Source organism: Actinoallomurus purpureus (assembly GCF_024055795.1).
GTDB classification, from domain to species: Bacteria; Actinomycetota; Actinomycetes; order Streptosporangiales; family Streptosporangiaceae; genus Actinoallomurus; species Actinoallomurus purpureus.
In genome coordinates this window covers 1-112512 of the sequence record NZ_JAMXMY010000005.1, presented here as the reverse complement: position 1 = coordinate 112512, position 112512 = coordinate 1, and the positions used below count along the sequence as shown (strand labels likewise).

110 protein-coding genes (1 of these 110 only partly in view) are annotated in these 112512 nt (G+C 70.7%); 54 read left to right on the top strand and 56 right to left on the bottom strand.

All coding sequences use genetic code 11. From position 1 onward, the window contains the following. From qcrB to ctaE, 4 genes are all read right to left on the bottom strand, one after another. Positions 1-1219, bottom strand: partial view of a cytochrome bc1 complex cytochrome b subunit gene (gene qcrB, locus NE236_RS11910; protein ID WP_252841968.1) — the 5' portion only. 452 nt of this gene lie to the left of the window's left edge; the window shows 1219 of its 1671 coding nt (coding positions 1-1219); its start codon is at positions 1217-1219; the stop codon falls past the left edge of the window. A gap of 85 nt (positions 1220-1304) precedes the next feature. Continuing rightward, positions 1305-2366: a cytochrome bc1 complex Rieske iron-sulfur subunit gene (gene qcrA, locus NE236_RS11905; protein WP_252841967.1), complete on the bottom strand. Its 1062-nt coding sequence runs from the start codon at positions 2364-2366 to the stop codon at positions 1305-1307. Continuing rightward, positions 2359-3174 carry a cytochrome bc1 complex diheme cytochrome c subunit gene (gene qcrC, locus NE236_RS11900; protein WP_252841966.1) on the bottom strand — a complete coding sequence of 272 codons (816 nt, stop codon included), beginning with the start codon at positions 3172-3174 and terminating at the stop codon, positions 2359-2361. Before qcrC ends, qcrA begins: the two co-directional genes overlap by 8 nt. Before the next feature lie 20 nt (positions 3175-3194). After that, a complete protein-coding gene (gene ctaE, locus NE236_RS11895) occupies positions 3195-3854 on the bottom strand; it encodes an aa3-type cytochrome oxidase subunit III (RefSeq protein WP_289850266.1) in 660 nt (219 codons plus the stop codon). A 164-nt stretch (positions 3855-4018) separates the two neighbouring features. Here ctaE and NE236_RS11890 point away from each other — a divergent pair, with 164 nt between their 5' ends. Both NE236_RS11890 and trpD read left to right on the top strand, forming a co-directional pair. Further along, positions 4019-4456, top strand: a complete 438-nt coding sequence (locus tag NE236_RS11890) for a hypothetical protein (protein WP_252841964.1) — start codon at positions 4019-4021, stop codon at positions 4454-4456. Between the two features lie 45 nt (positions 4457-4501). Then, entirely contained in the window at positions 4502-5551 is a 1050-nt protein-coding gene (gene trpD, locus NE236_RS11885) for an anthranilate phosphoribosyltransferase (protein WP_252841963.1), read from the top strand. Between the two features lie 155 nt (positions 5552-5706). Here the strand turns inward: trpD and NE236_RS11880 are convergent, their stop codons facing one another. From NE236_RS11880 to ctaC, 3 genes are read right to left on the bottom strand one after another with little or no spacing between them, the layout of a single operon-like run. Continuing rightward, on the bottom strand, positions 5707-6102 hold the full coding sequence (locus NE236_RS11880) for a cytochrome c oxidase subunit 4 (RefSeq protein ID WP_252841962.1): 396 nt from the start codon (positions 6100-6102) through the stop codon (positions 5707-5709). Position 6103: 1 nt separating this feature from the next. After that, positions 6104-7780, bottom strand: coding sequence for an aa3-type cytochrome oxidase subunit I (gene ctaD / locus NE236_RS11875; protein ID WP_372494317.1), 1677 nt, complete (start codon positions 7778-7780; stop codon positions 6104-6106). Continuing rightward, positions 7777-8580 (bottom strand): aa3-type cytochrome oxidase subunit II, encoded by an 804-nt coding sequence (gene ctaC, locus NE236_RS11870; protein ID WP_252841961.1) that lies wholly within the window; start codon positions 8578-8580, stop codon positions 7777-7779. Before ctaC ends, ctaD begins: the two co-directional genes overlap by 4 nt. Before the next feature lie 153 nt (positions 8581-8733). On the opposite strand from ctaC, the gene NE236_RS11865 reads away from it, so the two are divergent. Both NE236_RS11865 and NE236_RS11860 read left to right on the top strand, forming a co-directional pair. Then, on the top strand, positions 8734-9870 hold the full coding sequence (locus NE236_RS11865) for a cysteine desulfurase family protein (protein WP_252841960.1): 1137 nt from the start codon (positions 8734-8736) through the stop codon (positions 9868-9870). 16 nt (positions 9871-9886) lie between these two features. Further along, entirely contained in the window at positions 9887-10186 is a 300-nt protein-coding gene (locus NE236_RS11860; RefSeq protein ID WP_372494316.1) for a sulfurtransferase TusA family protein, read from the top strand. A gap of 155 nt (positions 10187-10341) precedes the next feature. On the opposite strand, the gene NE236_RS11855 is transcribed toward NE236_RS11860, so the two are convergent. Together NE236_RS11855 and NE236_RS11850 are read right to left on the bottom strand one after the other, a co-directional pair. After that, complete coding sequence (locus NE236_RS11855; RefSeq protein WP_252841959.1) at positions 10342-11307, bottom strand: carbohydrate kinase family protein; 966 nt, start codon at positions 11305-11307, stop codon at positions 10342-10344. Positions 11308-11490: 183 nt separating this feature from the next. Next, on the bottom strand, positions 11491-11844 hold the full coding sequence (locus NE236_RS11850) for a HesB/IscA family protein (RefSeq protein WP_252841958.1): 354 nt from the start codon (positions 11842-11844) through the stop codon (positions 11491-11493). Positions 11845-12040: 196 nt separating this feature from the next. Between NE236_RS11850 and nadA the strand changes: the two genes are divergently transcribed. Next, a complete protein-coding gene (gene nadA, locus NE236_RS11845; RefSeq protein ID WP_252841957.1) occupies positions 12041-13192 on the top strand; it encodes a quinolinate synthase NadA in 1152 nt (383 codons plus the stop codon). A 65-nt stretch (positions 13193-13257) separates the two neighbouring features. On the opposite strand, the gene NE236_RS11840 is transcribed toward nadA, so the two are convergent. The 8 genes from NE236_RS11840 to NE236_RS11805 form a co-directional block, all read right to left on the bottom strand. Further along, positions 13258-13833 (bottom strand): Fic/DOC family protein, encoded by a 576-nt coding sequence (locus NE236_RS11840; protein ID WP_252841956.1) that lies wholly within the window; start codon positions 13831-13833, stop codon positions 13258-13260. After that, on the bottom strand, positions 13830-14168 hold the full coding sequence (locus NE236_RS11835) for an antitoxin VbhA family protein (protein WP_252841955.1): 339 nt from the start codon (positions 14166-14168) through the stop codon (positions 13830-13832). Before NE236_RS11835 ends, NE236_RS11840 begins: the two co-directional genes overlap by 4 nt. Before the next feature lie 43 nt (positions 14169-14211). After that, positions 14212-14979, bottom strand: a complete 768-nt coding sequence (locus tag NE236_RS11830; protein WP_252841954.1) for an ABC transporter permease — start codon at positions 14977-14979, stop codon at positions 14212-14214. Beyond that, positions 14976-15668 (bottom strand): ABC transporter ATP-binding protein, encoded by a 693-nt coding sequence (locus NE236_RS11825; protein ID WP_252841953.1) that lies wholly within the window; start codon positions 15666-15668, stop codon positions 14976-14978. The genes NE236_RS11830 and NE236_RS11825 overlap by 4 nt, the downstream gene beginning before the upstream one ends. Continuing rightward, positions 15647-16216 carry a PspA-associated protein PspAB gene (pspAB, locus tag NE236_RS11820; RefSeq protein ID WP_252841952.1) on the bottom strand — a complete coding sequence of 190 codons (570 nt, stop codon included), beginning with the start codon at positions 16214-16216 and terminating at the stop codon, positions 15647-15649. Before pspAB ends, NE236_RS11825 begins: the two co-directional genes overlap by 22 nt. Before the next feature lie 36 nt (positions 16217-16252). Continuing rightward, positions 16253-17179, bottom strand: a complete 927-nt coding sequence (gene htpX, locus NE236_RS11815) for a zinc metalloprotease HtpX (protein WP_252842192.1) — start codon at positions 17177-17179, stop codon at positions 16253-16255. 125 nt (positions 17180-17304) lie between these two features. After that, a complete protein-coding gene (gene pspAA, locus NE236_RS11810; protein ID WP_252841951.1) occupies positions 17305-17583 on the bottom strand; it encodes a PspA-associated protein PspAA in 279 nt (92 codons plus the stop codon). Next, positions 17580-18392 carry a PspA/IM30 family protein gene (locus NE236_RS11805; protein WP_252841950.1) on the bottom strand — a complete coding sequence of 271 codons (813 nt, stop codon included), beginning with the start codon at positions 18390-18392 and terminating at the stop codon, positions 17580-17582. The genes pspAA and NE236_RS11805 overlap by 4 nt, the downstream gene beginning before the upstream one ends. 121 nt (positions 18393-18513) lie before the next feature. On the opposite strand from NE236_RS11805, the gene NE236_RS11800 reads away from it, so the two are divergent. Together NE236_RS11800 and NE236_RS11795 are read left to right on the top strand one after the other, a co-directional pair. Continuing rightward, the gene (locus NE236_RS11800) at positions 18514-19101 is read left to right on the top strand and encodes a DUF3043 domain-containing protein (RefSeq protein WP_252841949.1); all 588 of its coding nucleotides are present in this window, start codon (positions 18514-18516) and stop codon (positions 19099-19101) included. Between the two features lie 23 nt (positions 19102-19124). Then, positions 19125-20123 (top strand): aldo/keto reductase family protein, encoded by a 999-nt coding sequence (locus NE236_RS11795; protein ID WP_252841948.1) that lies wholly within the window; start codon positions 19125-19127, stop codon positions 20121-20123. 93 nt (positions 20124-20216) lie between these two features. Here NE236_RS11795 and NE236_RS11790 read toward each other — a convergent pair whose 3' ends face one another. The 3 genes from NE236_RS11790 to NE236_RS11780 form a co-directional block, all read right to left on the bottom strand. Continuing rightward, complete coding sequence (locus NE236_RS11790) at positions 20217-21308, bottom strand: MASE1 domain-containing protein (RefSeq protein WP_252841947.1); 1092 nt, start codon at positions 21306-21308, stop codon at positions 20217-20219. Between the two features lie 170 nt (positions 21309-21478). Further along, positions 21479-21691 carry a hypothetical protein gene (locus NE236_RS11785; RefSeq protein ID WP_252841946.1) on the bottom strand — a complete coding sequence of 71 codons (213 nt, stop codon included), beginning with the start codon at positions 21689-21691 and terminating at the stop codon, positions 21479-21481. Between the two features lie 37 nt (positions 21692-21728). Next, positions 21729-22655: a DsbA family protein gene (locus NE236_RS11780; RefSeq protein WP_252841945.1), complete on the bottom strand. Its 927-nt coding sequence runs from the start codon at positions 22653-22655 to the stop codon at positions 21729-21731. A 281-nt stretch (positions 22656-22936) separates the two neighbouring features. Here NE236_RS11780 and NE236_RS11775 point away from each other — a divergent pair, with 281 nt between their 5' ends. From NE236_RS11775 to lipB, 12 genes are all read left to right on the top strand, one after another. Then, positions 22937-23569 carry an SCO2322 family protein gene (locus NE236_RS11775; RefSeq protein WP_252841944.1) on the top strand — a complete coding sequence of 211 codons (633 nt, stop codon included), beginning with the start codon at positions 22937-22939 and terminating at the stop codon, positions 23567-23569. Then, positions 23566-24618 carry an energy-coupling factor transporter transmembrane component T family protein gene (locus tag NE236_RS11770; RefSeq protein ID WP_252841943.1) on the top strand — a complete coding sequence of 351 codons (1053 nt, stop codon included), beginning with the start codon at positions 23566-23568 and terminating at the stop codon, positions 24616-24618. Before NE236_RS11775 ends, NE236_RS11770 begins: the two co-directional genes overlap by 4 nt. After that, positions 24615-26411: an ABC transporter ATP-binding protein gene (locus tag NE236_RS44440; RefSeq protein WP_252841942.1), complete on the top strand. Its 1797-nt coding sequence runs from the start codon at positions 24615-24617 to the stop codon at positions 26409-26411. Before NE236_RS11770 ends, NE236_RS44440 begins: the two co-directional genes overlap by 4 nt. Then, positions 26402-27202, top strand: coding sequence for an ECF transporter S component (locus NE236_RS11760; RefSeq protein ID WP_252841941.1), 801 nt, complete (start codon positions 26402-26404; stop codon positions 27200-27202). Before NE236_RS44440 ends, NE236_RS11760 begins: the two co-directional genes overlap by 10 nt. Then, entirely contained in the window at positions 27202-28161 is a 960-nt protein-coding gene (locus NE236_RS11755) for a bifunctional adenosylcobinamide kinase/adenosylcobinamide-phosphate guanylyltransferase (RefSeq protein WP_252841940.1), read from the top strand. The genes NE236_RS11760 and NE236_RS11755 overlap by 1 nt, the downstream gene beginning before the upstream one ends. Positions 28162-28374: 213 nt before the next feature. Then, positions 28375-29175, top strand: coding sequence for an adenosylcobinamide-GDP ribazoletransferase (cobS, locus tag NE236_RS11750; protein WP_252841939.1), 801 nt, complete (start codon positions 28375-28377; stop codon positions 29173-29175). Positions 29176-29511: 336 nt separating this feature from the next. After that, positions 29512-31002, top strand: coding sequence for a leucyl aminopeptidase (locus NE236_RS11745; protein WP_252841938.1), 1491 nt, complete (start codon positions 29512-29514; stop codon positions 31000-31002). Between the two features lie 90 nt (positions 31003-31092). Further along, on the top strand, positions 31093-32466 hold the full coding sequence (gene lpdA, locus NE236_RS11740) for a dihydrolipoyl dehydrogenase (RefSeq protein WP_252841937.1): 1374 nt from the start codon (positions 31093-31095) through the stop codon (positions 32464-32466). A 46-nt stretch (positions 32467-32512) separates the two neighbouring features. Continuing rightward, positions 32513-33979: a 2-oxoglutarate dehydrogenase, E2 component, dihydrolipoamide succinyltransferase gene (gene sucB, locus NE236_RS11735; RefSeq protein ID WP_252841936.1), complete on the top strand. Its 1467-nt coding sequence runs from the start codon at positions 32513-32515 to the stop codon at positions 33977-33979. A 26-nt stretch (positions 33980-34005) separates the two neighbouring features. Further along, positions 34006-34893, top strand: a complete 888-nt coding sequence (locus NE236_RS11730; RefSeq protein ID WP_252841935.1) for a TIGR01777 family oxidoreductase — start codon at positions 34006-34008, stop codon at positions 34891-34893. A gap of 120 nt (positions 34894-35013) precedes the next feature. After that, positions 35014-35766 carry a Type 1 glutamine amidotransferase-like domain-containing protein gene (locus NE236_RS11725; protein WP_252841934.1) on the top strand — a complete coding sequence of 251 codons (753 nt, stop codon included), beginning with the start codon at positions 35014-35016 and terminating at the stop codon, positions 35764-35766. Between the two features lie 59 nt (positions 35767-35825). After that, a complete protein-coding gene (lipB, locus tag NE236_RS11720) occupies positions 35826-36524 on the top strand; it encodes a lipoyl(octanoyl) transferase LipB (protein ID WP_252842191.1) in 699 nt (232 codons plus the stop codon). Between the two features lie 15 nt (positions 36525-36539). On the opposite strand, the gene NE236_RS11715 is transcribed toward lipB, so the two are convergent. Then, a complete protein-coding gene (locus NE236_RS11715) occupies positions 36540-37043 on the bottom strand; it encodes a DUF1877 family protein (protein WP_252841933.1) in 504 nt (167 codons plus the stop codon). Between the two features lie 240 nt (positions 37044-37283). On the opposite strand from NE236_RS11715, the gene lipA reads away from it, so the two are divergent. After that, positions 37284-38216, top strand: a complete 933-nt coding sequence (gene lipA / locus NE236_RS11710) for a lipoyl synthase (protein ID WP_252841932.1) — start codon at positions 37284-37286, stop codon at positions 38214-38216. 6 nt (positions 38217-38222) lie between these two features. Here the strand turns inward: lipA and NE236_RS11705 are convergent, their stop codons facing one another. Beyond that, the gene (locus NE236_RS11705; RefSeq protein WP_252841931.1) at positions 38223-38744 is read right to left on the bottom strand and encodes a GNAT family N-acetyltransferase; all 522 of its coding nucleotides are present in this window, start codon (positions 38742-38744) and stop codon (positions 38223-38225) included. A gap of 45 nt (positions 38745-38789) precedes the next feature. Here NE236_RS11705 and NE236_RS11700 point away from each other — a divergent pair, with 45 nt between their 5' ends. Next, positions 38790-39380 (top strand): helix-turn-helix domain-containing protein, encoded by a 591-nt coding sequence (locus NE236_RS11700; protein ID WP_252841930.1) that lies wholly within the window; start codon positions 38790-38792, stop codon positions 39378-39380. 207 nt (positions 39381-39587) lie between these two features. Here NE236_RS11700 and NE236_RS11695 read toward each other — a convergent pair whose 3' ends face one another. After that, complete coding sequence (locus NE236_RS11695; RefSeq protein WP_252841929.1) at positions 39588-40898, bottom strand: C39 family peptidase; 1311 nt, start codon at positions 40896-40898, stop codon at positions 39588-39590. A gap of 157 nt (positions 40899-41055) precedes the next feature. On the opposite strand from NE236_RS11695, the gene NE236_RS11690 reads away from it, so the two are divergent. After that, on the top strand, positions 41056-41754 hold the full coding sequence (locus NE236_RS11690; RefSeq protein WP_252841928.1) for a DUF4191 domain-containing protein: 699 nt from the start codon (positions 41056-41058) through the stop codon (positions 41752-41754). Positions 41755-41822: 68 nt separating this feature from the next. Here the strand turns inward: NE236_RS11690 and NE236_RS11685 are convergent, their stop codons facing one another. Then, the gene (locus tag NE236_RS11685) at positions 41823-42230 is read right to left on the bottom strand and encodes an RDD family protein (protein ID WP_252841927.1); all 408 of its coding nucleotides are present in this window, start codon (positions 42228-42230) and stop codon (positions 41823-41825) included. Between the two features lie 192 nt (positions 42231-42422). Between NE236_RS11685 and glnA the strand changes: the two genes are divergently transcribed. Then, complete coding sequence (glnA, locus tag NE236_RS11680) at positions 42423-43847, top strand: type I glutamate--ammonia ligase (protein ID WP_252841926.1); 1425 nt, start codon at positions 42423-42425, stop codon at positions 43845-43847. A 184-nt stretch (positions 43848-44031) separates the two neighbouring features. Here glnA and NE236_RS11675 read toward each other — a convergent pair whose 3' ends face one another. After that, on the bottom strand, positions 44032-44295 hold the full coding sequence (locus tag NE236_RS11675) for a GntR family transcriptional regulator (RefSeq protein WP_252841925.1): 264 nt from the start codon (positions 44293-44295) through the stop codon (positions 44032-44034). A gap of 82 nt (positions 44296-44377) precedes the next feature. Here NE236_RS11675 and NE236_RS11670 point away from each other — a divergent pair, with 82 nt between their 5' ends. From NE236_RS11670 to NE236_RS11650, 5 genes are all read left to right on the top strand, one after another. Next, complete coding sequence (locus NE236_RS11670; protein ID WP_252841924.1) at positions 44378-44641, top strand: hypothetical protein; 264 nt, start codon at positions 44378-44380, stop codon at positions 44639-44641. 299 nt (positions 44642-44940) lie between these two features. Next, positions 44941-45441 carry an HAD domain-containing protein gene (locus tag NE236_RS11665; RefSeq protein ID WP_252841923.1) on the top strand — a complete coding sequence of 167 codons (501 nt, stop codon included), beginning with the start codon at positions 44941-44943 and terminating at the stop codon, positions 45439-45441. Positions 45442-45465: 24 nt separating this feature from the next. Beyond that, a complete protein-coding gene (locus NE236_RS11660; protein WP_252841922.1) occupies positions 45466-45873 on the top strand; it encodes an OsmC family protein in 408 nt (135 codons plus the stop codon). A 128-nt stretch (positions 45874-46001) separates the two neighbouring features. Then, positions 46002-46835, top strand: coding sequence for a phosphatase PAP2 family protein (locus NE236_RS11655; protein ID WP_252841921.1), 834 nt, complete (start codon positions 46002-46004; stop codon positions 46833-46835). Between the two features lie 13 nt (positions 46836-46848). After that, positions 46849-47676 (top strand): phosphatase PAP2 family protein, encoded by an 828-nt coding sequence (locus NE236_RS11650; RefSeq protein ID WP_252841920.1) that lies wholly within the window; start codon positions 46849-46851, stop codon positions 47674-47676. On the opposite strand, the gene NE236_RS11645 is transcribed toward NE236_RS11650, so the two are convergent. Then, on the bottom strand, positions 47673-49202 hold the full coding sequence (locus NE236_RS11645; RefSeq protein WP_252841919.1) for a N,N-dimethylformamidase beta subunit family domain-containing protein: 1530 nt from the start codon (positions 49200-49202) through the stop codon (positions 47673-47675). The two genes, NE236_RS11650 and NE236_RS11645, sit on opposite strands and share 4 nt — an antisense overlap. A 64-nt stretch (positions 49203-49266) precedes the next feature. Then, complete coding sequence (locus NE236_RS11640; protein ID WP_252841918.1) at positions 49267-52263, bottom strand: bifunctional [glutamine synthetase] adenylyltransferase/[glutamine synthetase]-adenylyl-L-tyrosine phosphorylase; 2997 nt, start codon at positions 52261-52263, stop codon at positions 49267-49269. Positions 52264-52352: 89 nt separating this feature from the next. Here NE236_RS11640 and NE236_RS11635 point away from each other — a divergent pair, with 89 nt between their 5' ends. Then, the gene (locus NE236_RS11635) at positions 52353-53705 is read left to right on the top strand and encodes an FG-GAP-like repeat-containing protein (RefSeq protein ID WP_252841917.1); all 1353 of its coding nucleotides are present in this window, start codon (positions 52353-52355) and stop codon (positions 53703-53705) included. A gap of 58 nt (positions 53706-53763) precedes the next feature. On the opposite strand, the gene NE236_RS11630 is transcribed toward NE236_RS11635, so the two are convergent. Continuing rightward, the gene (locus NE236_RS11630) at positions 53764-55350 is read right to left on the bottom strand and encodes an MDR family MFS transporter (protein WP_252841916.1); all 1587 of its coding nucleotides are present in this window, start codon (positions 55348-55350) and stop codon (positions 53764-53766) included. Between the two features lie 118 nt (positions 55351-55468). On the opposite strand from NE236_RS11630, the gene NE236_RS11625 reads away from it, so the two are divergent. Then, positions 55469-56038: a TetR/AcrR family transcriptional regulator gene (locus NE236_RS11625; RefSeq protein WP_252841915.1), complete on the top strand. Its 570-nt coding sequence runs from the start codon at positions 55469-55471 to the stop codon at positions 56036-56038. A 416-nt stretch (positions 56039-56454) separates the two neighbouring features. Further along, positions 56455-56874, top strand: a complete 420-nt coding sequence (locus NE236_RS11620; RefSeq protein WP_252841914.1) for a hypothetical protein — start codon at positions 56455-56457, stop codon at positions 56872-56874. A gap of 143 nt (positions 56875-57017) precedes the next feature. Here the strand turns inward: NE236_RS11620 and NE236_RS11615 are convergent, their stop codons facing one another. From NE236_RS11615 to NE236_RS11580, 8 genes are all read right to left on the bottom strand, one after another. Then, positions 57018-57395: a VOC family protein gene (locus tag NE236_RS11615; RefSeq protein WP_252841913.1), complete on the bottom strand. Its 378-nt coding sequence runs from the start codon at positions 57393-57395 to the stop codon at positions 57018-57020. Between the two features lie 151 nt (positions 57396-57546). Beyond that, positions 57547-58908: a gamma-glutamylpolyamine synthetase GlnA2 gene (gene glnA2, locus NE236_RS11610; protein WP_252841912.1), complete on the bottom strand. Its 1362-nt coding sequence runs from the start codon at positions 58906-58908 to the stop codon at positions 57547-57549. A 378-nt stretch (positions 58909-59286) separates the two neighbouring features. Then, complete coding sequence (locus NE236_RS11605; RefSeq protein WP_308209081.1) at positions 59287-60060, bottom strand: amino acid ABC transporter ATP-binding protein; 774 nt, start codon at positions 60058-60060, stop codon at positions 59287-59289. Then, positions 60057-60878: an amino acid ABC transporter permease gene (locus NE236_RS11600; RefSeq protein WP_252841911.1), complete on the bottom strand. Its 822-nt coding sequence runs from the start codon at positions 60876-60878 to the stop codon at positions 60057-60059. The genes NE236_RS11605 and NE236_RS11600 overlap by 4 nt, the downstream gene beginning before the upstream one ends. A 31-nt stretch (positions 60879-60909) precedes the next feature. Further along, positions 60910-61719, bottom strand: coding sequence for an ABC transporter substrate-binding protein (locus tag NE236_RS11595; RefSeq protein ID WP_252841910.1), 810 nt, complete (start codon positions 61717-61719; stop codon positions 60910-60912). 74 nt (positions 61720-61793) lie between these two features. Next, complete coding sequence (locus NE236_RS11590; RefSeq protein ID WP_252841909.1) at positions 61794-62549, bottom strand: penicillin-binding transpeptidase domain-containing protein; 756 nt, start codon at positions 62547-62549, stop codon at positions 61794-61796. A 41-nt stretch (positions 62550-62590) separates the two neighbouring features. Then, positions 62591-63406, bottom strand: a complete 816-nt coding sequence (locus NE236_RS11585; protein WP_252841908.1) for an ABC transporter substrate-binding protein — start codon at positions 63404-63406, stop codon at positions 62591-62593. Between the two features lie 56 nt (positions 63407-63462). Beyond that, positions 63463-64473, bottom strand: coding sequence for an ArsR/SmtB family transcription factor (locus tag NE236_RS11580; protein ID WP_252841907.1), 1011 nt, complete (start codon positions 64471-64473; stop codon positions 63463-63465). Positions 64474-64528: 55 nt separating this feature from the next. Here NE236_RS11580 and NE236_RS11575 point away from each other — a divergent pair, with 55 nt between their 5' ends. The 3 genes from NE236_RS11575 (at position 64529) to NE236_RS11565 (ending at position 69068) form a co-directional block, all read left to right on the top strand. Further along, on the top strand, positions 64529-65761 hold the full coding sequence (locus tag NE236_RS11575; protein WP_252841906.1) for an MDR family MFS transporter: 1233 nt from the start codon (positions 64529-64531) through the stop codon (positions 65759-65761). A 181-nt stretch (positions 65762-65942) separates the two neighbouring features. Continuing rightward, positions 65943-67190, top strand: a complete 1248-nt coding sequence (locus tag NE236_RS11570; protein WP_252841905.1) for an MFS transporter — start codon at positions 65943-65945, stop codon at positions 67188-67190. A gap of 66 nt (positions 67191-67256) precedes the next feature. Next, a complete protein-coding gene (locus NE236_RS11565; RefSeq protein ID WP_252841904.1) occupies positions 67257-69068 on the top strand; it encodes an NAD+ synthase in 1812 nt (603 codons plus the stop codon). Positions 69069-69150: 82 nt separating this feature from the next. Here the strand turns inward: NE236_RS11565 and NE236_RS11560 are convergent, their stop codons facing one another. From NE236_RS11560 to NE236_RS11550, 3 genes are all read right to left on the bottom strand, one after another. Beyond that, a complete protein-coding gene (locus NE236_RS11560; RefSeq protein ID WP_252841903.1) occupies positions 69151-71217 on the bottom strand; it encodes a SpoIIE family protein phosphatase in 2067 nt (688 codons plus the stop codon). Between the two features lie 92 nt (positions 71218-71309). Beyond that, complete coding sequence (locus NE236_RS11555) at positions 71310-71918, bottom strand: TetR/AcrR family transcriptional regulator (protein ID WP_252841902.1); 609 nt, start codon at positions 71916-71918, stop codon at positions 71310-71312. A gap of 14 nt (positions 71919-71932) precedes the next feature. Continuing rightward, positions 71933-73492, bottom strand: coding sequence for an MFS transporter (locus tag NE236_RS11550; RefSeq protein ID WP_252841901.1), 1560 nt, complete (start codon positions 73490-73492; stop codon positions 71933-71935). Positions 73493-73692: 200 nt separating this feature from the next. Between NE236_RS11550 and panB the strand changes: the two genes are divergently transcribed. The 3 genes from panB (at position 73693) to NE236_RS11535 (ending at position 76203) form a co-directional block, all read left to right on the top strand. Next, a complete protein-coding gene (gene panB / locus NE236_RS11545; RefSeq protein ID WP_252841900.1) occupies positions 73693-74535 on the top strand; it encodes a 3-methyl-2-oxobutanoate hydroxymethyltransferase in 843 nt (280 codons plus the stop codon). 121 nt (positions 74536-74656) lie between these two features. Further along, the gene (locus NE236_RS11540; RefSeq protein ID WP_252841899.1) at positions 74657-75523 is read left to right on the top strand and encodes an asparaginase domain-containing protein; all 867 of its coding nucleotides are present in this window, start codon (positions 74657-74659) and stop codon (positions 75521-75523) included. 152 nt (positions 75524-75675) lie between these two features. Beyond that, the gene (locus NE236_RS11535) at positions 75676-76203 is read left to right on the top strand and encodes a hypothetical protein (protein ID WP_252841898.1); all 528 of its coding nucleotides are present in this window, start codon (positions 75676-75678) and stop codon (positions 76201-76203) included. On the opposite strand, the gene NE236_RS11530 is transcribed toward NE236_RS11535, so the two are convergent. From NE236_RS11530 to ppgK, 4 genes are read right to left on the bottom strand one after another with little or no spacing between them, the layout of a single operon-like run. Then, positions 76154-76939, bottom strand: a complete 786-nt coding sequence (locus NE236_RS11530) for a helical backbone metal receptor (RefSeq protein ID WP_252841897.1) — start codon at positions 76937-76939, stop codon at positions 76154-76156. The two genes, NE236_RS11535 and NE236_RS11530, sit on opposite strands and share 50 nt — an antisense overlap. Before the next feature lie 32 nt (positions 76940-76971). Continuing rightward, entirely contained in the window at positions 76972-77934 is a 963-nt protein-coding gene (locus NE236_RS11525) for a ketopantoate reductase family protein (RefSeq protein ID WP_252841896.1), read from the bottom strand. Continuing rightward, positions 77931-78611 (bottom strand): NADPH-dependent F420 reductase, encoded by a 681-nt coding sequence (npdG, locus tag NE236_RS11520; protein ID WP_252841895.1) that lies wholly within the window; start codon positions 78609-78611, stop codon positions 77931-77933. Before npdG ends, NE236_RS11525 begins: the two co-directional genes overlap by 4 nt. Before the next feature lie 24 nt (positions 78612-78635). Beyond that, positions 78636-79385 (bottom strand): polyphosphate--glucose phosphotransferase, encoded by a 750-nt coding sequence (ppgK, locus tag NE236_RS11515; protein WP_252841894.1) that lies wholly within the window; start codon positions 79383-79385, stop codon positions 78636-78638. Between the two features lie 78 nt (positions 79386-79463). Here ppgK and NE236_RS11510 point away from each other — a divergent pair, with 78 nt between their 5' ends. After that, positions 79464-80051, top strand: coding sequence for a hypothetical protein (locus NE236_RS11510; RefSeq protein ID WP_252841893.1), 588 nt, complete (start codon positions 79464-79466; stop codon positions 80049-80051). A 64-nt stretch (positions 80052-80115) separates the two neighbouring features. Here the strand turns inward: NE236_RS11510 and NE236_RS11505 are convergent, their stop codons facing one another. Then, positions 80116-80289: a hypothetical protein gene (locus NE236_RS11505; protein WP_252841892.1), complete on the bottom strand. Its 174-nt coding sequence runs from the start codon at positions 80287-80289 to the stop codon at positions 80116-80118. Between the two features lie 57 nt (positions 80290-80346). Between NE236_RS11505 and map the strand changes: the two genes are divergently transcribed. The 6 genes from map (at position 80347) to NE236_RS11475 (ending at position 87103) form a co-directional block, all read left to right on the top strand. Further along, positions 80347-81195, top strand: coding sequence for a type I methionyl aminopeptidase (gene map / locus NE236_RS11500; protein ID WP_252841891.1), 849 nt, complete (start codon positions 80347-80349; stop codon positions 81193-81195). A gap of 39 nt (positions 81196-81234) precedes the next feature. Continuing rightward, a complete protein-coding gene (locus NE236_RS11495) occupies positions 81235-81864 on the top strand; it encodes a hypothetical protein (protein WP_252841890.1) in 630 nt (209 codons plus the stop codon). Positions 81865-81990: 126 nt separating this feature from the next. After that, on the top strand, positions 81991-83244 hold the full coding sequence (locus NE236_RS44435) for a cytochrome P450 family protein (protein WP_252841889.1): 1254 nt from the start codon (positions 81991-81993) through the stop codon (positions 83242-83244). 571 nt (positions 83245-83815) lie between these two features. Then, entirely contained in the window at positions 83816-85069 is a 1254-nt protein-coding gene (locus NE236_RS44430; RefSeq protein ID WP_252841888.1) for a cytochrome P450 family protein, read from the top strand. 172 nt (positions 85070-85241) lie between these two features. Beyond that, positions 85242-85979, top strand: coding sequence for a metal-dependent hydrolase (locus NE236_RS11480; protein WP_252841887.1), 738 nt, complete (start codon positions 85242-85244; stop codon positions 85977-85979). Positions 85980-86050: 71 nt separating this feature from the next. Continuing rightward, on the top strand, positions 86051-87103 hold the full coding sequence (locus NE236_RS11475; protein WP_252841886.1) for a S1C family serine protease: 1053 nt from the start codon (positions 86051-86053) through the stop codon (positions 87101-87103). A gap of 21 nt (positions 87104-87124) precedes the next feature. Here the strand turns inward: NE236_RS11475 and NE236_RS44425 are convergent, their stop codons facing one another. The 3 genes from NE236_RS44425 to NE236_RS11460 form a co-directional block, all read right to left on the bottom strand. After that, entirely contained in the window at positions 87125-87703 is a 579-nt protein-coding gene (locus NE236_RS44425) for a retropepsin-like aspartic protease (protein WP_252841885.1), read from the bottom strand. Positions 87704-87832: 129 nt separating this feature from the next. Beyond that, positions 87833-89914 (bottom strand): bifunctional copper resistance protein CopD/cytochrome c oxidase assembly protein, encoded by a 2082-nt coding sequence (locus NE236_RS11465; protein WP_372494314.1) that lies wholly within the window; start codon positions 89912-89914, stop codon positions 87833-87835. 230 nt (positions 89915-90144) lie between these two features. Then, a complete protein-coding gene (locus NE236_RS11460; RefSeq protein ID WP_252841883.1) occupies positions 90145-91443 on the bottom strand; it encodes a helix-turn-helix domain-containing protein in 1299 nt (432 codons plus the stop codon). 570 nt (positions 91444-92013) lie between these two features. On the opposite strand from NE236_RS11460, the gene NE236_RS11455 reads away from it, so the two are divergent. The 4 genes from NE236_RS11455 to NE236_RS11440 all read left to right on the top strand — a co-directional run bounded on the left by NE236_RS11455 (position 92014) and on the right by NE236_RS11440 (position 96995). After that, entirely contained in the window at positions 92014-93420 is a 1407-nt protein-coding gene (locus NE236_RS11455; protein WP_252841882.1) for an NCS2 family permease, read from the top strand. Between the two features lie 186 nt (positions 93421-93606). Continuing rightward, positions 93607-95082: a potassium/proton antiporter gene (locus NE236_RS11450; RefSeq protein ID WP_252841881.1), complete on the top strand. Its 1476-nt coding sequence runs from the start codon at positions 93607-93609 to the stop codon at positions 95080-95082. A 99-nt stretch (positions 95083-95181) separates the two neighbouring features. After that, positions 95182-96297, top strand: coding sequence for an alanine dehydrogenase (gene ald, locus NE236_RS11445; RefSeq protein ID WP_252841880.1), 1116 nt, complete (start codon positions 95182-95184; stop codon positions 96295-96297). Positions 96298-96422: 125 nt separating this feature from the next. Further along, positions 96423-96995 (top strand): histidine phosphatase family protein, encoded by a 573-nt coding sequence (locus tag NE236_RS11440; RefSeq protein ID WP_252841879.1) that lies wholly within the window; start codon positions 96423-96425, stop codon positions 96993-96995. Positions 96996-97195: 200 nt separating this feature from the next. Here NE236_RS11440 and NE236_RS11435 read toward each other — a convergent pair whose 3' ends face one another. The 3 genes from NE236_RS11435 to ggt form a co-directional block, all read right to left on the bottom strand. Further along, the gene (locus NE236_RS11435; RefSeq protein ID WP_252841878.1) at positions 97196-98035 is read right to left on the bottom strand and encodes an oxygenase MpaB family protein; all 840 of its coding nucleotides are present in this window, start codon (positions 98033-98035) and stop codon (positions 97196-97198) included. Positions 98036-98199: 164 nt separating this feature from the next. Continuing rightward, positions 98200-98523 carry a divalent-cation tolerance protein CutA gene (gene cutA, locus NE236_RS11430; protein ID WP_252841877.1) on the bottom strand — a complete coding sequence of 108 codons (324 nt, stop codon included), beginning with the start codon at positions 98521-98523 and terminating at the stop codon, positions 98200-98202. A gap of 129 nt (positions 98524-98652) precedes the next feature. Then, the gene (gene ggt, locus NE236_RS11425) at positions 98653-100476 is read right to left on the bottom strand and encodes a gamma-glutamyltransferase (RefSeq protein ID WP_252841876.1); all 1824 of its coding nucleotides are present in this window, start codon (positions 100474-100476) and stop codon (positions 98653-98655) included. Positions 100477-100700: 224 nt separating this feature from the next. On the opposite strand from ggt, the gene NE236_RS11420 reads away from it, so the two are divergent. Together NE236_RS11420 and NE236_RS44420 are read left to right on the top strand one after the other, a co-directional pair. After that, positions 100701-102266, top strand: coding sequence for an amino acid permease (locus tag NE236_RS11420; RefSeq protein WP_252841875.1), 1566 nt, complete (start codon positions 100701-100703; stop codon positions 102264-102266). 92 nt (positions 102267-102358) lie between these two features. Continuing rightward, positions 102359-103516, top strand: coding sequence for an MFS transporter (locus NE236_RS44420; RefSeq protein WP_252841874.1), 1158 nt, complete (start codon positions 102359-102361; stop codon positions 103514-103516). Between the two features lie 52 nt (positions 103517-103568). Here NE236_RS44420 and NE236_RS11410 read toward each other — a convergent pair whose 3' ends face one another. Continuing rightward, on the bottom strand, positions 103569-105059 hold the full coding sequence (locus tag NE236_RS11410) for a PH domain-containing protein (RefSeq protein WP_252841873.1): 1491 nt from the start codon (positions 105057-105059) through the stop codon (positions 103569-103571). Then, complete coding sequence (locus NE236_RS11405) at positions 105056-105553, bottom strand: PH domain-containing protein (protein WP_252841872.1); 498 nt, start codon at positions 105551-105553, stop codon at positions 105056-105058. Before NE236_RS11405 ends, NE236_RS11410 begins: the two co-directional genes overlap by 4 nt. A gap of 197 nt (positions 105554-105750) precedes the next feature. Here NE236_RS11405 and NE236_RS11400 point away from each other — a divergent pair, with 197 nt between their 5' ends. After that, complete coding sequence (locus NE236_RS11400; protein ID WP_252841871.1) at positions 105751-106599, top strand: siderophore-interacting protein; 849 nt, start codon at positions 105751-105753, stop codon at positions 106597-106599. Between the two features lie 171 nt (positions 106600-106770). Then, positions 106771-107640: a Sco1979 family transcriptional regulator gene (locus NE236_RS11395; RefSeq protein WP_252841870.1), complete on the top strand. Its 870-nt coding sequence runs from the start codon at positions 106771-106773 to the stop codon at positions 107638-107640. A 58-nt stretch (positions 107641-107698) separates the two neighbouring features. On the opposite strand, the gene NE236_RS11390 is transcribed toward NE236_RS11395, so the two are convergent. Continuing rightward, positions 107699-108604, bottom strand: a complete 906-nt coding sequence (locus tag NE236_RS11390; protein WP_252841869.1) for a Sco1979 family transcriptional regulator — start codon at positions 108602-108604, stop codon at positions 107699-107701. Positions 108605-109142: 538 nt separating this feature from the next. On the opposite strand from NE236_RS11390, the gene NE236_RS11385 reads away from it, so the two are divergent. Further along, complete coding sequence (locus NE236_RS11385; RefSeq protein WP_252841868.1) at positions 109143-109793, top strand: choice-of-anchor C family protein; 651 nt, start codon at positions 109143-109145, stop codon at positions 109791-109793. 432 nt (positions 109794-110225) lie between these two features. On the opposite strand, the gene NE236_RS11380 is transcribed toward NE236_RS11385, so the two are convergent. After that, positions 110226-110465, bottom strand: a complete 240-nt coding sequence (locus tag NE236_RS11380; protein WP_252841867.1) for a site-specific integrase — start codon at positions 110463-110465, stop codon at positions 110226-110228. Between the two features lie 180 nt (positions 110466-110645). Here NE236_RS11380 and NE236_RS11375 point away from each other — a divergent pair, with 180 nt between their 5' ends. After that, positions 110646-110939 (top strand): hypothetical protein, encoded by a 294-nt coding sequence (locus NE236_RS11375; RefSeq protein ID WP_252841866.1) that lies wholly within the window; start codon positions 110646-110648, stop codon positions 110937-110939. A gap of 185 nt (positions 110940-111124) precedes the next feature. On the opposite strand, the gene NE236_RS11370 is transcribed toward NE236_RS11375, so the two are convergent. After that, complete coding sequence (locus NE236_RS11370; protein WP_252841865.1) at positions 111125-111655, bottom strand: RICIN domain-containing protein; 531 nt, start codon at positions 111653-111655, stop codon at positions 111125-111127. 155 nt (positions 111656-111810) lie between these two features. Then, positions 111811-112320 (bottom strand): hypothetical protein, encoded by a 510-nt coding sequence (locus NE236_RS11365; RefSeq protein WP_252841864.1) that lies wholly within the window; start codon positions 112318-112320, stop codon positions 111811-111813. Positions 112321-112512 lie beyond the last annotated feature (192 nt).

Below are 112512 nucleotides of genomic sequence, written 5' to 3'. Positions count from 1 at the left end.
ACAGGGACACGTGGAACTTGTCGGCGATGATGTCGTTGCCGCCGGCCAGCCACAGCAGGCCGTAGAAGGCGACGGTGGTCATGCCGACGGCCGTCCGGAACGGCGCGTTGCGCGGGCGGTCGGCGAAATTGTGGATCTTCCGGTCGCCCGTTGCCCACTGTTCGATGAACGGCCACACGGCGGCGCCGGTCATGATCAGACCCAGGGGTACGAGCGCCGGGATCATGACGTTCCAGCTGACCGTGTGGCCCCACAGGTTGGTCTCCCAGTTGGGCATGATCCGCAGTGCGCCCTCGAGGAAGCCCATGTAGAAGTCCGGCTGTGAACCGGCCGTGATGGAGTCCGGAGTGTACGGGCCGAAGAGCCAGATCGGGTTGATCTGCGCGAACGTCGCCAGCCCCGCGATGACCGCGAAGGTGAACAGCATGAACGCGTTGGTCTTGATCAGGAACACCGGAAAGAACGCCTTGCCCGTGACCGTGTTGTTCGACCTGCCCTTGCCCGGGAACTGCGTGTGGCTCTGGAACCACATGATCATCAGGTGCGCCACGACCAGGGCCAGCAACAGGCCTGGTATGAGGAGCACGTGGATCGTGTAGAGCCGTGGGATGAAGTCATGGCCCGGGAACGCATCGCCGAAGGCGAAGTAGAACAAATACGTGCCCACGAGCGGGATCGACTGCAGCACACCCTGGGTGATGCGCAGGCCCGTACCCGACAGCAGGTCGTCCGGCAGCGAGTAGCCGAACAGGCCCTCCAGGATCGCGATGGTGAACATCACGATGCCGATGAGCCAGTTGATCTCACGCGGCTTGCGGTATGCGCCGGTGAAGAAGATCCGGAGCAGGTGCACCATGGTCGAGGCCAGGAACAGCACGGCCGCCCAGTGGTGGATCTGCCGCATGAGCAGACCGCCGCGGACGTCGAAGCTGATGCGCAGCGTCGAGTCGTACGCCTCGCTGACGCTCACGCCGTTGAGCTTGGTGTAGCTGCCGTGGTAGACGACCTCGGACATGCTGGGCTTGAACCAGAGCGTCAGGAACACCCCGCTCAGCAGCAGGATGACGAAGGAGTAGAGCGCGATCTCGCCCAACATGAACGACCAGTGGTCGCCGAAGACCTTCTTGCTCTTGGCGCGCAGGAAACCCGCGATGGCGAAGCGCTCGTCGGCGTAGCCGATCGCGCCGTCGATGGCCTTGGGAGGTGTCGTGGTGCTCATTGGTCGCTCACCGCTCCTCGCTCGCCGTGCGACTCACCGATCGGCGAAGGCCGCGAGCTCATGTCGTACGTGCGGTTCGTGCAGATCATGCTTTGGGCCTCCCGCGCTCCCAGAAGCTCGGGCCCACCGGCTCCTTGAAGTCGCTCGTGGCGATGAGGTAGCCCTCGGAGTCAACACCGATCGGCAGCTGAGGCAGGGGCCGGGCGGCCGGACCGAAGATCACCTTCGCGCTGTCCAGCGCGTCGAAGGTGGACTGGTGACACGGGCACAGGATGTGGTGGGTGGTCTGCTCGTACAGCGCGGCCGGGCAGCCGACGTGCGTGCAGATCTTGGAGTACGCGACGATGCCGCCGACGTTCCAGTTCTCCCGGCCCTTCTTGATCTTCAGTTGATCGACCGGGAGGTTGAGCAGGAGGACGGCGCTTGTGGCGATCTCGTCCAGGTTGTTCTCGGCGCCCTCGGGGACGACGGTGATGATGCCGCCCGGCGAGTTGAAGTCGGTCGCCTTGAGCGGCTGTCCAGTGCCGTCGACCACGAGGCGTGTGCCGCTCTTCCACTTCGTGTGGCGCAGCTTCTTCTCCGGCAGCGGACCGAGGTCGCGCAGCAGGACGAGCGGCAGCAGGCCCAGGGGTGCGGAGGCCAGCAGCAGCGTACGGCGGAGCAGCTTGCGCTGGATGAGGCCGCTCTCCTGGGCGCCTTTCTGGAAGAACTCGTTGAAGGCCTCGCGATCCTCGGCCGTGGAGGAGATCGCGTGCCTCTCCTGGACGATCTCCTTGGTCGTCACCAGGTGGCGGACCCAGATCGTCATGCCCACCGCGAGACCGAGGAAGATCAGCGTCAGCGCGATGCCCAGCGTGTAGTTCGACCGCGTCGCCCGCTGGATGTTGCCGACGTGGCCGGGCCAGACGGCGTAGAAGAAGATGAAGGCGATGCTCGCGAGGAACGTGAGCGTGAAGAAGAAGGCCGCCACACGCTCGGCGCTGCGTGCCTTCTTCTCGTCCAGCACGTAACCGCTGCCACCCTCCCCCGGCTCTTCGCGGGGCAGGAGCTCCTGGGTGCCGACCGACGGCGGAGTGCCGATAACACGCTTCGGCACGCGGCCTTCTTCTTCCGGGGTCACGTCGCTGTTCTCGTTGTTGTCAGTCATTCTGCTGCTTCTTCTTGGGCTTCTTGGCAGTGAGCCACACTGCTGCGACGACCATGAGTCCGATCCCGACGAGCCAGCCGACGAGACCCTCGGCCACCGGGCCGACGCGGCCGAGGCCGCTGCCGCCGGGGTTGGGCTCGGCGCGGGTCTGCGTGACGTACGCGATGATCGCGCGCTTCTGCTCCGGCGTGACCGTCGTGTCGTTGAAGACCGGCATCGCCTGCGGTCCAGTGATCATGGCCTCGTAGATCTGCCGGGGCGTCGCCTTGTCCAGCGGCGGAGCGTACTTGCCCCCGGTCAGGGCGCCACCCGAACCGGCGAAGTTGTGACACTGCGCGCAGTTCGCACGGAACAGCTTGCCGCCCATGGCCGCGTCGCCGGTGTCCGGGTTGACCTGGTCCTTCGACGGCACACCGGGTCCGCCACCGAGGGAGGCGATGTATGCGGCGAGCTGCCGCGTCTGCTCCTCGTTGAAGATCGGCTTCTTGCGCGGAACCTGCGCGCCGAGGTTCATGGCGGGCATCCGACCGGTGCTGACCTGGAAGTCGACCGAGGCCGCGCCCACGCCGAGAAGGCTGGGGGCGTTCTTCGTGCCCTCGGCGTTGGCACCGTGGCAGCTCGAGCAGGCCTGATTGAACAGCGCCTTGCCCTTGGCCACGTCCTGTTGCGACGCCGCCGCGTCGGACGCCTGGGCTTGGTCGGTGCGCGGCGAAACACCGGCGTAGGCGACGCCGATGATCGCGAGCGCGGCCAGCACAACGGCGTAGCCCGCCCACGGGCGCCGTCGCCATGCGGTGATCCATTTCACGGAAGATCCCTCGTTCTGGGTCAGGTGAAGATCTTGTCGATCCCGTAGATGGTGAAGAACAGCCCCACCCAGACCGCATCGACAAAGTGCCAGTAGTAGGACACGACGATGGCGCTCGTCGCCTGCTCATGAGTCCAGCGCTTCGCGGCGTACGTGCGTCCAAGCATGAAGATGAACGCGATCAGTCCACCGGTCACATGCAGGCCGTGAAAGCCCGTGGTCAGGTAGAAGACCGAGCCGTACGCGCTGCTGGAGATCGTCGTGCCTTCTTCGATGAGGGTGCGGTACTCATTCAACTGACCGGCGACGAAGACCGCGCCCATCAGGAAGGACAGGACGTACCACTCGCGCAGGCCCCACCGCTTGAGGTTGAAGAGCGTCCCCAGGCGCCTGACCTGCCCGCGCTCCGCGGCGAACACGCCCATCTGGCAGGTCACACTGGACATCAGCAGGATGAAGGTGTTGGCCGAGGCGTACGGGATGTCCAAGTGGGCGGCCGGCCACGGGCCGCCGTCCCCCTTGGTCACCGACCGGATCGTGAAGTACATCGCGAACAGCGCCGCGAAGAACATGAGCTCAGACGACAGCCACACGATCGTGCCCACGCTTACGAGGTTGGGCCGGTTGGCGTGGGACCGGGGTGCCGTTTCTGTCGCGGTTGCTGTTGCCACGGGCAGCATTATTGCGGCACCTGTCTCCGCTTCGTGCAGGACCCCCCTGTGGAGGCGATTCGCCACCCCATGAGCACGTCCCGGCACGTCCGAGGCGGGCGGCCCGACCCGCGGCGTCATCTCCCGGTAGCATCGGCTCGTATCCCGCGACCACGTCACCCATGGATGAGCCGATGAGCACCGAAGAGACCATGAAGGTCCTCGTATACAGCGACGACGCGAACACCCGCAACGAGGTGAAGCTCGCGATCGGCCGCCGTCCCGCGCCCGGCCTGCCAAGGGTCGAGTTCGTCGAGGTCGCAACGGAGCCCGCGGTGTTCGTTCACCTGGACCGCGGCGACATCGACGTCGTCATCCTCGACGGCGAGGCGCAGCCCGCCGGCGGCATGGGCATCGCCCGGCAGGCCAAGGACGAGATCTACCACTGCCCGCCGATCATGGTCATCATCGCCCGCCGCGACGACGGCTGGCTCGCGACCTGGTCTCGCGCCGACGCCGTCGCCAGCCAGCCGATCGACCCGGTCGCGCTGGCCCAGGGCGTCGCCGACCTGATGCGCCGCCGCCTCGAGGGCCACGTCGGCGACTCCGACCCCCGCCTGTCCCTCCAGTAACCGTCCGCTCCCGCGGACGCCGGCCGCATCACCGAAGAGGCACCCATGGACCCGCGCACGACGTGGCCCGCGCTCCTCAACGCGCTGCTCGACGGCGAATCGCTGTCGGCCGACGAGACCGCCTGGGCGATGAACGAGATCATGTCGGGCCAGGCGACCGACGTGCAGATCGCCGGTTTCGCCGTCGCGCTACGGGCGAAGGGCGAGACCGTCGCCGAGGTCGCCGGGCTCGCCGAGGGCATGCTCGCCCACGCCAGGCCCATCACCGTGCCGGGACCGGCAGTCGACCTCGTCGGCACGGGCGGTGACCGCGCGCACACCGTCAACGTGTCCACGATGGGCGCGATCGTCGCCGCGGCAGCGGGCGCGCGCATGGTCAAGCACGGCAACCGCGCCGCGTCGTCGTCCTGCGGCGCCGCCGACCTGCTCGAGGAGCTCGGCGTCGTCATCGACCTGCCCCCCGAGGCCACGGCGCGGGTCGCCGACGAGGTCGGCATCACGTTCTGCTTCGCGCCGCTCTACCACTCCGCGCTGAAGTACGCCGCGAAGACCCGCAGCGAGCTGCGGGTGCCGACGGTCTTCAACTTCCTCGGCCCGCTCACCAACCCCGCCCGGCCCTCCGCGCAGGCGGTCGGGGTCTTCCATCCCCGCATGGCCGGGATCATCGCCGGAGTGTTCGCCGAGCGCGGCTGCTCGTCGCTGGTGTTCCGCGGCGACGACGGGCTCGACGAGCTGACGACCACCTCCACCTCGATCATCTGGGTGGTCCGCGACGGCACCGCCACCGAGACCGTCTTCGACCCCGCGGACCTGGGCATCCCCCGGGCCACCCCGGACGACCTGCGCGGCGCCGACGCCGCCCACAACGCCCGGGTGGCCCGCGCGGTGCTGGCCGGCGAGCACGGGCCGGTGCGCGACATCGTCGCTCTCAACGCCGCTGCCGCGCTCGTCGCGGCGGAGGGCACCCCACCGGCGGACGCGCTGACCGAGGCGCTCGCGGAGGCCTACGCCCGCGCGTTGCGGGCCATCGACTCCGGTGAGGCCACCGCCCTGCTGGGCCGCTGGATCGCCGCCACGCGCCGCCACGCGGCCTGAGGCGGCCTCCCCCGAACGAGCCCGAAGGCCGCCTCCCCGTACACCCCGAAGGCCGCGCCGCCGCGTACGAGCCCTAAGGCCGCCTTCCCCGAACGAGCCGAAGGCCGGCACCGCTGAGGCGGTGCCGGCCTTTCTGCCGTGCGTGGCGGGTCTTCTCAGTGGGAGAAGTGGCCCCGGTAGTACTCGAAGACGAACCCGATCGCGGCGAGGACCACCGCGAAGATCCCGATCAGCAGCAGCCACCAGCCGAACACGGCGCCGAGGGCGGCCGTGGCGGCGGCGAGCGCCGTGAACAGCGGCCACCAGCTGTGCGGGCTGAAGAAGCCGAGCTCGCCCGCGCCCTCGGCGATGTCGGCCTCCTTGTCGTCCTCCGGCCGCGGGTCGATCCGCCGCCCGGTGAACAACAGGTAGAAGCCGGTCAGGCCCGCCAGGCCGATGGTCAGCGCCAGGGCCGTCGTACCGGTCGGGTCGTGCGACCACAGCCAGTAGATGACGTCCATGACCGCGAAGAACAGGGCGCAGAAGACGAACAGGTAACCCTCGATCTTCATGTCAGTCCTCCGTCCCTGCGCCGGCCGTCACGGCGGGCTTGTCGGTGTGCGGGTAGTGCAGGTCGAACGCCGGGCGCTCCGACCGGATCCGCGGAATCGAGGTGAAGTTGTGCCGCGGCGGCGGGCAGGACGTCGCCCACTCGAGGGAGTTGCCGAAGCCCCACGGGTCGTCGACGTCGACCCGCTTACCGCTCTTGGTCGTGATGAAGACGTTCCACAGGAACGGGATCATCGAGACGGCGAGGATGAACGCGCCGATCGTCGAGACGACGTTCAGCGAGGTGAACTGCTTGGCGTAGTCCGGGACACGCCGCTGCATGCCCTCCGCGCCCAGCCAGTGCTGGACCAGGAAGGTGGTGTGGAAGCCGATGAACAGCAGCCAGAAGTGGATCTTGCCCAGGGTCTCGTTGAGCATCTTCCCCGTCATCTTGGGCCACCAGAAGTAGAAGCCCGCGAACATCGCGAACACCACGGTGCCGAACAGCACGTAGTGGAAGTGCGCGACGACGAAGTAGGAGTCGTTGAGCTGGAAGTCCAGCGGCGGCGAGGCCAGGATGATGCCGGTCAGGCCACCGAACAGGAACGTCACCAGGAAGCCGAGGGACCAGAGCATCGGCGTCTCGAACGTCAGGTGCCCGCGCCAGATCGTGCCGACCCAGTTGAAGAACTTCACGCCGGTCGGGACCGCGATCAGGAAGGTCATGAACGAGAAGAACGGCAGCAGCACCTGCCCGGTGGGGAACATGTGGTGCGCCCACACCGTCACCGACAGGCCGGCGATCGCGATGGTCGCGCCGACCAGGCCGACGTATCCGAAGACGGGCTTACGGCTGAAGACCGGCAGGATCTCGGTGATGATGCCGAAGAACGGCAGCGCGACGATGTAGACCTCTGGATGGCCGAAGAACCAGAACAGGTGCTGCCAGAGCAGCGCACCGCCGGTGGCCGGGTCGAAGACGTGCGCGCCGAGCTTACGGTCGGCCTCCAGGGCCAGCAGCGCCGCGGCCAGCACCGGGAAGGCCATCAGCACGAGGACCGAGGTCAGCAGGATGTTCCACGTGAAGATCGGCATCCGGAACATCGTCATGCCCGGCGCCCGCATGCAGAAGATCGTCGTGATGAAGTTGACACCACCGAGGATCGTGCCGAGGCCGGACAGCGTCAGACCCATGATCCACATGTCGCCGCCGATCTCGGGCGACCGGATGATGTCCGAGAGCGGCGTGTAGGCGTACCAGCCGAAGCTGGCCGCGCCACCCGGGGTGAGGAACCCGCTGAGCACGATGAGGCTGCCGAACAGGAACAGGTAGAAGCTGAACATGTTCATGCGCGGGAACGCCACGTCCGGCGACCCGATCTGCAGCGGCATGATCACGTTGCCGAAGCCGACGAACAGCGGTGTCGCGAACATGAGCAGCATGATCGTGCCGTGCATGGTGAACAGCTGGTTGAACTGCTCGTTGCTCACGAACTGCAGCCCCGGCTTGGCCAGCTCGGTGCGCATGAGAAGCGCCATGATGCCGCCGACGCCGAAGAACACGAACGAAGTGATCAGGTACATGTACCCGATCACCTTGTGGTCCGTGGACGACAGCCACGACACGAGGACGCGGCCCTTGCTCGGCCGCGGCTGGAAGGCCGGGGCGGAGGGGGTGGAATGAGTGATGGTGGTGGTCACTGAGCGCTCCCGCTCGCCTGGTGGCTGGAGATGAACTGCTGGAACTCCTGCGGCGAGACGATCTTCACCTGGAAGAGCATCCGGCTGTGGTCGACGCCACAGAACTCCGCGCAGCGCCCCTCGAACGTTCCCGTCTTGGTCGGCGTGACCTCGAAGTCCTCACCGGACTTGGCCCCGGGGAGGATGTCCCGCTTGAAGATGAACGAGGGTACCCAGAAGGAGTGGACGACATCGGTCGAGACAAGGTGGAAACGAACCCGCTGGCCGACCGGGATGACAAGAACGGGCTTGTCGTTGGCGTCGGGGGCCGTGGGCTGACCGACGATCGGCTTGGTGTGGTACTGCGGGTAGTCGAACTGCCAGCTCCACTGGAAGGCGGTCACCTTCACGAGGGTGACCTGCCCGGTCTGGGTGCTGCTGCTGACCTTGTTGAGATACGTCTCGTCGCGCGCGGTGAAGTAGAACAGCACCGCGATGATGATGAACGGCACGACGGTGTAGAGCATCTCGATCGGCAGGTTGTACCTCACCTGCGGCGGCAGCTGGTCAGACCGCTTGCGGTGGAAGAGCACCGCCCAGATGATCAGCCCCCACACGAGCGCACCCACGGCGAACGCCGCTATCCAGGACCCCTGCCACAGGGTCACGACGCGCTTGGCCTGCTCGGTGACCGGCGTCGGCAGGCCGAGACGCTTGCCTTCGCCGGAGCACGCCGTCGTGGCCAGCGCCAGCATCGAGAGCGCCGCGGCGCTCTGCAGCATGCGTCGGCGCGGGCTCGGCGCTCCAATGCGCGCGGGCATGTGCCGCTTCCTACGGCGGGTCGGACTCACGGATTGCCTTCCCACGATGAAGCCCGTTTCTGCGGGCGATCAGTTCGATGTTCACGCTTGTCGACCAAACATTAGCGTGAGGGTCGCGGACACCCATGTGGGGCCCCCATTAGTGTCTTGTCCGTGGCCTACTTCGATGCGGCGTCCACCGAACCTCTGCATCCGGCGGCCCGGGATGCCCTGGTAGCCGCCCTGGACGGCGGCTGGGCCGACCCGCAGCGGCTCTACGGCACCGCCCGGCGCGCCCGGCTGCTGCTCGATCAGGCCAGGGCCAGAACGGCCGTCGCGTTCGGCGTACGCCCCGACGAAACGTTCTTCACCTCCTCCGGCACCCAGGCGGTGCATCTGGCGATGCTGGGCGCGCTGTCGGCCCGCCGCCGGACCGGTCGCCACCTCGTCGTCAGTGCCGTCGAGCACTCCAGCGTCCTGCACACCGCGGCCCTGCACGAGCGGGACGGCGGGAAGGTCACGACGGTCGGCGTGGACCGTACGGGGCGGGTCGACCCGGAGGAGTTCGCGGCCGCGCTGCGCCCCGACACGGCGCTGGCCTGCCTGCAGTCCGCCAACCACGAGGTCGGCACGCTCCAGCCCGTCACGGAGGTGGCCGAGGCGTGCCGGGCGGCGCGCGTCCCGCTGTTCGTGGACGCCGCGCAGTCCGCCGGCCGGGTCGAACTGCCGGGCGGCTGGTCACTGCTGGCCGCCAGCGCCCACAAGTGGGGCGGCCCCCCGGGCGTCGGCGTGCTCATCGTCCGCAAGAACACCCGGTGGAGATCACCGCTGCCCGAGGACGAACGCGAGGGCCGCCGGGTCCCCGGATTCGAGAACGTCCCGGGAGCCATGGCCGCTGCCGCGGCCCTGGAGGCGTACACCGCCGAGATGCACCGCGACGGGCCACGGCTGTCCGCGCTCGTCGACCAGATCCGCGAACGCGTCCCGCACCTGGTCGAGGACGTCGAGGTCATCGGCGACCCGGTACGCCGCCTGCCGCACCTGGTGACCTTCTCCTGTCTGTACGTCGAGGGCGAGGCGCTCCTCACCGAACTCGACCGGCTCGGTTTCGCCGTTTCTTCCGGGAGCTCCTGTACGGCCGATACGCTGCGTCCCAGCCACGTTCTGGAGGCAATGGGAGTGATTACCCATGGAAACGTGCGGGTATCGCTCCCTCGCGGAACCAGCGCGACCGACGTCGATCGCTTCCTCGCGGTTCTTCCCGGAGCCGTGGCCCGTCTCCGCCGTACGGCGGGGATGACAAGTCAGTGAGCAAGGAGATCATGCGATGGGGCTGAGGCGCCGCCGGGCCGAGCGGGAGACGCCCCGGGAGGCGACCCCCCCGGCGTATCACGGACCCGTCCCGATCCTGACCATCGACGCGCTGGGCCGCAAGTGCCCGATTCCCATCATCATGCTGGCCGAGCGCATCGGCGAGGTGCCCGTCGGCCAGATCATCGCGGTGCAGGCCGACGACGTCGCCGCACGCACCGACGTGCCCGCGTGGTGCCGGATGAAGTCACAGGACTTCGTCGCGGAGGAGACCCTCCCCCGCGGCTGGGCCTTCCACGTGCGCCGCACCTATTGAATGGCGCTCGCTTTGAATAGAGCTCGCTGACGCGAGCGCGGGAGCCCAACGTACTCAGACTCCCTGCGCTCCTCAGCTCAGACGGCGTGCGCCTGCGAACGCCGGGTGCGCTCGCTCCGATGGGGTCGTGAGTGGAGCGAGCGCGGAGACGCGGGTCAGAGGTGCTGAGCGATCTCGTCGGCGGCCTCCCTGCCGTACGCGTCGACGAACCGTTCGACGAAGCGCTCGCCGTGGAGGGTGTACTCCTGGGGGCCGGCGACCTCCAGAGCGTGCGCGGCGAGGAGATTCCCGCTCTGCGCGGCGCGTTCGAGGGACAGGCCCCAGGACAGCGCCGTGAGGAACCCGGCGCGGAACGCGTCACCGACACCCGTCGGCTCGGCCTTGTTGACCTCGGGGGCCGCGTCGACGTGCAGGCTGGGCTCACCGGCACGGTCGATGCGGACGCCCTTCGGGCCCAGCGTGGTCACGCGGACGCCGACGCGGGACAGGATCTCCTCGCTCGACCAGCCGGTCTTCTGCTCGCACAGCGACTTCTCGTACTCGTTGGTGAACAGGTACGCGGCGCCGTCGATGAGCTCGCGGACGTCGTCCATCCGGGCGAGCTGCTGGGAGGGGTCGGCCGCGAAGGGAATGCCACGGGACCGGCACTCCTCCGTGTGACGGAGCATCGCCTCGGGGTCGTCGGCGCCGATCAGGACGAGATCTAGGCCGTCCACGCGCTCGGCGATCGGCTGCAGTTCGATCTGCCGCGCCTCGCTCATCGCCCCGGTGTAGAAGGAGGCGATCTGGTTGTGGTCCTGGTCGGTCGTGCACAGGAACCGGGCGGTGTGGTGGAGGTCCGAGACGTGCACCGAGGACGTGTCGACGCCGTGCCGCTCCAGCCAGGACCGGTAGTCGGCGAAGTCGTCGCCGACCGCGCCGACGAGGATCGGGCGCTGACCGAGCAGGCCCATGCCGAAGCAGATGTTGGCCGCCACGCCGCCGCGCCGGATCTCGAGCTCGTCCACGAGGAAGGACAGGGACACGGTGTGCAGCTGGTCGGGAATGAGCTGGTCCGCGAACCGGCCCGGGAAGCTCATCAGATGGTCGGTTGCGATGGAGCCGGCAACAGCGATGCGCACGACGTCGATCTCCTCGTCGGTTCGGCGGCCCCGTCATTGCCGCGAGGCCGTCTCGAATGGCGGTCCAAACCCGGCAAGGGTACTGCCTCACCGGCGCTGAACATGCGAGATGCCCGTGCCCGGAGGACCCGGTCACGGGCATCGTCGCGCTGTGCGCAGAAGACTCAGCTGTGCGCAGAAGACTCAGTGGAACGAGTCGCCGCAGGCGCAGGAGCCGCCGGCGTTCGGGTTGTCGATCGTGAAGCCCTGCTTCTCGATGGTGTCGACGAAGTCGATCGTGGCGCCCGCGAGGTAGGGGACGCTCATCCGGTCGACCCGGACGCTGAGGCCGTTGAAGTCCTGGACGAGGTCACCGTCCACGTCGCGGTCGTCGAAGTAGAGCTGGTAGATCAGGCCCGAGCACCCACCCGGCTGAACCTGCACGCGCAGCGCAAGGCCTTCCTCGCCCTGCTGCTCGAGCAGGCTCTTGGCCTTCGCCGCCGCGTCGTCGGTGAGGACCACGCCCTGCTCCGTGCTGGTCTCGGCTGGAACCGTCATGTGCTGACTCCCGATTGGCTCGGTCGCCTTGCGGCGGCCGTCGTGTTGTCGCTTGCCTCTTCGCACAACGTACCCGCTGCCGGGGGGCATTCCCCAACAGGCGGGTTCTTTCACGGCCGCCCCGGGCGGGTTGACCGCCGCCGCGTACGATGACGTATCGTCAATACGACGATAAGTCTGCCAAGGGAGCCTCCCAGTGACCATCGACATCGGCAGTCCCCTGCTGCTCCTCGGCCGCGGAGCCGACCCGGCGAGCGAACGCGGCGTCGCCTGCCCCGGCGATCTGCCCCCCGCGTCCGACCCGGCCCTGGTGGAGCGGGCGCACGCCGCCAAGGCTGCCCTGGGCGACCGCCTGTTCGTGCTCGGCCACCACTACCAACGCGACGAGGTCATCCAGTTCGCGGACGTCACGGGCGACTCCTTCAAGCTCGCGCAGGAGGCCGCGGCCCGGCCGCAGGCGCCGTACATCGTCTTCTGCGGCGTGCACTTCATGGCCGAGTCGGCCGACATCCTGACCGGCGCCGACCAGCGGGTCGTCCTCCCGGACCTGGCGGCCGGCTGCTCGATGGCCGACATGGCGACCTACGAGCAGGTCGAGGAGTGCTGGGAGGCCCTGGAGGACGCGGGCATCGCCGACGACGTCGTGCCGATCACGTACATGAACTCCTCGGCCGACATCAAGGCGTTCGTCGGCCGGCATGGCGGCACGGTCTGCACGTCGTCCAATGCCCGCCGCGCTCTCGAATGGGCGTTCTCCAAGGGGTCGAAGGTCCTGTTCCTGCCCGACCAGCACCTGGGCCGCAACACCGCCGTGCTGGAGATGGGGCTGTCCCTGGACGACTGCGTCGTCTACAACCCGCACCGGCCGGACGGCGGGCTCGGCAGGGACGAACTGCGCGACGCCACGATGATCCTCTGGCGCGGGCACTGCTCGGTGCACGGACGGTTCAGCAAGGAGTCCGTCGACGACGTACGGGCGCGGATCCCCGGCGTCAACGTGCTCGTGCACCCCGAATGCCGCCACGAGGTGGTGATGGAGGCCGACCACATCGGGTCGACGGAGTACATCATCCGCATGCTCGACGAGGCGCCCGCCGGGTCGGCGTGGGCCGTCGGCACGGAACTGAACCTCGTCAAGCGCCTCGCCGACCGCCACCTCGACAAGACGGTCGTCTTCCTCGACAAGGCGGTCTGCTTCTGCTCGACGATGAACCGCATCGACCTGCCGCACCTGGTCTGGTCGCTGGAGTCCCTGGTCCGGGGCAAGGTCGTCAACCAGATCACGGTGGACGAGGAGACGGCGTACTACGCCCGCGCCGCCCTCGACCAGATGCTCGCCCTCCCCTGAACACCGGCCGGGTCCGGGCCTTGATCCCTGGCGGTCGCTGCGCTGCTGACCGCCAGGGAACTTGATCAGACGGGCTCGACGAGCTCGTCCAACATGCTGCGCATCGGCTCCGGATCACCGCGCATGATCGCGATGGACGCTTCTATATTCCTATCGGCGTCGAGTCTCCGCCAATTGACAATGAACCCGGCATCTCGCGCAAGTTGCCCGAAGAAAGCACGCTGCGTACGACCGTTGCCTTCACGGAAGGGATGGATCGCGTTGATCTCTCCCAAATAGAAGGCCAACCTGCCGGCGAACTCACTTCGGCGAAGCCCCCTCAGGTATCCCTCCCGGGCCAGGCCAAAAAAGATCTCGTCCGAAGCCGACTGAATGAACTGAGGCAGACAGAAGGGGTGGCCTTTGGCGATCAGGACGGTTCTTAACTCACCGGCCCAGGGATATAGGTCACCGAAGATCGTCTTGTGGAACGACCGCAAGTGGGCAAGATCGTATTTCCCGGGCAGCGACCGTGCCTCGAGCCGCGCCAGCATCAAGTAGGTGAGGTCCGCTTCGGCCCTCGACAACTCGTCCGGGTCACTGATGCCCAGTTTGTTGAGCAGAACGCCAGTCGAGGGATCTGTATATGGATCGTTACTCACAGACGCCGATAATGCCGCAGGGTCTCCTCGTACATATCCGTTTCGCTGATCTCACCCCTGGCCCATCGTTCCGCCCTCGTGATCGCTTCAGCCGAAGGCTCGAGGCCTTCCGCTCGAACCGATCCCTCCGCCATGTCGATGGCATGACGACGTCGTTTGTACTCCGCGAACTCTTCGTATGCGGCATAGGGCAGCAGAACCGCTTCGGGCTTGCGCTGCGACCCGAAGATGACCGGCTCAGCGGATGCGCCCTCACGCCGGAACCGCGCGACGGTCTCCGAGAGCCGTCGGCGCACCTCGGACAGCGGGTGGACTGAGAGCACGAAGGACGTCATGCCTCTAAGGATACTTGGTATGTGTACAACTTCCTGTGCGCAACTAGGTGCGGAGGCGGTGGGCGTCGTCGAAGAGGGCGGCCTCGGCGAAGCGGGTTGTGACGTACGCGCTGACGGCGGCCGCCGCGAGCATCATGTACATCACGACGATCTGGTAGCGGATCGCGGTCAGCGGCTCGACGCCGCCGAGGATCAGGCCGGTCATCGCGCCCGGCAGCGTGATCAGCCCGACGACCTTGGTGGAATCGATGACGGGCAGGAGAGCGGTGTGCAGCGCGTCGCGCGTGTGGGGGGCGAACGCCTCGCGCGCGGTCAGGCCGAGCGACAGGCGGGCCTCGATCGCCGGGCGGCCGCTGGTGACCGCGTCCCGTACGCGGCGCAGGGCCAGACCGGCGGCCTGCATCGAACCTCCGATGATCATCCCTGCCACGGGGACGACGACGCGCGCCTGCGCGGGGATGACGTCGAGCACGACCAGGGCGAGCAGGGTCGCGCCGCCGCCCGTGGCGAGTCCGGCGGTGGCGGCCACCCGCGACCGGGGGACTCCGGAGCCGCGCCGGCCAGCGACCTGGCCGGCGATCACCACCATCACCGCGGCCCAGGCGAACGCGCCCGGCAGCCCCGCGTATCGAAAGATCGCGAGCAGCAGTGCGCCGACGGCGATCAGCTGCACCCCCGCCCGGACGACGGCGACGAGGAGTTCGCGGGTGATCCGGAGCCGCGCCCGCGCCACGATCGCCAGCGCGATGGCGACCAGCGCGAGCGAGGCCACGACACCCGGCCACGACGGGACGTGCACCTCATGGCTCACGGCGACGCCACGGCCCGCAGGTAGTCGACGTCCTCGGGAGGGCCCTGCTCCGCCAGCCGGCCGTCGCGCAGGACGAGCACGTCGTCGGCGAGCCGCCGTGCCTGACCCGTGTCGTGGCTGACCAGGACGGCGGTGCCCCCGGCCGCGCGCAGATCGTTGACGACGCCTTCGATCGCCTCGGCGCTGGCCCGGTCGAGGGCGGAGGTGGGCTCGTCGAGCAGGAGGACCTCCGGGCGGAGGGCCAGTGTGCGGGCCAGGCATACCCGCTGGGCCTCTCCCCCGGACAGGCCGGCGGTCGGTCGCTCGGCGAAGGCGGGCGGCAGGCCCGTCTCGGCGAGGAGGGAGCGTGCCTCCTCCTCCGTCAGGTCGGGGCGGCCGACCCGCAGGTCGTCCAGGACCGCGTCGGTCAGCAGGGTCGGCTGCTGGGCGACGAGCCCGACGCGACGGCGCAGCGCGAGCACGTCCAGCGCGGCCAGCGGCGTGCCGTCGAGGAGGACGCGGCCGGTCGTCGGGTCCAGCATCCGGTTGAGCAGCCGCAGGAGCGTCGACTTGCCGGCGCCGCTGGGTCCGGCGATCACCGTGCAGCGTCCGGACCGGATGGTCGCGGTGATGTCCTCGAGGATGACGGTGTCGCCGCGGCGCACGCCGGCGGCCTCCAGGACGAAGGTCACAGCCCGGGTGCGCCCCATACCGGGAACCACCGGCTCAGGTCGTCCTCGACCGGCAGGTCCGCGCCGACCGCGCCGCGTACCTGGAGCTCGAGGGCGTTGTCCCGCGTCTCGCCCGGCAGCGGGGCGAAGGGGTAGAAGGTGCCGCGCTTGTAGAGGTAGACGAGGCCGAAGCGCTTGGCGTCCGGCCCGGTGAAGGCCACCACCGAGCACAGCAGTTGCGGGCCGAAGCCGCCGGACTCGAGCGCGGCGTTGACCGCGTGGATGTTGGTGACGAGCCCTCCGATGTCGGTGGGATCGTGCCGGGTGACCAGCCAGGTGTAGCCGTAGGTGTCGGTGCTCAGCTCGACCTTGGGCCCGTCGCCGGCGTCCAGGAGTTCGCGCACGTCCTTCTCGATCTGCGCGAACGCGGCGCCCTCGGCGGCGCGGAAGCAGACCGCGCCGACGCCCGTGGGCGTCAGCCCGGCCGCGGCCTCCAGGGTCAGGGCCGCAGTCGGCAGCGCGAACAGCCGGTCGAGGTCGGGTTTCTTCGGCTTGGAACGGCCCAGCAGCGTGTCGAGGAACCCCATCAAGACTCCTGGTCCGATAGCAGCGCGCCGCCCACGTCAGACTCCCTGGCCGAGCTGGGCGGAGATCTTGGCGAGCTGCGCCAGCCGCTGGTCCAGCGACGGGTGGGTGGAGAAGAGCGTCGAGATGCTGAACCCCTTGGTGAAGGCCGGCGCGAAGTAGAAGGCGTTGAACGGCTCGGCGGCGCGCAGGTCCTTGGTCGGGATGCGGGACATCTCGCCGGTGACCTTGGTCAGCGCCGCCGCGAGGGCGGACGGCCGCCCGGTGAGCAGCGCCGCGGCGCGGTCCGCCGACAGTTCGCGGTAGCGCGACAGGGCGCGGGTCAGCAGGAAGCTGACGGCGTAGACGGCCGCGCTGACGCCGATCACGATCAGCAGCACCACCGCGGTGCTCTGGTCGTTGTTGTTGCGGTCGCGGTCGTTGAAGCCGCCCCACAGGCCCCATTCGAGGCCGAATCGGGTGAACAGGCCGGCCAGGATGCCGAGAAAGGACGCGATGGTCATGACCGCGACGTCGCGGTGGGCGACGTGGGACAGCTCGTGGGCCAGCACGGCCTCCAGCTCGACGACGTCGAGCCGCCGGAGCAGACCGGTGGTGACGCACACCACGGCGTTGCCCTGGTTGCGTCCGGTGGCGAACGCGTTGGGCACGTCGGTGTCCGCGATCGCCACCCTCGGCTTCGGCATATCGGACAGGGCGCAGATCCGGTCGATCACGCCGTGCAGCTCCGGGGCCTCCTCCGCCGACACGATGCGCCCGTGCATGGCGAAGAGGGCGAGCCGGTCGGAGAAGAAGTACTGGGCGAGGAGGAATGCCACGGCGATGACCAGGACGACCAGCCAGAGCTGTGGCACGTACACGAAGAAGAACCCGACGAAGGCGACGTACAGCAACCCCAGCAGGAACATCGTCAGCAGCATGCGCGATGTGAGCCCTCGGTCGGGTGCGAAGCGCGAGCGCTCCATCATTTCCCCTTCCTCCCGTCCGACGCTTCCACAGGTAGAACGTCCGGACCAGCCCGCTTTGTGCCAATACTGTCAGTCGAACATGGCTGTCAGTCGAACAAGACCGGTCGGTCGGACACGACGGGTCAGTCGGGGATGAGTCCTTCGTCGCCCAGCATCGCGCGGACCTCCTCCATGGTCGCGTCCGCGGGCGGCAGGATCAGGTCCGACGGCTCCAGCTCCTCCGGCGGAAGCGGCTTGCCGACGGTCCGCACCCGCTCCAGCAGTGCGTGCAGCGCACCGCGGAACCGCTCCTCGTCGCCGGACTCGATCGCCTTCTCGAGCTCGGCGTCGAGGTCGTTGAGGGCGGACAGGTCGCCGTCTGCGACGTCGAGCTGCCCCTCGCCCATCAGCCGGACGATCACTGCCCCTCCCCCGGCTGCGGCCGCTGGATCTGCGGCTGAGCCTGCTGCTGCGGCGTGGCGTGCTGCCCCTGCGCCTGGCCCGGGGCCGCGTCGAGCTGCTTCTGCGGGCCCATGCCGAGCTCCGCCTTCATCTGCTCGAGCTCGAGGTCGACGCCGCCGCCGGTGCTGCCCATACGGTCGAGCTCGGCCTGAAGGTCGTCGCGGGGACCGGAGTAGTCCTCCAGCGCGCCCGAGGCGAGGAGCTCGTCGATGGCGCCGGCGCGCGCCTTCATGTTCTCGGTCTTCTCCTCGGCGCGCTGGATCGCCAGGCCGACGTCGCCCATCTCCTCAGAGATGCCGGAGAACGCCTCATTGATCCTGGTCTGCGCCTCGGCCGCCGTGTAGGTGGCCTTGATCGTCTCCTTGCGCGTACGGAAGGAGTCGACCTTGGCCTGCAGCCGCTGAGAGGCGAGCGTCAGCTTCTCCTCCTCGCCCTGCAGCTGCTGATACTGGGCGCGCAGGTCGTTCAGCTGGCTCTCCAGCGCGGTACGCCGGCCCAGCGCCTCACGGGCCATGTCCTCACGGCCCGCCTGCAGGAACTGCTTGGCCTGGTCGGTGCGCTTGCGCTGCTCGCCCTCCAGCTGGTTGATCTGCAGCTCAAGACGTTTGCGGGACGTGGCGACGTCCGCGACGCCCCGGCGGACCTTCTGCAGCATCTCAAGCTGACGCTGATAGGAGTAGTCAAGGGTCTCGCGAGGATCTTCCATCTTGTCCAGCGCCTTGTTGGCCTTGGACTTGAAGATCATCGACATACGCTTCATCACGCTCATCGCGCGTGGCCGGTCCCTTCTGCTGATGCCTCACAACGCTGCTGGGGTTCGCTGACCACCCTACGCGTTAACGCTCAAGACAGTCATTATGTTCGCCGCGAGCGCCGGTAGGCTGATCTGCGTGTTCCGACGTCGTACCGATACCGCCACAGAGGAGCCCTCCGCCAACCCCGAGGTCGTCAAATCGGGAGGGAAGGGCCGCCCCACGCCCAAGCGCAGCGAGGCACAGAAGCGCAACCGCCAGCCGATCACCGCGCCGCGCACCCGCAAGGAGGCCTACCAGCACGCCCGCGGGCGGCAGGCCCGTGAGCGACAGAAGGCCAAGGAGGGCATGGCCCGCGGTGACGACCGCTACCTGCCCAAACGCGACCAGGGGCCGGCCCGCCGGCTCGCCCGCGACTTCGTCGACTCCCGGCGTACGTTCGGCGAGTACTTCATGTACCTCACCCTGCTGATCCTCCTGCTGGCGATGGTCACGCCGGTGACCATCAAGACGTACGTCTACCAGTTCGGCTGGCCGGTCATGCTCGTCCTGATCGTCGGCGAGTCGATCTACCTCGGCAGGCGCGTGAAGAAGCTCGCCCAGGAGCGCTTTCCGGAGGACAACGTCCGCGGCCTCGGCTTCTACACCGCGACCCGGTCGATGCAGATCCGCCGGTTCCGGATGCCGCAGCCCCGCCTGAAGCCGGGGCAGAAGGACCAGATCTGACCCGGCGTTCTAGGGTTTCGGATATGGAGTTCCGTCATTTGGGCCGCAGCGGCCTCATGGTCAGCGAAATCTCGTACGGCAACTGGATCACGCACGGCTCCCAGGTGGAGGAGGACGCCGCCAACGCGTGCGTCCACGCCGCCCTCGACGAGGGCGTCACCACCTTCGACACCGCGGACGTCTACGCCGGCACCCGCGCGGAGGAGGTCCTGGGCCGTGCCCTGAAGGGGCAGCGCCGGGAGTCCCTGGAGATCTTCACCAAGGTCTACTGGCCCACCGGCGCCGGCCCGAACGACCGCGGGCTGTCCCGCAAGCACATCTTCGAGTCGATCCACGGCTCGCTGCGGCGTCTGCAGACCGACTACGTCGACCTGTACCAGGCGCACCGGTTCGACCACGAGACTCCGCTCGAGGAGACCCTCAAGACCTTCGACGACCTCGTACGCCAGGGCAAGGTGCTCTACATCGGTGTGTCGGAGTGGCGCGCCGAGGAGATCGCGCGGGCGCTCAAGATCGCCGACGAGATGGGGCTCGACCGGATCATCTCCAACCAGCCGCAGTACAACATGCTCTGGCGGGTGATCGAGTCCGAGGTCGTACCACTGTCCGAGAAGGAGGGCGTCGGGCAGATCGTCTGGTCGCCGATCGCCCAGGGGGTGCTGACCGGTAAGTACCAGCCGGGCACCGCCCCGCCCGCGGGCTCACGCGCCACCGACGAGAGCGGTTCGGCGTTCATCCAGCGGTTCCTCAATGACGACGTGCTGACCCGTGTACAGCGGCTCACGCCGCTCGCGGAGGAGGCGGGCCTGTCGATGGCGCAGCTCGCCGTCGCCTGGGTCCTGCAGAACCCCAACGTCTCGTCCGCCATCATCGGCGCGTCCCGTCCGGAGCAGGTGCGGGACAACGTGAAGGCGGCCGGCGTCACGCTCGACGCCGAACTGCTGCAGCGCATCGACGACATCCTCGAGCCGGTCGTCGAACGCGACCCGGCCAAGACCGTCAGCCCGCCGCAGCGCCCGTAGGCGACCGCGCCTTCGCGTCCGGCCGAGGCCGACGGAGGCAAGCCGCAGAACCCGCGGCCGGCCGGGCGCCGCTCGGCGGCGAGGCGTCGGTGCTCACGCTCGGCGGCGTACGGGCGGGTCGTCCGGGCCGCGCCCGGCGGCCGGGGCGGGTTCCGGGCCGGTCCGGGAGACGGGCGGCGCCGCCCCGTGCCGGGCACGGAGCATGTCCAGGGCCATGGCCTTGAGCGTCAGATGGCCGTGCTCGAGTTCGGCGGCCATGGCGGTCAGGTTCTGGGCCACGTGCTCGAGATCCCGGCAGGCGGCGTCACGCTGGAGGATCACCGCGGCGAGCAGGAGTGAGGTCAACGCGACGGTGCCGTTGAACAGCTGCAGGTTGAGCATGGCGTGCAGCAGCCCCTTGTCGGCGAACGGACCGGCACGGTGCACCGCGGCGAGAGTCGCGCTGACCGAGACGATGAGGACGCAGAACGCCGCACCGAGGTGCCCGAAGCGGAAGGCGGCCCAGATCAGGATGGGGAAGACGAGGAAGAGCAGCTGGTAGGGCGCCCGGGTGACGAAGACCGCGGCGCACAGCGTGCCGCCCAGCAGGACCGCGACCTCCGCCCAGCGGACCGCGCCGAACCTGGGCAGGCCCGTCGACCGTACGGCCATCACCAGCGGGACCATCACCAGCACGCCCATCGTGTCTCCGGTCCACCACACCGCCAGGGTGCTCGGCAGGCCCTCGGCGGGTACGGCTCCGGACAGGACCAGGGCCGATGCCCCCGCAGTGGCGCTGACGAGCATGCCGGCGAAGGCGCCAAGGAATATCAGCGAAAGGGCGTCTCTCAGGCGGTCCAGCTCACATCGGAAGCCCGCCCTCCGCAGCAGCAGGCAGGAGCACAGGGGCGCCAGGGTGTTGCCCGCGGTTATCCCCAAGACGGCCGGCAGGGTCGGCCCGATCGCCGCGTTCACCGCGAACGCCGCGACCGCGACGCCCGGCCAGGTCCGCAGCCCCAGCATCAGCAGACAGCAGACGGCGACACCGGTCGGCAGCCAGAGCGGGGTGACCTGCTCATTCACGAGTGCCAGCAGCAGCCCCAACCGCGCCGTCCCGTAGTACAGCGCGGCGGTGAGCAGGATCCGCGGCCCCGCGCAGGCCGCCTGCCGCAGCCGTACGAGACGGATGCCGACGGCGGCGGACACCCGCCTACCCCCTTGAGGCGGACGCCGTGCAAGCGTTGCCTGCCATGAGTCTCACCCTACTCCGCCGACACGCTGGGAGAAGGGAGAAGGCGCAGGTCAGGGGGCTGTCGCCGTGGCCGTGACCGACCGGGCGCGCGGGCGGGTGCCTGCTCCCCCGCGCCCGGGGCCGGTCAGCCTCCTTCGGGGTGCAGGCTCATCGGGCCGTACTCGACCCGTCCGTCCTCCAGGAGGCTGACCTGGTCGACTCCCGCCTCCAGGAGACTCCGCCAGTTCTCCCCCACCCAGGACTCCGCGTCGGCCTGGGTGGTCCAGGTCTCCTCGCCGAAGCCGGGGGCCTCCACCGGCGTCCCGTCGGTCTTCTCGTACCGCCAGCTCCAGGGCATCGTTCTCCTCACTCTCATACAGGCTCGGCCGACAGGCTCAGCCGGCCGCCTCGACCGCGCGCCGCAGCCCGTCGGGGGTCAGCGTCTCACTCGAACTCAGCTTCGTGCCGTTCACCAGGACGGTGGGCGTGCTGCTGACACCCTTCTGGACGGCGGTCCGACTGGCCGCCTGTGCCTCCGCCGCGTGCTCCTGGTCGCGCACGCAGGAGGCGAAGCCCGTGGAGGTGATGCCCGCCGCGGAGCCGTACGCCGCCAGGTCGGTGACGGTGAACCCGGTCGACGTCTCCGGCCCCTGGTGGGCGAACAGCTGGTCCTGGTACGCCAGCCAGTGGAGGCCGTCGGTGGCGCAGCGGATCGCGGCGGCCGCCCGCGTGGAGCTCCCGGCCATCGGTTCCGTGCTGAAGATCACCATCGGGTGGTACACGATCACGGCCTTGCGCTCGGCCGCGAGCGTCCGGAGGGTCCCGTCGTCGGTGTCGTGGAACGTCTTGCACGGCGGGCACTGGAAGTCCTCGTACACGTCCACCACCGGCCGGCTCACTCCCCGGGCGGCCACCGTCGCGGTGCTCGCGCCGCCGTCCAGGGAGACCAGGACTCCGCCGGGCAGCGCGCTCGGTCCGGCGACCTTGCCGCCGCCGTCGCGCAGCAGGAGGAACGCGGTGACCGCCACACCGACGACCAGGACCAGTCCCCCGGCGACGAGTCCGACGACGAGGCCGGTCCGGCCGCCCCGGCCTCCGGGCGGAGGCCCGTACGGGCCCGGCGCGTACGGCGCGCCCGGTCTGTACGGCGCGCCCGGTCCGTACGGCGCGCCGGGCATACCCGGTCCGTACTGCGGTCCCGGCATGCCCGGTCCGGGCGGCGGGCCCGGCGGTGGGGTGTAGGGAGGAGGCGCCGGCTGCGGGGCTCCGTGCGGCGGTGTGCCCTCCGGCGGCTGCCAGGGATCGCGCGGGAGGTCGCTCATGATCCGCAGGTTACCGGTGCCGGTGGTTTTGACGTGGTCGAGCACCCCGTGGTCAACTCGTCGGCAGCAGCACACGCGCCGTCGTGGGGAAAGCCGGTCGAAGTCCGGCGCTGACCCGCAACCGTAGGCCGCAGGGCGTCCCGCCCGGCGGCGAGCCGGAATGCCCGCGCCGGCGCGAGCGGCTCCGTTGTTCCGTCGTGGTCTGCGGATGGAGTCCGGGCGCGTGCGGCATCTCGCGCGCCCGCTTCACCCGGGACCGCCTTCTCCTCAGAAAGGCGCCCATGCCGAAGATCGCAGCCGGTCTCCTCGTCTCCGCCCTGCTGCTCGCCCCCATGCCCGAGGCGCACGCCGACGCCGTCGCGTTCTGGGGGTACTGGCAGGCGAAGGGCGACACGTGGGCGTTCGCCACCACGGGCCCGGCCCAGGCCCACCCCAAGGACGGCGCGGTCGAAGGGTGGCGGTTCGCCAAATCCAGCGGGACCACCGGCACCCCGCCGCGCGACAAGCCCGACTTCGCGGCGATCTGCGGCTCCGCGTCCGCTCCGGCGGGCAAGAAGCGCGTCGCCCTCGTGGTCGACTACGGCGACGCGGCCGACGCGCCGAAGGATCAGCGGCCGCCGTCCGCCGGCCGGAGCTGCGCGATCGTTCCGGAGAGCGCCACGGGCACGGACGTTCTCGCGACGGCGGGCGTGAAGGTGCAGACGGACAAGAGCGGCCTGATCTGCGCCATCGACGCGTTCGGACCGTGCGGTGCCCCCGGCCGCATCACGCTGACGGCGACCGCGTCGCCCGCCGCCGCCGGGAAGAAGGACAAGGACTCCGGCACTCCGGTCGGCCTCTACGCCGGGATCGGGCTGGTCGTGCTGATCGCCGCGGGCGGCGGAGTGCTCGCCCTGCGCCGGTCCCGCCGATGAGACGACGGCTGCATCCGGGCGCCTGGTGGCTGTGGGCCCTGGGACTCGCGACGGCGGCCACGCGGACGACGAACCCGCTGCTCCTCCTGCTGGTCGGCGCGGTGACCGGAACCGTCGTGGCGGCGTGCCGCTCGGATGACCCGTGGGCCCGGGCGTACGGGATGTTCCTGCGGATCGGCCTGGTCGTCGTGGTGGTGCGGCTGGTGTTCGGGGCGGTGTTCGCGGCGCAGGCACCGGGCACGACGCTGTTCACACTCCCGTCGGTGACGCTGCCGTCCTGGCTGGCAGGGGTACGGGTCGGGGGCCCGGTCACCGCCGAGGGCCTGGCCGTCGCCGGGTACGACGCCCTGCGGCTCGCCACCGTCCTGATCTGCGTGGGCGCGGCGAACGCGCTGGCCGCCCCGAGCCGGCTGCTCAAGTCCGTTCCCGGCGCGCTGTACGAGGTGGGCGTCGCGGTCGTCGTGGCGATGACGTTCGCGCCGCAGGCGGTGACGCACGTGCGGCAGGTACGCGACGCGCAGCGCCTGCGCGGCCGCTCCGACCGGGGGATCCGGGCGCTGCGGCGGCTCGCCATGCCGGTGCTCGAGGGCGCGCTCGACCGGTCGGTGCAGCTGGCCGCCGCGATGGACGCGCGCGGGTACGGCCGGACCGCCGCCGTTCCCCGCGCGCGGCGGCGGGCGACCGCCGCTCTGGTCCTGGGCGGGCTGCTCGCGGTGTGCGCCGGGCTGTACGGGCTGCTCGACGGGCAGGCGCCGGCGGCGCTGGGGGCGCCGATGCTGGTCTCGGGGTCGGTCTGCGCGGCGGCGGGGCTGTGGCTCGGCGGCCGTCGCTCGCCGCGGACCCGCTACCGCCCGGACCCGTGGGCCCTGCCCGAGTGGGTCACCGGCGGCTCGGGCCTGCTGGCGGCCACCGCGATGACCGTCACCGGTCTCCTCGGTGCGGACGGTCTTCGCCCCGCGCCGGGGTCCGCTCCCGGCCTGCCGCCCCTGCCGGCCGCCGGGGTGCTCATCGCCTTGGCCCCGGCCCTCCTGCGGGGGATCCGGACGTGATCCGTTTCGACCGCGTCGACTTCCGCTACGGCGGGACGCCGGTGCTCACGGACGTCGACCTGGAGATCGAGGAGGGCGAGCTGTGCCTCGTCGCCGGGCGCACCGGGACCGGCAAGTCCACCCTGCTGCGCGCCGTGAACGGCCTGGTCCCCCACTTCACCGGCGGGGTGCTGACCGGCCAGGTGACCGTCGCCGGCCGGGACACCCGCGATCATCCGCCGCGTGAGCTCGCCGACGTCGTCGGCTACGTCGGGCAGGACCCGCGCGCCGGGTTCGTCTCCGACGTGGTCGAGGAGGAGCTGGCGTACGGCATGGAGTCCCTGGGCCTGCCGCCGGACGTCATGCGACGGCGCGTCGAGGAGACACTGGACCTGCTGGGACTGGCCGGCCTACGGGACCGCGCGCTGGCCACGCTGTCCGGCGGGCAGGCACAGCGGGTGGCGATCGGCTCGGTGCTGACCACGCACCCGAAGGTGCTCGTCCTGGACGAGCCGACCTCCGCGCTGGACCCGGTGGGCGCCGAGGACGTCCTGGCCACGCTGCAGCGCCTGGTGCACGACCTGGGGCTCACCGTCGTCCTCGCCGAGCACCGCCTCGAGCGGGTGGTCCATCTCGCCGACACGATGGTGCTGCTGCCCGGCGACGGGCGACCGCCCGTCCACGGCCCGACCGCCGCGATCATGGCGGAGTCCCCGGTGGCGCCGCCCGTCGTCCAGCTGGGCCGGCTGGCGGGCTGGTCGCCGCTCCCCCTGTCCGTGCGGGACGCCCGGCGCGCCGCCGCGCCCCTCCGCGAACGCCTCACGAACGCATCGCCGCCCGGCCCCGCGGCTCCGTCCGGCCCCGCAGGCGCGGCTCCGCATCGCGTCGGGAACGCGGCTCCGTCCGACCCCGCGGCCCTCTCCGATGCGGCTCTGTCCGGCCCCGCGGCTCCGTCCGGGTCCGCAGGCGCGGCTCCGCATCGCGTCGGGAACGCGGCTTCGTCGGGCCAGGCGAGCACGCCGGCGACCGATCCGCGCGGACGCGCGGACGGTGCCCATGCGCCCGCGTCCGTGCGAGCCCTGGAGATCCGGTACGGCCCAGTGACGGCGCTGCGCGGCGTCGACCTCTCCGTCGTGCCCGGCGAGGTCATCGCCCTCATGGGGCGGAACGGCGCCGGCAAGTCCTCCCTGCTGCGGGCCCTGGTCGGCCTCGTACGCCCGTCCGGCGGGCGGGTGCTGGTGGGGGGCGTGGCGCCCCATGAGACGCCGCCGCGCGTCATGGTCCGGCACGCGGGCCTCGTCCCGCAGGACGCCGCCGACCTGCTGTACGCCGAGACGGTCGCGGCCGAGTGCGCCGCCGCCGACCGGGACATGGGCGCGGCGCGGGGCACCTGCCGCGCCCTCTTCGAGCGCCTCGCGCCCGGCGTCGACGACACGCTCCACCCGCGTGATCTGTCGGAGGGGCAGCGGCTTGCCCTCGCGCTGGCCGTCATCCTGACCGGGCGGCCGCCGCTGGTGCTGCTGGACGAGCCGACGCGCGGCCTGGACTACACCGCCAAGGGACGCCTGGTGGAGATCGTCCGCGAGCTGGCGGCCGACGGGCACGCCGTCGTCCTGGCCACCCACGACGTCGAACTGGTCGCCGAGGTCGCGACGCGCACCGTGGTCGTCGCCGAGGGCGAGGTCGTCGCGGACGGGCCGACCGGCGAGGTCGTGGTCTCCTCCCCCGCGTTCGCGCCGCAGGTCGGCAAGATCTTCGCCCCGGTCCCGGTCCTCACGGTGGACCAGGTACGGGAGGCGTTGTCGTGGGCGTGAACGCGGTCCGGCTTCGGGTTCGCTCCGGGACGGCGCTGTCGCTGGTGTCGCTGGCGGGCCTGGCCGCGTTCTGCTGGCCGCTGCTCGTCACGCCCGGGGCGCGGATCGGCCAGTCGGCCTTCGCGCCGTGGATGTTCGTGCTGCTCCTTCCGCTGCTGCTCGCGGTTGCGCTCGCCGAGATCGCCGAGGGCGGGATCGACGCGAAGGCCATCGCCCTGCTGGGCGTGCTCGGCGCGGTCGGCGCGGCGCTGCGGCCCCTGGGCACGAACGTCGCGGGATTCGAGCCGATGTTCTTCGTGCTGGTGCACGGCGGGCGGGTGCTGGGGCGCGGTTTCGGCTACCTGCTGGGGGCGGTGGCGATGTTCGCCAGCGCCCTGATCACGGCGGGCGTCGGTCCCTGGCTGCCGTACCAGATCCTCGGCGCCGCGTGGGTGGGGTTCTTCGCCGGATGCCTGCCGCGCGCCCGGGGCAGGACGGAGATCGCGATGCTCGCGGCGTACGGCGCTGTGGCCGCGTTCGCCTATGGCTGGTTGCAGAATCTGGGGTTGTGGCCGTTCGTGGGGGGAATGGCGAGTTCGATCTCGTACCACCCGGGCGCCCCGCTCGCCGACAACCTCGGGAGGTTCGTCGCGTTCAACCTCGCCACCTCCCTCGGGTTCGACCTGCCACGAGCGATCTTCACGGCGATCCTGGTGGCCGTCACCGGCCGCCCGGTGCTGCTCGCGCTGCGCCGGGCCGCCCGCCGGGCGGCGTTCGAGGCCCCGGCCGGCTTCGACGACCGGAGCGACTGATGGACGGCCCTGGCATCGAGATCCAGCTACTCGGCACGGCCGGGCCGCGCGGCTGGCCCGAGCCCGATTGCCGCTGCTCCTCCTGCACCCGGATGCGCGCCGCCCGCCGCCGCGTCGAACCGACCCGCGTCCTCCTCGACGGGGTCCCGCTCGACCAGTGCCGCCGATGCCAGGTGCCCGGCGGATACGACGTCCGTACGCCGCGCGGGCACCGGGTCCTGTTCGCCGCGCGGCCGGGCGCCCGGCCCGAGCCGGCCGCTCCCGAGCCGTACGACGCCGTGCTCCTGGACCTGATCGGCGACCCGTCGCACCTGGGGCGGCTGCGGCGCGCCGGCGCGGTGACCGACGCGACGCGGATCGAGGCCGTCCACGTCGACCACCGCATCCCCTCCCCGGCCGAGCTCGACCGCCGGATGAGCCTGTGGACACGCCCGGCGCCCGGCCCCTGGCGGTCGCTGATCCTGGGCGGCGCCCGGTCGGGGAAGTCGGAGGAGGCGGAGCTCCGGGTGATGACCCATCCTGAGGTGACGTACGTCGCGACCGGGATCATGCACGGGGACGACCCGGAGTGGCGCGACCGGATCGCCGCGCACCGGCGGCGCCGCCCGCGCTGGTGGGACACGGCCGAGACGATCGACCTGGCGGGTCTGCTGCGCGAGTCGGCGGGGACGCTCCTCATCGACGGGATGGGCACCTGGCTGACGGCGGTCTTCGACGCGCTCGGCGCCTGGGAGTACCCGCAGGCGGTCGTGCCGCGCCTGAACGAGCTGGTCGACGCGTGGCGGTCCACCCGGGCGCACGTCGTCGCGGTCAGCGACGAGGTCGGCCTGTCGGTCGTCCCCGACACCGCGAGCGGGCGGGCCTTCCGTGACACGCTGGGACGGCTCAACCAGCGCCTGGCCGCCGAGTCGGAGGAGACCGCCCTGGTCGTTGCCGGCCGCGTCATCGACCTGCCGTGATCGCGGAGGACGCCGTGAGGTCTGAGCGCGGACGCGGGGACACGATGAGACCTGAGCGTGGAGGAAGCGGGGCACCACGGGACCTGAACGTCGACGCCGGGACCACCGTGGCGCCTGAGCGCAGACGCGGGGACACGATGAGACCTGAGCGTGGAGACAGCGGGGCACCACGGGACCTGAGCGTCGACGCCGGGACCACCGTGACCTCTGAGCATGGACGCGGGGGACGCCGTGGGACCTGAGGAGGAGAGGGCCGCCGGCGCCGACGGGCTGCGCCTGGCGGTGTCCCTGCTCACCGTCGTGCCGATCCGGTGCGGTCGCGTGGACCGGGAGACCGCCCGCCGGGCGATGATCCTCGCCTCGGCCGCCGGACTCCTGGTCGGCGCGGCGGCCGCCGTGGTCCTCACGGTGACGGGATGGCTGGGAGCCGGCCCGCTGCTCGGCTCCGCCCTGGCCGTCGGGGCGATGGCGCTGCTCACCCGCGGCCTGCACCTGGACGGGCTGGCCGACCTCGCCGACGGGCTGGGCAGCGGACGCCCCGCCGAGGGCGCCCTGTCGATCATGAAGCGGTCCGACATCGGGCCGTTCGGCGTCATCACCCTCACGCTCACCCTGCTGATCCAGGTCGCCGCCCTCGCCCAGGCACCGCACCGGGCGGTCGCCGTGACGGTCGCGGCCGTGACCGGACGGCTCGCGGTCACGTGGGCGTGCCGCGAGGGGGTCCCCGCCGCCCGCCCGGAGGGCCTGGGGGCGCTGGTCGCCCGGACCGTACGGCGCCGGGACGCCGTGGCCGTGACGGTGGTCGTGATGGGCGCCGCGGCGATCGCGGGCCTGCTCGCCGGGGGAACGCGACCCGCCCTGCTGGCCCCGGCGGCGGTGGCGGCCGGCCTCCTGGTCGCGGCGGCGCTGCTCCGGCACGCCGTGCGACGTCTGGGCGGCGTGACCGGCGACGTCCTCGGCGCGCTGGTGGAGACCTCGGTCACCGCGGCGATCGTCGTGATGTCGGTGGCCTGATCGCCGATGGGGCTCGGTCGGTGGCGCGGGAGCGTCCCCGAGAGTGGAGCTCCCGCGCCGTCGCGGAACGCGCGTGGCCATGACGTATGCGTGCGTTCCGCCGTCCGCCGTCCCGGGGACGTGTCGCCGCTGCCCGCTTCCCCTCGGCCAGAGGCGGCCCTCGATCTCCCAGGACGACGGGGCCTCTATGATCCGGATCCGCGCCATGGGCGTCCGGCCATTCGAGAAATGGTATTCGACGAGCCGGCGGAGGACGTCGTCCCGACGCCGGTCGAAGATCGCCGAAGTCCGGCGACTCGAACAAAGAACTTCGGGGCGGGACTACCATCGGGCTGTGTGACGAACCTCAGGCTTGCCAGCGCAGAATCCGCTTCTCTTGACATCGACGCCGTCGTGATCGGTGTCGTCACCGATGACTCCGGACCGGCGCTGGCGCCCGGTGCCGCCGGGGTCGACGAGGCCTTCCAGGGCCGGCTCGTCGACGCGCTCAGCGGGTTGGGTGCCACCGGCAAGCCGGGTGAGGTCACCAAGGTGCCGACGTTCGGCAACCTGGCCGCCCCGCTCGTGGTGGCCGCCGGACTGGGCGAGTCCTACGACGCCGAGACCCTGCGCCGCGCCGCCGGTGCCGCGCTGCGGTCCCTGGCGGGTTCCGGCTCGGTCGCGGTCCTGTTGCCCGCCGCCACCTCCGACGAGGTGGCCGCCGTGGCGACCGGCGCGCTGCTCGGCAACTACGCCTACCTCAACTACCGGACCGGTGACGGCGACAAGCGGCCGGTGTCCGAGATCACGGTCGTGACCGAGGCGGAGGCGGACTCCGGCGCCCGCGCCGCCCTCGACCGCGCCCGCACCATCGCCGAGGCCGTCACCTTGGTCCGCGATCTGGTCAACACCCCGCCGTCCGACCTCAACCCCGAGGCCCTGGCCGACGCCGCGCGCCAAGTCGGTGACGAGGCCGGCCTGTCGGTCGAGGTCCTCGACGAGAAGGCCCTGGTGGAGGGCGGTTACGGCGGGATCGTGGGGGTCGGCCAGGGCTCGGTCAACCCGCCGCGTCTCGTCCGCCTCGCCTACGAGCACCCGGAGGCCACCAAGACGGTCGCGTTCGTCGGCAAGGGCATCACCTTCGACTCCGGCGGCCTGTCGCTCAAGCCCAGCGAGGCCATGGACTGGATGAAATCCGACATGGGCGGCGCGGGCGCCGTGCTCGGCGCGCTGAAGGCGATCGCCGCCCTGGCCCCGAAGGTCAAGGTCGTCGGCTACCTCGCCATCGCGGAGAACATGCCGAGCGGCACCGCGCAGCGCCCCTCCGACGTGCTCACCATCTACGGCGGCAAGACCGTCGAGGTGCTCAACACCGACGCCGAGGGCCGCCTCGTCATGGCCGACGCACTGGTCCGCGCGGGCGAGGACGAGCCGGACCTGATCGTCGACATCGCCACCCTGACCGGCGCCCAGCTCGTCGCGCTCGGCACCCGTACGACCGGCATCATGGCCAACGACGACGACGTGCGCGACATGGTCGTCGGCGCGGCCGGCAGCGCCGGCGAGTCCGCCTGGCCGATGCCGCTGCCCGAGGAGCTGCGCAAGGGGCTGGACTCGGCCGTCGCCGACATCGCCAACATCAGCGGTGAGCGCTGGGGCGGCATGCTGGTGGCCGGGATCTTCCTCAAGGAGTTCGTGCCGGACGGAGTGCGCTGGGCGCACCTCGACATCGCCGGCCCGTCCTTCAACCAGGGCCAGCCCTACGGCTACACCCCGAAGGGCGGCACCGGCGCCGCCGTCCGTACGCTCGTGCAGGTCGCCGAGGACGTCGCCGCCGGGGCGCTGTGACCGCCTGGCGGTCGGAAGTGGGAAGATGCGTGCCGGAAGAACAATCGCGCCGGGCCGAGGGTGCCCGAGCGGGCATCGAAGGAGCGTCCTGTGTCGAATAGCCCCTACGACATCGTCGTCCTAGGTGGCGGCAGCGGCGGATACGCGTGCGCCCTGCGGGCGGTGGAGCTCGGCCTGAGCGTCGTACTGATCGAGAAGGACAAGCTCGGCGGCACGTGTCTCAACCGCGGCTGCATTCCGACCAAGGCGCTGCTGCACGCGGCCGAGGTGGCCGACCAAACGCGCGAGTCGGCCACGTTCGGGATCAAGGCCCGGTTCGAGGGCATCGATCTGCCGGGCGTGCACGCCTACAAGGACAGGGTCGTCAGCACGACGGTGAAGGGCCTGACGGGCCTGATCAAGTCCAAGGGCATCACGATCGTCGAGGGCGAGGGCCGGCTGACCGGCCCGACCCAGGTGCAGGTCGGCGACACGACGTACGAGGGCCGGCACATCGTGCTGGCCACCGGCTCGGTGCCGCGGTCGCTGCCCGGCCTTGAGATCGACGGCGAGCGCGTCATCTCCAGCGACCACGCGCTGGTGCTCGACCGGATCCCGCAGTCCGTGGTCGTCCTCGGCGGCGGCGTCATCGGCGTCGAGTTCGCGAGCGTGTGGCGCTCCTTCGGCGCCGAGGTCACGATCGTCGAGGCGCTGCCGCACCTGCTGCCGCTGGAGGAGGAGTCCAGTTCCAAGCGGCTGGAGCGGGCCTTCCGCAAGCGCGGCATCACGTTCGAGCTGGGCGCGCGGTTCGAGAGCGTCAAGCACACCGAGTCGGGCGTCATCATCACGCTCCAGGGCGGCAAGACCCTCGACGCCGACCTCCTGCTCGTCGCCGTGGGCCGCGGACCGGTCTCCGAGGGCCTGGGCCTGGAGGAGATCGGGGTCGAGACCGAGCGCGGCTTCGTCAAGGTCGACGAGTACTGCCGCACGAACGTCCCGACGATCTCGGCGGTCGGCGACCTGATCCCGACGCTGCAGCTAGCGCACGTCGGCTTCGCCGAGGGCATCCTCGTCGCCGAACGACTGGGCGGTCAGGACCCCGCGCCGATCGACTACGACGGCGTCCCGCGCATCACCTACTCCGAGCCCGAGGTCGCGTCGGTGGGCGTCACGTCCGCGGTGGCCCGGGAGCGCGGCCACGACATCGTCGAGTTCACCTACGACCTGGCCGGCAACCCCCGGAGCAAGATCCTGGGCACGCAGGGCGAGGTCAAGGTGATCGCCCAGAAGGACGGCCCCGTGCTGGGCGTGCACATCGTCGGCAGCCGCGTCGGCGAGCTCATCACCGAGGGCCAGCTGATCTACAACTGGGAGGCCCTGCCGTCCGAGGTCGCCCAGCTCATCCACCCGCACCCGACCCAGTCCGAGGCGATCGGCGAGGCTCACCTCGCGCTCGCCGGCAAGCCGCTGCACGTCCACGGCTGATCCGCCCGTACCAGAACACGACGTTTCAGAGGAGTCGCTGAGAACCATGCCGGTCTCCGTAACAATGCCCCAGCTCGGCGAGAGCGTGACCGAGGGCACCGTCACCCGCTGGCTCAAGAAGGAGGGTGAGCGCGTCGAGGCCGACGAGCCGCTTCTCGAGGTGTCGACGGACAAGGTCGACACCGAGATTCCGTCGCCGGCGGCGGGTGTCCTGAGCAGCATCACCGTCGCCGAGGACGAGACCGTCGAGGTCGGTGCCGAACTGGCCGTCATCGCCCAGGAGGGCGAGGCGACCGAGGGTGCCGCCCCGCAGCGGGAGCAGGCCGTGCCCGAGCCCGCGCAGGAGGAGGCCCCGGCCGCCCAGCCGGCGCCGCAGCGGCAGGCCCCGGCGCAGCCCGAGCCGCAGCAGCAGCCGGCCGCGCCGTCCTGGCCGCCGCCCGCTCCGGCCGCCCAGCCGGCGGCCGCCGCTCCGCAGCCGGAGCCGCGACAGGAGGTCCCGGCCCCGCAGCAGGAGGCGGCCGAGCAGCCGTCGGGTGACAGCCCCTACGTCACGCCGCTCGTCCGCAAGCTGGCGTCCGAGCACGACGTGGACCTGACGACCGTCAAGGGCACCGGCGTCGGCGGGCGCATCCGCAAGCAGGACGTCCTGGAGGCGGCGCGGGCCAAGCAGGCGCCGCCGCCCCCGCCGCCCGCCCCGGCCCCGCAGGCCGCTCCCGCACCCGCTCAGCCGGCCTCGGCTCCGGCCGCCTCGCAGGCTCCGGCCGCGCCGGTGCCGGCGGAGGTGTCGCGCCTGCGCGGGACGACCGTGAAGATGTCCCGGACGCGCCAGTCGATCGCCCGGCACATGGTCGAGTCGCTGCAGGTGTCGGCGCAGCTGACCACGGTCGTCGAGGCGGACGTCACCAAGATCGCGCGGCTGCGTGACCGGGCCAAGGCCGACTTCCTGGCGCGGGAGGGCGTGAAGCTCAGCTTCCTGCCGTTCTTCGCCCTGGCGGCGGTCGAGGCGCTCAAGGTGCACCCGAAGCTCAACGCCGTCATCGACTCCGAGACCAACGAGGTGACCTACCACGACGTCGAGAACCTCGGCGTCGCGGTGGACGCCGAGAAGGGCCTCATGGTGCCGGTGATCCACAACGCCGGTCAGCTGAACCTCGGCGGCCTGGCCCAGCGGATCGCGGACCTGGCGGAGCGGACCCGTACCAACAAGGTCAGCCCGGACGAGGTCACCGGCGGCACGTTCACGATCACCAACACCGGCAGCCGGGGCGCGCTGTTCGACACGCCGATCCTGAACCAGCCGCAGGTCGGCATGCTGGGCACGGGCACGGTCGTCAAGCGCCCGGCGGTCATCGAGGACCCGCAGCTCGGCGAGGTCATCGCCGTGCGCTCCATCGTGTACCTCGCGCTGACCTACGACCACCGCCTGGTGGACGGCGCCGACGCCGCGCGGTTCCTCACCACGGTGAAGAACCGCCTCGAGGAGGGCAACTTCGAGGCCGAGTTGGGCCTTTGAGCCCAGCCGAAAACTAGGCTGCGATCGTGCAGATCGCCATCACCGGTTCGACCGGACTCATCGGTTCGGCCCTCGTTCGCGCGCTGCGCGGCGAGGGCCGAACCGTTCTCAGGCTCGTACGACGCCGGCCCGCGGACGACGACGAGGTCCGCTGGGATCCGTTCGGGGAGGTGGACACCGCCTCCCTGGAGGGCGTCGACGCGGTCGTCCACCTCGCCGGGGCGGGCATCGGCGACCGGCGGTGGAGCGCGTGTTACCGGCAGGAGATCCGCGACAGCCGCGTCGAGGGCACCCGCACCCTGTGCCGGGCCCTGGCCGCGCTCGACGACCGGCCGTCGGTGCTCGTGTCCGGCTCGGCGAGCGGCTACTACGGCGACACCGGCGACCGTACGGTGGACGAGGACGACCCCGTGGGCGAGGGGTTCCTCGCCGCACTGTGCCGTGACTGGGAGGCCGCCACCGCGCCTGCGGCCGAGGCCGGGATCCGCGTCGTGCTCCCGCGCACCGGCGCCGTGCTGGCCCGTGAGGGCGGCGTGCTCGGCCGGCTGCTCCCGGTGTTCCGGGCCGGGCTCGGCGGCAGGCTCGGCAACGGCCGCCAGTGGATGAGCTGGATCTCCCTCGTCGACCAGGTCGCGGCCCTGCGCTTCCTCATCGACGGCCCGCTGGCGGGCCCGGTGAACCTCACCGCCCCCGAACCCGTCACCAACGCCGCCTACACCGCCGCCGTCGGCCGGGCCCTGCACCGGCCGACCCCCATCGCCGTACCGCCCGCCGTGCTGCGGCTGGCGCTGGGCGGACTGGCCGACGAGGGGGTCCTCGTGAGCCAGCGCATCCTGCCGGCCCGCCTCACCGCATCGGGCTTCGGGTTCCGGCATCCGGACCTCGGTTCCGCGCTCGCCGACATCCTTCCGTGACCCCGGCCGGGGAAGGTGTCGTCTCCCCCAGGAAGTCGCAACGAACGTGCCACTCCCCCTGCGCGGTCCCGCCCCGTGGCCGTAGCGTGACGGATAGCCGTACGGGTCGAGGAGGACGCAGTGAGCACTGACGGCAAGCCGCACATCGTGGCGATCGGCGGTGGCGGCTTCATCCCCACCGACCGCTACGGGGTGACGCCGAGCCCCCTCCTGCGGTACGCCCTGGACCTCACCGGCCAGGACCGCCCCCGGGTGTGCTTCCTCACCACCGCCCTCGGGGACGCCGCCGAGGCGATCGCCCGCTTCTACGCCGCGTTCGCCGGGGTGGACGCCGAGGTGAGCCACCTGGCGCTGTTCCCGATGCCGAACCACGAGGACCCGGCGGCGCACCTGCTCGCCCAGGACTTCGTGTACGTCTCCGGCGGGAGCATCGCCAACCTGCTGGCCCTGTGGCGCCTGCACGGCCTCACGGACGCGTTCGCCGAGGCCTGGCGGTCAGGGGTCGTCCTGTGCGGGCAGAGCGCCGGGGCCCTGTGCTGGCACGTCGGCGGCACCACCGACTCCTTCGGCCCGCGGCTGCGGCCGCTCACGGACGGGCTGGGCCTGCTGCCCTACTCCTGCGGCGTCCACTACGACAGCGACGAGCAGCGCCGGCCGCTGCTGCAGCGGCTCGTGGCCGAGGGCACGCTGCCCGACGGGTACGCCGCCGACGAGGCGGTCGGGCTGCACTACGTCGGGACCGAGTTCGTCCAGGCCGTGACCTACGTCGAGGGCCGCGGGGCGTACCACGTCCGCGCGGACGGCGCGGGCGGCGTCAAGGAGACGCGGATCGAGCCTCGGCTGCTGGCGTCCTTCGGAGACGTCGTACGCTGAGGGTCGTGAGCGCCAGCGAAGAATCCATCACCACGGTCGTCGGCGAGCGCCCGGCGGCCGTGGGCACCAGCGATCTGGTCTTCATCCACGCCGGCTTCGGCGATCGCGCGATCCCGTACGAGGAGGCGTGGGAGCTGCAGCGCCGGCTGCACGAGCGCCGGGTCGCGGACGAGATCCCCGACGTCGTCCTGCTGCTGGAGCACCCGCCGGTCTACACGGCCGGCAAGCGCACCGAGCCGCTGGACCGGCCGATCGGTGACCCCGGCGCACCCGTGATCGACGTCGACCGGGGCGGGAAGATCACCTGGCACGGTCCCGGCCAGCTGGTGGGCTACCCGATCGTCAAGCTGCGCGAGCCCGTCGACGTCGTCGCGTACGTCCGCACGATCGAGGAGGCGCTGATCAACACGTGCGCCGACCTGGGGCTGGCGACCGAGCGGGTCGAGGGCCGCAGCGGCGTGTGGGTGCCCGGCGTTCCCGACCGCAAGGTCGGCGCGATCGGCATCCGGGTCTCCCGGGGTGTCACGATGCACGGGTTCGAGATCAACTGCGACTGTGACCTCACGTGGTTCGACCGGATCATCCCGTGCGGCATCCGCGACGCGGGCACCACGTCGCTCTCCGCCGAGCTGGGACGGAAGGTCACCGTCGCCGAGGTGCTGGCCCTGTCCGAGCGGCGGCTCGCCGAGGTGCTCGGCGCGCCCGCCACCGCGCATCGGTCGCTCGACGCGATGCTCGGCGGCTCCGTTCGCTCCTGACGACTCGGGGCGACGTCAGCCCATCGCCTTGAAGATGGCGTGGCCCTCCGCCGAGGCGGCCTCGAAGAAACGGGTGAGCCGCTCGTACACCACGCGCAGCTCGCCGTCGCGGATGGCCTCGGCGGGCTCGCCCACCCACTCCTCCGCGCCCTGGACGCCGAGCTCGGCCATCCGCTCGGCGTCGTAGCGTCCGGCGATCCGCGCGAACTCGGTCGCGGCGAGATGGTCGGCGGCCAGCTTGACCCGGTCGGCCGTCAGGTAGATGACGTCGACGCCGAGCTCCTCGGCGCCGTCCTCGGTGAGCAGCCGCCCACCGCAGACCACGTCCGCGGCCGGGTGCGGGCCGTCCCAGGGGTCACCGGTCAGCAGGTAGTGCAGTGCCTGCCAGGCACCGGCGACGGGAAGCACTGGATGCTTCTCCCGCCAGTTCCCCGTGCCGAACACCGCTCGGGCACGGGACCCCGGATCGCCTGCGCCCTCGGCCTCCGGAAGCCTGAGGTACGTCATGGCCACTCGCACGCCTGACCTCCGTCATACGTCACTCTGCACGCGACACCCACGTCACCTTAGAGAGATCGACAGCTACGTATGGTGAGAACGAGATAAAACGCCGATCTCAACCTCCTACCGGCACCACGGAGGGCCGGTGTGGAGTACGGAGCCGGCGCCGTTCAGGCTCGCGGCCGCGAGTTCTCGGAAGATCGTCCACCATGCCAACCCCTTGCGCAACATGAGTGAATCCGGACATACCCTGGACGGGTGACAGCCGTATCTCCTGAGGGCCGGAAGTTGTTGCGTGTCGAGGCCAGGAACGCCGCGACACCGATCGAACGCAAACCGCCCTGGATCAAGACCCGGCTGTCGATGGGCCCCCAATACCGCGAACTGACCGACCTGGTCCGCACCGAAGGCCTGCACACCGTCTGCCAAGAAGCCGGCTGCCCCAACATCTACGAATGCTGGGAAGACCGCGAAGCCACCTTCCTCATCGGCGGCGACCAATGCACCCGCCGCTGCGACTTCTGCCAGATCGACACCGGCAAACCCGCCGCCTACGACCCCGACGAACCCCGCCGCGTCGCCGACTCCGTCACGCGCATGGGCCTCAAATACGCCACCATCACCGGCGTCGCCCGCGACGACCTACCCGACGGCGGCGCCTGGCTCTACGCCGAAACCGTCCGCCAGATCCACACCACCATCCCCGGCTGCGGCGTCGAACTCCTCATCCCCGACTTCAACGCCACCGCCCACCTCCTCGCCGAGGTCTTCTCCGCCCGCCCCGAAGTCCTGGCCCACAACCTCGAAACCGTCCCCCGCATCTTCAAACGCATCCGCCCCGGCTTCCGCTACGACCGCTCCCTGAACGTACTGACCGCCGCCCGCCAAGCAGGCCTGGTCACCAAGTCCAACCTCATCCTGGGCATGGGCGAAACCCGCCAAGAGATCACAGACGCGATGCGCGACCTCCACGAAGCCGGATGCGAACTCCTCACCATCACCCAGTACCTACGCCCCTCCCCCCGCCACCACCCCGTCGAACGCTGGGTCAAGCCTGAGGAGTTCGTCGAACTCAAGGACGAGGCCGAACAGATCGGCTTCTCCGGGGTCATGTCCGGACCCCTGGTGCGCTCCAGCTACCGCGCCGGACGCCTCTACCAGCAGGCCATCACCGCCCGCCAGGCGGACTAGGGGCCCCTAGGGACGCGCCGGGCCGATCGTCCGCTGCATCAGCAGCGTGTCGATCCAGCGGCCGTGCTTGTACCCGACGTCCGTCAGCCGGCCCGCGTCGGTGAAGCCGAACCTCCGGTGCAGCGCCACCGACGCGTCGACGCCGGCGTCGGCGATGACGGCGATCATCTGATGGACGCCCGCCCGCGCGCACTCCGTCACCAGGGCCCCCAGGAGGGCCCCTCCCAGCCCCTGTCCGGTCCGATCCGGGGCCAGGTAGATCGTGTCCTCCACGCTGTACCGGTACGCCGGTTTGGGGCGCCACGGCGCGGCGTAGGCGTATCCGGCGGGTTCGCCGGCGACCTCGGCGACCAGGAAGGGAAGGCCGCGGCCCGTGAGGTCGTCGAGCCGTCGTCGCCAGTCCGCCACGGCCGGCGGCGTCTCATCGAACGTGATCACGGTGTCGCGGACGTAGTGCGCATAGATGTCCGCCACCGTCCCCAGGTCCGCGGGCGCCGCCGCACGGATGGTCACCGGACTGATCGACACGGGCCCTCGTTTCTCTTTAGCGAAATTCACTGACATTATAGAGTAATGCTGAATCTCGTGGCGCTGGGCAGGCGGGTACAGGGCCTCCGGCACGATCGGCGGCTGACGCTGCAGCAGCTGGCCGACGCCACGGGCGTGAGCGTGAGCATGCTGTCCTCGGTCGAGCGCGGCAGGAAGGCGCCCACGGTCGTCGTGCTGGCCCGCGTCGCGGAGGGGCTGGGGGTGTCTCTCGCCCAGCTGGTCGCCGAACCCGATGACGACCGCGTGATCGTGCGTCGCGCCGCCGACCAGGAGACGGTGGAGGAGCCCGGGGGGTGGCGGCGGACGATCCTGACCCCGGTGGTGCCCGGCGTGAACTTCGAGTGGATTCGCTCCGCGCTGCCGCCGGGCTGCGACGCGGGACGTTTCCCCGCCTATGCCCCGGGCTCCCACGAGTACGTCGTCGTGGAGTCCGGGACAATGCGGCTCACCATCGGCGACGGATCAGTGGACCTGAACGAGGGCGACTCGGCGTACTTCGCGGCGGACGTCTCCCACGCTTACGCCAACCCCGGCACCGGATGGTGCGCCTATCACGTCGCGGCGCTCATCATGCGCCCTCGCGGCACGCGGCCACCCGCGACCGGCGGGCGGTGACGCGCCGAACGCCCGGTGAAGGCGACGCCGGCTCCCGGTATCGACCGGTCGCGTCCTTACCGGCGACGGTCTCCCCCGAGCGTTTCGCACGGCCCCGGCCCGTGAAGGCGTTCGGGCCGACCCGGGCCCCAGGCAGACGAACGCCCCGGCCGCGCCGGCCGGGGCGTTCCTCTCTTCCGGGGGGACAGAAGTCTCAGGAGCGCGGTCTCACCAGTTCTTGTCGAGTCCGTGGACGTTCGGCGGGAGCCGGTGGCCGCGCGGGTACATGATGTAGGCGACGCCCTTGCTGGAGGAACTGCGCAGCCAGACGTTCTCGAAGTTGGCGCGCGGGTAGACGTGGCGCACGGCCGCGTCCGAGGGCGACGCCGGGTCGTTGACGATCGGGTCGCCGGCCTTGGTGAACCCGACGATCACGAACAGGTGGCCGTTCGTGCTGTAGCCGGCGCCCGGCATCTCGGCGGCCTTGAACGACTGCGAGGTCACGACCGGGATCCCGGCCTTGATGAACTGCTCCAGCTCGGTGACCGAGCGCAAGCGCGTCACGAACCCGTTGAGGCCGAACCGCCCGGCGTACGCCGGGTTGAACGGCCAGTTCCCGGCACCCTTGTAGTTGTAGTCGTAGGTGTTACGGGCGGCGTGGTCCACCTGCGGGTCGGCGTACGACGGGTCGACCCAGGCGAGGTCGCGTTTCGAGGGCCCGCGCCGCCAGTAGGAGACGACCATGGACGTCGAGGTGGGGCTGCACCAGGCCTCGCCGCCGTTGTCGTACTCGGGGTACTGCCCCTTGTGGATGTCCTGGGAGTAGGCGGGCACCTTCAGCTCGATGCCCTCCGCGCCGCCCAGCGGACTGACCGGCACCGTCGTGCGGGACGGCACCAGTGAGGCCATCGCGCCGACCGAGCGCAGCACGGGCCGTACGTGCCCGCCGGGCAGCCGGTAGAGCGTCACGCGCAGCTGGTAGGACGTCAGGGAGTTCTCGGCGACGAACGTGTCGATGTCGACGTTGCCGTCGCCGTCCTTCTGGCCCGGGACCGACGTGCGATGGATGTCACCGCCCGCCGCCGGGTCGTCGGCGCCCCATCGGCCCATGACGTACCACTTGGTGTCGGTGCCCGCGCCGGTGTGCCCGCGCATCTCCACCTGCAGCCAACTGCCGTGCGGCGTGCTCGCGGTCCAGGACGCGACGAGCTGACTCGCCCCGAATCCGATGGGCACGGCGGGGGAGGTCCAGCGGGCGTAGTCCCACGTCTTGGTGCCGCCGCCGTACGGGTCCGTGTAGGTCGTGGTGCCGACGGGGTGGGCGATCGTCAGGGCGCCCGGCCCGTCCGGGCGTACGCCCTCCGAGGAGCCGGCCGCGAAGTCGTGTGCCGACGTCCACTGGTGGTAGGCGACGCGCGGCTGATCCGCGGCGGTCACGGCGGCGGAGCCGGTCGCCGGGGTCGCCGTCACCGTGGCGAGACCGACGGACACGAGGAGCGGAATCTTCCATGCCGAAGCACGCATATCGGACCAAACCATGACGACTCCAAGAACAGCGGGAACCTGCTTCGGGACGCTAGGGCGAGGAAGTCGATCATGTCAACGGTTTACGGGCCCTGCGGCTGTTTCGAACTTTGTTAACGACTGGCATGGCCCGCTTTCGACTCGGTCCCCGAACCCTCGTATCCTTCCATCCATGGCAAAGAAGCCCCAGGACGGCGCGCAGGACGAGCGCCCCGGTCGCCTCAAGCAGATCCGCATGGTCGCCTCGATGGTCCACCAGGCCAACCCGAAGGCGATGCCCATCGTCTTCGCGGCCGCGATCGGCAGCCTCGTCCTCTTCGTGGTCCTCGGGCTACTCCTCGGTCAGGCGCTGTTCCTGATCCCGCTGGGGGTCCTGGTCGCCATCGCGGTCGGCATGATCGTGTTCGGGCAGATGGCGCAGCGCACGCAGTACTCCATGCTCGAGGGCCGGCCGGGCGCCGCCGCCTCTCTCGTGGAGAACATGCGGGGCCGCTGGGTCGTCACCCCCGCCGTCCAGGCCAACCGCAACATGGACGTCGTGCACCGGGTCATCGGCCAGCCGGGCGTCATCCTCCTGGCCGAGGGGCCGCGCTCGCGCGTCGGCAAGCTCATCGGCGCGGAGAAGAAGCGCATCTCCCGCGCCGCCTCCGAGGTGCCGATCTACGACATCCAGGTCGGCTCCGAAGAGGGCCAGATCCCGATCAGCAAGCTGCAGCGTCACCTGACCAGGTTGCCGCGCAACCTCAAGAAGGAGCAGGTCAGCGAGTTGATCGACCGGCTCAACGCGCTTCCGCAGGCGATGCAGATGCCGAAGGGCCCGGTCCCGAAGGGCGTCCGCATGCCGAAGGGCCCCAAGCCCCGCACCCGCTAGAAGCCTTGGGTCCGGGATCGATGCGGATGCCTTCGGGGGTCAGGACGCACCGGACCCAAGGCTCTGGGTCACCGGCGTACGACGACCGCGTTCGCGGCGCGGTCGTGCAGGCCGCGGTAGTCGCGGTCCCAGATGAGCGCGGGCAGGACCAGCACCAGCAGCAGCGTACGGACGAACGCCCAGAGGAGCCCGACGGGACGGCCGTCCGTACGGACGACGCGCAGCCCGCACAGCCGCTTGCCCACGGTCGTCCCGGTCAGGCCGGTCAGCAGCCAGGCCATGACACCGAACACGCCGAGCGTGAGGAGACTGCGGGCCTGCGCACCGGCGTGGAGGGCGGCCGCCAGGACGGCGGCCACGAGCAGGGCGATCAGCCAGTCGATCACCAGGGACCCCAGCCGCCGGCCGTATCCCGCGACAGAGCCCGTACCATCGGGCGGGAGGCCCAGCCGCTCTCCGGGGCGACCGAGTTCCACGCCCGCCGCGCGAGCTCCTTCGATCCATGATCCGGCCGAGCGCCGACGTTCAGTCATACCCTCAAAGTTATCCGTCAACCGCACCGTGGCGATTCCATGCCTGCCGTAACACACGCGAAACACATGGGACATGGCGTGGAAACCGCGGGCACCTAGCGTTCTAAACGCAAAAAAGCGCCCCAAGGAGGTTGGATGTTCAACAACGCCGAAGAGGTCCTGAGCTTCATCAGGAACGAAGGGGTGCAGTTCGTCGATGTCAGGTTCACGGACCTGCCCGGCACGACGCAGCACTTCACGTTCCCGGTGGAGAACTTCGGAGAGAACGTCTTCACCGATGGGCTGATGTTCGACGGTTCCTCCATCCGCGGGTTCCAGGAGATCCACGAATCGGACATGCTGCTGCTGCCGGACCCGTCGACGGCTGTGATCGACCCGTTCCGCCAGCACAAGACGCTGAACATCACGTTCTTCGTCCACGACCCGCTGACCGGTGAGCCGTACACCCGTGACCCGCGCAACGTCGCCCGCAAGGCACAGGACTACCTGCGCGGCAGCGGCATCGCGGACACGGCCTTCTTCGGCCCGGAGGCGGAGTTCTACATCTTCGACGACGTGCGCTTCGAGACGAAGCAGCACGAGTCGTACTTCCACATCGACTCCATCGAGGGCGCGTGGAACACCGGCCGCAAGGAGGACGGCGGCAACCTCGGCTACAAGCCGCGGTACAAGGGCGGCTACTTCCCGGTGCCGCCGATGGACCACTTCACCGACCTGCGCTCGGAGATGGTCCGCCAGCTCATCGAGTGCGGCATCGAGACCGAGATGCAGCACCACGAGGTCGGCACGGCCGGTCAGGCGGAGATCGACATCAGGTTCGACACGCTGCTGACCATGGCCGACAAGCTGATGCTCTACAAGTACATCGTCAAGAGCGTCGCCCGGTCGGCCGGCAAGACGGTCACCTTCATGCCCAAGCCGATCTTCGGTGACAACGGCTCCGGCATGCACTGCCACCAGTCGCTGTGGAAGGACGGCTCGCCGCTCTTCTACGACGAGGTCGGCTACGCGGGCCTGTCCGACATGGGCCGCTACTACATCGGCGGCCTGCTCAAGCACGCCCCGTCGCTGCTGGCCTTCACCAACCCGACGGTGAACTCCTACCACCGCCTGGTCCCGGGCTACGAGGCGCCGGTCAACCTGGTCTACTCCCAGCGGAACCGTTCGGCGTGCGTCCGCATCCCGATCACCGGGTCGAACCCGAAGGCCAAGCGCCTGGAGTTCCGCGTCCCGGACCCGTCCGCCAACCCGTACCTCGCGTTCTCGGCCATGCTGATGGCCGGCCTCGACGGCATCAAGAACAAGGTCGAGCCGCCGGAGCCGGTGGACAAGGACCTGTACGAGCTGCCGCCTGAGGAGGCGCGTAACATCCCGCAGGTGCCGGGCTCGCTCGAGGCCGTCCTCGACGCGCTCGAGGCCGACCACGACTACCTCCTCGAGGGCGGCGTGTTCACGCCCGACCTCATCGAGACGTGGATCGCCTACAAGCGCGAGAACGAGCTGGACCCGATCCGGCTCCGCCCGCACCCGCACGAGTTCGAGCTCTACTACGACGTCTGATCGACCACCACGAGCGTGAGAGCCCACATATAGGGGCACTCGACGTCCGCGAAAGGCCGCCGACCGGTCCAGAACCCGGTCGGCGGCCTTTCGCATTCCGCGTGGCCAACAGGTTTCCGCCGAGACTTTTCGTACTTCCAACGCCGATAATCCACGACGATCATGACCCGCGACCCGGCCCGGCTCAGGCGTCGCGGTTGTGCACGTCCTGGCGCTCGATGACGAATGTTCCTTTGCCCGGCAACGTCTTGACTAGACCGCGGGTCACCAGCTCCCGCACGGCCCGGCGCGCGGTCAGCCTCGCGACACCGTATTCCTCAGCCAGCTTCATCTCGCTCGGCAGCCGGGCACCCGGAGTGAGCTCGCCGTGCTCGATCCGCTCAGCGAAGGCATCGGCGATCTGGACGTACACGTACTCGTCCGGTCTCAGCTCTACTCCATCAGTCACATGGATCACTGTAGAACGCTGTGACCTGCATAAACGATATAGTCCCTTCTGTAGCGGACTATAGCGCGCTACTCTGCTCTACATGACGGCAGAGGAAATGGATCTCGTAAAGCTTCAGGTGCGGTGGGGCGGGGGGTGGAGGATCTGGCGGGGGCGGCGGTACTGCGATGTCGGGGACGAGCGCACCGGGGACTGGATCGCCACGCGCATCGATGCGGCGGCCGGGGTCTGGCCCACGGTCATGCGGGCGACTCCGGAGGCGCTCGACGAGGCGCTGCACCAGCAGCTCGCCATGGTCGCCCGGGGAGTGACGCAGCCGCGGATCTCCGAGGCGGGGCCGGAGTGAGCGCCGCCAATGAGATGGCAGAGCTCCGCGAAGCACTCGAGCCGGCCATCATCGGCCGCCTTCGGCGCGCGGGCACGATGGCCCGGATGCGGCGGCTCGTCGAGGAGTACGTCGAAGACGCAGGCGCGCCGGCCCAGGCGACCGTCCCATCCGGTGCGCTTCGATGTCAGTCAAGAAATTTCGCTTGCTTCAACCCCGCCCGATAATTCCTGCGGGGCTCGGCGTCGACAGAGAAATGATCGATCATTCTTCCGCAGGGCACTGGCCCGAGCCGGGAGGCTGGCATAGCGTCCGAAGTCATGGACACGCCGTTGGTGCTTCTCGACGTGGACGGTGTTCTCAATCCCCTCCAACGCTCCCCCGGCTATCAGCGGTACCGCGCCTCGCCCAATGGCGTGGTCTACCGGCTGCTGCTCAATCCCGCGCACGGGCCGCTGCTCACCGGCCTCGCGACGGACACGGGCGCGGAGATCGTGTGGGCGAGCTACTGGACGGACGCGGCCAACGACTGGATCGGCCCGCGGATCGGGCTGCCCCCGCTGCGGCACGTCCCCATCCCGCCGCATGATCCGGCGTTCTCGCTCGGGGCGTGGAAGGCCAGGCACGTGGCGGACTGGGTCGGCGACCGGCCGTTCGTGTGGCTGGAGGACGAGCCGGACGTGCCCGACGTGCTCGCCTCGGAGGCGCGGCTGGGCCCGTACCTGGTCGTTCCGGTGGATCCGCTCGAGGGCCTCACCGAGACGCACGTCACCCAGGCCCGTGTGTGGCTGGAACAACTCGCCGGGGACCATGGTTGGTGACCAGCGACCTACAGAGGAGAGACCATGGCTTCGGTTCGGGTGGAGCGCACGGACGACGGGGGCTTCGTCGCCCGTAACGACCGCGGTGCGGAGGTCTCCTTCGGGAACTCCGACCAGGACGGCGTCTTCACTCCTGTGGAACTCCTGCTCGCCGCGCTCGGCGGCTGCGAGATCGTGACGGTGGAGCCGCTCACCGCCCAGCGCGGCCACCGGCTCGTGCGGCTCGCGGCGACCGTGGAGGCGGAGAAGATCGCCCCCACCAAGCTCGGCACGATCACCGTCACCTACGACGTGGAGTTCCCGGAGGGTGATGAGAAGGCCCCGCAGATCTTCACCGAGGTGGCGCACCGGGTGCACGAGAACCACTGCACGGTCGGCCGGGCGCTGCGCGAGGGCACCCCTTCGGAGCAGGTGCTGCCCGAGCCGTCCTGAGCCGCTCAGGCGAGACCCTTAGGGGGAGATATCCCCCCTGAGGACTAGGCCTGTAGTCTCCTGGGCCGAGTCGCAGACCATTCCTGGAGATGATCACAGAATGGTGCGGCTCGGCCAGGATTGACATCATGGCCCAGCTTGCCGCCCCCCGCCCTCATCCCACGCGCGAGCGGCCCGCCGCACCGTCCGCCGCGTCCTCGGCGCCCCGGCTGTGGCGGGAGATCGCGCTGGCCGTCGCGTTCTACTGCGCGTACACGCTCGTCCGGATGCTGATCCCGCACGACGAGCCGACGGCGTACGCGCACGCGTCGCAGATCCTGCGGCTGGAACACGCGATGGGCATCGACGTCGAGCTGGACCTCAACCACGCCCTCCTGAGGGAACCGTCGCTGGCCAGGCTCGCGAACTGGTTCTACGCCACCGCGCACTTCGCCGTCACGCTCGCCGTGCTCGTGTGGCTGTACCGGCGGCGGCCGCAGCACTTCCGCCGGCTGCGCACGTCCCTGATGGTCGCCACCGGGATCGCGCTGGCCGGGTTCTGGCTGTATCCGCTGGCCCCGCCGCGCTTCCTCGGCGGTCGCGGTTTCGTCGACCCGGTGACGGCGCTGCACAGCTTCGGCCTCTATTCGTCGCCGCAGGCCGGTTCGCTGACCAATCAGTTCGCGGCAATGCCCTCAATGCACGCCGGGTGGGCATTGTGGTGCGCGGTCGCGGTGGTGACGCTTTCCCGCCGTCCGTGGGTGCGCGCGATCGCCACCCTTTACCCGATCGTGACAATTCTGGTGATCTTCTCCACCGCCAATCATTACCTCCTGGACGCGGCGGTCGGCATCCTGATCACCGCGGGCGCGCTGCTCATCGGCCTGCTCACGCACCAGAAGGTGGCGGCGACGGAGCCGACGAGAGATCACAAAGTGACAAACAAGACAAGGAATACCGACGGCTCACCCGATTCGATCTGAGACCATAGGGATCATGTCGAGGTCGGCCGTTGCGCCAGTCGCCACGGGCGACACGACGGGGGCGCGAGCGGACGGGCGAACCGCGAAACGCCCCCGGTTCTACCGCGAGATCCTGCTCATCGCCCTCTGCTACAGCGCTTACTCCCTGGTGCGCAATCTCGTGCCGCCCAGCCACACGGCGGCGCTGCACCGCGGGCATGACATCCTGCGCCTTGAGCACCTGCTGCACCTGAACGCCGAGCTGTCGATCAACCGGCTGTTCACCGAGGTCCGCTGGCTGGGGATGGGCGCGAACTACTACTACGAGAGCCTCCACTTCGTCGTCACGATCGGTGTGCTCGTCTGGCTGTACCTGTCTCATCCGGAACGCTATGTCTTCTACCGGCGGCTGATCTTCGCGACGACGGTGCTGGCCCTCATCGGGTTCTGGCTGTATCCGCTCGCCCCGCCGCGCATGGTGCCCGGCTTCGTCGACACGGTGCTGACGTTCCACACCGGCGGCCTGTACGAGTCCGGGGCCTCGCCGGTCGCCTCGGTGTCGAACCAGTACGCCGCCATGCCGTCGTTGCACACGGGATGGTCACTGTGGTGCGCGATCGCCATCGCCGACGTGACGCGGCCGAGCCGGTTCCGGTGGCTGGTCTACTGCTACCCGGTCGTGACCGTGGTCGTCATCCTGGGCACCGCCAACCACTACCTGCTCGACGCCATCGGCGGCGTGGTCACCCTGAGCGCCGGTTACGCCGCGACCCGTACCGTGCGGGTCCTGATCCCGCACCTCGGCCCGCTGGCCCGCGTCTTCTCCACCGACGCCCGGTCCGGCACCTCGACGGTCCTCTAGTCCAGGTCGGCGCCCTGGGCCATTCCGGCGCCGGCGGGCTTGATCTTGGCGAGGTTGTCGTGCACCGGGTGGGCCCGGCCGGCCGGACCGGCGGCGAAGGCGCGCAGGACGTTCTCGGTCACCTTGGCGACGAAGGACGCCGCCTTGCCGGTGACGCCGTGGCCGCAGGCCCGGCCGCGCATGGCGCAGACCCAGCGCATCGTCCCGGTGGCGAACACCCCGGCCCCGCTCCTGGCCGTGTAGTACGTGGAGTCGGAGGTCGTCGTGGAGGTGCCGCACTCGACGGTGGAGTGGGCCAGCACCTCGATCGGGCGCGGCGTCGGTCCGCCCCTCGTCACCGCGTCGGACTCCGGGCCGATCACTCCGGGGAACTCATCCCCCTTGCGCACACCGGTTCCGGCGAACACCCAGTCGTCCGGCCGGTAGACCTTCCACGCTCCGTCGGCGGGAAAGCAGGTGTACATGATGCCGATCAGGGCGCTCTCCGGGCGGGGCTTCGGTGACAGGCGCCAGTCCTGGGTCTTCTCCGCCGGATCCTTGATCGGATCCTCGTCGGCGCTCTTGTAGCAGACGACGAGGCGGTCCGCGCCGAGGGAGGTCGACTCGAACCGGACGTGCCGGTTCACGGCGTTGGCGCCCAGGAACGCGATGTTCATCCCGGCGTCGCGGGCCTTCGTCGCCTCGTCGCGCATGGCGGTCGACCAGTACTCGTCGTGGCCGAGGGTGACCAGCGTACGGGCGCCGTCGAGCAGCCGCGGGTCGTGGTGCAGGTCGTTGTCGGTCTCGTACGCGAGGGGCAGCCCCGTCTTCTCGGCCAGCGCGACGGCGGGCTGCTCGAACGCGAGGAACTTGACCGCGCCGTTCCCGTCGTACGGACGGTCGAAGCTGACCGCTCGGGACCGGCCGTCGAAGCCGCCCGGCCCCTGGTACAGGTCGCGGCCGCCCCACATGTTGTACGCCTGCCAGGTCGTCGTGCCGCCCAGGACGACGACCTTGCCCGCCGTGCTCGGCGACCGGACGGTGATGGGCACGAACCGCTGCGCCCCCGAGTCGGCGTCCAGCCGCAGCAGGTAGGAACCTTCGGGCCAGTCACGGGTCGAGACGGTGAGGGAGGGCTTCCACGGCGCGGTCACCGTGTGGGTCTTCCCGGCCGTCTTCGCGCCCGCCTGCCGCAGCCCGGCCTGGTGCGGTGCGGCCCAGACCTTCCGCGCCTCGGCCCCGGCGTACCAGCCCATGCGGAAGGCGCTGACGGTGTAGCCCTTGGCCGTCGTCGACACGAACAGCCGGAACGACTCGCCCGGCAGCACGCTCACCCGGTCCGCGAAGCCCTCGATGGCATGCTCCGCACCCGGCTTGCGGACCTTCCAGTCCTTGGTGCCCGGCCGGGTGTTCTCGGCGGCCACGGGCGTCGGCGCCGGCCCGGCCGCCCGGTGCGGCGAGGCGGCTCCTCCCCCACCGCCGCCACCGCCGCATCCGGTCAGGAGCGCGAGGACGGCGAGCACGGCGACGGCCCGGTTGATGATCACACGGGGGATTCTCCCGCACCGCGTGCCCCTCCCGGCGTGCGGATAACCGGGCGTTAACCAGGGGTCAGGTGCCCGCGTCGTCGTAGAAGACGCGTTCGACGACGGCGCGGGCATGACGGGCGTGGCGGCGGTAGTCCTCCAGCATGTCGCCGGAGCCGGGATACCCGAGCACGCGGGCCACGGCGGAGCGCTCGCGGTGGTGCTCGGTCGGCAGGGTGTCCGAGGCACGTCCCCGCACGAGCATGACGGCGTTGCGGATGCGCGTGGCGAGCCGCCACGCGTCGCAAAGCCGTACGGCGTCCTCGCGGTCCAGCAGGCCGGCCGCCGCGGCCACGTCGAGCGCCGCCAGCGTACGCGTGGTGCGCAGCTCCGGCACGTCGTACGCGTGCCGCAGCTGCAGGAGCTGGGCCACCCACTCGACGTCGGACAGGCCGCCGGGCCCGAGCTTCGTGTGCAGGCGCCGGTCCACGCCGCGGGGCAGCCGCTCGGCCTCCATCCGGGCCTTCAGCCGACGGATCTCCCGCAGCGCGCGGTCGTCGATGCCGCCCCGCGGCCACCGCAGCGGGTCGATCAGCCCCCTGAACCGCGCGCCGAGCTCCTCGTCGCCGATCACCGGGGCCGCGCGCAGCAGCGCCTGGCTCTCCCAGGGCGAGGACCAGCGCCGGTAGTAGGAGGCGTACGAGTCGAAGGTGCGCACGAGCGGTCCCTGGCGTCCCTCCGGCCGCAGCCCCGGATCGACGACCAGCGGTGGATCCGGCGCCGGCAGCGCGAGCAGCCTGCGCAGTTCCTCGGCGACCGCGTGCGCGGCGGTCGCCGCGTCCCGGTCGGCGCCCGGCAGGGGGTCGTGGACGAACATCACGTCGGCGTCGCTGCCGTAGCCGAGCTCGTACCCGCCGAGCCGGCCCATCGCGACGATCGCGAACCTCGTCGGCAGCGGCGACCGCCGCTCCATCTCGATCTTGTCGATGGCGGCCCGCAGCGCCGCCTGGAGCGTGACCAGGGCGATGGAGGTGAGCGCCTCACCGGTCGCCTCCACGTCGAGGTGGCCGAGCAGGTCCGCCACGGCGACGCGCAGCAACTCGCGGCGCCGGATGCCGCGCACGGCGGTGACGGCGTCCGCCGCCGGGTCGAGCTGCAGGCGGCCCGGGACGGCGCTCATGTGCCGGCCCACCGCGGCCAGCGCCTCGGTGCGGAGCGCGTCGTACGAGCGGGGCGTCGGCTGGGCGTCGCCGGCCAGCAGGGTGACGGCCTCGGGCGCGCGCAGCAGCAGGTCGGTGACGTAGCGGCTCGAGGACAGCAGGTGCGCCATCCGCTCGGCCACCGTGACGTCGTCGCGCAGCAGCCGCAGGTACCAGGGCGTGGTGCCGAGCGCGTCGCTGACCTGTCGGAATCCGAGCAGTCCGGCGTCGGGGTCCGGGCCGTCGGCGAACCAGCCCAGCATGACGGGCAGCAGTGTGCGCTGGATCGCCGCGCGCCGGGAGACGCCGGCGGTGAGGGACTCCAGGTGCCGGAGCGCACGGTCCGGGTCGGCGTAGCCGAGCGCCTCCAGCCGGGTACGGGCGGCCTGGCGGGTCAGGCGCGCCTCCTCGCCCGGCAGCCGGGCCACGGCGAGCAGCAGCGGCCGGTAGAACAGCTTCTCGTGCAGGCGCCGGACCTCCCGCGCGTGCCGCCGCCACTCGGCGGTGAACTCCCCGACCGGGTCGGTGCGGAACCCGAGCGCCCGCCCCAGGCGCCGCAGGTCGGCGGGGTCCTCGGGCACCAGGTGGGTCCGGCGGAGCCGGTAGAGCTGGATGAGGTGCTCGACCCGCCGCAGGAACCGGTAGGCGTTCGCGAGCGCGGCGGCGTCGGCCCGGCCGACGTACCCGCCCCACGACAGCTTCTTCAGGGCGATCAGCGTGTTGGGACCCCGCAGTCCCTCGTCCGTCCGGCCGTGCACGAGCTGGAGCAGCTGTACCGCGAACTCCACGTCGCGCAGGCCGCCGGGGCCGAGTTTCAGCTGCCGCCCGGCCTGGTCGGGGGCGATGTGCTCCTCGACTCGGCGGCGCATCGCCTGGACGTCCTCGACGAAGTTGTCGCGCTCGGCGGCCCGCCACACCAGAGGGGCGAGCGCCTCGACGTACTCCTCGCCGAGCTCCCGGTCCCCCGCCACCGGGCGGGCCTTGAGCAGCGCCTGGAACTCCCATGTCTTGGCCCAGCGCTCGTAGTACGCGCGGTGGCTGGCGAGCGTCCGCACGAGCGGACCGGCCTTCCCCTCGGGCCGCAGCGCCGCGTCCACGTCCCACAGCGCGCCCTCGCTGGTGCTGGCCGAGCACGCCCGGATCATCCCGGCGGCCAGTCGTGTCGCCGCCCGCAGGGCGGCGGTCTCGTCCTCGCCGGGCATCGGCTCGGCGACGAAGATGACGTCGACGTCGCTGACGTAGTTGAGCTCCCGGCCACCGCACTTGCCCATGCCGATCACGGCGAGCCGGCAGGTGCCGGCCTGCTCGCCCAGTTCGGTGCGGGCGATGGCCAGGCTCGCCTCCAACGCGGCCGCGGCCAGGTCGGCGAGCTCGGCGGCGACCTCCTCGACGTCCGCTACCCCGGTCAGGTCACGGGCCGCCAGGTGCAGCAGCGCCCGCCGGTACGCGACCCGGAGCTCGACCGTCGGGTCCGGCCCATCGGCGCGGGGCGCGGGGTCGGCCGGGTCGGCGCCGACCGCGCCCAGCAGCGCGGCCCGCAGATCGCCGGCCGTGGGGCGCTGGACCGCCGTGGGACCCGCGAGGACCCGCCAGTGGCCGGGATGCCGGACGAGGTGGTCGCCGAGCGCGGCGCTGACGCCGAGGACGGCGATCAACCGGCCGAGGGCGTCCGGATCGGCGGTCAGCTCCTCCCGGATGTCGGTCCGCTCCAGCAACCGGAGCAGGCCGGTGAGCGCCAGGTCCGGATCGGCGGCGGCACCGAGGACGTCGAGCAGGTCGTCGCCGAGCCTGTGACCCGCCAGGCGGCGTTCGGCCTCGGCGACGTCGGTGAACCCGAGCCGGGCCAGCCGGGCGGTCGTGCTCTGCGTACGGCGTTCGGTCACGAACAAAGGTAATCATGAGCGTTTGCGAACCTGAGCCGCGGGCGGAGCGTCCCTTAATTCATGAGAAATCTTCACGAGAGGGACAACGCGTGAAACTTGTTTCCAGTGGTACCGCCGCCGCCGTGACCGCCGCCCTGACGGTCGGCCTCGCGTCGGCGGCGGTTGCGGCGGCACCGGCTCGGCCGGTGACGCCGCAGGTCGCCGCGCCGGCGGCCGTGAAGGCGGCCAAGCCCGGCGACTTCAACGGCGACGGCTATCGCGACCTGGCCGTCGGCGCCCCGGACGCCAAGGTCGGCAAGGCCGCGAAGGCGGGAGCCGTCGCGGTGGCGTACGGCTCCAAGAAGGGGGTCAGCACGGCGCGACGCCAGGTCATCAGCCAGAACAGCGCCGGCATCCCGGGAACGGCCGAGAAGGGCGACCATTTCGGCGCGCAGCTGGCGGTCGGCGACTTCAACCGGGACGGCTACTCCGATCTGGCGATCGGCGCCCCCGGCGAGGACATCGGCAAGAAGAAGGACGCCGGCTCGCTGACGGTCGTGTTCGGTTCCAAGAAGGGATTGTCGACCAAGGCGGTCTCGGTAGACGCCGTCGGCGGCGCCAAGTTGACGGCCGGCGACTTCGACAAGGACGGCCGGACCGACTTCGCCACCGCAGCGGGCTACGGCACGAAGATCTGGGTCGTGCGGGGCACCACGTCCGCCAAGCCGCGCGCGGTCGGCATCAGCCCGGGCAAGGACGGCCACGTCGACTCCCTCGCGGCCGGCGACGTGACCGGTGACGGTTACGCCGACCTCGCGGTGAGCTGGTGGTGGGACGACCCGGCCGACCAGGGCACCACGAGCGTGTTCGCCGGATCGGCGAAGGGCCTGGGCAAGAAGGTCGGCCCCACGATCGAGCTCGGTGACACGTACGGGCTCGCCGTGGGCGACCTGAACAAGGACGGCCGGGCCGACGTGGTGATCGGCGGGTACGAAGGCGACGGCTACAAGGTCTACCCCGGCAGCAAGAACGGGATGGACCAGGCGCACGGCACGTTCGGCAGCGAGGGCAGCGACCCCGTCGCGGCCGGGGACGTCAACGGCGACGGTTACGCGGACGTCGCGTCGGGGCTGTCGCCCGAGGACGGCCCCGAGGACCTGGTCGCGACACGGCTCGGCTCCGCGAGCGGCCTGTCCTCGAACATCCGCACTCTCACGGAGACGAACGCCGGCATCACGCCGAACCAGAACAACTGGTTCGGTACCTCGCTGGCCCTGACGGACCTGAACGGCGACGGCCGGGCCGAGCTCGTCACCGGCATCCCCGGACTCGGCGACTTCGCCGGGGCCGTGGCCGTGACGCCCGGCACCACGTCCGGCATCGCCACGACCGGCACCAAACTGATCAAGGCGAGCGCGTTCGGATTCGGCGCCGGAGCGCGCTTCGGCACGCTTCCCCGCTGACATGACATGGGGGCTCCCGGCTTCCGCCGGGAGCCCCCATGGTCGTGCTGGGACGAGATCAGATCGCCGGTTCGGTGATCGTCTCGACGGCCTGCTCGTTCGGGCTCTTCGCGGCCGAGCCGCGCAGCGGCACCTCACGGACGAACCAGGCGATGAGGAACGCCGCGAAGGCGACGACCGCTCCCCCGATGACCGTGCCGTGCAGGCCGCTGGTGACGCCGGCCTCGAACGCCTCCCGTACCGGCGCGGGCAGCGTGTGCAGCAGCGCCGGCGTCACGTGGGACCCGCCTGAGGTGATCTTGTGGGCGGCTTCCGGGCCGAGCCGGTCGCTGATGGTGTGCTCGAGGCGGTTGGTGTAGATCGAGCCGAACAGCGCCACGCCGAGCGAACCGCCGATGGTACGGAACAGCGTGACGGAGCCGCTCGCCGCGCCCATGTCCCGCAGCTCCGCGCTGTTCTGGGTGATGAGCATCGTGTTCTGCATGATGAAGCCCATTCCGAGGCCGACGCCGAGCGTCAGCGCGGAGCTCATCGCGGTGCTGGTGTCGACCTTCAGCATGAGCAGCACGAGCATGCCGACGGTCATCACCGCGCCGCCGATGATCGGGTAGAGCTTGTAGCGGCCGTTGCGCGCGATGAGCTGGCCGGTGGTCAGCATGACGACGAGCATTCCGAACATCAGCGGCAGGAGCAGCAGGCCGCTGGTGGTCGCAGAGGCGCCCTGGACGTCCTGCATGTACTGCGGCAGGAAGTTGACCGCGCCGAACATCGCGGCGCCGACGAAGAAGCTCAGGATCTGCGCGACCGTGAAGTTGCGGTTGCGGAACAGCCGCGGCGGCAGGATCGGCTCGGGAACGCGGGCCTCGGCGAAGACGAACGCGACGAGCGCCACCACCGACAGGATCGCCAGCCCGATGATCTGCGCCGACGCCCAGGGGTACTCGCTGCCGCCCCAGCTCGCCACGAGGGTGAGGGCGACGATGCCGACCGTCAGCAGGAACGCACCGATGAAGTCGATCTTCGCCTTGATGTGCGGGGTGTGCAGGCGCATGCCCAGCCCGGTCACGAGCAGCGCGACGGCGCCGATCGGCAGGTTGACGTAGAAGGTCCAGCGCCAGCTGAGGTGGTCGGTGAGGAAGCCGCCGATCAGCGGACCGCCGACGAAGGCGACCGGCATCATTCCGCCGATCATCGCCTGGAAGCGGCCGCGCTCACGCGGCGGGACCAGGTCACCGATGATCGCCATCGCCCCGACCATGAGGCCGCCGGCCCCGAGGCCCTGCAGCGCCCGGAACCCGATGAGCTGCCCCATGCTCTGCGAGAGCCCGGACAGCACGGAGCCCACGAGGAAGATCACGATGGCCGCCATGAACATGCCCTTGCGGCCGTACAGGTCGCCGAGCTTGCCCCAGATCGGCGTCGCGGCCGCGGTGGCGAGGGTGTACGCGGTGACCACCCAGGCCAGGTGACTCAGGCCGCCGAGGTCGCCGACGATCGTGGGCAGCGCGGTGCCGACGATCAGGTTGTCGAGCATCGCGAGGAACATGCCGAGCATCAGGCCGATCATCGCGATGTAGATCGACCGCGCGCTTCTCTGCTCTCCCGCACCCGGTGGCGCGGTGTCCGCAGTCTTCGTCCCCGACATGGGTAGCCTCTCTCTGACGCGCTCGGCGCCTACTGGCCGACCGGCTAGTTTTCTTACTTGTCGTAAGGTAAGCTACGAACTAGCCGGTCGTCAAGTTAGTTTTGGACGGAGATTGATCATGGGCGAACACCGCGGCGACACGCGGGCGAGGATCCAGGCGGTCGCGCTGGAGCTGTTCGCCGAACAGGGTTACGAGAAGACCTCGCTACGGGAGATCGCCGAGCGGCTCAACGTGACCAAGGCAGCGCTGTACTACCACTTCAAGACCAAAGAGGACATCATCGTCAGCCTGTTCGACGACGCCCTCGCCAGGCTGGACGATCTCATCGCCTGGGGCCGCGAGCAGCCCGCGACCCTGGAGACGCGGCAGGAGCTGGTGCGCCGCTACGCCGATCAGCTGTACGGCAGCGGGCCCGGGATCATGCGCTTCGCCCAGGAGAACCAGGGCACCATGCGCGACCTCGCGGTGGGCGAGAAGCTCCGCTGCCGGGTCAAGGACCTGATCGAACTGCTCGCCGACCGGAAGGCGCCGCTGACCGAGCAGCTCAAGTCGGCCATGGCGGTCTTCACGCTCAACGCCGCCCTGTTCACCTTCAGGGACTACGACATCACCGAAGAGGAACGCCGGGCCACCGGCATCGCCGTCGCCCTGGAACTGATCTCCGGCTCCAGCCACGCCGAAAGCTGACCCGCCCCCGGCGACTGACCGGGAGCGTCGGCCACCTGGTGCCCGTAGCCGGGTCCGGTCACCTCTCACTTCTGGGTACGGCCCGAGGGTGCGCTGCCTCGTTCTGTGCCTTCTACTGGCGAGAGAAATTTCTCTCACCAGTAGAAGGCACAGAACACGATGGCAGCGAATCCGGTTCTTCATCACCACGCACGATGCGGGCAACAAGGACTTCGAAATGGCGCGCCACATCGACGCGATCGTGCTCGGCCTCACGCCTCTAGCTATTCCTTGCCGCATCGGCAGACTCTGCTTCGACCCTCGTTTCCCACCATGCGGGGATCCTTCTTTCCATAGCTCTATCGCCACCGACGAACGCCTCCGCACAATCGTCGACAGAGCCGACGTGGCCTGAGACCAGCTCTACCATGAGCGTTATGCCCGAAGAACCCCCGCGATTCCCGTCGCATCCCATACGCGAGGTGGAAGCCCGGTATGTCAAGCAGGCCGTGTGCGGCGTGTTCGCCGTCGTCACGGTCGACTTCGAGCCAGGCCACGGAGCCGGCAACGGCATCGAGCTCGCCATACCAACCGATGTGTGTTTCGTCTTCGGACGCAACGGCGGCGACCACGACTACAGAGTCGTCTTTGGGTATCTCGACGCGTTCGCCAAAGGCATGCTTGAGGAACTGGCCGCCAACCAGCAGATCATCATGGACGCCAAAGTGATCCTACGGCGCATGGTCATCCATGACGTCGACTCGAACGAGCGCTCCTTCCACACCGCGGGGAAGATGGCCGCACGGACAGCCCTGGAACGTGCTTTGGACGGTTGTCCCGCCGAGACCTCCCAATAAAGCAGCACCTGCCGAGAAGCGAGACACGCTCATCCCTCAGGCAGCACCCTAGAAGGGGCAAACGTTTTGATGTGGCACTAGAGATGCCCGTCGTGGGTCATCCCCTCGCCCCCTCCGACGGCCCTCGTTGCCGACGAGGGCCGTCAGAGTGGGGCGAGGCGGGCCTTGAGCAGGCAGAACTCGTTGCCTTCGGGATCAGTGAGGACGTGCCAGGACTCCTCCCCGGTCTGGCCGATGTCGGCCGGGCGCGCCCCGAGCTTCAGGAGGCGTTCGAGCTCGGCGTCCTGATCGCGGTCGGTGGCGTTGACGTCGATGTGCAGCCGGAGTTGCTCGTTCTTCGGCTCGTCGTTGCGGCTGAGGAAGATCGTCGGCTGCGGGCCGCCGAACCCTTCGCGCGGCCCTATCTCGATGCAGCCCTCCTCGCGATCGAGCACTATGAAGTCCAGGACCTCGCACCAGAACCGCGCCAGCACCTCGGGGTCGTGGCACTTGAGCACAAGCTCACTGATACGGCATGCCATTGACGAAACCTACTCTCAGCGTGGGAACTGCCGGGGTGGCCGCGCACGGATCTCATGGGCTCCCGCAGTGAGAACACTCCCGCGACCGTACCGAGGCGAGCAGGGGCGAGGTAATTTCAGGCCCTCGCCTGACTAGCGGTCTGAGCAGGGCTTACAGCACCGACAGGTAGCGGCGGCGTTCGTACTCGGTGACCTGGCGGCGGTAGTCCTCCCACTCGGCGCGCTTGTTACGGAGGAAGAAGTCGAAGACGTGCTCGCCGAGCACCTCGGCGAGCAGCTCGCTGCGCTCCATCGCGGCGATGGCCTCGTCCAGGCTCTGCGGCAGCGGCTCGATGCCCATCGCGCGGCGCTCGGCCGCGGTCAACGCCCACACGTCGTCCTCGGCGCCCGGCGGCAGCTCGTACCCCTGTTCGATGCCCTTGAGACCGGCGCCCAGCATCGCCGCGAAGGCGAGGTAGGGGTTGCAGGCGGTGTCGGGCGCGCGGAACTCGATGCGGGTCGCGTGGCCCTTCTGCGGCTTGTACATCGGCACGCGCACCAGCGCGGAGCGGTTGTTGTGGCCCCAGCAGATGTACGGCGGCGCCTCGCCGCCCGCCCCGGCGGACGCGCCGACGCCGCCCCACAGACGCTTGTAGGAGTTGACCCACTGGTTGGTGACCGCGGTGATCTCGGCGGCGTGCCGGAGCAGGCCGGCGATGAACGCGCGCCCGACCTTGGAGAGCTGGAACTCGGCTCCGGGCTCGTAGAAGACGTTGCGGTCGCCCTCGAACAGCGACAGGTGGGTGTGCATGCCCGAGCCGGGCTGGTCGGTGAACGGCTTGGGCATGAAGGAGGCGTGGACGCCCTGCTCGAGCGCGACCTCCTTCATCACCAGGCGGAACGTCATGATGTTGTCGGCCGTGGTGAGCGCGTCGGCGTAGCGGAGGTCGATCTCCTGCTGACCCGGCCCGCCCTCGTGGTGGCTGAACTCGACGGAGATGCCCATCGACTCCAGCATCATGATCGCGTTACGCCGGAAGTCGTGCGCGGCGCGGTGCGGCGTGTGGTCGAAGTAGCCGCCGGCGTCGACGGGCGTCGGCTCGCTGCCGTCGTCGGGACGCTCATTGAGGAGGTAGAACTCCAGCTCGGGGTGGGTGTAGAAGGTGAACCCGAGGTCGGCGGCGCGGCTGAGGGTGCGCTTGAGGACATGGCGCGGGTCGGCGAAGCTCGGTGAACCGTCCGGCATGAGGATGTCGCAGAACATCCGGGCCGTGCCCGGCGACTCCGCCCGCCACGGCAGCACCTGGAACGTCGAGGGATCCGGCTTGGCGAGCATGTCTGCCTCATAGACGCGGGCGAACCCCTCGATGGCCGACCCGTCGAACCCGATGCCTTCGGCGAAGGCCTGCTCCAGCTCGGCGGGTGCGACCGCGACGGACTTGAGGAATCCGAGCACGTCGGTGAACCACAGCCGGATGAAGCGGATGTCGCGCTCCTCAAGCGTGCGGAGCACGAACTCCTGCTGACGGTCCAAAACCGATCCCCTTAGCAACCTGCGGCGACAACCATGGCCTCATATCAGTGTGCCGCGCCCATGTTTCGGTCACGTTACAACGTTCCGGCGCGCGATCGGTCTCCGGGACCGGGCACGGACGCACTCCGCCTTCCAGCCGCGGTGCCATCGGGTTTCCGATCGGGGTGGGCATGATCGACTATTGGTTCTCTACGGCGTCGCCTCATTACGGTCGGCGCATGTGTAGTTTCCCCATCATCCGAAAGGCCCGTCCGGCGTCACCGACGGCCGACGCGGCGTACTTCACCGGTCGCGACCCCAACCTGCTCGTCGCGCGCCTGGCGCACTGAGACGCGGGCGCCGGCCACCCGGCCGGCGCCCGTCTCATGTCCGGTGCCCTCAGTCCTCGATCTCCGCGGCGGCGGGGTCGAGGACCCGCGACAGGAACCTGCGGGTCCGTTCGTGCGCGGGGTCGCCGATGACCTTCGACGGCGGCCCCTCCTCGACGATGACGCCGCCGTCCATGAACACCACCCGGTCGGCGACCTCGCGGGCGAAGCTCATCTCGTGCGTGACCACCAGCATCGTCATGCCGTCGAGGGCGAGTTTGCGCATGACGCCGAGCACGTCGCCGACGAGCTCGGGGTCGAGCGCGGAGGTCGGCTCGTCGAAGAGCATGACCTCCGGGCCCATGGCCAGCGCACGGGCGATCGCGACCCGCTGCTGCTGCCCGCCGGACAGCTGCGCCGGGTAGGCGTCCACCTTGTCGGCCAGCCCCACCCGGGCGAGGTTCTCGCGCGCGATCCGGTCGGCCTCCACCGCGGGGCGCCGCAGCACCTTCCGCTGGGCGATGGTGACGTTGGCGAGCACGGACAGGTGCGGGAAGAGGTTGAACTGCTGGAAGACCATGCCGATGCGGCGGCGTGCCGCGTCGATGTCGACGTCCGGGTCGGTCAGCTCCACGCCGCCCACGTACACGTTTCCCTCGGTGGGCTCCTCCAGGAGGTTCACGCAGCGCAGCAGCGTGGACTTGCCGGACCCGGACGGCCCGATGACGCACACGACCTCGCCGCGCCTCACCTCGAAGTCGATGCCGCGCAGCACCTCCAGATCCCCGAACGCCTTGTACAGCTCGATGACCTGGACCGCCGCGCTGTCGTTCACGGTCGTCACCGCTGCCCCCTCTTCTGCCGGGCCTCCAGCCGCCGTGCCAGGTGGCTGAGCGGGATGGTGATGAGCAGGTAGCAGATGGCGGCGACGATGATCGGCGTGGTGTTGCCCTGCTGGCTGGCCGCGTCCTGGGCGAACTTCGCCAGCTCCCGCTGCTCCAGCGTGATGCCGAGGAACAGGACCAGCGAGGAGTCCTTGAACAGCAGGACCAGCTCGCTGGTCAGCGGCGGGATCACGATCCGCAGCGCCTGCGGGATGATGATCGAGCGCATCGCCCGCCCCTGCGACATGCCGAGCGTCCGCGCCGCCTCCATCTGGCCGCGCGGCACGGCCTGGATGCCGGCGCGAATGGTCTCCGCCATGTACGCCGCCGAGACCGCTCCGAGGGCGACGGCGGCCGTGCCGTACACCCCGCCGGGAAGGTTGGTCCCCGGGAAGGCGAGCGGGATGCCGGTGCCCATGAAGATGAAGATGAGCAGCGCGGGCAGACCCCGGAAGACCTCGATGTAGGCAAGGGCGAACCAGCGGTACGGCGGAACCGACGACAACCGCATCAGCGCCAGCACCAGCCCGGTTATCAGGCCGAGCCCGAACCCGGTGACCGTGAACAGGAGGGTGTTCCGGAGACCGACCGTGATGATGTCGGGGAACACTGTCTTGGCGACGCGCCATTCGGCGAAGTTGGTCTTCAGGGCGCCCCAGTCCGCCAGGGACGCGGCCAGTACGACGGCGATGATGAAGATGCCGTACTCGCCGCCCAGGATGAGCCGGCGGCGCTGCCTCCGGGTCAGCCGCGGCGCCGCCTCCGCGTGTTGAGTCATCTGCGGCCTCTCGGATCGATCACCGCCGGGTTCAGGCGTTCGCCGGCATCGGGCCGATCCACTTCTCGTAGATCTTCTTGTACTCGCCGTTCTGCCGCGCCTCGTCGATGGTCTGGTTGATCAGCGCGAGCAGCTTGGGGTTCTGGCCCTTGCGGACCGCGAAGCCGTACTGCTCACCGGTGTTGAGGCTGGCCGCCACGCCGTACTTGGCGTTCGCGGAGTCCTTCAGCCAGCCCTGGACGACCGGGTAGTCCTCGATGATCACGTCGACCTGGCCGCTGCGCAGTCCGTTGAGCAGGCTCACGGAGTCCTTGAAGGACTTCGAGTCGATGCCCTTCGAGTGCGCGTAGTCCTCACCCGTGGTGCTCGCCTGGGAGCCGACCTTCAGCTTCTGCGCCTTCACCTCGTCCAGCGACGTGAAGGTCACGCCCTTCTTCCCCATCAGCGCCTGGGTGGCGTTGAAGTACGGCTTGGTGAAGTCGATGAACCGCGCCCGCTCCGGCTTGATCGTCATGCCCGCGGCGGCGACGTCGCACTTCCCGGCGTTCAGCGCGGTGCCCGTCTTGATCGTCTCAAAGGGCGTGTCGATGATCTGCTGGGTCACGCCGAGCTTCTTGGCCGCCAGGTCGATGATGTCGACGTCGAAGCCGACGACCTTGCCGCCCTGGGCCGACTGGAACGGCGGGTACGGCAGGTGGGTGCAGGTGACGAGCTTGCCCTTCTTCACCAGCTTGGCGCCCTGGACCGTCACTCCGTCTCCTCCGCCGCTGCAGGCGGTGAGGGCGAGCGCGGCCGCGCAGAGCCCGGCGGTGGCGGCGGCAAGTCGGCGACGAATAGCCACAAATCCTCCATAAGCCATGAAAACAACTGTCCGACTATTTCATATCAACCGCCACCTGCGGAGACTCCACTGGGTCACGACTTGATGACAGCCAGAAAGTGGGCCGCCACCGGCGCGGCCACCTGCCCGCCGTCGCCGCCGTTCTCGACGAACACGGCGAAGGCCAGATCGCCCCGGTAACCGATGAACCACGCATGGGTACGGCCCTCGGCATCATATTCGGCCGTCCCCGTCTTGCCCGCCGTGCCGGCCGGAAGCCCGGCGCGCGCGGCGGTCCCCCGTGTGGCGACCGCGCGCATCATCGACCGCAGCCCGGTCACCACCGATGAGGACAGCGGCCTGACCGTCCCTCCGCGGAGGAGACGCGCGTCCACCAGACGCGGAGAGCGGTAGGACCCGTCGGCCACGGCGGCGGCGACGACCGCCATCGCGAGCGGGTTCGCCTGGACCTTCCCCTGCCCGATCGACGCCTCGGCCAGCCCGTTGTCGCCACCGGGGTCCGGGAAGTCGCCGGAGTACGCGGTGTCCGTCCCTACGTCGAAGTGGCCGTCGAACCCGAACGCGTCGGCGCTCGCCTTGAGCCGCCGGGCTCCCGCCACCACGCCGAGCGTGGCGAAGGTCGTGTTGCAGGACTCCGCGAACGCGTCGGCGAGCGGCACGCGGCCCAGGGCGAGGCCACTGTGGTTGTGGATGGTGCGCTGCCCGGCCACCGTGACGGCCGGACAGTCGATCGGGCTCGCCGGGGTCATGCCGCCGTCCAGCAGGGCCGCCGCGGTGACCACCTTGAACGGGTGTAGTCCTGCGGCATCACCGGCCGCCTCAGACGGCATCAGACGGACCTTCCGGCCGCGACCGGAGTGATCCGGCGGCGTCAGCCGGTGGCGGCCGGCGGCATGGGCCCCATCCACCGTTCGTACGTCCGCCGGTAGGTGCCGTCCCGCCGGATCTGCGCGATGACCTGATCGATCAGCCGCAGCAGCGCCGGGTTGTGGCCCTTTCGCACGGCGAAGCCGTACTGCTCGTGGGTGCGCAGCCCCGGGACGAGGGTGAAGTCCGCGTTGGCCTCGTCGGTGAGCCAGTAGCGCACCACCGGGTCGTCCTGGACCAGCACGTCGACCTGGCCGGTGCGCAGCGCGTCCAACTCGGTCGTGGCGTTCTCATAGCCCTTGGTCTGCCATCTCCGGCCGCGCGCGTACGCCTGTCCGGTCGTGCCGACGACCACGCCGACGCGCAGCCCGCCCGGACCGAGGGCGTCGGGCGTGACGCGCACATCGCGGCGGGCCATCAGCGCCTGCCCGGAATCGAAGTAGGGGCGGGAGAAGTCGACCACCGACGCCCGCTGCGGGTTGATGGTCATCCCGGCCGCCGCCAGGTCGCACGCCGCCACCGCGAACACCTGCCCCGAGGTGATCGCCGTGAACCGGGTGTCGATGATCTTCTGCCGGACGCCCAGCCGCCGGGCGACCAGGTCGATCAGGTCCACGTCGAAACCGACGATCGCCTTGCCCCGCTGGAACTGGAACTGGAACGGCGCGTACGGCAGGTGCGTGCAGGTGGTCAGCGCGCCCCGGGTGACCAGACGGACACCGTGCACGGTCTGGCCGGCCGGCGCGCAGGCGGCCAGCAGGCAGGCGGTGACCGCCGTGGCGGGTACGGCGGACGCACGGGACAGAGTGATCAGGTGCACGGTGCCTCCGAGGGAGTCGCGACGCTCGGTCCATCACGCTCACGCACCAGAGTCAATCAGTTGCTCTCAGTGACGTCCATGTCGATCGCGTCGCCCGAGGCCGCGAGCGCGTCCCCGGCCGCCGTCCGTGCGTACAGCACGCGCCTGCCGACCCGGCGGCCCGTCACCAGGCCGCAGGCACGGAGGACGCCCAGATGCTGGCTGATCGCGCCCGGCGTCACCGCCAGGCGCCGGGCCAGCTCCGTGGTCGACGCCGGGCCCGCGAGCGCGAGGAGCAGCGCTGCCCGGCGCCGGCCGATCAACGCCGCGAGGGCGTCCGGGGGCGCCGCCGGGGCGGTCTCCCACAGCGTCGCGACACCGTACGCCGGATAGCTCAGCATCGGCCGGTACGGCGGGACCATCATCGAGACGGAGGGCCAGACGAACGCGCTCGGCACCAGGATCAGCCCGTGCCCGGCCAGCGCACCCCGATAGTGCCACGTACGCTGGACGGCGAGCCGGTCGCCGTGCCAGCGGACCGCCTCGTGGAGCCCGGCGAAGAGCCCTTCGGCGCCTCGCTCGGTGAGGGCGCGGGACCGCCGGAGCACGTCGGTCTCCAGCAGCGCCTGGGTCCTCGGCCAGTATTCCTCGAGCGCCGCCTCCCAGTAGGCGCCGAGCAGGTCGGCGACGTGCGCGAGCGCGCGCTCGGGCTCCTCGATCATCGCCCGGCGCCGCTCTTCGAGCGGGGCGGCGCCCTTGCTGCGCAGCCCGACGTGCCGGATCTCCTCGGCGACCAGGTGGGCGGGCGTGGCCCGGACCATGGCGAGCTCTGTGACGAAGTCGGGCAGCGGGGACTCCGGCGGCGGCGTGAGGAAGTCGGGGATGTACCCGTCGGCGGGAACGAGCGCGTGCAGCGGAGTCAGGTCGAGCCCCTGCAGCCGGGGGCGTACGGCGCGGACCCACGGCAGGTGAAGCGCGCGCCGGGAGGGTTCGGCCAGCACACGCAGACTGTGCATGAGCTCCCAGAGGGGCGAGAACGCGAACCGGACGCGCGCGACGTCGTCGGGGGCGAAGAGGAATTCGATCATTTAGGCACCGCTAAAAGAATTCCAGGCGGGCACCCGCGTTGTCGACCATGACCGCATGACGTCCGTCGAGGAGATGCCGCTTCCCCCGCCCACCCGGCTGCCCCCGTTCCTGCACGCCCGGGTCGGCGGCCTGCCGCGCGCGTTCTGGGCGCTGTGGGCCGGCAGCTTCGTCAACCGGCTCGGCACGATGGTCGAGCCGTTCCTCGCCTTCTACCTCACGGGGGTGCGCGGCCTGTCGGTCACGGCGACCGGGATGGTACTGGCGCTGTTCGGTCTCGGCTCGATCGTGTCGCAGTTCGTCGGCGGGGTGCTCGCCGACCGGGTCGGGCGGCGCGCCACGCTGACCGGCGGGATGCTGGCCACCGCCGCGGCGATGCTCGCCCTCGGGTACGCCACCGCGACGCCGGTCCTGGTCGCGCTGGTGTTCGTGCTCGGCCTGACCATCGACGCCTACCGCCCCGCGTCGCAGGCGCTGCTGGCCGACCTGGTCGGGCCCGCCGAGCGGACCCGTGCGTTCGGGCTGCTGTTCTGGGCGATCAACCTGGGCTTCGCGGTGGCCATGGTGCTCGGCGGGACGCTGTCGCGCGCGGGCTTCTCCTGGCTGTTCTGGGTGGACGCGGCCACGTGCGTGGTGTGCGGCGTCCTGGTCTGGCGCGCGGTGCCCGAGACGCGCGGCCGGCGCGCGGAGCGGGAACCCGGTGGGTTCGCGGACGTGCTGCGGGACCGCGTCGCGGTCGGCTCGGTGCTGGTCGTCCTGTGCTACGGCTTCGTGTACCTGCAGGCCTACTCGACGCTCCCGCTCGCGATGCGGCGCGTGGGGCTTCCCCCGTCGGCGTACGGCTTCGCGATGGCCCTCAACGGGATCGGGATCGTCATCGTCCAGCCGCTGATCGGCGCCTGGCTCGGCCGCCGTGACCACAGCCGGGTGCTGGCGGCGGGCGTGGCCGTGGTGGGCGCCGGGTTCGGGCTCACCGCGTTCGCGGCGTCGGCGTGGGCGTTCGCGGCGACGGTCGCGGTGTGGACGCTGGGCGAGATCCTCTTCGCGGCGGTGTCGTCGGCGATCGTCGCGGACCTCGCACCACCGCACCTGCGGGGCCGCTACGGCGGGCTGTACGGCATGGCGTTCGCGCTCGCGTCGCTGCTGGGACCGCCGGCGGGCGGCGGGCTGCTCGGCCTGGCCTCCTGGTCGCCGTGGCTCCTCTGCGCGATCCTGTGCGGGACCGCCGCCGCCGGAGCCCTCGCGCTCGGCCCGGCCGTACGACGCCGGAGACGGGCCCTGAAGCACTGAGACCGCGACGAGCCCCCGTCACCGCGCTCTCGCCGCGCTGCGGCGTGATCCGCAGGTTCCCGGAGCCGTCCAGGGAGACGTTGGACGTGGACCGATCCACACATCCCTGGGGGTTGACCACTTGAGTCCGGAATGTCTAACTTCAGGTGGTTAATCCCCTCAGAGGCGGCGTACGAGCTGAATGGTGCAGGCCCCGAGCTCCTCTGGCCTGGCCCGCGGACTGTCCGTTCTCCGGGAACGGAACTTCCGCTGGTTCTTCGTCGGCCAGTGCACCTCGATGCTCGGCGACGGCATGGTCGCGCCCGCCCTCGCCTTCGCCGTCCTCGGCCTCACCGGACGCGCCGTCGACCTCGGAGCCGTACTCGCCGCCGGATCGGCGTCCCAGGTCCTCTTCACGCTGGCCGGCGGGGTCATCGCGGACCGGCTTCCCCGGCACGCGCTGATGCTCGGCTCCGACCTCGTTCGCGCCGTCAGCCAGGGCCTGGCGGCCACCCTGCTGATCACCGGGGCCGCGCGGGTCTGGCATCTGCTGATCTTCCAGGTGGTACACGGGATCGCCGCCGCGCTGTCCGGACCCGCCGTCGCGGGGCTCGTCCAGGCGACGACACGACCCGAGCAGCGGCAGCCCGCCAACGCGCTGCGCGTCCTGGCCCTGTCCGCGTCCCTCATCACCGGGCCCGCGGTCGCCGGGATCCTGGTCGTCGGCGCCGGCCCCGGCTGGGCCATCGCCGCCGACTCGGCGACGTTCGCCATCAGCGCCGCCTGCCTGTCCCGTGTCCGGCTGCGGCGGACCGGTGACGAGCGGGCGCGACGGTTCACCCGCGACCTGGCCGACGGCTGGCGGGAGTTCCGATCCCGGCGGTGGGTGTGGAGCGTCATCGTCGCCGCCTCACTGGTCAACCTGCTCTACGGCGCGTTCTCGGTGCTCGGCCCGACCGTGAGCGCCCGGTCGTTCGGCGGCGCGGGCGCGTGGGCGCTCATCTCGGCGACCTTCGGCGCCGGCTGCCTCGGGGGCGGGGTGATCGCGCTCTGCGTACGGCCGCGGTTCCCGCTGCGCTCCGGCGTGGCGATGATGGCGATGTTCGCCTGCCCGACCCTCGCCCTGGCCGCCGATCTCACGGTGGCCGGCATCGCGGTCGCGGCGTTCTGCGGCGGCCTCGTCCTCATGGTCTTCAACACGCTGTGGGAGACGGCCCTGCAACAGCACATCCCGGCGACCGCGCTGTCGCGCGTCAGCGCCTACGAATGGGCCGGCGCGATCGCCTGCCAGCCACTGGGCCTGGCGCTGGTCGCGCCCGTGGCCGGCCGGCTCGGCCTGCACGCCACCCTCTGGACCGCGGGGACCCTGCAGCTCCTCGTCGTCCTCACCCCACTGCTCTTCTCCGAGGTTCGCACGCTGCCGTCTCCACCAGGCGATCGCGCCACCTGACCGGTCTGATCACCGCGCCGGTCCCCCCACGGATGCTCCCGACGCGTCCCGTCTAGTCTCGAAGGCGTGGCTCAGCTTCGTATCGCACTCGCTCAGGTGGACGCGACCGTCGGCGACCTCACCGGCAACGCAGACCTCACCGTCGAATGGACCCGGCGCGCCGCCGACCGCGGCGCGCACCTCGTCGTCTTCCCCGAGATGTTCCTCACCGGCTACCCGGTGGAGGACCTCGCGCTGCGCAAGTCATTCGTGGACGCGTCGATCGCCACCCTGGAGGCGACCGCCCGCCGGCTCGCCGACGAGGGGCTCGGCGAGCTGCCCGTCGTGCTCGGCTACCTCGACCGGCGCGCCGACGTCGTCGACCGCGTCGGCCAGCCCGCAGGCGCTCCGCTCGACGCGGCGGCGGTGCTGTACCAGGGCCGGGTCGTCATCCGCACCGCAAAGCACCACCTGCCCAACTACGGCGTCTTCGACGAGTACCGCTACTTCGTCCGCGGTGACCGGCTGCCGGTGTTCCGGTTGCACGGTGTCGACGTCGCCGTGGCGATCTGCGAGGACCTGTGGCAGGAGGGCGGGCCGGTCACCGTGGCCCGCGAGGCCGGAGCCCAGCTGCTCGTCGCCCCGAACGCCTCGCCGTACGAGCGCAACAAGGACGACGTGCGCCTGGAGCTGTGCGCCCGCCGGGCCCGCGAGGCCGGCTGCGCGCTCGCGTACGTCAACCTGGTCGGCGGCCAGGACGAGCTCGTCTTCGACGGCGACTCCGTGATCGTCACCGGCGACGGAGAGCTGATCGCTCGCGGCCCTCAGTTCGAGGAGGACCTCCTCGTCGCCGACCTCGACCTGCCCGCGGCGCCGCCGGAGTTCACGCCCGGCGAGACGCCCGCCGACGGGCACGACGGCACCACCTTCACGATCGAGCGCGTGCTGCTGTCGTCCGACCCGGTCGAGCCGTACTCCCCGGAGAAGCCGCCCTGCGCCGAGCCGCTGGGCGACCTCGGCGAGGTGTACGGCGCGCTCGTCCTCGGCGTACGCGACTACGTCCGCAAGAACGGCTTCCGCTCGGTGATCCTCGGGCTGTCCGGCGGCATCGACTCCGCGCTGGTCGCGACCATCGCCGCCGACGCGATCGGCCCGGACAACGTCCACACGGTCCTCATGCCGAGCCGTTACTCCAGCGACCACTCGATCACCGACGCCGAGGACCTGGTCAAGCGGCAGGGCATCCACTCGCAAACGGTGCCGATCCGCGGCATGGTCGACGCCTACGAGGCCGAGCTGGAGCTGCACGGGCTCGCCGCCGAGAACCTGCAGGCGCGCGTGCGCGGCAACATCCTCATGGGCCTGTCCAACGAGCACGGCCATCTCGTGCTCACCACCGGCAACAAGAGCGAGCTGGCCACCGGCTACTCCACGCTGTACGGCGACTCCGCCGGCGGCTACGGGCCCATCAAGGACGTGCCCAAGGTCACGGTGTTCGCGCTGTGCCGCTGGCGGAACGAGCGGATCGACGGCGACCACCCGTTCGTGCGCCCCTCGGGGACCGCGCCGATCCCGCAGAACATCATCGACAAGCCGCCCTCCGCCGAGCTGCGCCCCGACCAGCTCGACACCGACTCCCTCCCGCCGTACGACGTCCTCGACGCGCTCCTGGACGACTACGTCGAGAAGGACCTGGGCCGCGACGATCTGATCGCGGCGGGCCACGACCCGGAGCTGGTCGAGCGGGTGATCAGGTTGGTCGACGCGGCCGAGTACAAACGCCGCCAGTACCCGCCCGGCCCCAAGATCATGCCGAAGAACTTCGGCCGCGACCGCCGCCTGCCCATCACCAACAAGTGGCGCGAGATCGTCGCCCCGGCGACCATCAACGGCCGCTGAGGTCGCCGGCGGTCGCGTTTCGTCGAGGGTATTCGTGCCTCTGACATCGAAGACCCTCGACGATAACGGTGCGAGGGGCTGCTCAGGGGAGGTGGTGGGCCTCACCCGGCCAGGCTCCCTCGACGGCGTCGTCTCGGCCGGGGAGCTCGAGCTCGCACCACACCACCTTGCCGTCGCCCACCGGGCGAGCGCCCCACCGCTTGGCCAGCCGGTGGACGACCTGCAGGCCGCGGCCGCCCTCGTCGTCGTCGGCCGCCTGGCGGGCCCGGGGCAGGGCGTCGGAGTCGTCGCGGACCTCGCAGACCAGAGTGGTGTCGCGCAGCAGCCGTAGCTCGATGTCGCCGGAGGCGTACCGCAGCGCGTTGGTGACCAGTTCCGACACCACCAGCTCCGTGCTGAAGGACAGGTCGCCGCAGTCCCAGCGTTCGAGCGTCTCGCGGACCCGGGCGCGGGCGTCGCGTACCGCGGTCGGCCGTGCGGGCAGCCGCCAGGAGGCGATGTCACACTCGGGCAGCCGCCGCAGGCGGGCGATGAGCACCGCGATGTCGTCGCGGTCGTGGTCGGAGTAGGCGCTGTCGAGCGTGGCCTTGGCGAGCTCCTCCAAGGGCCGGAACAGCGCGTCCGCGCCGAACAGGCCACGCAGCCGGGAGAGGCCGTCGTCGATGTCCTGCCCGCGGTTCTCCACGAGCCCGTCGGTGTAGAGCACGAGGATGCTGCCGTCCCCGATGGTGAACGTGCGGGTCTCGATCATTCCCTCGCCGACGCCGAGCGGCGGCGCGGGCGGGACGTCGAGGAACTCGGTGGTGCCGTTCGGCCGCAGCAGCAGCGGCGGCAGATGCCCGGCGGAGGCGATCTCGCAGGTGCCGTCCGTCGCGTCGTAGACGGCGTACACGCAGGTGGCGAAGGCGGGCTCCCGCTCGCCGAGCTCCCGCATCAGCGCGTCGAGCTGCTGCAGACCGTCCGCCGGGGACAGCTCCAGGTTGACGATGGTCCGCAGGGCGGTGCGCAGCCGTCCCATGGTGACGGCGGCGCGCACGCCGTGGCCGGCGACGTCGCCGACGATGAGGGCGACGCGGCCGCCCGGCAGGGCGATCGACTCGTACCAGTCGCCGCCGACCTCGATCAGCTGGTTGCCCGGCAGGTACCGGTGGCGTACGGCGACGCTGGACGGTGCCGTGAGCTCGGTGGGCAGCATGCTGCGCTGGAGGGTCAGCGCGGTCGCGCGTTCGCGGCTGTAGTGGCGGGCGTTGTCGATGTAGAGGGCCGCGCGCGCGGCGAACTCCATCCCGATCTCGACGTCGTACGCGTCGAAGGCCCGGTGGGCGGCGCTGCGGGTGCAGACGACGAATCCCAGCGTGGTCCCCCGGGCGATCAGCGGCAGCAGGACCATGGAGCTGTCGGCCAGGAGCTTGGCGACGGGCTTGCGCCGCCAGAGCCGGGCGATCCTCTTGGCGGCCTTGACGTCGAAGTGGGATTCCAGCACCGGCTCGCCGGTGGCCATGCAGCGGGTGTACGGGGTGTCGGGCGGGTAGGTGAGGACCTCCCCCGTCGGGAAGGCGGCGTTCCACTTCGGGTCCGAGGCATCGGTGGCGAGCGCCACCCGGCGCAGCACGGTGGTGCCGTCGGCGGCGATCGAGGGGTGCTCGTCGGCGGCGACGATGCTCTCCTGGATGAGGACGCCGGCGGCGTTGCAGAAGTGGGGCACGACGACGTCGACGAGTTCGCGCGCCATCTGGTCCAGGTCGAGCGTGGCCCCGATGCGTACGAGCGCGTCGTCCAGCATGGCCCGGCGCATCAGCGCCGGGTCGGTGAAGCGTTCCAAATCGGTCACCGCGACGCGGACCATCATCAGGTCGGCGGGGTCGGCGGCCGCGGTGTGCATCGGCTGGACGGTGACGACTGCATTGCGCGGTTCGCCGTCCTCGGTGCGCACACCGAGGACGGCGGTCCGCTCGTGGCGTTCGGCGAGGGCGTCGAGGAGGCCGGTCAGCGCCTCCTTGCTCTCCTCGGTGAACAGGCCGGTCACGTCGGTGCCGACGACCTCCTCCGGGGGACGGCCCAGCACGCCCGTGGAGTTCTGCCCGCACTGGAGGACCTCACCGGCCCGGCCGATGCCGAGCACCAGGGTCCTCGCCGAAGAATCGGCCATCCGCCGGAGTCCTTCCTGTGGCCCGTCAGCCCCCGGAGTAAAAGTATGACCAAAAGCCGACCGGAGGGAAGGAAGATCACGCGGTCGACCGGTCAGCGCGGCGTCAGCCCGGCCAGAAGGGTGTCGATGACCCGTTCCGCGAAGTCCTCTGGGACCGGCCCGGCGCCGAACGCCCGCGCCCGATTGGCCATGGCTCCCGTGAGGACCCACTGGGTCAGCTCGACGTCGAGGTCGGAGCGCAGCTGGCCGCTGGCGACGCCGCGCCGCAGCACCTCCCGTATGACCTCGCGCCGGGGCTCGATGACCTCGCGGGTGAACCGCGCGATCAGCTCCGGATACCGCTCGGAACTACCGAGGACGCTCCAGTAGCAGTCCAGGCGCTTCTTGTCGCTCTTGTTCGCGACGAAGGCCCGGGCTATGGCGGTCAGGTCGTCGCGCACCGACTCGCCGCGCGGCTCGGGGAAGGGCTCCTTCAACGCGGCGAGCGCGTCGATGATGAGCGCCTCCTTGTTGGGCCAGCGGCGGTAGATCGTCGTCTTGCCGACCCCCGCGCGTGCGGCCACCGCCTCGATGGAGACGCCGGCCACCCCGCCCTCCTCGGCGAGGAGGTCCAGGGTGGCGTCGACGATCGCCTTGGCTGCGCGCTCACTGCGCGGCCGGCCCGGCGGCCGCGCGGCGAGCTGATCAGTGGTCTGCGTCATCGCGCATCACCGTCTCATACCTCGGCGGGTTCGCGCTGTTCAACGGGCGGGGTGTCGGCCTCGGCCGCCGCCTGACCGGGCATCCACTTCAGGACGACGAGCGCTCCGAGGAAGGCCACGGCGGCCGAGATCGCGGAGGTGATGTGCATGGCGTGGACGAAGGAGTCGTGCGCCGGCGGCAGGAGCGCCCGGCCCGCCGCTCCGAGCTTGTCGGCCACGCCCGTGGTGCTGCCGATGTCCGACCCGGCGACGTCGCGTACGCGCTCGGGCAGCGCCGTCAGGTGCGGCTTCATGCCGTTGCGGTAGATCGAGGAGACCAGGGAGCCCAGGACGGCGACGCCGAGCGCGACGGCGACCTGACGGGCGATGTTGTTGATGGCCGAGCCGGATCCGGCCTGCTCCCTCGGCAGCACGGACATGACCGCGGTGGTGGCCGGGGGCATCACGAGGGCCATTCCGGCGCCCTGCACGAAGAAGGTGATCTCGAGGATCCAGATCGGGCTGTGCACGGCGGTGAAGTGGTAGCTGAGCAGCGCCAGCGCGACCATGGTCAGGCCGGTCGCGGCGACCCGCTTGGCGCCGTACCGGGCGACCAGCCCGGCGCTCCGCGGCGAGAACAGCATCTGGCCGACGGCCAGCGGCAGCGTGAGCAGGCCCGCCTGCAGCGGCGTGTAGCCACGGACGTTCTGCAGGTACAGCGAGACGAACAGGAAGACGCCGCCGAGCGCGAAGAACACCAGGGCGATGGCGCCCACGGACGCCGACAGCCGGCCGTCGCGGAACAGCCGGACGTTGAGCGACGGGTGCTCGATGCGGGACTCGTACCAGACGAACAGCGCGAGCAGTGCCACGCCGGCGAGCACGGGCCCGTACACGGTCGGCGCGGTGACGGTCGCCTTCTCGCCGCCCTCGATGATCCCGTAGGTGAGGAGGATCAGGCCGGCGATCGACAGCAGCACGCCACCGAAGTCGATCCTGGTGCGCACCGCGATCCGGGACTCCGGGACGACGATCGCGATGCCGATCACGCCGGCGATGACGATCGGGACGTTGATGAGGAAGACCGAACCCCACCAGAAGTGGTCGAGCAGCAGACCGCCGGTGATGGGCCCGACGGCGATCCCGATGCCGACGGCCCCGGCCCACACGCCGATGGCCCGGCCGCGCTCCTGCGGCTCGAAGACGTTCGTGATGATCGACAGCGTCTGCGGCATGACGGCCGCGCCGCCGAAGCCCATTGCCGCACGGGCGAGGATCAGCTGGTCGGGGGTCTGCGCGTACGAGGACAGCAGCGAGGCGAGGCCGAACAGGAGCATGCCGATGATCAGCATGCGCTTGCGGCCGATCCGGTCGCCGAGCACACCGAAGGTGAACAGCAGGCCGGCGAAGACGAGCGTGTAGGAGTTGATGGCCCATTCCAGCTGGGCCTGGGTGGCGCCGAGGCCGTCGCGCGGGTCCGCGATGGTCTTCAACGCGACGTTGAGGACCGTGTTGTCGAGCACGATGACGAGCAGGCTGACGATGAGGACGCCGAGGATGGTCCAGCGCCTCTTGTGGATGGTCTGCGGATCCATGAGGCCCTTCGGGGGATATCGATACGAGTCTGTTGCGTTTCTTAACGCTGCCCAACTTAGGATATTCCCGGAACGATACGCAACCGTAGCGTTTCATAAACGACGTCGGGAAGGTACGGGCTGTACGGGTCGTTGACCTCGTGGGATCATCGATCTCGTCCGGGGACGCCACCGTGGCGCCTCGAGGCAGGAGGTTTCCGATGTCTGTATCGACCAGTCGGCCGACCACGCTGTACGGCGGCCAGACCGGGCGCCGCGTGACCGTACGCGACATCGCGACGGCGAAGGAACGCGGCGAGAAGTGGCCCATGCTCACCGCGTACGACGCGCTCACCGCGCGGGTCTTCGACGACGCCGGGATCCCGGTGCTGCTCGTCGGCGACTCCGCCGGAATGGTGGTCCTCGGCCACGAGTCCACGATCCCCGTCACCGTCGACGACCTCATCCCGCTCACCGCGGCGGTGGTGCGCGGCACCTCCCGCGCCATGGTCGTCGCCGACCTGCCGTTCGGGGCGTACCAGACCGGCGTGGCCGAGGCCCTGCACACCGGGGTCAGGTTCCTGAAGGAGACCGGCGCGCAGGCGGTCAAGCTCGAGGGCGGCCGGCGGGTGCTCCCCCAGGTCGAGGCGCTGGTCGCGGCGGGCATCCCGGTCATGGCGCATCTCGGACTCACGCCGCAGTCGGTGAACGCCTTCGGCGGCTACCGCGTCCAGGGACGCGGCGAGGACGGCGAACGCCTCATGGCCGACGCCAAGGACCTCGAGGCCGCGGGCGCGTTCTCCGTCGTGCTCGAATGCGTGCCCTCCGAGCTCGCCGACCGCGTCACCGCCGCCCTGTCCATCCCGACCATCGGCATCGGCGCCGGCCCGGGCACCGACGCGCAGGTCCTCGTGTGGCAGGACATGGCCGGCCTCACCCCGCACACGGCCAAGTTCGTCAAGCGGTACGCCGACGTGACGGGTGTCCTGCGCGGCGCCGTCCAGGAGTTCGCGGCGGAGGTCGTCTCGGGCGCCTTCCCCGGTCCCGAACACGCCTACCGCTGACCTGTGGCCGGAGGCCCGGCCCGGCGATGCCCCATCCGAGGCGGCGTCACCGGCGAACGCACCCTCCGCCGCGCCCTTCCCTGCCGCCCGGGAGCCCGGTGCCGGGCCCGCCGACGAATCGGTGACCCGGCGGGTCGTCGTGTTCGTCCCCGACGGGCCCGTGCCCATGGCCGACGCGCCGCCGCCCCTCCCGCCGGGGGTGACGGTGGAGCGCCGCCCGGTCGCCGGTCCCGTCTCCACCTTCGCCGCGGTCGGCGAGCTCGCCCGCGCGGTCGGAGAGACGGCCGCCGCCGGCGCGCACGGCGTCGTGATCGTCCACCCCTCGGAGACCCTCGCGGAGACGGCCTGGGCCCTGGAGCTCGTCCACGACGGGACCGCGCCCATCGTCCTCACCGCCGCCTCCGGCACCCCCGCCGACCTGGCGGACGCCGTCGCCGTCGCGGCCGCCGGGCCGCAGGGGCTCGGCTGCGCGGTCGTGGCACACGGCGAGATCCACGCGGCACGGCACGTCACGGCCACCGGGATCGCCGCTCCGGCGTTCGCCTCGCCGGGGGCGGGGCCGCTGGGCCAGGTGATCGGCGGGGCACCGCGCCTGCTGTGGCGGCCGCCGGAACGGTTCACGGTACGCGGCCCGTTCGCCGGGCACCCGCCGCGCGTCGGGCTGCACGTCGTGGCCCTGGGCGACGACGGCGGACTGCTTCGGACCCTCGCCGACCACTGCGACGGGCTGGTCGTGGCCGCCCCCGCCGGGCAGGCCGCTCTCGCCATGCTGGCACCGGTCCTCGCCGAACCGGCCGGCCGCATTCCGGTCGTCCTGTCCTCCCCCACGGCACCGCCCGGCGGGATGGCGGCCACCCGCCTCGATCCGCTGAAGGCCCGCGTCCTGATGCACCTTCTGCTGGCCGCCGGCCACGACCGCTCGGCCGTGCTGAACGCCTTCGTAAGCCTGGAGGGCAGCACCACCATGCCGCCCGCGCCGCGCCCGTGAGGTTCCAGCGCCGGTGAGTGTTTCGATGATCGTCCGCCCTGGGTAGATGATCTCCGCTCCCGCGTAACGCCATATCCGATGACCCGGTCCAAGCCGTCAGGGACGAGTGCCCGGATGGCGGGGCGAACCCCCGCTTCCCGAAGGGCACTCCCATGCCGTGCGTCCTCGCCATCGTCTGGTCCATCGCCGCCACCGCGTCCCCGCCCGTCCCGGTCCCGGTCGCCACGACGCCGGAGTACCCCGCGACCTGCTCCCAGGCCTATCTGCCGCTGCCCGATCCGTCCTGCCAGCCCGGCGCGATCAACCCGGACGTCACGCAGGACACGATCGGCTCGACGATCTGCGTGGCCGGCTGGACCAGGACCGTACGGCCGCCGGTGTCGTACACGAACGCGCTCAAGGTCCGGCAGATCGCCGAGTACGGCTACCTCGACACGATCCCCGCGCACTATGAGGAGGATCATCTGATCCCGCTCGAACTCGGCGGCGCGCCGCGCGATCCGCGGAACCTGTGGCCCGAGCCCCGCTACGACACCGGCGGGGCCACCGCCGCCGACAAGGACGAGGTCGAGAACGCGCTGAAGAAGAAGGTGTGCGCCGGCGCGATGACGCTCGCCGCCGCCCGCGCCATCATGGCCACCGACTGGAGGCAGGGCCGGGCGCCGGAAGCGACGCGCTGAGGACCCGCCGCGCCTCGGTGAGGGACGGCCCGTACCACTCCAGGTGCCGGCCGCTCACCAGCGCCACCAGCAGCCCCGGGAACGTCTCCGGCCCATCCACGGCGGAGAAGGCGTACGGCTCGTCCGGCAGGACGACCAGTCCCGGCCGCCGGCGCAGCATCTCGTCAACGGACACCTTCGGATACCGCTCGTCGGCGTGCGCGTACACGTTGGCGACGCCGAGCCGCGCGAGGACGTCCCCGGCGAAGGTGTCCCGGCCGAGCACCATCCAGGGGCGCCGCCAGATGGGGACCACCGCCGCCACGCCGGCCGGCGGTGGCTCCCGGAGGACGTCGGCCCAGACCGTACGCGCCTCGGCCAGCCACGCCGGCGTGTCCTGCCCGCACGCGGCGAGCATCCGCTGGAGGCTGGTCAGCGCCTCCGGGATCGTACGGATCACGGTGACCCACACCGGGACGCCCGCCGCGCGCAGGGCGTCGAGGTCGGCTTCGCGGTTCTCCTCGAAGTTGGCCACGACCAGGTCCGGCGCCAGCCCGACCACCTTCCGGACGTCGGGGTTCTTCGTGCCGCCGACGCGCACGACGCCGAGGCCCGGTGGCTGGACGCACCAGTCGGTGGCGCCCACCAGCAGGCCCGGCACCGTACGCGCGATCGCCTCGGTGAGGGACGGCACGAGCGACACGACCCGCCGAACGCCACGGGCGGGCCGGAACAGCCCGCCGAGGTCGTCGACCATCGGAGGGACCGGGGCACCGGGCGGCCCTCCGGTCATCCGGGGGCGGATCCGTCCAGCGCGGTGAGGAACTCCTCCGGCGTCATCAGGCCCGGCGGCAGGCCCTCGCGGGCCATCCGGTTCGCCAACCGCCGGAGCAGCTCGTTGACCGGGGTCGGCACGCCGTGCTCGCGGCCCAGCAGGACGATCTCCCCGTTGAGGTAGTCGGCCTCGATCGTGCCGGTCCCCCGGCTCAGACTCTGGTGGGACGAGCCGCCGGTGCGCAGGCGCCCGCGGATGGGACGAATCTGGGACGCCATGCCCACTCCGCTCGGCGCGTCGATGCCCGACGCCCGCAGGCACGCCGTCCCTTCGTCCCGGGCGAGCCGGATGATCTCCGCGCCCTGTTCGCCGGGGCCGATGACCACCTCGACGGCGTTCCCGAGGTTCGTCAGGAGCTTGCCGTACTTGTAGCGCATCACGTCCGGCCGGGCGACCGACACGAACGTCGCGTCCGTGAAGGCCTCCGCCAGGGCCTCGGCCGTGTCGTCCACGCCGTCGGGGTACCGGCCGACGTCGAGGCCGCCCGTCTGGGGCGCGAGGTACGCCTCGACGACGCCGGGCTCGAGAAACGCCGACGGCAACAGGACGCAGATGCCGTACACGCGGCGGAACAGCCGCAGGGCGAGGCGCTCGTTCTCGACGCCGTTCTGGGCGGACGCGACGATGACGTCCGGTGGGGCGAGGGCCGACAGCTCGGCCAGCGCCGCCAGGGTGTCCTGCGTCTTCATCGTGAGCAGGACGACGTCGCCGGGCCGGAACGTCACCGCCGACGGCCGGTCGACGACCGGGATCGGCAGGGTGACGCTCTCCTCCGGGGTGTCGAGGCGCAGTCCCCGGTCACGAATGGCCTCGTAGTGGGCGCCGCGGGCGATGAGCGTGACGTCGTGGCCCCGCTGGAACAGCCGGGCCCCGATGGCGCCGCCGACCGCGCCCGCGCCGTAGACGACGAACCTCATACGTCGGTGACGCGCAGGCCGGCGTGCGCCTTGTAGCGCCGGTTGATGGAGATCAGGTTGGCGGTCAGCGCCTCGATCTGGTGAGCGTTGCGAAGCCGCCCGCCGTAGATCCCGCGCATGCCCGTGATGCGACCGGCCAGGGCCTGGACCGTGTTCGTCGCCTCCCGGTCGTCGCCCAGCACGAGCACGTCGAGGTCGACCTTGTCGATCTCCGGGTCGAGGAGCACCACCGCCGAGACGTGGTGGAAGGCGGCCACGACGGTGCTGTCGGACAGGACGGCCGCGGCCTGCTGGGCGGCGCTGCCCTCCTCGACGGGCAGGGCGTAGGCGCCCTGCTTGTCGAAGCCGAGCGGGTTGACACAGTCGATCACGGTCTTTCCGGCGAGGTCCTCCCGGAGCGACTCCAGGGTCGCCTTGTGGCCGTCCCACGGCACCGCGATGATCACGACGTCGGCCTCGCGGGCGACGACGGCGTTCTCCGCGCCCCGGGCGGTCAGCCCCTGCCCCAGGCTCTCGGCGGCCTGCTGGGCGCGCTCGGCGCTACGCGAACCGATGATCACCTGGTGGCCGGCGAGGGCGAAGCGGCGCGCCAGCCCCTTGCCCTGGTCTCCGGTGCCACCCAGGATGCCGATGGACAGACCGCTCACGTCCGGCAGGTCTGCGTGCTGAGTGCTCATAGAGAACGATCCTGCCAGGGCACCTCAGACCAGCTCCTTACCGGGTACCGCGGCCATGGCGGCACCGATGATGCCGGCGTCATTGTGCAGCTCGGCGGGGACCACCGGAGTCCGTACGTCCTTGAGCAGCGGCAGGAAGCGGTCGGCCTTCTTGCTGACTCCGCCGCCCACGATGATCAGCGACGGCCACAGCAGGTCCTCGATCCGCCGCAGATACTCGCCGAGTCGTTTCGACCAGTCCTGCCAGTCCCACTCGTGGACCTCCCGGGCGTGCGCGGAGGCCCGCCGCTCGGCGTCCTTGCCGCGGATCTCGATGTGGCCCAGCTCGGTGTTGGGCACGAGCCTGCCGTCGAGGAACAGGGCGGTGCCCACGCCGGTGCCGAGCGTCAGCATGAGCACCGTGCCCGGCCGGTCGCGTCCCACACCGAAGGTCATCTCCGCGATCCCGGCGGCGTCGGCGTCGTTGAGCAGCGTCACGGGCACGCCGCTCGCCTCCGCGAACAGGTCGCGTGCGGCCAGGTCGATCCACGCGTCGCCGAGGTTGGCCGCGGTACGGACGACTCCGCCGGTGACCACGCCCGGGAAGGTCACGCCCACGGGCCCCTCCCAGCCGAAGTGCGCGACGATCTCGGCCACGACCCGCGCCACCTCCTGGGGCGGTGCCCCCTCCGGTGTGGTCAGGCGCAGCCGGTCCTGGGTGAACTCACCCTTCTCCACGTCGACCGGCGCGCCCTTGATGCCGGACCCGCCGATGTCGACCCCGAGTATCTCCATGTGGCTATACCTACCTGAGATCGCCGACCCCTAACAAAGCGCACGTGATCTCACGCTCTGTACGGCACCATGGGGGCCATGGACGCGAGTCAGGTGGCGGCCCTGCGCGAACTTCTCTCGACGACCGGCTGGCCGGAGCGCACCCGGGAGTTCGCGTGGGCGCTGCGCTCCTCCGCCCGGGAGCCGGGCGGCCTGTTGGTCTTCGGGGCGCCCGATGACGAGCCGTGGCACCTCGCCGCCCACCTCGACGACGAGAGCCGGCTCGGCGGCGTCCCGGAGCTGTCCCCCACGCTGGTGCGCTGGAAGCCGCCGCCCGGCGCCCCGCCGCACCTGGGGGTCGGCCTGGAGCGCCTGGAGGCGGCCCGGCGCGGCGAGACGCTGATCGTCGTGTCCGAGGACGAGTCGCCGGCGCCGCTGCTGGAGCGGGTGGACGACGCCCGGCGCGTCGGCGCGACGATCTTCGCGCTCGACACCGGCGACCGGGAGCTCGAGGGCCTCGCGCACGAGGCCCTGACGGTGCCGGCCGACGACCGGCTCGTGTCGTTCGACGCCGCCCAGCACCTCGTCAGCGCCGCGGCCGGCGAGCCTCTGCCCAGGCGCGGCCTGCGCGACCGCCTGGCACGTCTCCTGGAGACGATCAGCGGCCCCGCCGCCGACCTGTCGTAGGAGCTGGGGCGTGTCCTGACAGACCCCGTTCGCGCAGCCGGACGGCGGATCTGTCAGACGCACCCTAGAAGTCGTCCTTGCGGCGCCACTCCTCGTTGCGCTGGGCGGCCCGCTCGAACGCGTGGGCCGCCTCGTCCTCGGTGTCGTAGGGGCCCATGCGGTCACGGTTCGGGCAGCCGGGCCCGTGCTCGACCTTCCGGTGCTTGAGGCAGAAGAACCACTTGCCTTCGTCACTCATCGCGCTCTCCGATCATGGTGTCATCGTGCCCCGGCGAGCTGACTACACTCCAACAGCATGACGACGCAACTCCGTCCCGGTCACGTATCCCCGATGCGCAGGGTGCCTTCGGACATCCCACGGCCGGAGTACGTCGGCAAGAAGGTGCCCCGCACGGGCGAGTCGGACGTCAAGACGCCCGAGATCATCGAGAAGATGCGCGTGGCCGGACGGATCGCCGCGCAGGCGCTCGAGGAGGTCGGCAAGCGGATCCAGCCGGGGGTCACCACCGACGAGCTCGACCGGATCGGGCACGAGTTCATGCTGGACCACGGGGCGTACCCCTCGACGCTGGGCTACCGGGGCTTCCCCAAGTCGCTGTGCACCTCGCTCAACGAGGTGATCTGCCACGGCATCCCCGACGACACGGTCGTCCGCGAGGGCGACATCATCAACATCGACATCACCGCGTTCAAGGACGGCGTGCACGGGGACACCGACGCGACCTTCCTGGTGGGCGACGTGGACGAGGAGTCCCGTCTGCTCGTCGAGCGCACGCGCGAGGCGATGATGCGGGCCATCAAGGCCGTCCGCCCGGGCCGGCACCTCAACGTCATCGGGCGGGTCATCGAGTCGTACGCCAAGAGGTTCGGGTACGGCGTCGTCCGCGACTTCACCGGGCACGGCATCGGCACGACGTTCCACTCCGGGCTGATCGTGCCGCACTACGACGACCCGCACGCCACCACGCTCATCGAGCCGGGGATGACGTTCACGATCGAGCCGATGCTGACGCTGGGCGCGATCGACTACGACATCTGGCCGGACCGCTGGACCGTCGTGACCAAGGACCGCAAGCGGACCGCGCAGTTCGAGCACACCATCCTCGTCACCGACACCGGCACGGAGATCCTCACGCTGCCGTGAGACAGCCGCGTCGTCGCGGGTACGTACCGTGAGGTCAAGGTGGTGCTGCACGGAAACCGCGCCACCGGCCGGTACGTCCTGTTCCCGACGGACGGCAAGAACTGGATGATCCACCGGATGGACCCGCCGGTCGACCCGGACGCCGAGCCGATGCCCGAGCGGATCCGCCCGGTGCTGCCGAAGGTTCGGGAGCGGCTCCCCCGGAACAGGGACGCCTACGGCTACGAGTTCGCCTGGGGCGGGCGGCGGCTCGTCCATTCCGATCGCGGCACCGCGCGGGCCCATGACGCCGACGAGAGCCCCGCCAAGGTCCCGTCCGGCCTCGGTGAGACCCTCGCCGCCCACCGGGTCGTGCTGGACGGCGAGATCACCGACGTCACGGGCCAGGACATCTACATGATCTTCGACCTGCTCCACCTCGACGGGCGGTCGCTGCTCGACGCGCCGCACGCACGTCCGCGCGAGTTGCTCGGCGGCCTGCGTCTCGCCGGTCCGCGCTGGCAGACCGCACCAGGTTTCGACAACGGCGACGCCGTCCGGGCGGCCGCTCAGGAGCAGGGCCTGCCCGGAGTGATCGCCAAGCGCCTGGACGCTCCCTACCAGCAGGAAAAGGCGGACTGGCGGTTCATACCCGTCACGGACGGCGTGCGGCCGAATCCGTCGGTCTGACCAGAATCGGCTACGCGTTCTGACGGAACTGGCACACATTGTCACTAAAACCGAACAACGCTCTAGTCTGTGGGGACGGCAGCTACGTACGCTAGACACGACCATCATGTATGACTGGAGGCATTTGTGGGCGGTTCCCGCTTCCCCTTCCCCGCGCCGGGCGAGCCGATTCTCGACACCTATGCCCGGCTTCGCGAGGCCGGGCCCGTCGTTCCCATCGAGCTGCCGGACGGCGTGCCCGCCTGGGCGGTGAACAGCTACGACGCGCTCGTCGACCTTCTCTCCCGGGACAACAAGGTCTTCTCGGCGGACCCGCGACACTGGACCGCCCTGCACGACGGTTCCGTGCCCCCGGACTGGCCGATGCGTCCGCTCGTCGCCGGTGACCACGTCCAGGTCAAGGACGGCGTGGATCACCGGCGGCTACGGACCCTGATCTCCCGGGCCTTCACGCCCTCCCGGGTGGAGGCGCTGAAGCCCCGGATCTCCGAGCTGGCGGCCACGCTCGTCGACGGCATCGCGGCGGCCGGCGACGGCGTCGACCTCGTGTCCGCCTTCACCGAGCCGTTGCCGATGTCGGTCATCTGCGACCTGTACGGCGTTCCCCTCGCCGAACGGGCCCAGATCCGCGGCTGGACGACCACGCTGCTGGCGCACACGAGCACCGGCGAGCAGGCCGCCGCCGCCAATGAGGCGCTGAACTCCTACCTGGCGTCGCTGGTCGAGCTCAAACGGCGCGAACCGGGTGACGACCTGACGACCGGGCTCGTCCAGGCGCATGACGACGAGGACCACCTCTCCGACGACGAACTGGTCAGCGCCCTGTGGGTGATGCTCATCGCCGGCCACGAGACGACCGTCCACCTGCTCGGCAACGCCGTCGTCGCGCTGAGCACCCACCCGGACCAGCGGACCCTGGCGATCGAGCAGGACCGGTGGCCGCAGGTGGTCGAGGAGACCCTGCGCTACCGCGGCTCCGTGATCGGCTCGCCGTTCCGGTACACCCTGACCGACACGACGCTGGCGGGCGTGCCCATCCCCGCCGGCGAGGCCCTGTGGCTGAGCCTCGCGAACCATGGGACCGACCGCGAGCGGTACGGAGACACGGCCGACCGATTCGACATCACCCGCGAACAGACCGGTCACCTGGCGTTCGGATTCGGCCCGCACTTCTGCGTCGGCGCGCCGCTGGCGCGGCTGGAGAGCCGCATCGCCCTGTCCGCGCTGTTCGGACGCTTCCCCGAGCTGACCCTGGCCGCCGACGTCGGCACCCTCGCCTACACCCCGTCCGCCATCACGTACGGGCCGCTGTCCCTGCCGGTGAGGCTGGGCCCGGCGCCGGACCGCGCGGCCGAGCGGCGGACGCCGGAGCCCGCCTGACCATCCCGGTGCCCACCAGGGCGTGTCTGACAGATCCCGTTCGTAGCGCAGCCGGGCAGCGGATTCGTCAGACACGCCCCAGGGCCTGTCTCAAAGTCCCCGTCCGTAGCGAGCGGTGTCCAGGTGGTGCCTCGCAAGACGGAGGAGGGAGTCAGCCCGGTGTTGGCTGGCGACCGACGACAACGCGGCGAGGCGCCGCTTGGGCGCCGCGCAGTAGGACAGTGGGGCTTTGAGACAGGCCCTAAGGCCACGCGTTCGCCGGCCCGCCTGTGGCCGGCGGACGCGGCCCGGGCCGGATCCGGGTCGGCGGACGCGCCAGGGGCCGGACCCGGTCGGCGCACGCCCGGACCCCGGCCCTGGCAGGGTGGCCGCCCAGCGGCTCGACGGGGCGGGCGTACCACCATCCGGCGGGAACCTCTCGACGCTCCGATCGGCATGCCGACGGCCGGCACGATCGCGCCGGCCTGACCCAGATTTGTGTGCATTGTCACTAAATGAGAAAACACCCTGGCCTCCAGATCAGTGACTAATTACGCTGCGCACGTCATTCGTATGCGTCTGGAGGCAATTCGTGGGTGGTTCCCGTTTCCCCTTCCCCACGCCGGGAGAGCCGATCCTTGACACCTATCACCGGCTCCGGCAGGCCGGGCCGGTCGTCCCCATCGAGCTACCCGGCGGCGTAGACGCATGGGCGGTGAACAGCCACGCGGCGGTCGCGGACCTCTTCGCGCGGGACAACAAGGTGTTCTCGCGGGACCCGCGGCACTGGAACGCCCTCCAGAACGGCTCCGTGCCCGCGGACTGGCCGATAAGGCCGCTCATCTCCGGAGACCACCTGCAGGTGAAGGACGGCGCCGACCATCGGCGGCTGCGCGGTCTCATCGCGCGGGCCTTCACCGCCGCACGAGTCGAGGCGCTCTCCCCGCGCATCACCGAGACGACGGCCGAGCTCATCGAGGACATCGCCGCGGCCGGTGACGGGGCCGACCTGGTGCAGGCGTTCAACGAGCCCCTGCCGATGTCGGTCATCTGCGACCTGTACGGCGTGCCCGTCACCGAACGGGGACAGCTGCGCGGCTGGACCAACGCGCTCCTCTCGCACACCAGCACCGGGGAGCAGACCGCCGCGGCCCAGAATGCACTCGGTTCCTACCTGGCGTCGCTGGTGGAGCTCAAGCGCCGCGAGCCGGGCGACGACCTCACCACCGGCCTGGTACGGGCCCATGACGAAGAGGACCGCATGTCCGACGGCGAGCTGGTGAGCGCGCTGTGGATCATGCTCATCGCCGGCCACGAGACCACCGTCCACCTGCTGGGCAACGCGATCGTGGCGCTGTGCGCCCACCCGGACCAGCTCGCCCTGGCGATCAAGCGGGATCTGTGGCCCCAGGTGGTCGAGGAGACCCTCCGGTACCGGAGCTCCGTGATCGGCGCGCCCTTCCGGTACACCGTGACGGACGTGACGGTGGAGGGGGTCCACATCCCCGCCGGCGAGGCCCTGTGGCTGAGCTACGCCCATCTCGGCACCGACCGCGAGCGGTACGGTGACGACGCCGGCCGGTTCGACATCACGCGCGAGCAGGCGGGCCACCTGTCCTTCGGTCACGGCCCGCACTTCTGCATCGGCGCGCCACTGGCCCGCCTGGAGGCCCGCATCGCCCTGTCCGCGCTGTTCGGCCGTTTCCCTGAGCTGAGCCTCGCCATCGACCCCGACGCGATCCCCTACACCCCGTCCGCCATCACCTACGGGCCCCTGTCCCTCCCGGTGAACCTCGGCCGGGTCGAGGAACGGGCCGCCGGGCACCGGATGCCCGAGCCCGCCTGACGCCCCCCGATGCGCGGCCCGGACCCGTCCCGGCCGGGTCCGGGCCATGGCCTTCCCGTCCGCCGGGCGAATTCAGGGTGATCATGGGAACCGCTCCGGCGCGTCGCACGTCCGTACTTCCCGAAGCGGGCTACAGTCCGCGCGTGGCAACAAAGCGGGTGATCTTCACATGATGGGCCATACGCATGCGCTGGCGGGGGCCGCAGCATGGCTCGGGACCGTACCCTTCCTGGCCGACTACGGGATGCGGATGACCCCCGGCCAGATCGCGGCCGGAGCCGTCGTCTGCGCCGGGGCGGCGTTGCTTCCCGACCTCGACCACCACGACGGCACGATCGCCAACACATTCGGCCCGGTCACCCGGGTCCTGTGCAAGGGCGTGTCCGTCGTCAGCGGCGGGCACCGGCACGCGACGCACTCGCTGCTGTTCTGCGTTGCCATGGGCCTGGGCGCCGACGCGCTGGCGGACCACGTCGTGCAGGCGTGGTGGGTGATGATGTTCCTGCTCATCGGCCTGGGGCTCCAGGGGATCGGCCTCCGCGTCCCCAAGCGCGAGCACTTCAGCGCGCTGCTCAACGCCGCGATCGCCGGCGGCCTGACCTTCCTGATGGCGGGCATGCACTTCGCCGGTCCGGGGCTCGGCACGCACGGGTACACGCTGGGTTGGGCCGGTTTCGCCGTGGGGCTCGGCTGCCTCATGCACGTCATCACCGACTCCATCACGCCCCAGGGCTGCCCCGTCTTGTGGCCCATCCCCTGGCGGCTCGCAGTCCCGCTGGTGCCGCGCACCAACGGGGCGGTGGAGAAGTGGGTGGTCACCCCCCTCCTCACGCTCGCCATCGTCATCCTCGGCATCCGCTCGTCGGCCGGATCCTTCGCCGCGCACTGGCTCCAGCACAACGGCGGCTGACGGACGTACGGGCAGGACGCGCCACACCGCTTCACCCGCCGACGGCTGGGAAGAGCAGTGATGTGGGACACATGACACGGTGTGGCGCCGCCATGATCACCGGACTCGCCCTGGTCGCCGGGTGCGGTGGGGGCGACACCAGGAACACGAACGCGGCCGCGACCTCGACGGCGCCCGGGGCACCGCCCGACCACGGGTCCGCCGGACAGCTCGAACAGGTCTACGAGCAGGTCGTCAAGGCGGTGCTGCCCTCCGTCGTCCAGATCGACACCGACTCCGGGCTCGGATCCGGCGTGATCTACGACAACCGGGGCGACATCGTCACCAACGCCCACGTCGTCGCGGGGTCCAACCGGATAACGGTGACCACGGCGACCGGGAAGAAGGCGCTTCCCGCGACGCTCGTCGGCCAGTACGCCCCGGACGACCTGGCCGTCGTGCGGGTGAACGGCGCGTCGCTGAAGCCCGCGCGGTTCGGCGACTCCAGCCGCCTGACGGTCGGCGAGATGGTCCTGGCGATGGGCAATCCGCTCGGCCTGTCGGGAAGCGTGACCAACGGCATCATCTCCGCGCTCGGACGCACGGTCTCCTCCCCGCGCGAGGGCGCCTTTCCCGGGGCGACCATCGCCGGCGCGGTGCAGACCAGCGCGCCGATCAACCCGGGCAACAGCGGGGGCGCGCTGGTGACGCTGGACAACGCGGTGATCGGCATCCCGGCGCTCGCCGCCTCCGACCCGCAGATCGGCGGCGCGGCCGCGGGCATCGGGTTCGCGATTCCGAGCAACACGGTGAAGCTGATCGCGGACCAGCTCATCAAGTCGGGCCGGGTGACCAACTCCGGCCGGGCCGCGCTCGGCGTCACGATCCGCAACGTCGCCGACATGTCGGGCAACGTCGTCGGCGTAGGGGTGACGGCGGTGACGCGGGGCGGCCCCGCCGACAAGGCCGGAATCCGCCCCAACGACATCATCGTGTCGGTCAACGGCGCCAGGACATCGACCACCTCGGAGCTGTCCGACGTCCTCGCCGGGCTGAAACCCGGGCAGACCGCTCAGGTGGTGCTCCAGCACCCGAACGGCGGCAAGAGCACCGTCACGGTCACGCTCGGCCAGCTGCCCGGTTGACCGAACGGCGACGGGCACCGCCTACCGCCGGAAGTTGATGCGGTCGTGCTGGAAGTCGAGCGTGACGCTGCCGAAAGCGCGGAGTTCGTCCGAGCCGAGCAGGCCGGCCACGCCCATGCCGAGATCGACGACCGCCAGTGACGTCGCCCGGAGCGGGACGCCGCCGAGCGTCCAGCGCCGCACCTTCACGATCGGGACGACTCCGCTGCCCGTGACGCCCTGGACACGGTGTTGCTGCCCCGTTCGCGGCAGTCCGAGCCGCCGGACGAGACTGCGGTCCACGGAGGAGTTCGACGAACCGGTGTCCAGCACGAACTCGTACGGCCCCCTGCCGTTCACCCGCACCGGGACGAAGACCAGGGTGCCGTCGCCGCTGTTGACCACCCTCATCGGGAGCGAGAAGCTCCTGCCGGTCTCCCCCGGCGTCAGCGCGCCCAGCGGGGTGGGCGCCGAGGTCACCGGCGATGTCGATGCGGGGGCCGAGACGGAGGGCGACTCGGAGGTCACGGTGGCGGCCGGCCGGACCCACGTCTCGGCGCACCCGGAGATCGGCAGCGCGGCCGCCAGCAGCAGCAGCCCAGTGATCATCGTGCGGGACACAGGGACGGACGTTCCCGCCGATGGGCCGGCTAACCCGGGTCACCGGAGATGCTGGCCGGATCTTGGCCGGTCGGGCACGGACCGCGCCGATCGGCCGCTGGGCCATCCCTTGCGTTCTCGGCGAAACCGTCAGTCCTGGCTGCGTGCCCGCTTGTCCAGTGACGCCAGGTAGGCGTTGTAGTCGGACAGCTCGTCGTCCTGCTTGCGCGCCGCCGCCCGGTCGGCGCGGCGCTCCTCACGGCGCGCGACGCGCTGGTCCTCCGCGAACCACTGGAACACCATCGCGATCAACACGATGAACGTCGGGATCTCCCCGAACGCCCACGCGATCCCGCCGCCGGTGTGCTGGTCGGCGAGGATCGACGGCCCCCACGGCCGGTGCAGCGAGGTGTACCAGGCCGAGGCCATCGGCTGTCCGAGGTTCATCAGCGCGATGCCGAAGAAGGCGTGGAACGGCATGGTGACGAACAGCAGGATCATCTTGGCGATGTACGGCAGCCGGCGCGGTGTCGGGTCGACCCCGATGAGCACCCAGAAGAAGAGGGTGCCGGTGGCCATGAAGTGCACGAGCATCGCGAGATGGCCGACGTGGGCGCGCATGAGGTAGCCGAACAGCGGCGAGAAGTACAACGCGTACGTGCTGGCCATGAAGATGATCGTGGCGGTGGCCGGATGGGCGATGAACTTCGCCGCACGGCTGTTCAGCATGGCCGTCAGCCATTCGCGCGGGCCACGGTCGCCGCGGATGGCGGCGGGCTTCAGCGCACGCAGCGCCAGCGTCACCGGGGCGCCCAGCACGAGGAAGATCGGGGTCAGCATGGACAGCACCATGTGCTGGATCATGTGCACGCTGAACAGCACCGGCGCGTACGTCGCGACGCCGGTCATCGTGACCGCGACCACCGTGGCCAGGCCGACGAACCAGGAGATCGTCCGGCCCACGGGCCACCGGTCGCCTCGACGACGCAGCCGCGTCACCCCGGCGACGTACAGGCCGCCCAGCACCACGACGAGGACGGCGAAGAACAGGTCCGGCCGCCACATCGTCGCCAGCCGGCCGACGCTCAGCGGTGGCGGCATGTCGAAGCCGAGCAGGCTACGGATGGGCGTCTCGTCGGCCGAGGGCGCCGGCGGGGCGGTGCGGGCGAGCGCGACCGCGACGCCCATCGTCGCGGCCATGACGAACGCCTCGGCGGCGATGAGCCGTACGAACGGCCACGGCGGGCGGCCGATCGCGGGCCGCGCGTACCCCTTGGGGTTGTGCGCCATGACGGCGGGCAGCGTGCGTTCGCGGTGCAGCCATCCGGCGAGGCCGAGGAGGGTGAACAGCACCGCCTTGACGAGGACCAGCCGGCCGTAGTCGCTCGTGAACAGCTGGGCGGGATCGGGCAGCCGCGAGATCGCGTTCGCGACGCCGCTGACCCCCACCGCGACGAAGCACCACAGCGCCATCCGGCTGAACCGATGGGCGGCCACCCCGAGGTGGTCGCCGTCGTGGGCCGCGTGCCAGCCCAGGACGAGCAGCCCGCCGATCCAGGGCGCGAGCGCGACGACGTGCATCGCGAGCCCGCTGATCGCCAGCTCGTGGTTGGGCGAGGACGCGGAATGACCGGTCAGCGGCGGCGGCAGCAGCGCGACGAGGGCGACGACGAGCAGGCCTGCCGCGCTGCCGGGCGTGGCCGCGGTGCGGGTCAGCAGGGCGATCATCGCGGCCAGCAGGACGACGATCATCATCGCGGTGCCCTGCGGCAGCTGACCGACATAGCTCGACAGCTCGTTGCCGCCGGCGACGGTCGCGACCGGCTCGCCCAGGATGTCGGAGACGGTGAAGATCAGCGTGGCGGCGGCGCCAGCCGCCCAGCCGACGGCGATCCAGGAGGTGGCCCGGACGTACCGGACGGCCTGCGGGTCGAGCACGCCCTTGGCCGAGGGCAGCAGGACGACGGCGCACAGCAGGGTGCCGACGGTGAGCGCACCGCCGAGATCCATGGTCAGCCGGGCGACCGGCAGTCCCCATCGGGTGAGCGCCCCGGCGTCGGCCAGCCCGCTGATCACCTTCTCGCGGACCGCCCCGCCGGCCACCAGCGCGACCAGGAGGGCGGCCAGGCTCGTGAACCCGACGAGTGCCGCCGCGACGTACGGCCGGTGACTACGCACGGGAGACCGAGCACCGCGGGCGGACGGCGGGCCTGAGCGCACCGGCGCGGTCATCGTCGGGGCCGGGACGGCGCGTTGGCGGCGGAAGGTTCATCATGGCGAGGAGTCGGCCTCTCCGGGTCGGCAGGTCTCCCGAGTCACTCACCGTTCGGGCGCGCTCGGCCTGCGGCCCCCTGGGCCGCCCGCCCGCTCCCGCCGGATCGCTCCCGGACCTCCTCAGCTTATTCGCGGTCCGGGACCCTCTGGATACGGGTCGCCCGGACCGCGAAAACGCCTGCCTGCCGTCACAGTCCCGCGCAGGCCAGCGCCCGCCGGTACGCGTCCGCCCGTTGCTGCGGAGAGCCGGCGTCCGACAGCAGCTCGGCGAGGCGGAACCAGCCCTGGGCCGCCTCGCGGGAGGGGCCGATCTGCCCGAGACATGTCATCGCACGGTCCAGCGTCGCCGCGGCCTCCTCCGGCCGACCGAGCCTAAGGGTCGCCTCGGCGAGCGCGATCAGCGCGCCGGCGGTGGCCGGCCGGGGCTCGTCGTCGAGAAGCTTCAGCGCCTCGTTCGCCCGGTCGGCGGCCCGCCGCGCCTCGCCCATCGCCAGCTCGGCACGGGCGAGCTCGGTCAGGCACCAGGCGATGTCGATCTCGGGCGCCCCGGTGGCGGTCAGCTCGTGGAGGGCGCGTTCGAGCTCGTCACGGGCGCGCCCGGCGTCCTGCGGCCGGGCGAGCAGCATCAGGGTGGCGTACTCTCCCCGCAACCGGCTGACGTCACGCAGGTCGGCCACCTCGCCGAGAAGCGTCAGCGCCCGTTCCCCGTACGTCACCGCCGTGTCGAAGTCCGTCTGGTGCTTCGCGACGAGCGCGGCCTCCCAGTAGGCGGCCATCCGGGCGGCCGGGCTGCCCGTCGCCTCCGCGCGCTCGACCAGCCGGTCGGTCAGCTGTCGCGCGCTGACCAGGTCGCCGCGTTCGAGATAGACGCCGACGAGAGTGGCACCGAGCTTGACCGTCTCGTCACTCCACGGCCCCTGCCTCGCGGTCACCTGCGCGAACGCGCGCTCGGCCATCGCCGCGCTCAGCGCGAGGTCGCCCTTCTCCCGGTGACAGCGGGCGGCGGCGACATTGACCCGGATCCACTCATCGGTGTCGTACTCCGGCGACAGGGCCGACCCGAGGGCCGCGAACTCGCGCAGGGCCTCCTCCAGCGCACCGGACGCCTCCAGGGCGAGCGCGTGTCCCCACCGGACGCGGCGTGCCGGCTCGGGCAGGGCGGCCAGCGCCGGGTCGGCCAGCAGTTCCGCGAACCGGTCGCGTGCCTCGGCCGCCCGGCCGTTCCGCAGCTCGCTCTCGGCACGGTCGAGCGTCGTCTGCAGCCGGTCCTGCGTCGCCTCGTCGATGCCACTGGAGAGGTAGGACGCCGAGCAACCGAGCTTACGGGCCAGGAGCCGTACGACATCGGGGGTCGGGGTGCGCTTACCGCTCTCGATCAAGGAGACGTAGCTGTCGGACAGCTCGGGAAGAGCCAGTTGTGCCTGAGATAGGCCCTGACGCATCCGCGCCCAGCGGATCCGTTGCCCGAGCGATTGGTGACTGTCCACATTGACCCACTTTTACGGAAAAATCGACGGAGAATCAGGAGGGGTGGTTGATTCCCTGGCGAGGTTGAGGAAGGCCCGTCCGACCCAATCTCCGACAAACGGACCATTCCCCCGCCAACCAGGGCAGTTCAGGATCACACCCCTCATCAGCGGCGAACCCGGCCGACCCTACTCGACCCGATCCGTACCACCGACAATACTTGTACCAGAAAGGATAGTTTTCGCCCCCTTCTTACTGAAGACCTTTCCGCTGACGTCGAAACCCGCGCGGCTCCCCGCATCGGGATGACCGCCGTACGCGGCGGGCTGCGGATCTCCACAAAGCAGGAGCGGTGATCCCCCTCATTACCCGCTGATCCCGGAAGCGCACCGCTCCGCGGCGCCCTCGGCGCGAGACGCACCACCCAGGCCGCGCACGGCCGCCCTCATTCCCACATACCGGCGGGTCCCGGACACCACCTGAGCGGCTAGTCTTCCGACGTCACCCTTGCGGCCCGAGACCCTGACGATCCCCGCCATGATCGATTCGTCGGAGGCCGTGCGCCGAGCCCTGCGAAACGGAGCCCCCGAATGACGACGCGGCTGGAGGCCGGAGGTCCCCTCGACCGCTTCTTCGACCTGACCGCACGCCGGACCACGGTGGCGCGCGAGGTACGCGGCGGCGTCACCACATTCGTGGCGATGGCCTACATCATCCTGCTGAACCCCATCATCCTCGGCGGAGCGACGGACGTCACCGGCGCGCGGCTGTCGATCCCCCAGCTGACGACCATGACCGCGCTGGCGGCCGCCATCTCGACCCTCATCATGGGACTGGTCGGAAACGCGCCGCTGGCCCTGGCGTCCGGGCTGGGGATCAACGCGGTCGTCGCCTTCCAGGCCGCGCCGCACATGACCTGGCCGCAGGCCATGGGCCTCGTCGTGCTCGAGGGCGTCGTCATCGTGATCCTGGCCGTCACCGGACTGCGCGAACGGATCATGAACGCCATTCCGCTGGCGCTGAAGCACGCCATCGCCGCGGGCATCGGCGCCTTCATCGCGCTGATCGGCATGGTCGACTCCGGCTTCGTCGGCAAGGGTGAGGGCACGCCGCTCACCCTGGGAGCCGGCGGCCACCTCACGGGCTGGCCGGTCGTCGTGTTCGTCATCGGACTGCTGCTGATGATCGTCCTGTACGTCCGCCGCATCCCCGGGGCGATCCTGCTGAGCATCGCCGTGGCCACGGTGCTGGCCGTCGTCATCAACAGCAACGCCACCATCGCGGCCAAGGCCTGGGGCACGGTCGTGCCGAAGCTGCCTTCCAAGCTCGTCTCGACCCCCGACTTCGGGCTGCTCGGCAAGGTCGACCTGTTCGGCGGATTCGGCCGGGCCGGAGTGCTGACGGCCCTGGTCGTGCTGTTCACCCTCGTGCTGAGCGGCTTCTTCGACGCGATGGGCACGATCCTCGGGCTCACCGAGGAGGCCGGGCTGCTCGACGAGGAGGGACGCGTACCCCGGCTGGGGCGCGTCCTCGCCGTCGACGGCCTGTCGGCGATGCTGGGCGGCCTCACCAGTTCCTCCGCCGGCACCGTGTTCGTCGAGTCGGCGGCGGGGATCGGCGAGGGCGCCCGGACCGGCCTGGCCAACATCGTCACGGGACTGCTGTTCGCCGTGACGCTCTTCCTCACCCCGATCGCGGCCGTCGTGCCGGCGCAGGCCGCCGCCCCCGCCCTCGTGATCGTCGGCGCGCTGATGATGACCCAGGTCGCCAAGATCGGATGGTCCGACCTCGACATCGCGATTCCGGCCTTCCTCGCGATCGTCACGATGCCGTTCACCTACTCCATCACCAACGGCGTGGGCGCGGGCGTCATCGCCTACACCCTCATCCAGACCGCCCGCGGCCGGTGGGCCGGCTGGCTGCTGTGGCTCATCTCAGTCATCTTCGTCGCCTACTTCGGCATCAACGTCATCGAACGGATCTTCGGCATCTCCTGACGCGGGCACCCGCGGCCCCGGGCACACCTGCCCCGGGGCCGCTCCGGGGAGGAACGTAACGGGCGCGCGGACACGGCGGCCCGCGGTCACCTGATGCGCCGCGGATAGATAGCGTTAAGACCTCAGGTGTGCCGGGAAGTCTGGTCGGCTCTGTCCTTGTCGTCCCCTGAGGAAGAGGCAGCCGCCGTGACAGACGTCGAAGGTTTCGGACTCGCCGTCCTCCTGACCGCGCTGATCGGCACGGTGGCCGTGCTGTCCAACCGGTTCAGCGAACGCGCGCGGATCCCCGCACCGGCGATCTTCCTGGTGTGCGCGGCGGTCGCCTCGGACCTGTGGCCCCCCCTCGGCGCGGTGTCGCTTCCAACGACCGAGAAGATCGTCACCGTGGCGCTCGCGGTGATCCTGTTCGACGGCGGGATGCACATCGGCCGGCGCCGTTTCCGGTCCGCGGCCGCCGCGACCGTCTGGATCGGGGTCGCCGGGACGCTCGTCACCGGCGCGGCGGTCGCCCTGCTCGCCCACTACGCGTTCGGCATCGACTGGCGCCTGGCGATGCTGCTCGGCACCGCCCTCGCTCCCACCGATCCGGCCGTGGTGTTCTCCGTGCTGGGCCGCCGGGAGATCGCCGGGCGCACCGGCACCCTTCTGGAGGGCGAGTCCGGGGCCAACGATCCGGTCGGCATCGCCCTGCTGGTCGCCGTGTTGGGCGCCACCGGCGGCGGGACCTCGGCGGTCGGTCAGGTCACGGTCGAGTTCCTTCAGCAGATGGTCATCGGCGCGGCCGTCGGCATCGCCGGCGGGATGGCCCTGCTGGCCTTCATGCGGCGCATCCCGCTTCCCAGTGAGGGGCTGTACGCCCTGCGCGTGCTCTTCGGCGCGCTGGCGATCTACGGGCTGGCGACGATCGCGCACGGCTCGGGCTTCCTCGCCGTCTTCGCGGCCGGAATCCTGCTCGGCGACGAGCGCGCGCCGTACAAACGAGAGATCGAGCGGTTCCACTCGTCGCTGGCGAGCCTCGCCGAGATCGTCGCCTTCATCATGCTCGGCCTGACGATCCACCTGGGCGAGCTCGGCGACGGCGGTGCCTGGTGGATCGGGCTGATCCTCGCCGCGGCGCTGGCCTTCGTCATCCGCCCGCTGTTCGTCGGCCTGATGCTGTGGCCGGTGCGTCTCCGGCGCAACGAGCGGATCTTCGTGCTGTGGACGGGCCTGAAGGGAGCGGTGCCGATCCTCCTCGGGCTGTTCATCCTGCAGGAGGGGCTGCCCGGCGTCCGGCGCGCCTACGAGATCATCTTCGTGGTCGTGGCGTTCTCGGTGATCGTCCAGGGCGGCCTCGTGCCGGCGCTCGCCCGCCGCCTTCGCATTCCGCTGCGCGTCGTCGAACCCGAGCCGTGGAGCCTGGGCGTTCGGTTCCAGGAGGAACCCGAGGGCCTGCATCGCTACCAGGTGCGGGCGGGTTCGGCCGCCGACGGCATGACCGTGGACGACCTGCCGTGCGGCGAGGACGTGTGGATCAGCTTCGTCATCCGTGGCGGACGCCTGGTGCCGGTGCGCGGCGACACGCGGATGCGGGCGGGCGACGAGGTGCTCGTGCTGGCCACCGGAGCCCCGGACCTGGACGCCGTCTTCACCCGCCCCCGGGACGGCTCGTCGACCTGCTGACATGCTGTCAGCATCCTTGGCGATGCGGATACATGTTGGCGCCGCCTCTGTGGGTCTTCCCCGGCCACCCTGGGGGAGTAGGCACCATGAGGAGGAAACGTGAAGGTCGGCATACCCCGCGAGATCAAGAACCACGAATACCGCGTGGCCATCACGCCCGCGGGTGTGCACGAGCTGGTCCGGCACGGCCACGATGTCCTCATCGAGCGCGGGGCCGGCGCAGGCTCGTCCATCCCCGACGAGGACTACATCGGCGCCGGCGCCAAGATCCTGGAGACCGCCGACGACGTGTGGGCGGCCGGCGACCTGATGCTCAAGGTCAAGGAGCCGATCGCGGACGAGTACCCCCGGATGCGGCAGGGCCAGACGCTCTTCACTTACCTGCATCTGGCGGCCTCGCGCCCGTGCACGCAGGCGCTGCTCGACGCCGGTGTCACCTCGATCGCGTACGAGACCGTGCAGTTGCCGAACCGGTCCCTGCCGCTGCTCGCGCCGATGTCGGAGGTCGCCGGCCGGCTCGCCCCGCAGGTCGGCGCGTACAACCTGATGCGTTTCAACGGTGGCCGCGGAGTCCTTCCGGGCGGTGTACCCGGTGTCGCACCGGCCAAGGTGGTGGTGATCGGCGGCGGGGTCTCGGGGCTGAACGCCGCGCAGATCGCCGTCGGGATGGGCGCGGACGTCACGGTGATGGACGTCAACGTCGACCGGCTCCGGCACATCGACGCGATCTACCAGGGCCGGCTGAAGACGCTGGTGTCCAGTGCGTACGCGATCGAGCAGGAGGCGCTGGACGCCGACCTGGTCATCGGCGCCGTGCTGATCCCCGGTGCCAAGGCCCCGACGCTGATCTCCAACGAGCTGGTGTCCCGGATGAAGCCGGGCTCGGTGCTCGTGGACATCGCCATCGACCAGGGCGGCTGCTTTGAGGACTCCCACCCCACGACGCACGCCGACCCGACGTACAAGGTGCACGAGTCGGTCTTCTACTGCGTCGCGAACATGCCGGGCTCCGTGCCGAACACCTCCACGTTCGCGCTGACGAACGTGACGCTCCCCTACGCCGTGGCGCTCGCCGACAAGGGCTGGCGCACCGCGCTGCGGGACGACCCCGCGCTGGCGCTCGGCCTCAGCACCCACGACGGCGCGCTGGTCAGCGAGCCGGTCGCCGAAGCGCACGGCCTCCAGGCGACCGCGCTGGAGGACGTCCTGGCCTGACCGCGGCCGGCGCGAGACGCCCTCGCAGGGCCTGCGGGGGCGCCCGCGCCTCGGCCGCGCTGAGCCGGTTCCGGGCGCGGAGGGCGAAAGAGGGGCGTTCCGTCGGCGTCCCGTATGGTGCCCCCATGGGGGAATTGATCCTGCTGCGCCACGGTGAGACCGAATGGAGCCGCACCGGCAGGCATACCGGCCGCACCGACGTCGCCCTGACGCCACGGGGCGAGAAGCAGGCCAAGGCGCTCGCGCCGCTCGTCGCCGACCGCGACATCGTGCTGATCCTGGCGAGCCCGGCGCAACGTGCCCAGCGCACGGCCGAACTGGCCGAGCTGACGGGCGTCGAGACCGACGAGCGCCTCTGGGAGTGGGACTACGGCGCGTACGAGGGCCGCACCACGCCCGACATCCGCGAGGAGCGTCCCGGCTGGTACCTCTGGACGGACGGGGTGCCCGGCGGCGAGACCGTCGAGCAGGTCGGCGCGCGGGTCGACGCGGTCATCGAGCACGTTCGGCCGGATCTCGCCGAGGGCGACGTCGCGCTGGTCGCGCACGGGCACGTGCTGCGCGTGCTGACCGCCCGGTACCTCGGCCTGCCGCCCGCCGACGGCCGGCTCTTCCGCCTCGACACCGGGACGATCTCCGCCCTCGGCGCCGAGCACGACCGCCCCGTCATCGGCTCCTGGAACGTCCCCGCCCGCTAGCTGGACGACCTCGTGACCATCGACGCCGGACACCTCGTACACGAGACGAGGCCCACCGAGTTCCTCGCCGAACTCGCCGCCTTCCTCGCCTGATCCGTACGCCGCCGCCCTCCGCCTGACTTCGGGAGAAACGCCCTTCCGTGCGGCGTCGAAACGGCGACACGCCCAGAGTCAACGCGAAGCAGAGGCGCAGGGGGCGGTCAGGAGGCGGCGGCGAGGTCGGGGGTCGCTTCTCGGGTCAGGCGGCGGGCCCGGCGGGCGTCGGGCGAGTAGCGCCACTGCTCGGGAACGATCTGGGTGCCGCGATAGAGCGCCTTGAGCGTGGTGGTGGCCCAGAGGTCCTCCAGCGGCGTGGCCGGCAGACCGTACATGCGACGCGCCCATCGCGGCAGGGTCGCGACGACGAGGGTGGCGATGCTCGGCGCAGCCAGTTTGAGCGGCAGCATCCGGCGCGGTACGGACGGGTTGTAGAGGCGCCGCAAACCCTGCCTGGCCTCCTTGCAGGCGTAGATCTTCGGGCGCATCTCCTCGTAGTAGGCCCTCATCTCGCCGACCGAGGCGGGGATGCCGGCGGGGTCGAGCCCGACCACCGCCCCCGAACGGCGCTGCTCGTCGACGAACGCGTCGGCCTCCTCCGGGGTGAGCGGCACGCCGGAGCGCAGCGCGATGTCGAGGTAGGAGTCGACCTCTCCCATGTGCACCCAGAGGAGGTTCTCCGGCTCGTCGATCCGGAAGATCTCGCCGGTGACCGGGTGGAAGCCGGTCAGCCGGGAGTGGACGTTGCGGACCCGGCGGCCGACCCGCTCGACCTCGTCGAGGGTGCCGTACGTCCGGACGCGGACGAACTCGATGGTGCGGCCGAGCCGGGCCCAGGCCGCGCGCGGGTCCATGAGCTCGGAGTTCTGCGCGGTGCCCCACATGGACGGCGGATGCAGCGCCTGCAGGATCAGCGCGCGGAAGCCGCCCACCATCTGGACCGGCTCCCCCATCACCTTCCAGGTCACGGATCCCGGACCGAACAGCCCGTAGTCCTCGCTCATCGCTACCGCCTCGGGAGGTCGTGCCGGCGCGGGGAGACACGCGACCGGCGCAAGTAAATGATTATTTCCCCGGAGCAGAGGATTCACACGCCGTCGAGGCGTGCGTCGGAGCGGATACGGCGGTGCGACCTGACACGGTCCGTCGCCTTCACCGCCGCGCGGGGTCAGGCCGTGGTCTGCTCGCGGACCCAGGCGAGGTAGTCGCCGCTGCCCGCGACGACGGCGGTGGCGATGATCTCGGGGGTGTCGTAGGAGTGCCGCTCGGCGATCTGGGCGGCCAGGGCCTCGAAGCGTTCGGCGGTGGTCTTGAACACCACCATCCACTCCTCGGCCGATTCGATCTCGCCCTCCCACCAGTAGGTGCTGGCGATGGGTCCGACGAGCTGGGCGGCGGCGGCGAGGCGGTCGGTGACCGCCGACCGGGCGATCTCGGCCGCCTCGTGGCGTGAGTCGGTGGTCGTCGTCACCTGGACGTACGCCTCGGCCATCAACGGCTCCCTTCCCCGCTCGATGGTAGCCCTGACCTGCGCTCGTCTCCCGTAGTGATCACGTAATCATTCCGGAACGATCACGGAGCGGCCGGCGGCCGGCAAGAACGCTCGCGGGCGGACCGGCGCTCATCGGCTCGGGCTGACGACCATGGCGCTGCCGCCGTGACGCCGGACGGGTTCGGCGACGGCCTGGAGCCGGCCGCCGCCGAGGAACTCCACGCCGGCCGCCGCGCCGATCACACCGGCCGGTGGTCCCGGGAACACCGCGAGGTCATGCCCCTTGGCCTTGAGCGCGGCACCGTACTGGTCGATGAAGGCCTGCTCGGCGAACGTCTGCGGGGTGTTGCGCTGGGTGGCGCGGGGCGCGGCCACGGCCTGGGGCAGCGTCATGCCCAGGTCCACGCGGTTCAGCAGGATCTGCAGCACCGTGGTGATGATGGTCGACCCGCCCGGGGAGCCGACGGCGAGGAACGGCCGCCCGTTCTTCAGCACGATCGTGGGCGCCATGCTGCTGCGGGGCCGCTTTCCGGCCGCGGGCAGATTCGGGTCGGGGTAGCCCGCCGGCGTCGAGGACGTGAAGTCGAAGTCGGTCATCTCGTTGTTGAGGATGAACCCGCGGTGCGGCACGGTGAGCCCGCTGCCGCCGAACTGCTCGAGCGTCAGGGTGTACGAGACGACGTTGCCCCATCGGTCGGCGGTCACCAGATGGGTCGTCTGCGGCCCTTCGTACGGCAGGTTCTGGGCCGGCCCCTGAGGGGTCGCGCAGGTGTGCGCCTTCAGGTCGCCCGGGGGTACCGGGCTCTTGGCCGCCTCGTCCGGTTTGATCAGGCATGCACGCGACCGGGCGAACCCGTCGGACAGCAGCGTCTTCAGCGGCACGTCGACGTACGCCGGGTCGCCGACGTACGCGCCCCGGTCGGCGTAGGCGAGCCGTGAGGCCTCGAGGTAGGTGTGCAGGGCCTGGACGGGGTCGCTGAAGTGGACGTCCTTCATGATGTTCAGCGCCTCGCCCACGGTGGAGCCACCGGAGGAGGGCGGGGCCATGCCGTAGACGTCCAGCCCGCGGTAGTTCACGTGGGTCGGTGCGCGCCGCAGGGCGTGGTAGGCGGAGAGGTCGGAGGTCCGCATGACGCCGGGCCGGACGTTGCGGGTGGTACTCGGGTCGACGGGCGGCTTGCGCACCGTGCCGGCGATCTCGGTGCCGAGCGCGCCGTCGTAGAACCAGTCGGCGCCGCGCCGGGCGATCTGGCGGTAGGTGCCGGCGAGGTCGGGGTTGCGGAACGTCGATCCGACGGCCGGCGGCTTCCCGCCCGGCAGGAACAGCTCCCGCGTCGGCACGATGGCCTTGAACCGGTCGACGTTGATCGCGGTCTGGTCGTAGAACTCCTGGTCCACGGTGAAGCCGTGGTCGGCCACCTTGATCGCCGGCTGGAGCAGGGTGCCGAGCCGGCGGGTGCCGAAGCGGCGCAGCGCCTTGTCCCACGTCGCGAGCGTGCCGGGAACGCCGACCGACAGACCGCTCGTGACCGCCTCGTCGAACGGCAACGGCTTGCCGGTCTTGGGGTCGATGAAGATGTCCTTGGTCATCCCGGTCGGACCGGTCTCGCGGCCGTCGATCGTCGAGACCTTGTGGGTGCGCGCGTCGTAATAGGTGAAGAAGCCGCCGCCGCCGATCGCCGCGACGAACGGCTCGGTCACGCCGAGAGTCGCGGCCGTGGCGACCGCCGCGTCCACGGCGTTGCCGCCGCGCCTGAGCACCTCGATGCCGCTCCTGGTGGCGTCGAGGTCGACGCTGGAGACCGCGCCGCCGTATCCGACGGCGACCGCCTGCTTCCCCTCGGGCGGAGCGGCGGCCGCGAGGTGCCCGGGCAGGGGGCGCGCCTGGGCCGGCGCGGTCAGGGTCGCCAGGGCGAGGGCGGCGAGCCCGAGGACGGCATGTCTGCGGCGCATGTAGATCTCCTGACCCACGGTGAACGCTTGCGCCCACCTTGCCATCCCGTGGCTCCGCCTTCCAGGCGGTCGGCCAATCACGGCCGAACACTCGTGAACCTTCTGAAAAGCCGCTAATGGGTCATGACCTTGTGATTCAAGAGGAATTTGGACATCCTTGGGGCTTGAGGACTCAGTTGGCGGCGCGGGCTCTGCCAGCCGAAATACAGGGGGGACCACAGGAGTTGAGCGTCCAGGCGCCGTTCCGCAACAATCTGCTCCGCCGACTTCCGGTCGAGGAGACCGTCAACCCGAACTACGGCGGCCGCCACCGCCTCTCCCTGGTCTACAAGACGCGCGACCTGATCGTGCTGGGCCTCGGCGTGATGGTCGGCGCCGGCATCTTCAAGATCGCCGGTCAGCAGGCCGCGACCACGGCGGGGCCTGCGGTGATCGTCTCCTTCGTCATCGCGGGCCTGGCCTGCCTGCTGTCGGCGCTGTCCTACGCCGAGCTGTCGTCCACGATGCCGGTCGCGGGCAGCGCCTACTCCTTTACCTACGTCGCCTTCGGCGAGATCTGGGCCTGGGTGATCGGCTGGGCGCTCATGCTGGAGCTGCAACTCGCCGCCGCAGTGGTCGGCCGGGCATGGTCGCTGTACGCGACACAGCTCATCACCGATCTGGGCACCTTCTCCGGCATCTCCGCGATCCACGTGCCCGCCTCCATCGCGGGCGTCGTCGGGCACGAGACGGGCTTCGACCTGTTCGCCCTCCTGATCCTCGTGGTGCTGGCGGTGGTCGTGGCCATCGGCGCGCGGCTCAGCCTCTACGCCCTGTGGTTCATGGTCCTGGCGAAGGTCATCGCGATCGGGCTGGTGATCGCCGGCGGTCTCCTGTTCTTCCATCCCGCCAACCTCAAGCCGTTCGTACCGCCCGCCCGCCCCGTGCCCGCCGGGGGTGACCGGACCGTCCTGGACCTCATCATGGGCGGCACGCCGCACGCGTTCGGCCTGTTCGGCATCTTCGCCGCCACGTCCGCGATCGCGTTCGCGTACATCGGCTTCGACCTGATCGCCACCGCCGCCGAGGAGACCCAGGACGCCCCCCGCCGGGTACCGAAGGGCATGATCGTCAGCCTGCTCATCGCGATCGCCCTCTACGTCGGCGTCGCGATCGCGATGGTGGGCATGGTCCCGTACGCCAAGCTCGACCCGGCGACGCCGCTGGCCAGCGCGTTCAACGCGGTCGGCTCCAGCGCGATGGGCCTGGTCATCGACGTCGGGGCGGTCATCGGCCTGGCCACCGTCATCCTCGTCGTCATGGTCGCCCAGACCCGCGTCATCTTCGCGATGGCGCGGGACGGTCTGCTCCCCGCGTCGCTGGCCGTGATCAGCAACCGGTACAAGGTGCCGACCCGCGCCGCCCTCGTGGTCGGGTTCACGGCGATCGCACTGTCCCAGGTCGACGTCTGGACGTTCGGGAAGGTCAGCGTCCTCACGCTCCAGCAGATGATCGTGATCGGGACGCTGTTCGCCTTCCTGTTCGTGTCGGCCGGCGTGATGGCGCTGCGCCGCAGCCGTCCGGACCTGCCGCGGGGCTTCCGCGTGCCCGCCGTGCCGGTGACGCCGATCCTGGCGATCGGCGCCACCGCCTGGCTCATGCTCAACCTGCACCTGCGCACGTGGGAGTACTTCGGGGTGTGGATGGCGTTCGGGCTCGCCGTCTACCTGCTGTACGGGCGGAACAACAGCCGCCTGCGGCACGTCCTCGACGGCCGCCCCATGCGCGTCCACGGCCGCCACCGCCGCTGACCGGCCGCGGTCCGTCACCCGCGTCCGCGATCCCGGGGGACGGCCTTCACGGGCGGCCTTGTCACCCGCCGTCTGTCCGCGATCATGGTGAGGTGTCTTCAACGTCCGTTTCGATCGGTCCAACGCGCCGGGATCGCCTGGCCCGGCTCGCCGTCGCGACCGTCTTCGCGCTGCACGGCATCGCGGCGGGAAGCTGGGCCGCCCGTATCCCCTGGGTCAAGGAGACCCGGCACCTGTCCTCGGCCGGCCTGGGACTGGCGCTGATGGGCGCGGCGATCGGCGGGCTCTCGGGCATGCCGATCGCCGCGTGGCTGAGCGCGCGGGTCGACAGCCGCACCCTGACGCGCGCGATGGTCATCGCGGTCGCGGTCACCCTGCCGCTGCCGGCGTTCGCGCCCGGCATGCCGTCGATCTTCGGGTCGCTCCTGCTGTTCGGCGCCGCCGGCGGCGTCCTCGACGTGGCGATGAACGCCCAGGGCGTCACGGTCCAGGAACGCTACGGTCGCTCGATCATGTCCGGGCTGCACGGCCTGTGGAGCATCGGCGGGCTGATCGGCTCCGCGACCGCCGGCCTGGTCGCCCGGGCCGGCATCGCGGCACCAGGCCACCTGCTGACCGTGGGTGTCGTCATCGCCGTGGTCGGCACCCTGTGCGGCACCTGGCTCACGCCCGCGCCCCCGTCGGCCGCCGGGAAGGTCTTCGCGCGACCGGACCGCGCCCTGCTCGTGCTCGGCGTCATCACCTTCTGCAGCCTGTTCGGCGAGGCCGCCGCGGCCGACTGGAGCGCGGTGTACCTCCGGACCACCGCGCACGCGACCTCCGACGTCGCGGCGTGGGGTTACGCGGGGTTCTCCCTGTCCATGGCCGCCGCCCGCCTGGCCGGCGACCGTGTCGTCGGACGGTTCGGAGCGCCCCGCGTGGTCCGCGCGGCGGCCGTGATCGGCGCCGTCGGCCTGGCCGTGGGGCTCCTCGTGCCCGTCACGCCGGTGGTCATCGTCGCCTTCGTCCTGCTCGGGCTCGGGATGGCGACCGTCGTCCCCCTGACCTTCAGCGCCGCCGGCCGGACCCCCGGCCGGGACCCCGGCACCGCGGTGGCCGCCGTCGGCACCGTGGGGTACGGCGGATGGATGATCGCCCCACCCGTCATCGGCTTCGTGGCCCAGGCGACCTCGCTCACCACCGCGCTCGCGCTCGTGGCGGTCATGACCGCCCTCATCGCCCTGCCCGCCGGAGCCCTGCGCGAGCGCTGAGAGAGACCGTGGTCGCAGCCGTCGTGGATCCGCGCGGACGGCGTCGAGGAGTTCAGCCCTCGAGGAACGGCGTCAACAGGCCGGGGAGGGCCTCCTCGGCGGTCCGGAGCGCCTGCTCCAGCGGGACGTCCTGGACCTCCACCCGCTGGCGCCCGGCCGCGGTCGTCGCGACGAGCGTGGCCAGGCCGCTGCGCCGCTGGAAGAACGACCGTCGCAGGTTCCAGCCGATGATCCCCTCGCAGGACAGCACGCTCCGTCGTCGTACGAGGGAGCCTCGGCGGCCGACCACGGTGCCGTTCAGTACGGCGTGCCCGAGGGCGTGCGCACGGTCGGCGGCGAGCAGGGCCGCGAACGGCACGACGACGAGGGCCGCCTGCCACGTCCACGCGGGCACCACCCCGAGCCCCCACAGGGCGAGGGCGGCCGCCACGACGACCAGTACGGCGCCGATCGCGCGGGAGAAGCGTCGCCGCGTGGCCCGCGGGCCGTGCCCGGCGAGCGTCCCGGTGAAGGGCACGCCGTCCCGCAGGACCTCGCCGGCCACCCTGAGGGCCTCGGCGCGCGGCGCGGGCGGCAGCAGCACCGACCCGCCGCGTTCGGCGCCCCGCCCGACCCGCAGTCCGGTGGTGATGGCGATGCACCGGGCGCCGCCCACGGCCCGGAGCAGCAGCGGCTCGCTGAACTCGACGCCGCGCAGCCTCCGCTCCTCAATGGTGATCGCCCGGGTCGTGACGAGACCGCGCGTGACGTGGAGCGTTCCCGCGTCGTTGCGGGTGAGCCGGAAGCCGTGGAAGGCCAGGACGTATCCCAGGGTGGACGCGACCGCCACGACCACGAGCAGGACGGCCACGACGACGAGCACGTCCACGGCGAGCGGGGTCCGGTCGAACCGGTCCAGCAGCGCCCTCAGCATTCCGATGCGCCGGGGATCGACGTGCGCCTCGTTGAGTGAGCGCCATACGACGCCGGCGATGACGCCGACCGTGACGAATCCCGTCAGCGTGAAGGGGCCGTACCTCACCCAGTCCGGTCGCATGCTCGCCAGGATCGTCTCCCGGGGCCGTTCGGCCGCGCCCGCCGCGGGGGCCGACACCCGGTGCATGAGCTCCTCGTGCAGCCTGGCGGCCTCGGCGGCGTTCAGGGCGTCGAGCTTCACGCCGTCGCTCTTGCGGTCGGTACGGCCCGTGCCGACCTCCACCTTGGCCAGCCCGAGCGAACGGTGCAGCGCGTGGGCGGTGACGTCGACCGTACGGATCCGGTCGCGCGGGACGGTCAGGACCTGCCGCCGCAGGAGGCCCTTGCGGACCTGTACCTGTTCGGGGGTGATGCGGTAGGTGGTGGTGAACCAGCGCAGCAGCCCGCCGAGTATGACGACGACCGTCGCGACGAGGCTCCACCAGGATCCGTGCCCTCCGGCCGTTCCGGCGAAGACGAGGCCGAGGAGCACCGGCCACGCCCGCAGCAGTTCCTGCACCGGATGGACGAGGAGCATGCGGGTGGACAGTCGCTGCCAGTCGTCGGTGCCCGGCTCGATCGCGCTCATGTCGCGTCGCTCCGGTCGGTCGCGGTGCCCTCGGTCAGCCGGTCGACGAGCTGCTCCGCGGCGTCGTGGGCGAGCCCGCGGATCTTGAGCGGACCGGCCGCCGAGGCCGTCGTCACCGTGACGTTGGCGAGCCCGAAGAGCCGCTCGAACGGGCCGCGCTCGCTGTCGACGGTCTGGATCCGGGAGATCGGGGCGATGCGCCGCTCCTGGTCGAACCAACCGGACTGCGTGTAGACGGCCTCGGAGGTGACCTCCCAGCGGTGCACGCGGAACCGCCACCGGGGCATGACGATGACGTGCGCGGCGCCGAGCACCCCGGTCAGGATCAGCCCCGCGACATGCCACCGGGCATGCCCGCCGTCATTGAGCATCCAGACGACCTGAACGGCGACGACGGCGAGCCATCCCCCCAGCGCACGCAGGGTCCAATAGCCGACGGCCTTTGTACTGACCAGATGACGCGGCGGCCTGAGCCGCACCTCGGTTACCTCCACAACGCAGATCTTGGCAGAGCCGTGGTCCTCCCTATAGAGCGGGCCATCACCGATTTACCCATGACAGATGTCACGGGAGCCGTCGAGCTCGCCCCGTCCCCGCCGGCGCCAGCGCCGGCCGTGATCCCCCTCACGACGGGTGGGAAATGAGCGCCATCCCCCGTAAAGTTAGGCTTACCTAAGCCAAGGAGCGGCACATGACGAATGACACGCCCGTCCGGCAAGGTCGACGCCTGAACCACGGACGCGTCCGCCGCACCGAGTGGCTCACGCCGCACATGATCCGGGTGGTGATCGGTGGAGAGGAGCTGGACGGCTTCCCCGCCGGTGCGTGCACCGACCACTACGTGAAGATCCTGTTCCCCGTGCCGGGCGTGGCGTACCCCGAGCCGTTCGACATGGAGGCCGTACGGCGCGACCTTCCACGCGACCAGTGGCCGCGCACCCGCGCGTACACGGTGCGCTCGTGGGACCCGGAGGCCCAGGAGCTGACCATTGACTTCGTGCACCACGGGGACCACGGCCTGGCCGGCCCGTGGGCCGCCCGGGCGAAGCCCGGTGAAGACGTGCTGTTCATGGGTCCCGGCGGCGCGTACGCGCCGAGCGAGAAGGCCGACTGGCACCTGCTGGTGGGCGACGAGAGCGCGCTCCCGGCGATCGCGGCATCGCTCGAGAGGCTTCCGGAGGGCACACCCGCCCGGGTCTTCGTCGAGGTGGCGGACGCGGAGGACGAGCTGCCGCTCGGCACCGCCGGCGACGCCCGCATCGTCTGGCTGCACCGCGGCGACGCGGAGGTCGGCGACGCACTGGTGGAGGCCGTACACGACCTGGAGTTCCCGCCGGGTGAGGTCCACGCCTTCGTGCACGGTGAGGCGGGCTTCGTCAAGCGGCTGCGGCGCCACCTGCGCGTCGAGCGGGGCCTGTCCCTGGACCAGCTGTCCATCTCCGGGTACTGGCGCCGGGGTACGGACGATGAGGGCTGGCGGGCGAGCAAGGCGGAGTGGAACCGCCGCGTCGAGGAGGAAGAGGTCGCCGCCACCGCCTGAGCGGCGTGGAGAGCAGGCGGAACACGCCGCCGGCCGTCTCCCTACGGGCCTATCCGCCCTATTCGCCTTATGCCTGACGATATTTCGGTCGCGGTTGGCCGTCAGGTCTGTTCACCAGTGGTCATCAATGGCAGACTCTGCCCGCATTATGGTGATCGGAGGTGGGGACCCGTGGCCGTCGCAGTGCATTCGGTGAGCAGGCCCACCGTCCGCCGCAGAATCGTGGGAGCGCAGCTACGGCGCCTGCGCGAGGCTGCCGGGGCGACCCGCAAGGAGGCCGCCGAGGCCCTCCACGCCACCGAGAGCAGGATCGGCCGGCTGGAGCAGGGCCGGGCCGGCCTCAACGAGGACGACGTCGTCGCCCTGCTGAAGCTGTACGGCATCGACGACCGCGGAGAGCGCGACGCCCTGCTCACCGTCGTCCGGGAGGCCAGCCGACCGGGCTGGCTCCAGGCCTACAGCAACGCGATGCCCGCCTGGTTCCGTCCCTACGTCGACCTCGAAGAGGCTGCGCAGGTCATCCGGACGTACGAGGTGCAGTTCATCCCCGGCCTTCTGCAGACGCCGGAGTACGCCCGCGCCGTCATCACCCAGGGCATGTCCGATCCGCCCGCCGACGAGATCGACCGGCGGGTCGAGCTGCGGATGCGCCGCCAGCGACTCCTCTACCAGCCGCATCCGCCACGCCTGTGGGCCGTCATCGACGAGGCGGCCCTGTGGCGGCCGATCGGCGGTGTCGACGTGGCCCGGGCCCAGTTGCGCGCGCTGCACGAGGCCGCCCGGCGGGAGAACATCACGGTTCAGGTCATGCCGTTCCGGGTCGGCGGTCACGCCGGCGAGGCCGGGGCCTTCACGATCCTGCGGTTCCCCGAGCCGGAACTGCCCGACATCGCGTACCTCGAACAGCTCACGGGCGCGATGTACCTGGAGAAGGACGACGACATGGACCACTACACCGCGGCGATGGAGCGCCTGTGCGTGCAGAGCGCCTCGCCGGAGGAGTCCATGGACCTGATCAGCAAGATCATCCGCGAGCTCTGAAACCCGGCTCGGCGGGCAGCGCGCATTCGCCCCAGGATCGGCGCGGCGGCGCGATACGTCAGAGGTCGCGAAGAATGTCGTTGAGGGTGTCGCGGATGCGGGTGGCGGGCTCGGCGTCGATGCACAACCGCTCCATCACCGCCAAATAATTATCCACATCATCACGCTTATCCAGATACAACGAACTGGTCAACTGCTCCAAATACACCACATCCGGCAAATCCGGCTCCGCGAACCGCAAAATACTGAACGGACCCCCCGCAGCCGCATGCCCACCCAGATGAAACGGCACCACCTGCAACGTCACATGCGGAAACTCCGTCACCTCGATCAGATGCTCCAACTGCCGCCGCATCACCGCAGCACCACCCAACGGCCGCCGCAACGCCGCCTCATCCACCACCGCCCAAAAATGCGGCGGATCCTCCCCCCGCAACAACGACTGACGCCGCATCCGCAACCCCACCCGCCGCTCAACCTCATGCCCCGGCGCATCCGGATGCCCCAGCAACGTCACCGCACGCGCATAATCCTCGGTCTGCAACAACCCAGGAACAAACTGCACCTCATACGCGCGAATCCGCGACGCCGCCTCCTCCAACCCGATATACACCTCAAACCAACCCGGCAGAATATCGGAATACGAATGCCACCACCCCGGCTCATTCGCCCGCTCCGCCAACGCCAGCATCGCCGACCGCTCCGCCTCAGCCCCCACCCCATACAGGCTCAGCAGATCAGCAACATCACGAGCCCGGAACCGAACCCGCCCCAACTCCATCCGGCTGATCTTCGAATGCGACGCCCGGATCGCCTCACCGGCCTCCTCACACGTGATCCCCCGCGCCTCACGCAACCGCCGCAACTGCGCGCCCAGCACAATACGCAGCACCGTCGGACCACCACGATGATGACCGAACAAACTGCTCACGGCCACCTCGCCGTCAGGCTGAGACCCGATCATGTGCTCCCCTCAGGACACCGGAATCCGCCCAGTGTCCCACGCGCAGTAACGGATACAAGCCTCAATGTAGCGTCGCCTCGTCGAATCGGCGTAGAACGTCGGGCGCGACCTCCGATCGGCCGGAGTCGCACGAGATGCGCGGCGACCGATGGGACCCCGGATGCGCACGGGAACCCCCTGCCGAACTGCACCGCAAGGGAATCGGGCCGCCGGCGCCACCCCCAGGACGCCACCGGCGCTGACGCATTGCCCGCAGCGGGATATTACTTTCCATTTTGGCCACATCCGGCCAAACCGGGAACTCGACCCGAGGCCGCACTCCATAGAGAGCACCGCAGCCACCCCCCAGATCGACGCGTTCTGTAAACGACAGCAAACGCAACGTACATATCCGGCCCCAGGTTGCGACGACTCGAATACACAGCAAGATCATTTGATTACAGTCCGTCAGCGGGCGGATTTCGGTGGGGCGCGCCAATGCCCATTCCGGCCAATCGATACGCCCAGCCCAGACGACGCCGACAACCAGGAGAAGAGCATGGCCTCTCCATCGACCCTCAGGCCCCGCGTCACGCGATTGATCACCGCCCTTCCGGCGGCCGGCGCCCTCACCCTCTGCATGGCCGCCGTCCAGCCCGCCCACGCCCAGGAGACCCCGGTCCCGCTCTTCGCCGACGGCGGGTTCGAGAATCCGACGGTCCCCGCCAACACCTTCACAAGATTCGGTGTCGGAGGCGCCATCGGCCGCTGGAAGGTCACCGACGGGACCGTCGACCTGGTGGGCGCCGGCTTCTGGCAGGCCGCCGAGGGGCACCAGTCCCTCGACCTCGAAGGCGACGGACCCGGAACCATCGAGCAGCCGATCCCGACCCGCTTCGGCGGCTGCTACACCGTCACCTTCTCCCTCGCCGGCAACCCGGACGGCGGATCCTCGATCAAGCGCGGATTCGCGAGGGTGACGCAGAACGGCATCGGCCATCCCACCACCCAGAAGAACTTCACCTTCGACACGACCGACAAGACGCGGGAGAACCTCGGCTACGTCCAGGAGCGGTTCCGGTTCCGCGCCCTGACTCCCACCGTCACACTCAGCTTCGCGAGCACCACGGGCGGCGGCTACGGCCCGGTGATCGACGGCGTCTCGGTCACCCTGTCCCACCCGCTGGAGTGCCGCTTCGGCCACCTCTGACACCGACCGGACGACGCCCCGCGGCGGCCTTTCCCAGAGGCCCCGCGGGGCGTTCCGCATCCGCCGGGGCGATCACCGGATAGGACTCACGGCCCAACGAAAGGTTGGGGCTACGCGACCTTGTCCCCAGCCCCCTCGAAGCCGCCCGAAAGGCGGCGAGCAGGGAACGCCGCGCGGGGCGAAGCCCCGCCTCGGGGGGCCCGGGGGGTCGCACCCCAGAAGGCATCACGGGCCCCGGCAAAGCCGCCCGAAGGGCGTCGAACAGGGATACCCGCCTCGTAGGGCGGGTGGGACTCGAACCCACGACCAAGGGATTATGAGTGGAGCGCTGATCAACGCGCTCGTATGTGCCCTGACCTGCGTCGGAGCCCTGCACTGGTCGTGCCAGCGCGTTGATCATTCCGCGCATGTTCCGTGAGACCTCGTTCTCGGTCATTCCACGAGTGCCTTCTGGATCCGCTGGTTGGCGACGTTGTTGGCGACGTCACGCTGGCCGTCGATGCACTTGGCGTAGACCGTCCTCGCGGTGCTTTCCTGCGAGTCGGTATATCGCTTGCTGACCTGCGACCTGGTCTTGGTCACGGTGATCTGGCCCCATTCCCTCTCCGGGAGCTCGCAGTCATTCTCGCGGAGTCCGGCGGCCTCCGCCGGACGCAGGCCTGCGAAGTACATGCAGGCGAACATCGCGGCGTGCATCGGGCCGCGCGTTCGGCCGACGTCCGAGACGGCCGCCAGGAGCTCCCGCCGACCGATGAGGAGATACTGTGGGGCGCCTTGCGCATCACGGCGAAGAACGCCGGCGAAGGGCGCGGGGCGGTGCCCGGTGCCGCCTGAGCCGTCCGGTTCGGTGACGTGTGGCTGGTCAAGGTCACGGGTCAGGACGACGCCGCGCCGTACCTGATCGTCTCCAGCGACACCTACAACGACGCGCCGCTTCCGCGTGTGCTGGCGTGCAAGGTCGTGCGCCGTGAGCCGCGCCGCGGTGAGATCGCTGAGCCCATCCCGGAGCACGGCACGGTGCTGCTGGACCGGATCGAGTGGCTATGGCGTGAGTGGCTGGACGATCGGCCCGCGACCCGGCCGGTGGTGCCAGCCTTCCGACACGCCGAGGTCCACCGGCTGATCTGCAACTTGATCGGCCCCTGAGCAGCTCGTACGAAAGAGGCCCCGGTTGACGCCGGGGCCTCTTCGTGTTCGCCCGCGCGTCCGATTCGCCGGAAACCCTCCGCCGCAAGACGTCGCGACGCAACCGCCGTTACCGATGCATCTGCATCGGCCGGGTCGACAGACGCCCCGCCCAATACCCACCGGCTGATGTCGGCAGAATTGGCCTAATGCCAGGGGGCCTTCAGGAAGACCTGCCTCTGGGGGACAGGATACAGGTCCTTCTCCAGGATGATCGGCGCGTTCACCTTCACACTGGAGCCCTTGACCGCCATGTACAGTCCGGGATTTTTGGTGCCCCAGGAGTGGATCGTCGTCCAGCCCTTGCTAAGCGTGAAGTCCCACTTCTGGTCGGACGCCTTGCTGCTGCAGGTCTTCTGGATGAGCGGCGCGCCGCTCTTCTTCTTGCCGCCCTTGATGCCCAGGCATTTGCCCGTGTACGCGTTGACGATGCGGTTGCCGCTCTGTCTCCAATACGTGGACTTGGTGGGCTTCGGAGGATTCCCGGTGCACGAGTACTGGACCACGGGGGCGTTGTTCGCCTTGCTGTGGTTCTTGACGCGCAGGCACTGCCAGGAATTTTCGTTCTGGATGACGAACGTCTTGGCCGCGGCGTCGGCTTGTGGGACTGACAGAGTGGGCATGAGCAACGCGGTCGCGGCCGTCGCGGCCGCCAGGATGCTTCTTCGCTTGTGCACCGGATCTCCTTCAATCGCCCGATTTTCGGAACTTGGAGCGGAGACTACCGGCAAGATCAACAACGCGTCGGCCGAACGTGATCTTCAATCGCTCCAACGGGTCGACGGGGGTCTCGTGATCCCTGGCGAGTGATGCTTCAAGGGAGGCTGTCGCACTACTCGCAATCTTGATTGCTCAAGGCCATGGTGATCCAGCGAGCTGGCGCGCAAAGGCTGCGAATCGGGTCGACGCATGCCGCGCACAGCCTCCAGGCGTCGGGAGAGACGCGTCCGGCCGGGCGACGCCGCCCGGCCCAGACCAGGTCCAGCGTCCAGGACGGCACCGGAGCGAAGGCCTCGCCGGTCTCCCTCGGCAGCCGAAGGCAGGCGTGCTTCACGCTGCGCTTCGAACCACGTGGAGCCGACCGGGACAGGTACGGCCCGCCCGCCGCCGGTGCCAGGGGGTCGCGGCGCGCGTCGTCGAGGGCGGTCGTCGACGTTCCGGCCCGCTCGGCGACGAACCGCCGGCGAGTAACCACTGGGACGCGGCCCCCGCCGAGGCCGTCCGGCATCAGCGTCTCGTACGTCGCCCAGGCCCACACGGCCAGTGCGCCGTGGCCGGTGGAGTAGAGGAGCGACCGGGGGATCTGAACGTGCCCACGAGGCGCGCCGGACGCCGCCCCCATCAGAGACCGCCCGCGAGTGCGATCCCCCCGCCGGCGCCGTCACCGCGAGCCCCTTCGGGAGCCGTGCGGCCATTGCGCGTATATTCCGCAGCCGCTGACACCGGCCACCCCCGCCTCGCGGGGCCCGGGGGTCGCCCCCGGAAGGCATCACGGGCGCCAGCAAATCCACCGATGGACGGCGAGCAGCGGCGC

Excerpts from the sequence above, each read along its gene's own strand:
- qcrA (WP_252841967.1), bottom strand. The coding sequence starts at position 2,366 with ATGACTGACAACAACGAGAACAGCGACGTGACCCCGGAAGAAGAAGGC.
- ctaE (WP_289850266.1), bottom strand. The coding sequence starts at position 3,854 with ATGCTGCCCGTGGCAACAGCAACCGCGACAGAAACGGCACCCCGGTCC.
- NE236_RS11890 (WP_252841964.1), top strand. The coding sequence starts at position 4,019 with ATGAGCACCGAAGAGACCATGAAGGTCCTCGTATACAGCGACGACGCG.
- trpD (WP_252841963.1), top strand. The coding sequence starts at position 4,502 with ATGGACCCGCGCACGACGTGGCCCGCGCTCCTCAACGCGCTGCTCGAC.
- NE236_RS11880 (WP_252841962.1), bottom strand. The coding sequence starts at position 6,102 with ATGAAGATCGAGGGTTACCTGTTCGTCTTCTGCGCCCTGTTCTTCGCG.
- ctaC (WP_252841961.1), bottom strand. The coding sequence starts at position 8,580 with ATGCCCGCGCGCATTGGAGCGCCGAGCCCGCGCCGACGCATGCTGCAG.
- NE236_RS11860 (WP_372494316.1), top strand. The coding sequence starts at position 9,887 with ATGGGGCTGAGGCGCCGCCGGGCCGAGCGGGAGACGCCCCGGGAGGCG.
- NE236_RS11850 (WP_252841958.1), bottom strand. The coding sequence starts at position 11,844 with ATGACGGTTCCAGCCGAGACCAGCACGGAGCAGGGCGTGGTCCTCACC.
- NE236_RS11835 (WP_252841955.1), bottom strand. The coding sequence starts at position 14,168 with ATGACGTCCTTCGTGCTCTCAGTCCACCCGCTGTCCGAGGTGCGCCGA.
- NE236_RS11825 (WP_252841953.1), bottom strand. The coding sequence starts at position 15,668 with ATGGGGCGCACCCGGGCTGTGACCTTCGTCCTGGAGGCCGCCGGCGTG.
- pspAB (WP_252841952.1), bottom strand. The coding sequence starts at position 16,216 with ATGGGGTTCCTCGACACGCTGCTGGGCCGTTCCAAGCCGAAGAAACCC.
- htpX (WP_252842192.1), bottom strand. The coding sequence starts at position 17,179 with ATGGAGCGCTCGCGCTTCGCACCCGACCGAGGGCTCACATCGCGCATG.
- NE236_RS11805 (WP_252841950.1), bottom strand. The coding sequence starts at position 18,392 with ATGAGCGTGATGAAGCGTATGTCGATGATCTTCAAGTCCAAGGCCAAC.
- NE236_RS11795 (WP_252841948.1), top strand. The coding sequence starts at position 19,125 with ATGGAGTTCCGTCATTTGGGCCGCAGCGGCCTCATGGTCAGCGAAATC.
- NE236_RS11785 (WP_252841946.1), bottom strand. The coding sequence starts at position 21,691 with ATGCCCTGGAGCTGGCGGTACGAGAAGACCGACGGGACGCCGGTGGAG.
- NE236_RS11780 (WP_252841945.1), bottom strand. The coding sequence starts at position 22,655 with ATGAGCGACCTCCCGCGCGATCCCTGGCAGCCGCCGGAGGGCACACCG.
- NE236_RS11775 (WP_252841944.1), top strand. The coding sequence starts at position 22,937 with ATGCCGAAGATCGCAGCCGGTCTCCTCGTCTCCGCCCTGCTGCTCGCC.
- NE236_RS11770 (WP_252841943.1), top strand. The coding sequence starts at position 23,566 with ATGAGACGACGGCTGCATCCGGGCGCCTGGTGGCTGTGGGCCCTGGGA.
- NE236_RS11755 (WP_252841940.1), top strand. The coding sequence starts at position 27,202 with ATGGACGGCCCTGGCATCGAGATCCAGCTACTCGGCACGGCCGGGCCG.
- cobS (WP_252841939.1), top strand. The coding sequence starts at position 28,375 with ATGGACGCGGGGGACGCCGTGGGACCTGAGGAGGAGAGGGCCGCCGGC.
- sucB (WP_252841936.1), top strand. The coding sequence starts at position 32,513 with ATGCCGGTCTCCGTAACAATGCCCCAGCTCGGCGAGAGCGTGACCGAG.
- NE236_RS11700 (WP_252841930.1), top strand. The coding sequence starts at position 38,790 with ATGCTGAATCTCGTGGCGCTGGGCAGGCGGGTACAGGGCCTCCGGCAC.
- NE236_RS11695 (WP_252841929.1), bottom strand. The coding sequence starts at position 40,898 with ATGGTTTGGTCCGATATGCGTGCTTCGGCATGGAAGATTCCGCTCCTC.
- NE236_RS11690 (WP_252841928.1), top strand. The coding sequence starts at position 41,056 with ATGGCAAAGAAGCCCCAGGACGGCGCGCAGGACGAGCGCCCCGGTCGC.
- glnA (WP_252841926.1), top strand. The coding sequence starts at position 42,423 with ATGTTCAACAACGCCGAAGAGGTCCTGAGCTTCATCAGGAACGAAGGG.
- NE236_RS11670 (WP_252841924.1), top strand. The coding sequence starts at position 44,378 with ATGACGGCAGAGGAAATGGATCTCGTAAAGCTTCAGGTGCGGTGGGGC.
- NE236_RS11665 (WP_252841923.1), top strand. The coding sequence starts at position 44,941 with ATGGACACGCCGTTGGTGCTTCTCGACGTGGACGGTGTTCTCAATCCC.
- NE236_RS11660 (WP_252841922.1), top strand. The coding sequence starts at position 45,466 with ATGGCTTCGGTTCGGGTGGAGCGCACGGACGACGGGGGCTTCGTCGCC.
- NE236_RS11655 (WP_252841921.1), top strand. The coding sequence starts at position 46,002 with ATGGCCCAGCTTGCCGCCCCCCGCCCTCATCCCACGCGCGAGCGGCCC.
- NE236_RS11650 (WP_252841920.1), top strand. The coding sequence starts at position 46,849 with ATGTCGAGGTCGGCCGTTGCGCCAGTCGCCACGGGCGACACGACGGGG.
- NE236_RS11630 (WP_252841916.1), bottom strand. The coding sequence starts at position 55,350 with ATGTCGGGGACGAAGACTGCGGACACCGCGCCACCGGGTGCGGGAGAG.
- NE236_RS11625 (WP_252841915.1), top strand. The coding sequence starts at position 55,469 with ATGGGCGAACACCGCGGCGACACGCGGGCGAGGATCCAGGCGGTCGCG.
- NE236_RS11620 (WP_252841914.1), top strand. The coding sequence starts at position 56,455 with ATGCCCGAAGAACCCCCGCGATTCCCGTCGCATCCCATACGCGAGGTG.
- NE236_RS11615 (WP_252841913.1), bottom strand. The coding sequence starts at position 57,395 with ATGGCATGCCGTATCAGTGAGCTTGTGCTCAAGTGCCACGACCCCGAG.
- NE236_RS11600 (WP_252841911.1), bottom strand. The coding sequence starts at position 60,878 with ATGACTCAACACGCGGAGGCGGCGCCGCGGCTGACCCGGAGGCAGCGC.
- NE236_RS11590 (WP_252841909.1), bottom strand. The coding sequence starts at position 62,549 with ATGCCGTCTGAGGCGGCCGGTGATGCCGCAGGACTACACCCGTTCAAG.
- NE236_RS11580 (WP_252841907.1), bottom strand. The coding sequence starts at position 64,473 with ATGATCGAATTCCTCTTCGCCCCCGACGACGTCGCGCGCGTCCGGTTC.
- NE236_RS11575 (WP_252841906.1), top strand. The coding sequence starts at position 64,529 with ATGACGTCCGTCGAGGAGATGCCGCTTCCCCCGCCCACCCGGCTGCCC.
- NE236_RS11570 (WP_252841905.1), top strand. The coding sequence starts at position 65,943 with ATGGTGCAGGCCCCGAGCTCCTCTGGCCTGGCCCGCGGACTGTCCGTT.
- NE236_RS11560 (WP_252841903.1), bottom strand. The coding sequence starts at position 71,217 with ATGGCCGATTCTTCGGCGAGGACCCTGGTGCTCGGCATCGGCCGGGCC.
- NE236_RS11555 (WP_252841902.1), bottom strand. The coding sequence starts at position 71,918 with ATGACGCAGACCACTGATCAGCTCGCCGCGCGGCCGCCGGGCCGGCCG.
- NE236_RS11550 (WP_252841901.1), bottom strand. The coding sequence starts at position 73,492 with ATGGATCCGCAGACCATCCACAAGAGGCGCTGGACCATCCTCGGCGTC.
- panB (WP_252841900.1), top strand. The coding sequence starts at position 73,693 with ATGTCTGTATCGACCAGTCGGCCGACCACGCTGTACGGCGGCCAGACC.
- NE236_RS11535 (WP_252841898.1), top strand. The coding sequence starts at position 75,676 with ATGCCGTGCGTCCTCGCCATCGTCTGGTCCATCGCCGCCACCGCGTCC.
- NE236_RS11530 (WP_252841897.1), bottom strand. The coding sequence starts at position 76,939 with ATGGTCGACGACCTCGGCGGGCTGTTCCGGCCCGCCCGTGGCGTTCGG.
- NE236_RS11525 (WP_252841896.1), bottom strand. The coding sequence starts at position 77,934 with ATGAGGTTCGTCGTCTACGGCGCGGGCGCGGTCGGCGGCGCCATCGGG.
- npdG (WP_252841895.1), bottom strand. The coding sequence starts at position 78,611 with ATGAGCACTCAGCACGCAGACCTGCCGGACGTGAGCGGTCTGTCCATC.
- ppgK (WP_252841894.1), bottom strand. The coding sequence starts at position 79,385 with ATGGAGATACTCGGGGTCGACATCGGCGGGTCCGGCATCAAGGGCGCG.
- NE236_RS11510 (WP_252841893.1), top strand. The coding sequence starts at position 79,464 with ATGGACGCGAGTCAGGTGGCGGCCCTGCGCGAACTTCTCTCGACGACC.
- NE236_RS11505 (WP_252841892.1), bottom strand. The coding sequence starts at position 80,289 with ATGAGTGACGAAGGCAAGTGGTTCTTCTGCCTCAAGCACCGGAAGGTC.
- map (WP_252841891.1), top strand. The coding sequence starts at position 80,347 with ATGACGACGCAACTCCGTCCCGGTCACGTATCCCCGATGCGCAGGGTG.
- NE236_RS11480 (WP_252841887.1), top strand. The coding sequence starts at position 85,242 with ATGGGCCATACGCATGCGCTGGCGGGGGCCGCAGCATGGCTCGGGACC.
- NE236_RS11475 (WP_252841886.1), top strand. The coding sequence starts at position 86,051 with ATGACACGGTGTGGCGCCGCCATGATCACCGGACTCGCCCTGGTCGCC.
- NE236_RS11465 (WP_372494314.1), bottom strand. The coding sequence starts at position 89,914 with ATGACCGCGCCGGTGCGCTCAGGCCCGCCGTCCGCCCGCGGTGCTCGG.
- NE236_RS11455 (WP_252841882.1), top strand. The coding sequence starts at position 92,014 with ATGACGACGCGGCTGGAGGCCGGAGGTCCCCTCGACCGCTTCTTCGAC.
- NE236_RS11440 (WP_252841879.1), top strand. The coding sequence starts at position 96,423 with ATGGGGGAATTGATCCTGCTGCGCCACGGTGAGACCGAATGGAGCCGC.
- NE236_RS11435 (WP_252841878.1), bottom strand. The coding sequence starts at position 98,035 with ATGAGCGAGGACTACGGGCTGTTCGGTCCGGGATCCGTGACCTGGAAG.
- cutA (WP_252841877.1), bottom strand. The coding sequence starts at position 98,523 with ATGGCCGAGGCGTACGTCCAGGTGACGACGACCACCGACTCACGCCAC.
- ggt (WP_252841876.1), bottom strand. The coding sequence starts at position 100,476 with ATGCGCCGCAGACATGCCGTCCTCGGGCTCGCCGCCCTCGCCCTGGCG.
- NE236_RS11410 (WP_252841873.1), bottom strand. The coding sequence starts at position 105,059 with ATGAGCGCGATCGAGCCGGGCACCGACGACTGGCAGCGACTGTCCACC.
- NE236_RS11400 (WP_252841871.1), top strand. The coding sequence starts at position 105,751 with ATGACGAATGACACGCCCGTCCGGCAAGGTCGACGCCTGAACCACGGA.
- NE236_RS11390 (WP_252841869.1), bottom strand. The coding sequence starts at position 108,604 with ATGATCGGGTCTCAGCCTGACGGCGAGGTGGCCGTGAGCAGTTTGTTC.
- NE236_RS11385 (WP_252841868.1), top strand. The coding sequence starts at position 109,143 with ATGGCCTCTCCATCGACCCTCAGGCCCCGCGTCACGCGATTGATCACC.
- NE236_RS11380 (WP_252841867.1), bottom strand. The coding sequence starts at position 110,465 with ATGTACTTCGCAGGCCTGCGTCCGGCGGAGGCCGCCGGACTCCGCGAG.
- NE236_RS11365 (WP_252841864.1), bottom strand. The coding sequence starts at position 112,320 with ATGGGGGCGGCGTCCGGCGCGCCTCGTGGGCACGTTCAGATCCCCCGG.